Source organism: Hoeflea sp. TYP-13 (genome assembly GCF_040932035.1).
In the GTDB taxonomy this organism is placed as follows: domain Bacteria; phylum Pseudomonadota; class Alphaproteobacteria; order Rhizobiales; family Rhizobiaceae; genus Hoeflea_A.
Window position 1 is genome coordinate 572,210 of sequence record NZ_JBFRBB010000001.1, and the last position, 113,586, is coordinate 685,795.

At 57.8% G+C, this 113,586-nt stretch carries 115 protein-coding genes and 1 pseudogene (1 of these 116 running past the window's edge); 71 read left to right on the forward strand and 45 right to left on the reverse strand.

The annotated features are described in order from the left end of the window. Window positions 1-311 precede the first annotated feature (311 nt). Both ABVT35_RS02580 and ABVT35_RS02585 read right to left on the reverse strand, forming a co-directional pair. Entirely contained in the window at window positions 312-1,151 is an 840-nt protein-coding gene (locus ABVT35_RS02580) for a helix-turn-helix domain-containing protein (RefSeq protein ID WP_368464713.1), read from the reverse strand. Between the two features lie 44 nt (window positions 1,152-1,195). Next, the gene (locus tag ABVT35_RS02585) at window positions 1,196-1,528 is read right to left on the reverse strand and encodes a winged helix-turn-helix transcriptional regulator (RefSeq protein ID WP_368464714.1); all 333 of its coding nucleotides are present in this window, start codon (window positions 1,526-1,528) and stop codon (window positions 1,196-1,198) included. Window positions 1,529-1,656: 128 nt separating this feature from the next. Here ABVT35_RS02585 and ABVT35_RS02590 point away from each other — a divergent pair, with 128 nt between their 5' ends. After that, window positions 1,657-1,944, forward strand: coding sequence for a putative quinol monooxygenase (locus ABVT35_RS02590; RefSeq protein ID WP_368464715.1), 288 nt, complete (start codon window positions 1,657-1,659; stop codon window positions 1,942-1,944). A 64-nt stretch (window positions 1,945-2,008) separates the two neighbouring features. On the opposite strand, the gene ABVT35_RS02595 is transcribed toward ABVT35_RS02590, so the two are convergent. Beyond that, the gene (locus tag ABVT35_RS02595) at window positions 2,009-2,956 is read right to left on the reverse strand and encodes a DMT family transporter (protein WP_368464716.1); all 948 of its coding nucleotides are present in this window, start codon (window positions 2,954-2,956) and stop codon (window positions 2,009-2,011) included. A 109-nt stretch (window positions 2,957-3,065) separates the two neighbouring features. On the opposite strand from ABVT35_RS02595, the gene ABVT35_RS02600 reads away from it, so the two are divergent. The 8 genes from ABVT35_RS02600 (at window position 3,066) to ABVT35_RS02635 (ending at window position 12,674) form a co-directional block, all read left to right on the forward strand. Further along, on the forward strand, window positions 3,066-3,983 hold the full coding sequence (locus ABVT35_RS02600; RefSeq protein ID WP_368464717.1) for a LysR substrate-binding domain-containing protein: 918 nt from the start codon (window positions 3,066-3,068) through the stop codon (window positions 3,981-3,983). A gap of 182 nt (window positions 3,984-4,165) precedes the next feature. Continuing rightward, entirely contained in the window at window positions 4,166-4,636 is a 471-nt protein-coding gene (locus ABVT35_RS02605) for a DUF992 domain-containing protein (RefSeq protein WP_368464718.1), read from the forward strand. Between the two features lie 295 nt (window positions 4,637-4,931). Then, window positions 4,932-5,471 carry a peroxiredoxin gene (locus tag ABVT35_RS02610; RefSeq protein WP_368464719.1) on the forward strand — a complete coding sequence of 180 codons (540 nt, stop codon included), beginning with the start codon at window positions 4,932-4,934 and terminating at the stop codon, window positions 5,469-5,471. Between the two features lie 276 nt (window positions 5,472-5,747). Then, window positions 5,748-8,624: a molybdopterin oxidoreductase family protein gene (locus tag ABVT35_RS02615; RefSeq protein WP_368464720.1), complete on the forward strand. Its 2,877-nt coding sequence runs from the start codon at window positions 5,748-5,750 to the stop codon at window positions 8,622-8,624. Further along, on the forward strand, window positions 8,624-9,367 hold the full coding sequence (locus ABVT35_RS02620) for a 4Fe-4S dicluster domain-containing protein (RefSeq protein ID WP_368464721.1): 744 nt from the start codon (window positions 8,624-8,626) through the stop codon (window positions 9,365-9,367). Before ABVT35_RS02615 ends, ABVT35_RS02620 begins: the two co-directional genes overlap by 1 nt. A gap of 7 nt (window positions 9,368-9,374) precedes the next feature. Continuing rightward, entirely contained in the window at window positions 9,375-10,304 is a 930-nt protein-coding gene (locus tag ABVT35_RS02625; protein ID WP_368464722.1) for a dimethyl sulfoxide reductase anchor subunit family protein, read from the forward strand. 36 nt (window positions 10,305-10,340) lie between these two features. Continuing rightward, window positions 10,341-11,228, forward strand: a complete 888-nt coding sequence (locus ABVT35_RS02630) for a DMT family transporter (protein WP_368464723.1) — start codon at window positions 10,341-10,343, stop codon at window positions 11,226-11,228. A 240-nt stretch (window positions 11,229-11,468) separates the two neighbouring features. After that, a complete protein-coding gene (locus ABVT35_RS02635) occupies window positions 11,469-12,674 on the forward strand; it encodes an ABC transporter substrate-binding protein (protein ID WP_368464724.1) in 1,206 nt (401 codons plus the stop codon). 74 nt (window positions 12,675-12,748) lie between these two features. On the opposite strand, the gene ABVT35_RS02640 is transcribed toward ABVT35_RS02635, so the two are convergent. Then, window positions 12,749-13,537, reverse strand: coding sequence for an IclR family transcriptional regulator (locus ABVT35_RS02640; RefSeq protein ID WP_368464725.1), 789 nt, complete (start codon window positions 13,535-13,537; stop codon window positions 12,749-12,751). A gap of 144 nt (window positions 13,538-13,681) precedes the next feature. On the opposite strand from ABVT35_RS02640, the gene ABVT35_RS02645 reads away from it, so the two are divergent. Continuing rightward, window positions 13,682-14,974, forward strand: coding sequence for an aspartate aminotransferase family protein (locus ABVT35_RS02645; RefSeq protein ID WP_368464726.1), 1,293 nt, complete (start codon window positions 13,682-13,684; stop codon window positions 14,972-14,974). Then, window positions 14,971-15,924, forward strand: coding sequence for a phosphotransferase enzyme family protein (locus ABVT35_RS02650; RefSeq protein ID WP_368464727.1), 954 nt, complete (start codon window positions 14,971-14,973; stop codon window positions 15,922-15,924). The genes ABVT35_RS02645 and ABVT35_RS02650 overlap by 4 nt, the downstream gene beginning before the upstream one ends. Before the next feature lie 23 nt (window positions 15,925-15,947). On the opposite strand, the gene ABVT35_RS02655 is transcribed toward ABVT35_RS02650, so the two are convergent. Genes ABVT35_RS02655 through ABVT35_RS02670 form a run of 4 tightly spaced genes read right to left on the reverse strand, consistent with a single transcriptional unit; the run spans window position 15,948 to window position 19,744 of the window. After that, a complete protein-coding gene (locus ABVT35_RS02655; protein ID WP_368464728.1) occupies window positions 15,948-17,225 on the reverse strand; it encodes a branched-chain amino acid ABC transporter permease in 1,278 nt (425 codons plus the stop codon). Next, window positions 17,225-18,217, reverse strand: coding sequence for a branched-chain amino acid ABC transporter permease (locus tag ABVT35_RS02660; protein ID WP_368464729.1), 993 nt, complete (start codon window positions 18,215-18,217; stop codon window positions 17,225-17,227). Before ABVT35_RS02660 ends, ABVT35_RS02655 begins: the two co-directional genes overlap by 1 nt. Before the next feature lie 13 nt (window positions 18,218-18,230). Then, window positions 18,231-18,935, reverse strand: coding sequence for an ABC transporter ATP-binding protein (locus ABVT35_RS02665; RefSeq protein ID WP_368464730.1), 705 nt, complete (start codon window positions 18,933-18,935; stop codon window positions 18,231-18,233). After that, window positions 18,932-19,744 (reverse strand): ABC transporter ATP-binding protein, encoded by an 813-nt coding sequence (locus ABVT35_RS02670; RefSeq protein ID WP_368466258.1) that lies wholly within the window; start codon window positions 19,742-19,744, stop codon window positions 18,932-18,934. Before ABVT35_RS02670 ends, ABVT35_RS02665 begins: the two co-directional genes overlap by 4 nt. 851 nt (window positions 19,745-20,595) lie before the next feature. On the opposite strand from ABVT35_RS02670, the gene ABVT35_RS02675 reads away from it, so the two are divergent. The 5 genes from ABVT35_RS02675 (at window position 20,596) to ABVT35_RS02695 (ending at window position 27,859) form a co-directional block, all read left to right on the forward strand. After that, on the forward strand, window positions 20,596-21,690 hold the full coding sequence (locus ABVT35_RS02675; RefSeq protein ID WP_368464731.1) for an ABC transporter ATP-binding protein: 1,095 nt from the start codon (window positions 20,596-20,598) through the stop codon (window positions 21,688-21,690). A gap of 100 nt (window positions 21,691-21,790) precedes the next feature. Next, window positions 21,791-22,885 (forward strand): extracellular solute-binding protein, encoded by a 1,095-nt coding sequence (locus ABVT35_RS02680; RefSeq protein WP_368464732.1) that lies wholly within the window; start codon window positions 21,791-21,793, stop codon window positions 22,883-22,885. A gap of 78 nt (window positions 22,886-22,963) precedes the next feature. After that, window positions 22,964-24,229, forward strand: a complete 1,266-nt coding sequence (locus tag ABVT35_RS02685) for an ABC transporter permease (protein WP_368464733.1) — start codon at window positions 22,964-22,966, stop codon at window positions 24,227-24,229. 4 nt (window positions 24,230-24,233) lie between these two features. Next, on the forward strand, window positions 24,234-25,088 hold the full coding sequence (locus ABVT35_RS02690) for an ABC transporter permease (protein ID WP_368464734.1): 855 nt from the start codon (window positions 24,234-24,236) through the stop codon (window positions 25,086-25,088). A 191-nt stretch (window positions 25,089-25,279) separates the two neighbouring features. Next, the gene (locus ABVT35_RS02695; protein ID WP_368464735.1) at window positions 25,280-27,859 is read left to right on the forward strand and encodes a response regulator; all 2,580 of its coding nucleotides are present in this window, start codon (window positions 25,280-25,282) and stop codon (window positions 27,857-27,859) included. 49 nt (window positions 27,860-27,908) lie between these two features. Here the strand turns inward: ABVT35_RS02695 and mnmD are convergent, their stop codons facing one another. Next, window positions 27,909-28,631, reverse strand: a complete 723-nt coding sequence (mnmD, locus tag ABVT35_RS02700; protein WP_368464736.1) for a tRNA (5-methylaminomethyl-2-thiouridine)(34)-methyltransferase MnmD — start codon at window positions 28,629-28,631, stop codon at window positions 27,909-27,911. A gap of 11 nt (window positions 28,632-28,642) precedes the next feature. Between mnmD and ABVT35_RS02705 the strand changes: the two genes are divergently transcribed. Next, window positions 28,643-29,809: an NAD(P)/FAD-dependent oxidoreductase gene (locus ABVT35_RS02705; RefSeq protein WP_368464737.1), complete on the forward strand. Its 1,167-nt coding sequence runs from the start codon at window positions 28,643-28,645 to the stop codon at window positions 29,807-29,809. A gap of 10 nt (window positions 29,810-29,819) precedes the next feature. Here ABVT35_RS02705 and phnF read toward each other — a convergent pair whose 3' ends face one another. Beyond that, on the reverse strand, window positions 29,820-30,569 hold the full coding sequence (gene phnF, locus ABVT35_RS02710) for a phosphonate metabolism transcriptional regulator PhnF (RefSeq protein WP_368464738.1): 750 nt from the start codon (window positions 30,567-30,569) through the stop codon (window positions 29,820-29,822). A gap of 101 nt (window positions 30,570-30,670) precedes the next feature. Here phnF and phnG point away from each other — a divergent pair, with 101 nt between their 5' ends. From phnG to uraH, 20 genes are all read left to right on the forward strand, one after another. After that, complete coding sequence (phnG, locus tag ABVT35_RS02715; RefSeq protein ID WP_368464739.1) at window positions 30,671-31,162, forward strand: phosphonate C-P lyase system protein PhnG; 492 nt, start codon at window positions 30,671-30,673, stop codon at window positions 31,160-31,162. Window positions 31,163-31,164: 2 nt separating this feature from the next. Next, a complete protein-coding gene (phnH, locus tag ABVT35_RS02720; RefSeq protein WP_368464740.1) occupies window positions 31,165-31,785 on the forward strand; it encodes a phosphonate C-P lyase system protein PhnH in 621 nt (206 codons plus the stop codon). A gap of 4 nt (window positions 31,786-31,789) precedes the next feature. After that, window positions 31,790-32,905, forward strand: a complete 1,116-nt coding sequence (locus ABVT35_RS02725; RefSeq protein ID WP_368464741.1) for a carbon-phosphorus lyase complex subunit PhnI — start codon at window positions 31,790-31,792, stop codon at window positions 32,903-32,905. Next, window positions 32,902-33,792 carry an alpha-D-ribose 1-methylphosphonate 5-phosphate C-P-lyase PhnJ gene (locus ABVT35_RS02730; RefSeq protein WP_368464742.1) on the forward strand — a complete coding sequence of 297 codons (891 nt, stop codon included), beginning with the start codon at window positions 32,902-32,904 and terminating at the stop codon, window positions 33,790-33,792. The genes ABVT35_RS02725 and ABVT35_RS02730 overlap by 4 nt, the downstream gene beginning before the upstream one ends. Beyond that, on the forward strand, window positions 33,789-34,565 hold the full coding sequence (gene phnK / locus ABVT35_RS02735) for a phosphonate C-P lyase system protein PhnK (RefSeq protein WP_368464743.1): 777 nt from the start codon (window positions 33,789-33,791) through the stop codon (window positions 34,563-34,565). The genes ABVT35_RS02730 and phnK overlap by 4 nt, the downstream gene beginning before the upstream one ends. Before the next feature lie 10 nt (window positions 34,566-34,575). Continuing rightward, window positions 34,576-35,283, forward strand: a complete 708-nt coding sequence (phnL, locus tag ABVT35_RS02740) for a phosphonate C-P lyase system protein PhnL (protein ID WP_368464744.1) — start codon at window positions 34,576-34,578, stop codon at window positions 35,281-35,283. After that, window positions 35,283-35,894: a DapH/DapD/GlmU-related protein gene (locus tag ABVT35_RS02745; RefSeq protein ID WP_368464745.1), complete on the forward strand. Its 612-nt coding sequence runs from the start codon at window positions 35,283-35,285 to the stop codon at window positions 35,892-35,894. Before phnL ends, ABVT35_RS02745 begins: the two co-directional genes overlap by 1 nt. 213 nt (window positions 35,895-36,107) lie before the next feature. Further along, window positions 36,108-36,947, forward strand: a complete 840-nt coding sequence (gene phnC / locus ABVT35_RS02750; RefSeq protein WP_368464746.1) for a phosphonate ABC transporter ATP-binding protein — start codon at window positions 36,108-36,110, stop codon at window positions 36,945-36,947. An 89-nt stretch (window positions 36,948-37,036) separates the two neighbouring features. Then, window positions 37,037-37,945, forward strand: a complete 909-nt coding sequence (gene phnD / locus ABVT35_RS02755; protein ID WP_368464747.1) for a phosphonate ABC transporter substrate-binding protein — start codon at window positions 37,037-37,039, stop codon at window positions 37,943-37,945. A 73-nt stretch (window positions 37,946-38,018) separates the two neighbouring features. Further along, window positions 38,019-38,987, forward strand: coding sequence for a phosphonate ABC transporter, permease protein PhnE (gene phnE / locus ABVT35_RS02760; protein ID WP_368464748.1), 969 nt, complete (start codon window positions 38,019-38,021; stop codon window positions 38,985-38,987). 76 nt (window positions 38,988-39,063) lie between these two features. Continuing rightward, the gene (gene phnE, locus ABVT35_RS02765) at window positions 39,064-40,539 is read left to right on the forward strand and encodes a phosphonate ABC transporter, permease protein PhnE (protein ID WP_368466259.1); all 1,476 of its coding nucleotides are present in this window, start codon (window positions 39,064-39,066) and stop codon (window positions 40,537-40,539) included. Window positions 40,540-40,640: 101 nt separating this feature from the next. Then, complete coding sequence (locus tag ABVT35_RS02770) at window positions 40,641-41,348, forward strand: DUF1045 domain-containing protein (protein WP_368464749.1); 708 nt, start codon at window positions 40,641-40,643, stop codon at window positions 41,346-41,348. A 31-nt stretch (window positions 41,349-41,379) separates the two neighbouring features. Continuing rightward, window positions 41,380-42,522: an alpha-D-ribose 1-methylphosphonate 5-triphosphate diphosphatase gene (locus tag ABVT35_RS02775; protein WP_368464750.1), complete on the forward strand. Its 1,143-nt coding sequence runs from the start codon at window positions 41,380-41,382 to the stop codon at window positions 42,520-42,522. Further along, complete coding sequence (gene phnN, locus ABVT35_RS02780; RefSeq protein WP_368464751.1) at window positions 42,522-43,124, forward strand: phosphonate metabolism protein/1,5-bisphosphokinase (PRPP-forming) PhnN; 603 nt, start codon at window positions 42,522-42,524, stop codon at window positions 43,122-43,124. The genes ABVT35_RS02775 and phnN overlap by 1 nt, the downstream gene beginning before the upstream one ends. A 104-nt stretch (window positions 43,125-43,228) precedes the next feature. Beyond that, the gene (locus tag ABVT35_RS02785; RefSeq protein WP_368464752.1) at window positions 43,229-44,131 is read left to right on the forward strand and encodes a DMT family transporter; all 903 of its coding nucleotides are present in this window, start codon (window positions 43,229-43,231) and stop codon (window positions 44,129-44,131) included. Window positions 44,132-44,339: 208 nt separating this feature from the next. Further along, window positions 44,340-45,260 (forward strand): allantoinase PuuE, encoded by a 921-nt coding sequence (gene puuE, locus ABVT35_RS02790; protein ID WP_368464753.1) that lies wholly within the window; start codon window positions 44,340-44,342, stop codon window positions 45,258-45,260. After that, window positions 45,257-45,751: a 2-oxo-4-hydroxy-4-carboxy-5-ureidoimidazoline decarboxylase gene (gene uraD / locus ABVT35_RS02795; RefSeq protein WP_368464754.1), complete on the forward strand. Its 495-nt coding sequence runs from the start codon at window positions 45,257-45,259 to the stop codon at window positions 45,749-45,751. Before puuE ends, uraD begins: the two co-directional genes overlap by 4 nt. Before the next feature lie 15 nt (window positions 45,752-45,766). Next, window positions 45,767-46,267, forward strand: coding sequence for an ureidoglycolate lyase (locus ABVT35_RS02800; protein WP_368464755.1), 501 nt, complete (start codon window positions 45,767-45,769; stop codon window positions 46,265-46,267). A gap of 101 nt (window positions 46,268-46,368) precedes the next feature. Further along, on the forward strand, window positions 46,369-47,712 hold the full coding sequence (locus ABVT35_RS02805) for a uracil-xanthine permease family protein (protein WP_368464756.1): 1,344 nt from the start codon (window positions 46,369-46,371) through the stop codon (window positions 47,710-47,712). A gap of 52 nt (window positions 47,713-47,764) precedes the next feature. Further along, a complete protein-coding gene (uraH, locus tag ABVT35_RS02810) occupies window positions 47,765-48,130 on the forward strand; it encodes a hydroxyisourate hydrolase (protein WP_368464757.1) in 366 nt (121 codons plus the stop codon). Window positions 48,131-48,218: 88 nt separating this feature from the next. Here the strand turns inward: uraH and guaD are convergent, their stop codons facing one another. After that, window positions 48,219-49,526 (reverse strand): guanine deaminase, encoded by a 1,308-nt coding sequence (guaD, locus tag ABVT35_RS02815; RefSeq protein WP_368464758.1) that lies wholly within the window; start codon window positions 49,524-49,526, stop codon window positions 48,219-48,221. Continuing rightward, complete coding sequence (locus tag ABVT35_RS02820; protein WP_368464759.1) at window positions 49,526-50,776, reverse strand: urate hydroxylase PuuD; 1,251 nt, start codon at window positions 50,774-50,776, stop codon at window positions 49,526-49,528. Before ABVT35_RS02820 ends, guaD begins: the two co-directional genes overlap by 1 nt. 108 nt (window positions 50,777-50,884) lie before the next feature. On the opposite strand from ABVT35_RS02820, the gene ABVT35_RS02825 reads away from it, so the two are divergent. Continuing rightward, window positions 50,885-51,799, forward strand: coding sequence for a LysR family transcriptional regulator (locus ABVT35_RS02825; protein ID WP_368464760.1), 915 nt, complete (start codon window positions 50,885-50,887; stop codon window positions 51,797-51,799). Between the two features lie 121 nt (window positions 51,800-51,920). On the opposite strand, the gene ABVT35_RS02830 is transcribed toward ABVT35_RS02825, so the two are convergent. After that, entirely contained in the window at window positions 51,921-52,928 is a 1,008-nt protein-coding gene (locus ABVT35_RS02830; RefSeq protein WP_368464761.1) for a phytanoyl-CoA dioxygenase family protein, read from the reverse strand. A 132-nt stretch (window positions 52,929-53,060) separates the two neighbouring features. Between ABVT35_RS02830 and ABVT35_RS02835 the strand changes: the two genes are divergently transcribed. The 4 genes from ABVT35_RS02835 to ABVT35_RS02850 all read left to right on the forward strand — a co-directional run bounded on the left by ABVT35_RS02835 (window position 53,061) and on the right by ABVT35_RS02850 (window position 56,121). Further along, a complete protein-coding gene (locus ABVT35_RS02835; protein WP_368464762.1) occupies window positions 53,061-53,954 on the forward strand; it encodes a LysR substrate-binding domain-containing protein in 894 nt (297 codons plus the stop codon). Between the two features lie 155 nt (window positions 53,955-54,109). Beyond that, a complete protein-coding gene (gene bluB / locus ABVT35_RS02840) occupies window positions 54,110-54,733 on the forward strand; it encodes a 5,6-dimethylbenzimidazole synthase (protein WP_368464763.1) in 624 nt (207 codons plus the stop codon). Window positions 54,734-54,752: 19 nt separating this feature from the next. Beyond that, complete coding sequence (locus tag ABVT35_RS02845; RefSeq protein ID WP_368464764.1) at window positions 54,753-55,403, forward strand: HAD family hydrolase; 651 nt, start codon at window positions 54,753-54,755, stop codon at window positions 55,401-55,403. A gap of 79 nt (window positions 55,404-55,482) precedes the next feature. Continuing rightward, window positions 55,483-56,121: a CDGSH iron-sulfur domain-containing protein gene (locus ABVT35_RS02850; protein WP_368464765.1), complete on the forward strand. Its 639-nt coding sequence runs from the start codon at window positions 55,483-55,485 to the stop codon at window positions 56,119-56,121. Window positions 56,122-56,620: 499 nt separating this feature from the next. Here ABVT35_RS02850 and ABVT35_RS02855 read toward each other — a convergent pair whose 3' ends face one another. Next, window positions 56,621-57,190, reverse strand: coding sequence for a TetR/AcrR family transcriptional regulator (locus tag ABVT35_RS02855; RefSeq protein WP_368464766.1), 570 nt, complete (start codon window positions 57,188-57,190; stop codon window positions 56,621-56,623). A 195-nt stretch (window positions 57,191-57,385) separates the two neighbouring features. Between ABVT35_RS02855 and ABVT35_RS02860 the strand changes: the two genes are divergently transcribed. Both ABVT35_RS02860 and ABVT35_RS02865 read left to right on the forward strand, forming a co-directional pair. Then, entirely contained in the window at window positions 57,386-57,847 is a 462-nt protein-coding gene (locus ABVT35_RS02860) for a (2Fe-2S)-binding protein (protein ID WP_368464767.1), read from the forward strand. A gap of 1 nt (window position 57,848) precedes the next feature. Further along, complete coding sequence (locus tag ABVT35_RS02865) at window positions 57,849-60,032, forward strand: molybdopterin cofactor-binding domain-containing protein (protein ID WP_368464768.1); 2,184 nt, start codon at window positions 57,849-57,851, stop codon at window positions 60,030-60,032. A gap of 151 nt (window positions 60,033-60,183) precedes the next feature. Here ABVT35_RS02865 and ABVT35_RS02870 read toward each other — a convergent pair whose 3' ends face one another. Further along, entirely contained in the window at window positions 60,184-60,516 is a 333-nt protein-coding gene (locus ABVT35_RS02870) for a YegP family protein (RefSeq protein ID WP_368464769.1), read from the reverse strand. 262 nt (window positions 60,517-60,778) lie between these two features. Here ABVT35_RS02870 and ABVT35_RS02875 point away from each other — a divergent pair, with 262 nt between their 5' ends. Further along, entirely contained in the window at window positions 60,779-61,327 is a 549-nt protein-coding gene (locus ABVT35_RS02875) for an AAA family ATPase (RefSeq protein WP_368464770.1), read from the forward strand. A gap of 298 nt (window positions 61,328-61,625) precedes the next feature. On the opposite strand, the gene ABVT35_RS02880 is transcribed toward ABVT35_RS02875, so the two are convergent. From ABVT35_RS02880 to ABVT35_RS02900, 5 genes are read right to left on the reverse strand one after another with little or no spacing between them, the layout of a single operon-like run. Then, window positions 61,626-62,441, reverse strand: coding sequence for a hypothetical protein (locus ABVT35_RS02880; RefSeq protein WP_368464771.1), 816 nt, complete (start codon window positions 62,439-62,441; stop codon window positions 61,626-61,628). Then, window positions 62,438-64,177, reverse strand: a complete 1,740-nt coding sequence (locus ABVT35_RS02885) for an AAA family ATPase (RefSeq protein ID WP_368464772.1) — start codon at window positions 64,175-64,177, stop codon at window positions 62,438-62,440. The genes ABVT35_RS02880 and ABVT35_RS02885 overlap by 4 nt, the downstream gene beginning before the upstream one ends. A 5-nt stretch (window positions 64,178-64,182) precedes the next feature. Next, window positions 64,183-65,793, reverse strand: a complete 1,611-nt coding sequence (locus ABVT35_RS02890) for a restriction endonuclease subunit S (protein ID WP_368464773.1) — start codon at window positions 65,791-65,793, stop codon at window positions 64,183-64,185. Further along, window positions 65,790-66,722, reverse strand: a complete 933-nt coding sequence (locus ABVT35_RS02895; protein ID WP_368464774.1) for a GIY-YIG nuclease family protein — start codon at window positions 66,720-66,722, stop codon at window positions 65,790-65,792. Before ABVT35_RS02895 ends, ABVT35_RS02890 begins: the two co-directional genes overlap by 4 nt. Beyond that, complete coding sequence (locus ABVT35_RS02900) at window positions 66,719-68,137, reverse strand: N-6 DNA methylase (RefSeq protein ID WP_368464775.1); 1,419 nt, start codon at window positions 68,135-68,137, stop codon at window positions 66,719-66,721. Before ABVT35_RS02900 ends, ABVT35_RS02895 begins: the two co-directional genes overlap by 4 nt. Window positions 68,138-68,498: 361 nt before the next feature. On the opposite strand from ABVT35_RS02900, the gene ABVT35_RS02905 reads away from it, so the two are divergent. Next, a complete protein-coding gene (locus ABVT35_RS02905; protein WP_368464776.1) occupies window positions 68,499-68,768 on the forward strand; it encodes an usg protein in 270 nt (89 codons plus the stop codon). A gap of 82 nt (window positions 68,769-68,850) precedes the next feature. Here ABVT35_RS02905 and ABVT35_RS02910 read toward each other — a convergent pair whose 3' ends face one another. The 8 genes and pseudogenes from ABVT35_RS02910 to ABVT35_RS02945 all read right to left on the reverse strand — a co-directional run bounded on the left by ABVT35_RS02910 (window position 68,851) and on the right by ABVT35_RS02945 (window position 76,062). Then, the gene (locus ABVT35_RS02910; protein WP_368464777.1) at window positions 68,851-69,003 is read right to left on the reverse strand and encodes a hypothetical protein; all 153 of its coding nucleotides are present in this window, start codon (window positions 69,001-69,003) and stop codon (window positions 68,851-68,853) included. 146 nt (window positions 69,004-69,149) lie between these two features. Then, window positions 69,150-69,347, reverse strand: a pseudogene (locus ABVT35_RS02915) (XdhC family protein); the annotation flags it as partial. Window positions 69,348-69,510: 163 nt separating this feature from the next. Next, window positions 69,511-69,663 (reverse strand): hypothetical protein, encoded by a 153-nt coding sequence (locus ABVT35_RS02920; RefSeq protein ID WP_368464778.1) that lies wholly within the window; start codon window positions 69,661-69,663, stop codon window positions 69,511-69,513. A 128-nt stretch (window positions 69,664-69,791) separates the two neighbouring features. Continuing rightward, a complete protein-coding gene (gene xdhC, locus ABVT35_RS02925; RefSeq protein WP_368464779.1) occupies window positions 69,792-70,595 on the reverse strand; it encodes a xanthine dehydrogenase accessory protein XdhC in 804 nt (267 codons plus the stop codon). Window positions 70,596-70,597: 2 nt separating this feature from the next. Further along, window positions 70,598-72,928 (reverse strand): xanthine dehydrogenase molybdopterin binding subunit, encoded by a 2,331-nt coding sequence (gene xdhB, locus ABVT35_RS02930; RefSeq protein ID WP_368464780.1) that lies wholly within the window; start codon window positions 72,926-72,928, stop codon window positions 70,598-70,600. Between the two features lie 3 nt (window positions 72,929-72,931). Beyond that, entirely contained in the window at window positions 72,932-74,413 is a 1,482-nt protein-coding gene (xdhA, locus tag ABVT35_RS02935; protein ID WP_368466260.1) for a xanthine dehydrogenase small subunit, read from the reverse strand. Between the two features lie 335 nt (window positions 74,414-74,748). Next, entirely contained in the window at window positions 74,749-75,591 is an 843-nt protein-coding gene (locus ABVT35_RS02940; protein ID WP_368464781.1) for an alpha/beta fold hydrolase, read from the reverse strand. Window positions 75,592-75,630: 39 nt separating this feature from the next. After that, window positions 75,631-76,062 (reverse strand): hypothetical protein, encoded by a 432-nt coding sequence (locus tag ABVT35_RS02945; protein ID WP_368464782.1) that lies wholly within the window; start codon window positions 76,060-76,062, stop codon window positions 75,631-75,633. Between the two features lie 27 nt (window positions 76,063-76,089). Between ABVT35_RS02945 and ABVT35_RS02950 the strand changes: the two genes are divergently transcribed. Beyond that, entirely contained in the window at window positions 76,090-76,707 is a 618-nt protein-coding gene (locus ABVT35_RS02950) for a helix-turn-helix domain-containing protein (protein ID WP_368464783.1), read from the forward strand. A 73-nt stretch (window positions 76,708-76,780) separates the two neighbouring features. On the opposite strand, the gene hutU is transcribed toward ABVT35_RS02950, so the two are convergent. From hutU to hutI, 5 genes are read right to left on the reverse strand one after another with little or no spacing between them, the layout of a single operon-like run. Then, entirely contained in the window at window positions 76,781-78,454 is a 1,674-nt protein-coding gene (gene hutU / locus ABVT35_RS02955; RefSeq protein WP_368464784.1) for a urocanate hydratase, read from the reverse strand. Between the two features lie 17 nt (window positions 78,455-78,471). Beyond that, a complete protein-coding gene (locus tag ABVT35_RS02960) occupies window positions 78,472-78,834 on the reverse strand; it encodes a hypothetical protein (protein WP_368464785.1) in 363 nt (120 codons plus the stop codon). Between the two features lies 1 nt (window position 78,835). Continuing rightward, window positions 78,836-79,645, reverse strand: coding sequence for an N-formylglutamate deformylase (hutG, locus tag ABVT35_RS02965; protein ID WP_368464786.1), 810 nt, complete (start codon window positions 79,643-79,645; stop codon window positions 78,836-78,838). Next, window positions 79,645-81,195, reverse strand: coding sequence for a histidine ammonia-lyase (hutH, locus tag ABVT35_RS02970; RefSeq protein WP_368464787.1), 1,551 nt, complete (start codon window positions 81,193-81,195; stop codon window positions 79,645-79,647). The genes hutG and hutH overlap by 1 nt, the downstream gene beginning before the upstream one ends. Continuing rightward, window positions 81,192-82,397: an imidazolonepropionase gene (gene hutI, locus ABVT35_RS02975; RefSeq protein ID WP_368464788.1), complete on the reverse strand. Its 1,206-nt coding sequence runs from the start codon at window positions 82,395-82,397 to the stop codon at window positions 81,192-81,194. The genes hutH and hutI overlap by 4 nt, the downstream gene beginning before the upstream one ends. An 82-nt stretch (window positions 82,398-82,479) precedes the next feature. On the opposite strand from hutI, the gene ABVT35_RS02980 reads away from it, so the two are divergent. From ABVT35_RS02980 to ABVT35_RS03000, 5 genes are all read left to right on the forward strand, one after another. After that, a complete protein-coding gene (locus ABVT35_RS02980; protein ID WP_368464789.1) occupies window positions 82,480-83,850 on the forward strand; it encodes a formimidoylglutamate deiminase in 1,371 nt (456 codons plus the stop codon). Between the two features lie 17 nt (window positions 83,851-83,867). Further along, window positions 83,868-84,575 (forward strand): UTRA domain-containing protein, encoded by a 708-nt coding sequence (locus ABVT35_RS02985; protein ID WP_368464790.1) that lies wholly within the window; start codon window positions 83,868-83,870, stop codon window positions 84,573-84,575. A gap of 80 nt (window positions 84,576-84,655) precedes the next feature. Beyond that, window positions 84,656-85,549, forward strand: coding sequence for a LysR substrate-binding domain-containing protein (locus ABVT35_RS02990; RefSeq protein ID WP_368464791.1), 894 nt, complete (start codon window positions 84,656-84,658; stop codon window positions 85,547-85,549). A 113-nt stretch (window positions 85,550-85,662) separates the two neighbouring features. Next, entirely contained in the window at window positions 85,663-86,823 is a 1,161-nt protein-coding gene (locus tag ABVT35_RS02995; RefSeq protein WP_368464792.1) for an aromatic ring-hydroxylating dioxygenase subunit alpha, read from the forward strand. 17 nt (window positions 86,824-86,840) lie between these two features. Continuing rightward, a complete protein-coding gene (locus ABVT35_RS03000; protein ID WP_368464793.1) occupies window positions 86,841-87,068 on the forward strand; it encodes a hypothetical protein in 228 nt (75 codons plus the stop codon). Between the two features lie 12 nt (window positions 87,069-87,080). On the opposite strand, the gene ABVT35_RS03005 is transcribed toward ABVT35_RS03000, so the two are convergent. The 6 genes from ABVT35_RS03005 to hemP form a co-directional block, all read right to left on the reverse strand. Then, window positions 87,081-87,752: a GntR family transcriptional regulator gene (locus ABVT35_RS03005; protein ID WP_368464794.1), complete on the reverse strand. Its 672-nt coding sequence runs from the start codon at window positions 87,750-87,752 to the stop codon at window positions 87,081-87,083. Window positions 87,753-87,915: 163 nt separating this feature from the next. Further along, complete coding sequence (locus ABVT35_RS03010) at window positions 87,916-88,704, reverse strand: heme ABC transporter ATP-binding protein (protein ID WP_368464795.1); 789 nt, start codon at window positions 88,702-88,704, stop codon at window positions 87,916-87,918. Window positions 88,705-88,720: 16 nt separating this feature from the next. After that, window positions 88,721-89,824 carry a FecCD family ABC transporter permease gene (locus tag ABVT35_RS03015; protein ID WP_368466261.1) on the reverse strand — a complete coding sequence of 368 codons (1,104 nt, stop codon included), beginning with the start codon at window positions 89,822-89,824 and terminating at the stop codon, window positions 88,721-88,723. Window positions 89,825-89,829: 5 nt separating this feature from the next. Beyond that, entirely contained in the window at window positions 89,830-90,690 is an 861-nt protein-coding gene (locus tag ABVT35_RS03020) for a hemin ABC transporter substrate-binding protein (RefSeq protein WP_368464796.1), read from the reverse strand. A gap of 29 nt (window positions 90,691-90,719) precedes the next feature. Continuing rightward, complete coding sequence (locus ABVT35_RS03025) at window positions 90,720-91,799, reverse strand: hemin-degrading factor (RefSeq protein WP_368464797.1); 1,080 nt, start codon at window positions 91,797-91,799, stop codon at window positions 90,720-90,722. 8 nt (window positions 91,800-91,807) lie between these two features. Next, window positions 91,808-91,993: a hemin uptake protein HemP gene (gene hemP / locus ABVT35_RS03030; protein WP_368464798.1), complete on the reverse strand. Its 186-nt coding sequence runs from the start codon at window positions 91,991-91,993 to the stop codon at window positions 91,808-91,810. 228 nt (window positions 91,994-92,221) lie between these two features. On the opposite strand from hemP, the gene ABVT35_RS03035 reads away from it, so the two are divergent. From ABVT35_RS03035 to ABVT35_RS03070, 8 genes are all read left to right on the forward strand, one after another. Continuing rightward, window positions 92,222-94,309 carry a TonB-dependent receptor gene (locus ABVT35_RS03035; protein WP_368464799.1) on the forward strand — a complete coding sequence of 696 codons (2,088 nt, stop codon included), beginning with the start codon at window positions 92,222-92,224 and terminating at the stop codon, window positions 94,307-94,309. 118 nt (window positions 94,310-94,427) lie between these two features. Continuing rightward, window positions 94,428-94,868: a hypothetical protein gene (locus ABVT35_RS03040; RefSeq protein ID WP_368464800.1), complete on the forward strand. Its 441-nt coding sequence runs from the start codon at window positions 94,428-94,430 to the stop codon at window positions 94,866-94,868. A gap of 21 nt (window positions 94,869-94,889) precedes the next feature. Then, window positions 94,890-95,594, forward strand: a complete 705-nt coding sequence (locus tag ABVT35_RS03045; protein ID WP_368464801.1) for a MotA/TolQ/ExbB proton channel family protein — start codon at window positions 94,890-94,892, stop codon at window positions 95,592-95,594. Next, window positions 95,584-95,973, forward strand: a complete 390-nt coding sequence (locus ABVT35_RS03050; protein WP_368464802.1) for a biopolymer transporter ExbD — start codon at window positions 95,584-95,586, stop codon at window positions 95,971-95,973. The genes ABVT35_RS03045 and ABVT35_RS03050 overlap by 11 nt, the downstream gene beginning before the upstream one ends. After that, window positions 95,970-96,398 (forward strand): ExbD/TolR family protein, encoded by a 429-nt coding sequence (locus ABVT35_RS03055; RefSeq protein ID WP_368464803.1) that lies wholly within the window; start codon window positions 95,970-95,972, stop codon window positions 96,396-96,398. Before ABVT35_RS03050 ends, ABVT35_RS03055 begins: the two co-directional genes overlap by 4 nt. Next, a complete protein-coding gene (locus tag ABVT35_RS03060; RefSeq protein ID WP_368464804.1) occupies window positions 96,395-97,333 on the forward strand; it encodes a cell envelope integrity protein TolA in 939 nt (312 codons plus the stop codon). Before ABVT35_RS03055 ends, ABVT35_RS03060 begins: the two co-directional genes overlap by 4 nt. Window positions 97,334-97,488: 155 nt before the next feature. Further along, window positions 97,489-97,794: a hypothetical protein gene (locus tag ABVT35_RS03065; RefSeq protein ID WP_368464805.1), complete on the forward strand. Its 306-nt coding sequence runs from the start codon at window positions 97,489-97,491 to the stop codon at window positions 97,792-97,794. Between the two features lie 142 nt (window positions 97,795-97,936). Continuing rightward, window positions 97,937-98,269, forward strand: coding sequence for a GYD domain-containing protein (locus tag ABVT35_RS03070; RefSeq protein WP_368464806.1), 333 nt, complete (start codon window positions 97,937-97,939; stop codon window positions 98,267-98,269). Window positions 98,270-98,341: 72 nt separating this feature from the next. Here ABVT35_RS03070 and ABVT35_RS03075 read toward each other — a convergent pair whose 3' ends face one another. The 4 genes from ABVT35_RS03075 to ABVT35_RS03090 all read right to left on the reverse strand — a co-directional run bounded on the left by ABVT35_RS03075 (window position 98,342) and on the right by ABVT35_RS03090 (window position 102,159). Continuing rightward, window positions 98,342-98,911 (reverse strand): carboxymuconolactone decarboxylase family protein, encoded by a 570-nt coding sequence (locus tag ABVT35_RS03075; protein WP_368464807.1) that lies wholly within the window; start codon window positions 98,909-98,911, stop codon window positions 98,342-98,344. Between the two features lie 47 nt (window positions 98,912-98,958). After that, complete coding sequence (locus ABVT35_RS03080) at window positions 98,959-99,546, reverse strand: TetR/AcrR family transcriptional regulator (RefSeq protein WP_368464808.1); 588 nt, start codon at window positions 99,544-99,546, stop codon at window positions 98,959-98,961. Window positions 99,547-100,043: 497 nt separating this feature from the next. Further along, complete coding sequence (locus ABVT35_RS03085; protein WP_368464809.1) at window positions 100,044-101,297, reverse strand: Shedu anti-phage system protein SduA domain-containing protein; 1,254 nt, start codon at window positions 101,295-101,297, stop codon at window positions 100,044-100,046. A gap of 277 nt (window positions 101,298-101,574) precedes the next feature. Further along, on the reverse strand, window positions 101,575-102,159 hold the full coding sequence (locus tag ABVT35_RS03090) for a hypothetical protein (RefSeq protein ID WP_368464810.1): 585 nt from the start codon (window positions 102,157-102,159) through the stop codon (window positions 101,575-101,577). A 405-nt stretch (window positions 102,160-102,564) separates the two neighbouring features. Here ABVT35_RS03090 and ABVT35_RS03095 point away from each other — a divergent pair, with 405 nt between their 5' ends. Together ABVT35_RS03095 and bfr are read left to right on the forward strand one after the other, a co-directional pair. Beyond that, complete coding sequence (locus tag ABVT35_RS03095; protein ID WP_368464811.1) at window positions 102,565-102,876, forward strand: (2Fe-2S)-binding protein; 312 nt, start codon at window positions 102,565-102,567, stop codon at window positions 102,874-102,876. Further along, window positions 102,842-103,327, forward strand: a complete 486-nt coding sequence (gene bfr / locus ABVT35_RS03100; protein ID WP_368464812.1) for a bacterioferritin — start codon at window positions 102,842-102,844, stop codon at window positions 103,325-103,327. Before ABVT35_RS03095 ends, bfr begins: the two co-directional genes overlap by 35 nt. Window positions 103,328-103,404: 77 nt before the next feature. On the opposite strand, the gene ABVT35_RS03105 is transcribed toward bfr, so the two are convergent. After that, window positions 103,405-103,794, reverse strand: coding sequence for a YciI family protein (locus tag ABVT35_RS03105; RefSeq protein WP_368464813.1), 390 nt, complete (start codon window positions 103,792-103,794; stop codon window positions 103,405-103,407). 90 nt (window positions 103,795-103,884) lie between these two features. Here ABVT35_RS03105 and ABVT35_RS03110 point away from each other — a divergent pair, with 90 nt between their 5' ends. From ABVT35_RS03110 to ABVT35_RS03145, 8 genes are all read left to right on the forward strand, one after another. Continuing rightward, window positions 103,885-104,769, forward strand: a complete 885-nt coding sequence (locus ABVT35_RS03110) for a fumarylacetoacetate hydrolase family protein (RefSeq protein ID WP_368464814.1) — start codon at window positions 103,885-103,887, stop codon at window positions 104,767-104,769. Next, the gene (locus tag ABVT35_RS03115; RefSeq protein WP_368464815.1) at window positions 104,766-105,446 is read left to right on the forward strand and encodes a malonic semialdehyde reductase; all 681 of its coding nucleotides are present in this window, start codon (window positions 104,766-104,768) and stop codon (window positions 105,444-105,446) included. Before ABVT35_RS03110 ends, ABVT35_RS03115 begins: the two co-directional genes overlap by 4 nt. A gap of 10 nt (window positions 105,447-105,456) precedes the next feature. Continuing rightward, a complete protein-coding gene (locus ABVT35_RS03120; protein WP_368464816.1) occupies window positions 105,457-105,915 on the forward strand; it encodes an OsmC family protein in 459 nt (152 codons plus the stop codon). A 55-nt stretch (window positions 105,916-105,970) separates the two neighbouring features. Continuing rightward, entirely contained in the window at window positions 105,971-107,062 is a 1,092-nt protein-coding gene (locus ABVT35_RS03125) for a C4-dicarboxylate TRAP transporter substrate-binding protein (RefSeq protein WP_368464817.1), read from the forward strand. Between the two features lie 18 nt (window positions 107,063-107,080). After that, entirely contained in the window at window positions 107,081-107,752 is a 672-nt protein-coding gene (locus ABVT35_RS03130; protein WP_368464818.1) for a TRAP transporter small permease, read from the forward strand. Then, entirely contained in the window at window positions 107,752-109,065 is a 1,314-nt protein-coding gene (locus tag ABVT35_RS03135; RefSeq protein ID WP_368464819.1) for a TRAP transporter large permease, read from the forward strand. The genes ABVT35_RS03130 and ABVT35_RS03135 overlap by 1 nt, the downstream gene beginning before the upstream one ends. A 12-nt stretch (window positions 109,066-109,077) precedes the next feature. After that, on the forward strand, window positions 109,078-109,956 hold the full coding sequence (locus ABVT35_RS03140; protein WP_368464820.1) for a dioxygenase: 879 nt from the start codon (window positions 109,078-109,080) through the stop codon (window positions 109,954-109,956). Window positions 109,957-110,330: 374 nt separating this feature from the next. After that, window positions 110,331-111,035, forward strand: a complete 705-nt coding sequence (locus ABVT35_RS03145; protein WP_368464821.1) for a GntR family transcriptional regulator — start codon at window positions 110,331-110,333, stop codon at window positions 111,033-111,035. 97 nt (window positions 111,036-111,132) lie between these two features. Here the strand turns inward: ABVT35_RS03145 and ABVT35_RS03150 are convergent, their stop codons facing one another. Next, the gene (locus ABVT35_RS03150) at window positions 111,133-112,197 is read right to left on the reverse strand and encodes an MBL fold metallo-hydrolase (RefSeq protein ID WP_368464822.1); all 1,065 of its coding nucleotides are present in this window, start codon (window positions 112,195-112,197) and stop codon (window positions 111,133-111,135) included. A 305-nt stretch (window positions 112,198-112,502) separates the two neighbouring features. Between ABVT35_RS03150 and fumC the strand changes: the two genes are divergently transcribed. Further along, window positions 112,503-113,586, forward strand: the 5' portion of a protein-coding gene (fumC, locus tag ABVT35_RS03155; protein ID WP_368464823.1) for a class II fumarate hydratase. The gene runs 320 nt beyond the window's last position; the window shows 1,084 of its 1,404 coding nt (coding positions 1-1,084); the start codon lies at window positions 112,503-112,505; the stop codon falls past the right edge of the window.

The window sequence follows — 113,586 nt, forward strand, 5'->3', positions numbered from 1 at the left end:
CGCAAGGGGCTTAGAGCGTTTCTTGTTCATACGGGATCATTTGATGGCGGAAAATCGGTTCACTCGGCTAGGCGCGTCGCGCAGCGCGATGTGGTACATCGGGCAAGCGGTGCAACGACGCCGATGGGCCGATTTTCTCCACCGTTGAGAGGAAAGAAGATGTTGAAACCCAACGTTGAATGGGCCGGGCGATTTTGCCCGCTGACCGTGTTGGCTTGCGCTTGTGGTGGGTTGGCACCACGGCGCACAACCCGCCTTGTCAGCGACCAAAATCGCCTCGGTCAAATGATCCCGTATGAACAAGAAACGCTCTAGTCATTCGGAACGAAGCTCACATTCTCGCCTTTTGCAATGTCCGGCCATTGCCGGCTCCGTTCAGCGCTGTAGCGACGCGGGCTCAGGCCGGAAAATGTCCTGAATTCGCGATTGAAATGCGGCTGGTCGAAAAACCCGAAGCGGTGCGCAAGTTCGGTCCAGGCAATTGGATGGGCCGGCTCAATTGCTTCCAGAAGCGCCTGCAGGCGGCAAATGCGGCCAAGCACCTTCGGGCTCACGCCGACGGCGGTCTTGAAGCGCTGGTTTACATATCGGGCGCTGCGTCCGGTCTGAAGATAAGCCTCATCCATGCGCAAGGCTCCCCGGGAGGATACGATACGATCGCAAAAACGCATGAGCCAGTCAGGTGTGTTGGCGGACAACCGACCTGCAAGCCGTTTGTGCAATGCATTATGGGCAGACCCGGCAGATGCATCGGGATAGAGCGCTTCGAGACCGGAAACAAAATCCTGCGGAAGATGAAGGCGCGCATCGACGGTCACATCCTTGAGCAGGCGCATATCAAGCCCGAACAGCGCGTGCAGCCCAAGCGGCTCGAACAACAGGCCGAGCACATGTGTTTCTCCCAGCGGCATATTGTAAACCGGCGATGTCTGGATGCCATGCAGCCAGCTGTGGTCGAAAAGCGGATTGGTGTCGGCATCCGGCGATTTGCCGAGGCGATGCGGTTCGCCAAGCGTGAATATGGCTACCGCAAGGCCATTTGGCAGGATCTTGTCGAACCGGTAGGGGATCTGCCCGCGCGCAAAAAAGGAAGACCGCAACAACTGCCTGAGCGCGGGCGGAGGTTGAAATTCAACAAACTCGAAGCTCAATTTTCCACTCCTGCAGACGGCAATCGGAAATAGGCAGCCATGCGTTACGGAAGTTTGTGTGTTTCACCCCAGGATTTGAGCGCCTCGATGATTGGGGCAAGCGTGCGCCCCTTGTCGGACAGCGAATACTCGACCCGTGGCGGCACCACCGCGTAGACCTTGCGTTCGATCAGGCCGTCCGCCTCAAGTTCGCGCAGTTGTTTTGTCAGCATGCGTTGCGTGACGTCACCGACATTGCGCTTCAATTCGTTGAAACGTTTGGTGCCGTCAAAGAGGTGATAGAGGATCACGCCCTTCCATTTGCCGCCAATGAGCTCCAATGTGGCTTCGACGGGGCACCCGTCTGAACAATCATATCGTTCGAAACGCTTTTCCATCCTGTTGTAATATAGCCTCTATACGGATTTTAAGTACCTTTTTTGTACCTATATCACATTGTTGTGCGTACTTGCCAATCATAAACCAAATGATCATTTTCGCGCCAACGCAATTGGAGATAATGAAAATGGCATTGACCATCGTAGCGAATATTCATGCAAAGCCTGAAAAGAGAGAACTTGTAAAGTCGGAGCTGGAAAAGCTCATTGCCATAACCCGTTCCGAGGAGGGGTGCATCCAGTACGACCTTCATCAGGACAATGAGGATCCCGATCACTTCATGTTCTACGAAAACTGGCAGAGCCGGGACCTGTGGCAGATGCACATGAATGCGCCGCACCTTGCCGCCTACATGGAAGCCACTGACGGCGCCGTCGCCAATTTTACACTCAACGAGATGGAGCGTATCGGCTGATATCTGAACGACGGTGTGGACGCCGCTACGGCGTCCACATAGTCAGTTTGAGCGGGCTTCCGGGTCAGCGCCATGGCAGATTCAGATGACCGTTTGTCACCGCAAGGCCCAAAAACAGAACGGCAATCGAGACAAACAGCAGCGGGCTCAAAGGTTCCGCGAATAAAACCGCACCAGCGGCGATGCCCGACAGCGTGGCGAAATAGCCAACCTGGCTGAAACCGACACCGTCCGTGGTTCGCTGTACCGCAAAGGTCAGTATATAGCCGATGGCAGTCAGCGCTCCGATGATCAGGACGGCCGCCTCGACCGTACCTGCAATATCAACCGGCGAGAACGAATAGCCGCGATAGATCAACACCGGCCAGACAAGCAGCATTTGCGATCCGAGCATGCCGGTGGCGAGCGCCAGCGGGTCCGCTCCCTTGGGATAGGCCCGGTTGCGGTAGATATTGCCGCTGGCGAGCAGCAGAGGCGCGCCGAGCGCGGCGATTACCCAGACATAGCCGCTGTTGCCGGCATCGAAACTGCTCAGTGTCGCCATGCTTATGCCGATCAGGCCAAGCAGAATTCCTGCGAGCCTGTAAAGCGGCAGGAGCTGGCGGTCAACGACGGACACCATCATGAAAGTCGCGAGCGGCGACAGTGTAATCAGCGTCGTGAACAGCCCGGCCGGAATATGCTTGAGCACCACATAGGCAATCAACTGCGGTCCGCTGACACCAAGCAGGCCACTGATGATGTAATAGCGCAGATATTGCGGCGACAGGTCCAGCCGCTTTCCCCGCACGACCATGGCTGCGAGCAGGATGATCGTTGCGCCGAAAAGCTGCCAGAAGAGCGCTGCGAATGGAGGAATGCCATTGGCGACGGCAAATTTGGCCAGCGTGTAGCTGACGCCGACAATCGCTCCGATGGCAATGATTGAAACTGTCGGGCTCTGTAGAAATTGGCGCCCGGCTGAGGGTCTGTGGGTGAGTGGTAATGGCCGTTCGGTCAGTATCTGTCCCATCGTCTATATTCCTTTGTGAAGACAGGACAGATGTAATTCGTTTCCAATTCGATTATAATTACGAAATTGGGAAACAAATAGGTGAAAAAATCTCATCAATGAGGCTGTCATGGAAGGGATGGGCGATATTCCGGTCTTGGTTGCGGTTGCCGAAAACGGTGGCTTTGCCGCAGCCGCCAGGAAATTGGGCGTGTCAAAATCGGCTGTCAGCAAGCGCATAACGCAACTCGAGCTGCGCCTTGGCGCGCAGCTGTTTCACCGGACCACGCGGCGCATCAGCCTGACGGAGGCCGGTGAGCGATACCTGGTGCATGCAACGGAGGCGGTATACGCGGCGAGACAGGCCGAAGATGCGGTTTCCGCCCTTCAAGGCGCGCCGCAGGGCAGGCTCCGGGTCAATACGCCGATGTCTTTTGGCAGGCTGCACGTCGCGCCGCTGATTGCCGGTTTTCTTGAACGCTATCCGCAAATCAGGATCGACCTTGTCATGGATGACCGCACCGTTGATCTCATAGAAGACGGCTTCGATGTCGCGATCACGGGCAGGGCACTGAAGGAATCTTCCATGATCGCCCGCAGACTGGCGCCGCTCCATAGCGTCCTGTGCGCATCTCCCGGCTATATTTCCTCGCATGGAAAGCCGGTTCACCCTGACGATCTCACGCGGCACAATTGCCTGCATTTTGCCTATTCAACGGATTTTCAGGAGTGGAACTTTACCGGACCGGACGGTTCGGTGCGGGTTCATTCCAGCGGCAACTATCAGGCCAACAACAGCGAAGCGCTGCGCGAAGCGTTGATCGGCGGCTGCGGCATCGCCCGTCTTCCAACCTTCATCGCCGGCCCGGACATAGCAGCCGGCCGGCTTGTCCATCTGTTGCGTGAATATCGCCTGCCATCGCAGGCGCTATATGCGGTCTTTCCAGAGCGCCGCTACATGCCTGCCAAGGTGCGGGCGTTCATCGATTTCGCCGTAGAGCGTTTCGGCGCGGACATACCCTATTGGGACCGGGGTATCTGGGACTGAGCGGGATGAATCCTTAATGGCCTCAGTTTCGGTTTGACCGCAGGCATTGAAACGATCGCCGGCCAATCATATGTGCATGGTTCGATCGTAGCTCCGGACATTGGCCGTGATTGCCCGGTCTCCGCCTTAATTTCACTACAGCTTTCTGTTTTTGCTCGATAAAGACCAAAGGAGCATTTCTAATGAAAACACTTGTATCGACGTTACTCCTGGCAGCCACTCTCGGTGTTGCCGCGGCCCCGGCTTCTGCCGAATCGGTCAAGCTCGGTCAACTCGCCTGCTCGATTGAAGGCGCCGGCGGAAACATCATCGTCTCGGATAAAACGCTGGGTTGCCAGTTCACCTCCGTTAACGGAGCCACGGAGCTTTATGACGGCAAGATCGAGAAGTTCGGGCTGGACCTCGGCAAAACCGATATATCCGAGCTTGTCTGGGTCGTACTGGCCCCCAGCAAGAACGTTCCGAAAGGTGCACTTGCAGGAACTTACGTAGGAGCGAGCGCCGAAGCCACTGTCGGTGTCGGTGCCGGCGCCAACGTGCTGGTCGGGGGATTTGAGAAATCGATTTCGCTTCAACCGGTCAATCTGCAGATACAAACCGGTTTGAATATCGCAGCCGGTCTTTCGAAATTCACGCTGACGGCCGCAAACTGAGCTAGCGATATTAATTGAAGCGAACACGCCGCTCGGGAGCTGATTTTCCGGGCGGTGGCTTTGGCGCATCCGTAGCCAAGCACATATTATTTAGCCGGGTGCGACAGGCTGCCGCAACGCTTTCCATAGATTGGTCGCGTCCCGGTCTGGACATTGGCCCGGCAATCATTAGGTGTTCTACCGTGCAGTGCATTTGTGCTGCCTTCCCGATTTATCCACGAGACAGCGCCTGGCTGAATATTGATCCGGTATGGCCGCTGCCCGCCCGCAATTTGCGTCTTTGAAGGAGTATCAGATGATCGGCAAATCCGTTCCGCAGGTTACATTCCGCACCCGGGTTCGTGACGAATCCATTGAAGGCCCCAATCCGTTCCGTTGGGAAAACAAAACCTCTGACGATTATTTCGCCGGCAAGCGCGTCGTTCTGTTTTCTTTGCCGGGTGCCTTCACACCCACCTGCTCGACCTTCCAGCTTCCCGATTTCGAGAAGCTCTTCGAGGAGTTCAAGGCCCAGGGCATCGATGAGATCTATTGCGTTTCGGTCAATGACGCATTTGTCATGAACGCCTGGGGCAAGTCCCAGGGTGTCAATAACGTCAAGCTCATTCCCGATGGTTCCGGTGAATTCACCCGCAAGATGGGCATGCTTGTTGCCAAGGACAATCTCGGCTTCGGCATGCGTTCCTGGCGCTATGGAGCGGTCATCAATGACGGCGTGATCGAGAAATGGTTCGAAGAAGCCGGTTTCGAAGACAATTGCGAAAGCGATCCCTACGGTGAATCCTCGCCGCAGAACATTCTAGAAGCGCTCAAGGCGGAAAAAACCGCCGCCTGATCGGGAGAATATTCCCGGACGCTCAGCGCCGCCGATCTTACGAAACCCCGGACTTGGTCCGGGGTTTTTTATGTTCTGGCTCTGGGCCCGGGAGTGCCGATTTTGCCGGCCGCACACTGGCCCCCTGTCTTTTCCTGTGCTGGCCCTCCCGGCCAGGATGCGGGTTTTCTATAGATTGGTTTCCGTTGTCTGTGGCAGCCACTGGAAGTCATAAAAGATATAATATAGAAGACTCGCAAAACAGTGCGGTCTGCATAATCACAAGGGAGTTCATCAATGGGCGGAGATAGGCACAATGTGGAGCTATCACCCCATGTTTCCGATGAAATCCGCAAAACCACCTGCTACATGTGCGCCTGCCGCTGCGGCATCAACGTCCATCTGCGCACCGGCGAAGATGGCCAGCCGAAGGTCCGTTACATAGAGGGCAATCGCGATCACCCGATCAACAAGGGCGTTTTGTGCGCAAAGGGTTCGGCCGGTATCATGCAGCACTATTCACCGGCGCGGCTGAAGAAGCCCCTGCTGAGGACCGGTGAGCGCGGCAAGGGCGAGTTCAAGGAAATCGAGTGGGACGAGGCGCTGTCGATCGCCGCCGAATGGCTGGGCGAAGTGCGCGAGCGCGACCCCAGGAAGCTTGCCTTCTTTACCGGCCGCGATCAAAGCCAGTCCCTGACCGGCTGGTGGGCACAGCAATACGGCACGCCGAATTTCGCCGCCCATGGCGGCTTTTGCTCAGTCAACATGGCGGCCGGCGGCATTTACACGTTCGGAGGGGCTTTCTGGGAATTCGGTTCGCCCGACTGGGACAAGACCGAACTGTTCATGATTTTCGGCGTTGCGGAGGATCATGATTCCAATCCGATCAAGATCGGTCTCGGCAAGTTGAAGGCGCGCGGCGTCAAGGTTGTCGGCGTCAATCCGGTGCGCACCGGCTACAACGCCATAGCCGACGAATGGGTCGGCATTACACCCGGAACGGATGGCTTGTTCATTCTTTCACTGGTGCACGAGCTGTTACGCACTGGCAGGGTCGATCTCGACTACCTGCTGCGCTACACAAATGCACCCTGGCTGGTGGTCGAGAACGAAGGCGGTGCGGACCACGGCCTTTTCGCGCGAGATGAATCCGGCGAGCCGCTTGTGTTCGACAGAGAGGCACAGGAATGCGTTTCCTCGAAATCAACCGGTGTTAAGCCGGCATTGAAAGGCCAGGTGACCTTGCCTGACGGGCGCATGGCACGGCCGGCTTTCGAATTGCTGGCGCAAAAATATCTGAGCGACGCATATGCGCCTGAAACCGTGGCTGAAACGACAGGCGTTTCACCATCTCAGATCCGGCGTCTGGCCGCGGAAATAGCTGAAGCCGCCTTCGAAAAGGAGATCACTGTCGATCAGCCCTGGACGGATATGAAGGGCGAACGGCATGACAAAATGGTCGGGCGACCCGTCTCCTTCCACGCCATGCGCGGTATTTCTGCCCATTCCAACGGCTTTCAGACCTGCCGCGCCCTGCATCTTTTGCAGATCCTGGTCGGCTCCATCGACTGCCCCGGCGGTTTCCGCTTCAAGCCGCCCTATCCGCGGCCCATCGATGGCCAGCCCCGGCCGCATGGCGGCTGCAAGCCGGGCGAACCGCTTCCGGGACCGCATCTCGGTTTTTTGCGCGGCCCCGAAGAACTGCTCCTGGAAGAGGACGGTGTGACCCCGCAGCGCATCGACAAGGCATTCAGTTGGGATGCGCCCATGTCCTCGCACGGCCTCATGCACATGGTCATCTCAAATGCCCATGCCGGCGATCCGTACCCCGTCGACGTCCTTTTCATGTACATGGCCAACATGTCGTGGAACTCGTCGATGAATTCCGGTGGTGTCATGAAGATGCTCGAGGACAAGGACGAAAACGGCGAATACAAGATCCCGAAGATCATCTATTCGGATGCCTACAATTCCGAAATGGTCGCCTATGCCGATCTGGTGTTGCCCGACACCACCTATCTGGAGCGGCACGATTGTATTTCATTGCTGGACCGGCCGATTTCCGAGCCGGAAGCGCTGGCCGATTCCATCCGCTGGCCGGTAGTCGACCCTGCCACGCAGGGCGAAGGCCGCGACGTGCGTGGCTTCCAGTCGGTGCTTCTGGACCTTGGCGCACGTTTGCGCCTGCCGGGCATGACCGACGAAGACGGAAATGCGCTTTACGCCGACTATGCCGATTACATGATCAATCATCAGCGCCGGCCGGGTGTCGGCCCGCTCGCTGGCTGGCGTGGCAAGAATGGCGGCTCCAGCGGGCGCGGCGATCCGAACCCGGACCAGATCAACCGCTATATTGAGAACGGCGGTTTTTTCGAGGCGCATGTGCCGGCGGAGGCGCAATATTTCAAACACGCCAACAGGGCCTGGACGGACTGGGCCATTGAAATGGGGCTTCAGGACGGACCGGTCGAAAACACCTTTCAGCTTTATCTGGAGCCGCTGCGCAAGTTCCAGCTTGCCGCCGAAGGGCATGGCGAACGCCAGCCGCCCGAGACCCACCGCCAGCGCATCAGTGCGACGTTCGACCCGCTTCCCATCTGGTACGCGCCATTCGAGGGCGAGGGGATAGACGAGGGGCAATATCCCTACCATGCGTTGAGCCAGCGGCCGGCGGCTATGTATCATTCCTGGGGCTCGCAAAATGCCTGGCTGCGGCAGATACACGGTGCCAATCCGCTCTACGTGCCGGGACCGATCTGCGACGAGGCCGGGCTCGAAGATGGCGACTGGGCCTGGGTCACCTCGCATCATGGAAAAATCAAGGTGCCTGTGCGCCGCATGGAAGCCGTCAACGGCAAGACCATGTGGACGTGGAACGCCATCGGCAAGCGTTCCGGTGCCTGGACGCTGGACGAAAATGCGCCGGAGGCGAAGAAGGGCTTCCTGTTGAACCATCTCATCCACGAATTGCTGCCGCCCAAGGCAGATGGCCTGCGCTGGTCGAATTCCGATCCGATCACCGGGCAGGCGGCCTGGTTCGATCTGCGGGTCCGTATCGAAAAAGCGCCTCCCGAGGTTCACCCGGTCTCGCTGCCGCAATTCGAGCCGCTAAAGGATACGCTGACAAAACCCGCCGATCACATTGCTTACGGCCATGAGTGGGAGGCAAAATAGTGACCAGCCTGCCGCAATCAACGGAAAAGGCACTTGGCCTTGTCATCGATCTCGATACCTGCGTCGGCTGCCATGCCTGCGTCGTCAACTGCAAGGAATGGAACACGGGCGGTTATGGTGCGCCGCTTGCCGATCTCGACCCTTACGGTGCGGAACCGGTCGGATCGTTCCTCAACCGCATTCACACATTCGAGGTCAGCCCCGAAGATGCGCCGGCTTCAATCGTGCATTTCCCGAAATCCTGCCTGCACTGCGCCGATGCGCCCTGCGTCACGGTCTGCCCGACAGGCGCCAGCTACAAGCGCTCCGAGGATGGCATTGTGCTGGTCGACGAATCCATGTGCATCGGCTGCGGGCTTTGCGCCTGGTCGTGTCCTTACGGTGCACGCGAGATGGATCCGGTCGAAAACGTCATGAAGAAGTGTACGCTGTGCGTCGACCGCATCTACAACGACAACATCCCGGAGGAAGACCGGCAACCGGCCTGTGTGCGCACCTGCCCGGCGGGCGCCCGCCACTTCGGAGATTTTTCCGACCCTCGATCGAATGTCTCGAAACTCGTCGCCGAACGCGGCGGCATGGATCTGATGCCGGAAATGGGCACGGCGCCGGTCAACAAATACCTGCCGCCCCGCCCCAAGACCAAACCCGAATGCGGATCTTCTGCTGTTGCTGCATCCGTTGCCGAAAAGCCCGGAGGCTTCCTCGGCTGGCTGGATCAGGCGCTGGAAAAACTGGGATAGGACGGACATGCATCCTGCGATATCAGTCATTTTCTTTACCGTCATGTCCGGTGCCGGCTTCGGGCTCATCGCCATGATCGGCGTTGGCATGCCGCTTCCAAGCGGATTGGCCGCCGCCTTTTTCATTCCGGCGCTTGCCGGTTTGCTTGCGGTTGCCGGTCTCGTCTCCTCCACGTTCCATCTAGGACATCCGGAGCGTGCCTGGCGCGCCTTTTCGCAATGGCGTTCGTCCTGGCTGTCGCGGGAGGGCGTGATGGCTGTCATCACGCTGATCCTCTTCGGCATTTACACGCTTGCGTGGCTGGTCAGCGGGGAGCGTATCCTTTGGCTCGGTGTAATTGCCGCCATAGGGGCGGTTTTGACTGTTTACACCACGGCTATGATCTACGCGCAGCTCAAAACCGTGCCCCACTGGCACACCGGCCTGACACCGCTTTGCTATCTGGTCTTCTCGCTGACCTGCGGTTTGGTGCTGGCGATCGGCCTAAACGGCTTCGCATCGGGCAGTTCAGGTTCTGCGGGCCTCGCTCTTTTTGCAATTCTGATTGCCTGGGGCTGCAAATACGCCTGGTGGAAACGGGCCGAAACGACGAGCCTCGCCGCAACCGGTTCAACCATGGAATCGGCCACGGGTCTTGGGCCCATCGGCAAGGTGAAGCTGCTCGAGCGGCCGCATACGGGCGAAAATTACCTGACCCGCGAAATGGTCCATGTCGTCGGCCGCAAGCATGCCGCCAAGCTCAGGACCATCGCGCTGGCGCTCGGCGCGGGATTGCCGCTGCTGATTGCGCTTGGCGTGTGGGTGTTCGCGGCTTCAACATTGTGGCTCGTCCTCGCCTTCGTCGCGCTGATGGCGGGCCTTTTTGTCGAACGCTGGCTGTTTTTTGCCGAGGCCGAGCATGCGGTTTCGCTTTACTATGGCGGGCGGCAGGCTTAGGGTCCGGCTTCCTTCCACCTTCGGACCCTCCCATTCATGCTTCTAGACCGCCTCGCGCCTGCGCTTTTTGTCCTGCTCTGGTCGACCGGCTGGATTGTGGCGCGCTATGCGGCTCCGCATACCGAGCCGCTGGTTTTTCTGACGGTGCGATACGCCATGGCGGCCATTGCTCTTCTGGCGATCTGTCTTGCGGTGCGCGCCGTCTGGCCGAAGACACGGGTGGAGTGGTGGCATGCGGTCTTCTCCGGCGTGCTGCTGCATGGAATATATCTCGGCGGCGTATGGTGGGCGATTGATGTTGGCGTGCCGACGGCGATTTCCGGACTGATTGCGGCCCTGCAGCCGCTGATGACTGCCATGGCCGCGCCCTTTGTCGTTGGGGAGCGTCTGTCGCGTATCCAGTGGGCCGGTATCATTTGCGGCCTGACGGGCTTACTCATAGCTATTGTTCCCCGGCTGATTTCTCTCCATTGGTTCGAAGTTGGCGCGGCAGCATTTCCGTTGCTGGTGAATGCGGTTGCGATGGTGGCAGTAACAGCCGGTTCCATTTACCAGAAGCGCTATCTTCAATCCGGCGATCTGCGTTCCACAGCCATGCTGCAATATATTGGTGCACTGGCCTTCACGCTTCCGCTGGCGTGGCTGATTGAGGACATGCACATAACGTGGAATTTCGAAATCGCCGTGGCGCTGTTGTGGTCCGTTTTCGGCCTGTCGCTCGGTGCCATTGTGCTGTTCCTGTATCTGATCAGGCGTGGTCAGGTTTCGCGCGCCGCATCGTTGATCTATCTGGTTCCGCCGGCCGTCGCGATCGAAGCATTCCTGCTTTTTGGAGAAGGGCTTACCGTTCCGATGATCATCGGAACGATTGTCGTGGTCGTCGGCGTTTATCTGACAAACCGGTCGCAGCCGGCCAACGCATAGCATGATTTGCCTAGCCGGCTGATAATCAGGAAATACCGCATGTGGCGCATCAACTGACGGCGCGGATAATTTGCCGGGGCAGGACTTCTTTCAGGTTGTATACCAAAATTGAATTTTCGGCTTTCCAGTCACAATTGTTTCGCTATGATTGCCCTCAACTTTCCGTGATTTAGCGGAAAGGACCGTTTATACGGAAGAAGGGCTGGAGGAACTGGCCCAAAATTATGGGAGTAATTCTAAATGTTGCCAAAACTTAAAATGGCGCTTGCAGCAAGTGTTGCCCTGGCGGGTCTGTCGGGTGCGGCAATGGCTGCCGATGTCAAGTTTGGTTTTCTTGGGGGCGTGACGGGACCGATCGAAAGTCTGACGCCGCCGATCATCGACGGCGCAAACCTGGCATTGACCCACGTCAATGAGCAGGGTGGCCTGCTTGACGGCAAGACAATCGAGCTTGTCGTTGGTGATACGACCTGCGCCGATGCGACCAAGGCCGCTGACGCAGCCGACCGTATCGTCAATGTCGACAAGGTCGCGGCCATCGTCGGAGCGCTTTGCTCCGGTGCGACGATTTCGTCGGCCAACAATGCCGGTATTCCCGGTGGCGTTGCGATGATCTCGCCGGCATCCACATCGCCGGCCCTGACGACGCTTGACGACAAGGGTCTGGTGTTCCGCACGGCAACCTCCGATGCCTATCAGGGCGGTGTGCTTGCACGCGTCGTGAAGGCAGCTGGCAAGGACAACGTCGCCGTTTCCTACGTCAACAACGACTACGGCAAGGGCTTTGCCGACGCTTTCGCAGCCGCCTTCAAGGCTGCAGGCGGAACGGTTGCTGCTTCAGAAGCGCATGAGGACGGCAAGGCCGACTACCGCGCTGAAGTCGGCTCGCTCGCATCATCCGGTGCGGAAGCACTGGTTATCCTCGCTTATGGCGACGGCTCCGGTCAGACGATTCTTCGCCAGGCGCTCGAAGGCGGCGACTTTGACGTCTTCTACGGTGGTGATGGCATGGTGTCTCAGGCCATGGCCGACAACGTTCCTGCCGCCAACGGCAAAATCATCATGACACGTCCGGCAACGCCGGATCTGCCTGGTGCGGATGCCTTCGGCGTTGCCGCTTCCGCTGCTGGCGTTGACGGCAACGGCACATTTGTCGCCAACAGCTACGATGCCGCGTTCATCCTTGCTCTGGCCGCGGAAAAGGCCGGTAGCGCCGATCGCGCAGCCATCGCAGGCGCCATCAGCGACGTTGCCAATGAGCCTGGTGAAACCATTCTTCCGACGGAATGGAAAAAGGCCAAGGAACTGATCGCTGCCGGAAAGGACATCAACTATCAGGGTGCCGCCGGTCCGCAGTCGTTTGATGAAAACGGCGACGTACCGGGTGTCTATGAGACGATTGCCATCGAAGACGGCAAGATCACAAGCACGGGCATGGCTGAATAAACCTGCCTCAATTGCTGAAAAAGATAAGGCCCGGAGTGATCCGGGCCTTTTTTGTTGGCGGGTTCGGGCTATAGCTAAAATCCTCCGCTTGCCCAAGCCTCCTTAAGGCGTTCGGGAATGGAGCCGCCGCGGGTTTCGGTGATGGCGCACCCTGCCGCCACCAGCTCCCGCTTGATAAGCGCCAGAAGGTCGGACGATATCCGCGAAGTCGGACAGGCGATTGCTGCGGTTCCGATGGGCGCCTGGTGCTCGTTGAAGAACGGCACGGCAATCCCGTACACCTCTTCCTCGTAACCCTGATCGGATATGCCGAACCCGGTTTCGGCCGCTCTTTCCACCGCATGGCGCAGCGTTTCGCCATCCGCGTGGGTAAAGGCGGTATACCGTGTCAGTGAACTTCTTATTGCCCGCTCCAGCATCGTTTTGTCCGAAAATGCCAGGACACACAGACCGGACGCGGTGGCGTGGAGGGGGATGATCTGGGATTCGCTGAAAGAAACACGCGCCGCGTGTTTCGGGCTTTCCCTTTTGGCAAGCGTCGAAAGCGACATTCCCTGCAGCAGGGACACATGCGCCGTTTCTCCCGTCGCCTCGGAGAGCCGATCTGTTATGATCTGAATGGATTCGCGCATCGGAAAGACGCTTTCGCGTACATTCGCAAGCCTCAGAACCGCCGGCCCGAGGCGGTAATTGCGCGACAGCCGGTCCTGTTCGAGCAGTCCGAACTCCACCAGTTCGCTAAGATATCGATAGGTCGTTGCCTTGTCGCGGCCCGATAGCTTCTTGAAATCGGCCAGGCCGATCTCCGAGCGTGCCTCCGAAAAGTAGTTCAGCAAACTCAAGGCATTGCTTATTGTCCCCACGGGTTCCTGCTCCGGTTTCAAACATCACAGTCATGAAAACGATCTCGGTCTTGAGACGCATTTCCTTGACATGTCGATCCTATGGGATCATTTTAATATTTACAACAGCGTTTTAATAATTAAACCGATCGGATCGTGAAACGAATGTCAGTAGCAAGCCTGTTGCAAAGACGCGCCCGGCTCATGGGTCCCAATGTTTCCACCTTCTACGACGAACCGGTGCACCTGGTGAAGGGGGAGGGGGTCTGGGTCTGGGATGCCGATGGCAGAAAATATCTTGATTGCTATAACAATGTGCCTCATGTGGGCCACTGTCACCCGTTCGTGGTGGATGCAATCTGCAGGCAGGCCGCAACACTGAACACGCACACGCGCTACCTGCATGAAGGGATTCTCGACTATATCGAACGGTTGACGGCGACCTTCGCCGACCCCTTGTCGACCGCGATCCTGACCTGCACCGGATCGGAAGCCAACGACATTGCGCTGCGCATGGGTGAGGCGGTGACAGGCAGACGCGGTGTCATCGCCACCGATCACACTTACCATGGCAACACCACCGCCGTATCACAGCTCAGCCGCACCAACCCGCCCACCGGCGGTTATGGCAGCTATGTCCGCCACGTGCCGGCGCCCGACAGCTACCGCCCCTTGGGAGGCGAAGCCGGCGCGGCACATGCAGAAGCCTTTGCGGCAAAAGTGGCCGAAGCGATTGCGGAACTGGAAAACACCGAACACGGTTTCTCGGCGCTCATCATCTGCCCGTATTTCGCCAATGAGGGTTTCCCTCACCTGCCGAAAGGCTGGCTTGATGCCACCACGAAAGTGGTTCGCGCCGCGGGCGGCATCATCATAGCCGACGAAGTACAGCCCGGTTTCGGTCGCATCGGTACGCATATGTGGGGCCACCAGCGCATCGGGCTCGCGCCCGATATCGTCACGCTCGGCAAGCCGATGGCCAACGGTCATCCTGTTGGCGGTGTCGTCACATCACCGGATATCATGGCAGCTTTTCGCAAGTCATTCCGCTACTTCAACACATTCGGCGGCAATCCGGTTTCCTGCGCCGCAGCCAGTGCGGTGCTTGAAGTTCTTCAAAGCGAAGATTTGATGTTAAACGCCAGAACAGTTGGTGACTACGCCCGGCAGGGACTGGAGCGGCTCGCTGAAAGGCACGAAATCATCGGCGATGTACGCGGTTCGGGCCTCTTCTTCGGCGCCGAACTGGTGCTCGATAGAAACAGCAGAGAACCGGCCACCGACTATACCGGTCGGGTTGCCAATGAAATGCGCAGGCGCGGCATCCTGCTCAACAGGCTGGGCATACACTACAATACGCTGAAGATCCGTCCGCCGCTGCCGTTCACGCGCGGCAATGCCGATCTTCTTTTATCGACCTTGGACGAAGTCCTGAGCGAACTGCCGGTGGACGCATGAGCCGGGCTGTCGCCGAGCGCGCACTTTCCTTCTGGGGTCTGGAAGGCTGCGTTCCGGAACTCGTCGCTCAACGCGAAAACAGGGTCTACCGGGTCGCCGGCCCCGATAACGTCACATACGCGTTGCGCCTGCACCGGCCCGGCTACCGTTCGGATGCGGAGCTTTCCTCGGAACTCGCGTGGCTGGCGGCGTTGCACGAAGGTGGCCTGCCGGTGCCGCTCCCGGTGGCATTGACAAGCGGTGCTTTGCTCCATCGGTTAGACGGTATGCCGGTCAGCCTCCTGTCGTGGCTTTCCGGAATCCCGATGGGCGAAAGCGGGCGGGGCTTGGATATTGCCGATCGGCCGGCAGCATTCAGGGCGGTTGGAAACGCCATGGCACATTTGCACAGGATCTCGGATGAATGGCAGCGGCCTGCCGGTTTCGAGCGCTGCAACTGGGACTTTGACGGTCTGCTCGGACGGGAACCGTTATGGGGTCGGTTCTGGGAAAATCCGCAGCTGTCAGCACCTCAGCGCGATCTGGTCGTTGCCGCCCGTGACAAGGCACGCGGCCATTTAAAGAGTGTTGAGCAAAAACTGGATTTTGGCCTGATCCACGCCGATCTGGTGCGCGAGAACGTTCTGTTTTGCGGCGACACGCCGCAACTGATCGATTTCGATGACGGCGGATTCGGCTTTCGCCTTTTCGATGTCGCAACGACATTGAACAAGAACCGGAAAGAGCCGGATTATCCGGCTCTGCAGGCCGCATTCGTTGAAGGCTACAGGCAAGTCCGGCCCCTGGATATGGCCGAACTTTCGTTCTTTATGGCACTGCGCGCATTCACCTATCTCGGCTGGATCATGACCCGCATGGATGAACCTGGCGCACCGGTCCGCTGCACACGCTTTATCGAAAACGCCGTGGAGCTGTCGCACGACTATCTGGCGCCGACGGAGGCCAGATAGTCTCAATCAACGCGTTGAGGCCGCTAATGTCTGGCCTGTCGTTCCGGCAGTACGCCCTGCGGTGCGAAACGCAGCACCAGTGTTATCGTCAACCCGATGACGAAAACCCGCATCTGCAGCGCCCGGCTGGCAAGGTCTGACGGCGGCTCCCATCCGGTCCACGCCTGTCCGTAGGTACCGATCAGACCGAATAGCCACAGGGCAAACGGTTCCGACATGACCCAGACAATATAAACGAACACGGCTCCGAAGATCGCGCCGCGATTGTTGCCCGATCCGCCGAGAATGACCATTACCCAGACGAGGAATGTATGGTTGAGGTCGATAAAGCCGGACGGATCGTATATCGAGGCGAAATGAATGAGAATGGCGCCCCCAAATCCCATCAGCACGCAGCCGAGCACGAAGATTTCGAGCCTGCGGCGGTTGACGTCCTTGCCCATCGAGGCAGCGGCGTTTTCATTGTCGCGTATCGCCCGCATCATGCGGCCCCAGGGCGCGTGATAGGCGCGTTGCAGAAGCAGATAGATAATAACAATAGCAATTGCGACGACCGTGAGATAGGACGCGCGCGCCATGATGAATTCGCCGTCGGCCGGCGTCTGCACCGGCCAGGGCAGGGGCGACACGGTCAGCGTTCCGCGCGTTAGCCAGTCGGCGTTCTTGAGGAAATGCTTGATGATCTGGGCAATGCCCAATGTTGCGATTGCCAGATAGTCAGAGCGCAGCCCCAGGCAGATCTTGCCGACGAACCAGGCAATCACACCGGCGATCACACCGGCGACCAGCCAGCCGACAATGACGGGAAGGCCGAGGCCGCCGATCCAGCCGCTGGCGGTTTCGATTTCCTGGGACATCTCGTCCATATGCTCGGACAGCACCAGATAGGAAAAGGCTATGGCAACGGCGATCAGCAGTGCCCGCAGTTTCGGGCCGATACCCCAGCGCGCCGATTTGTTGGCAGCCCAAAGAGCGATACCGCAGGCGACCAGCTTGACGATGAACATGCCGACAAGTGCAGGACCCGCAGAGTTCCAGAATTCCGGATTCTGCGGGAAGGATATCAGCATGGACGAGGCGGCGCCGGCGGCGATGAAGCCCATGACGCCGACATTGAAGAGTCCGGCATAGCCCCACTGGATCGTCAGGCCAAGCGCGATGATGGCGTAGCAGCCCGCCTCAACCATCATACGCAGCGAATAGACCGTGCCCTGGCTTAAAAAGACGATGAGGACAAGGACGCCGAGAGCTGCAAAGAGCAGGACATCGCGCATGATCGAATACTGGTTTTGCTCGCTCATTACAGGACCCTCCCTTTGAAGATGCCGGTGGGACGGTAGATCAGCACGATTATGAGAATTAGGAACGGTACCATGAGCTTGTATTCTGTCGGCACCAGCGCCAGGTTTCTCGGCACCTCGAACCAGAGCTGGTCCTTGATGGGTCTGAGCAGGATGGCCCAGTTGAAGACGGCAAGCGTTTCACAGAAACCAACGAGGAACCCGCCGGCGATGGCGCCATAGGGTTGCCCAATGCCGCCGACAATGGTCGCGGCAAAGATCGGCAGCAGGATGTTGAAGGAAAGATCGGGTTTGAGTGTTACGTCCATCGACAGCATCGTGCCCGCGGCGCAGGCAAGCGCGCCTCCGATAATCCATGTTGCCCACACTACGTGATTGGTGTTGATGCCGGTGATCCGCGCCAGTTCAGGATTGTCGGAAACGGCGCGCATCGCCTTGCCGAGGCGCGAGCGGGTCAAAAACCAGTGCAGCACGACAACGGCGACGATCGTGAAGACGATCAAAAGCGCTTGTGGTTCGGTGACGATCAGCGGCCGTGTTGCGCCCGGAAAGGGAATGCGGAAAATCTCCTTCGGCGCCTCTATGAACATGTCACGCGAGCGCACGCCCGCAAACAGCCGGATAACCCCCTGCAGCATCAGCGTCACGCCGACCGACGCCATGACGAGCACGACGGGCCGTGCACCGGCCTGCCGCAACGGCTTGTAGAAAACCTTGTCCAGGCCGATCGCCATAACGGCTGTAATCGCCATGGCCGGGAACATGGCGATGAAGGCCAGCGGAACCGGTAATGTGATGCCGAGCGCTGCCAGCGCTGCGGTCAGGATCAGCGTGACAAAGGCGCCGAGGGTCATCATGTCGCCATGGGCGAAATGGGCAAAGCGCAAAATGCCGAAAATCAGCGTAACGCCGATGGCACCAAGGGCGTAGATCGAACCGATGATAAGTCCGGATGTTATGCCCTTGTTGAGAAAAAATACGATTTCGTTCACGTGGCCTCTCCCGCTACCCGCCCAGAAAGCTTGCGGCGACTTCGGGGTTGTTCAAAAGGTTCTGTCCGGTATCGGTGTATGAGTTGCGCCCGCCAGCAAGCACAAAGCCCTTATGGGCAATGGCCAGCGCCTGCTTTGCGTTCTGTTCCACCATGGCAACGGTCACGCCGGTGCGGTTGATGGCGATGACCCTGTCGAATATCTGCGACATGAACATCGGCGAAAGGCCGGCGGTCGGCTCATCAAGCAGGATCAGTTTGGGTTCGATCATCAGCGCCCGGCCAAACGCCACCATTTGCCGCTGACCGCCCGAAAGCTCTCCTGCCGGCTGGTTGCGCTTGTCCTGGAGCGGCGGGAAGATGTCGTAGACATGATCCATCACCGAGGAAAAGTCGTCGCGCCGCACATAAGCGCCCATTTCAAGGTTTTCGTGTACCGTCAGGGTGGGGAACACGTTGTGCTCCTGCGGCACGAAGGCGATGCGGTGTTCTGCAAGCTGTTCCGAGCGTATGCCGGTAATGTCCGCGCCGTCGAAACTGATTGAGCCCTCGGTGATGTTGAGCATGCCGAAGATGGCTTTCAGCGTCGTCGACTTGCCGGCGCCGTTCGGGCCGACGATGACGCCGATCTCCCCGGCCTCAAGGCTCATATTGACGCCCTTGAGAATGCTCATCACGCCGTAGCCGGCATGCAGATCCTTGATATCCAAAAGGCTCATTGCTGGCCCTCCGGCGCCTGTCCGTGGTCGGTCTCGATTGTCGCCTCACCGGTGGGAGAGCCGCCGAAATAGGCCTCGATAACCGCTTCGTTCTTCTGGATTTCCTCAATGTGGCCTTGGGTCATGACCGAGCCGGCCGCCATGACGATAACCGGATCGCAAAGCCGTGCAATCATGTCCATGTCATGTTCGATGACAAAGAATGTGTAGCCCAGTTCACTGTTGAGCCGTTCGATGTTGGAGACCAGATCGTTAAGCAATGTGCGGTTCACGCCGGCGGCGATTTCGTCGAGAAGCACAACCTTGGCATCAACCATCATCGTGCGGCCGAGTTCCAGCAGTTTTTTCTGACCGCCGGAAAGATTGCCCGCCAGCTCGTTCTTGACGTGGGTGATTTTCAGGAACTCCATCACCTCTTCGGCCTTGCGGCGCACCTCCGCTTCCTCGCGAGAAACGCGTGCCGGCCGGAACCAGGCCGAGGCGAGGTTCTCGCCGCTTTGCCGGTCGGGCACCATCATGAGGTTTTCCGTCACGGTCATATGTGAAAATTCATGCGCAATCTGAAAGGTGCGTAGAAGGCCGCGGTTGAAGAGTTCATGGGCGGGCAGGCCGGTGACGTCCTCGCCGTCGAGAAGGATTTGGCCCGATGTTGGCACATAGGTGCCAGCTACCATGTTGAAGAGGGTTGTTTTTCCGGCTCCGTTCGGACCGATCAGTCCGGTTATGGAGCCCTTTTGGATGGACAGCGTACAATCGTCAACGGCATGAAAGCCGCCAAATCGTTTGGTCACACCCCGCACATCGATGATCGCGTTCATGCTTCCCCGTTATTGTTGTTCTTGATTGTTTACGGCCCGCACCGGTTCCTGTGAAAATGAGTGCGGCCCCTTGCAAACAATCGGGCTTTTAAGCCTCCCTTAACATTCGCTCAACAGCTTGGAAAGGCCCCCTCCGGTTTGCGGCAGAATCAGGCGTGGATATACTGCAAAACAGGCAACACAGCAGCCCGTCATGGCGGCCATAAGGCCCGATAGCCGGTGTCGGATGAAAGCGGTTCATCCGCCCGACAGCCCTTTGGCGTGTTCAGGTATTTTGCCAAGTTATCATTGCAGGAATATATTATTCACATGGGTTGAACGGGCGCATGGCCGCGACTATTCTTACGCTGCGGCCTTTGTGGGAGGAAATGCCGCAATGTGCATCGTCACGGAACGGAGAGGCGCAGCGGTGTGATCTGCGGTGTCTCCCGAAGCTGTTTTGTCGCGCCAGCGGACCGGAGACAGGCCGGATCGGTGGCGAAATTTGCGAAATTGCGGCATGGCCAAAATGTCGTAAATTATGTCGCAAATAAAACAGGCGAGTGCACAAATAAGTGTTGATCTCCCAACAAAATTGGCCATTCTAGCGTTTGGAACAACAAGCGCCGCAAAGGCGTAGATCGGGGAAGTATGCAGCTGGCGAATGTACAGTCTGCAGATCGGGGTCCAATAGCGGGCCGACGGGAGGAAAGCACAGGCAGCGCTTTCGCGCTGGGTGGGTTCTATTCCATTTCGATCTTTGAATTTCGAAGCGCGCGGACGCAGCAACCTGCATTATATGCAGGTCACGGTTGTACGCGCGATCTGACAATCAAGAACAGTGCAATTATGGGGACAATTGGATGACGACCCAGCGTGGCGCAAGCGTACGGTTTGACAAGGTGCAAAAGAGCTATGACGGCGAAACGCTTGTTGTCAAAGACCTCAATCTTGATATCAAACGGGGCGAGTTTCTGACCATGCTGGGCCCGTCGGGGTCGGGCAAGACAACCTGTCTCATGATGCTGGCGGGTTTCGAGCCTGCCAGCCATGGCGAGATATTTCTGAACGACCGCCCCATCAACAATGTACCTCCGCACAAGCGCGGGGTTGGCATGGTGTTCCAGAACTACGCTTTGTTTCCGCACATGTCTGTCGCTGAAAATCTCGCTTTCCCGTTGCAGGTCCGCAGCATGAACAAGGCGGAGCAGCAGGAAAAGGTGAAACGTGCGCTTGAGATGGTCGAACTGGGCGAATTCGGATCCCGACGGCCTGCGCAGCTTTCAGGCGGCCAGCAGCAGCGCGTTGCCGTTGCCCGGGCCCTGGTATTCGATCCGGATCTGGTTTTGATGGACGAGCCGCTCGGCGCACTCGACAAGCAGCTGCGCGAGCAGATGCAATATGAGATCAAGCATATTCACGAAAATCTCGGTGTGACGGTTGTCTATGTAACCCATGACCAGACCGAGGCACTGACCATGTCCGACCGCGTCGCGGTCTTTAATGACGGTGTCATCCAGCAGCTGTCGAGCCCCGATGCGCTCTATGAAACCCCGCAAAATTCCTTCGTTGCGCAGTTCATCGGTGAAAACAACAAGCTCAACGGAACCGTGACTGCCATCAATGACAATATCTGCGATGTCCGTCTTGCCGACGGCACAGAACTGAAGGCAGACAAGGTCAATGTCGGTGGTGTCGGCGATACGACGACTCTGTCCCTGCGCCCGGAGCGCATAGAGATTGTTGCCGTCGACGCCATGGAAAACCGTGTCCAGGGTCGTGTCGAGGAATTGATCTATCTCGGTGACCATATCCGCGTGCGCATGAATGTTGCCGGTAACCCGGAGTTCATCGTCAAGGTCCGCAACCGTGCGGGGGAACGAAAACTTGCCGAAGGGCAGGATCTAGAGATTGGCTGGTTTGCAAGTGACTGCAAGGCACTTGATCCGGTCGGTTAAGCCGGTCTCCGGCTGTCTCCACAGTAGCGGCGATCAACGCCGTCTGTACAAAATCCGGGCAATTGCTGTCCGGCATTATTGAGTGAAAAGGGAGAATGCAATGAAACTGAAGTCAATTCTGATTGCTGCCACCGCATTAGCGGTGGGAACAACAGCGGCTCTTGCCGAGGATATGACCATTGTTTCGTGGGGTGGCGCCTATTCGTCGTCACAGAACAACGCCTATCACAAGCCCTATATGGCTGCGAATCCGGGCGTTAACATCATCAATGACGAATCTTCCGCTGAAGCGGTGGCAAAATTGCGCGCCATGAACGAAGCAGGCAATGTGACCTGGGACGTTGTGGACGTTGTCGCCTCGGACGCCATTCGTCTTTGTGATGAAGGGCTGGCTGAAGTCATCGATCCGGACAAGGATCTGGCCGCCGCACCCGACGGCACATCCGCTGCCGACGATTTCGGCGACCTGCTGGTATCTGAGTGCTTCATTCCGCAGATCGTCTATTCGACGACCTTCGGCTATCGCACCGACAAGGTTGGCGACACACCGCCGACCGATATTTGCGCTGTCTTCGACACTGCCAAATATCCCGGCAAACGCGCCCTCGAAAAGCGCCCGATCAACAATGTCGAATGGGCACTGATCTGTGACGGCGTCGCCAAGGAAGATGTCTATGATGTGCTTTCGACACCGGAAGGCGTCGACCGCGCGCTCGCCAAGCTCGGCACCATCAAGGACGATGTGATCTGGTGGTCTTCGGGTTCCGAAACACCGCAGCTCCTGGCTGACGGCGAAGTTATCATGGGTTCGACCTATAATGGCCGCCTGTTTGCGCTGATCGAAGAAGACAAGCAGCCTGTGGCAATGCTCTGGGACGCACAGGTCTTCGACCTTGACGGCTGGATCATTCCGACCGGTCTTTCTCCGGAGCGTCTTGCTGCTGCGAAGAAATACATCATGTTCGCAACCGACACGCAGCGCCTTGCCGACCAGGCCAAGTACATCTCGTACGGCCCGGCCCGCAAATCGTCCGCTCCGCTCGTCGGCAAGCACGCCGAGCTCGGCATCGACATGGCTCCGCATATGCCGACCGATCCGAACAACGCGAAGAACACCTTCCTCTATAACTACGAGTGGTGGGCTGATAATCGCGACGACCTGGATGCCAAGTTCCAGGCCTGGCTGGCCAAATAAGGTCATCATGACATTCGAGGCGGGGCTTCGCGGCCCCGCCTCACCACACTTTGAAATTCTTGACTGCGGGCAGATGATATGACCGATCAGACACATGCACAGACAGTGTTGACGACCCAGGACGGCGTTCCGCTGAAAGTCAGCATTGCGCGGGCATTGAGGGCGCAAAAAATCCGCTCTGCGTTGCTTGTCGCGCCGCTGTTTCTGTTCATTCTCATATCGTTTGTGCTGCCGATTGCGGACATGCTGTACCGCTCAGTCGAAAACGACATCGTGCCCAACACACTGCCCAGGACAGTCGTAGCGCTGCAGGAATGGGATGAAAATTCCGGCGAAATGCCCTCTGAGGATGTGTTTGCCGCGCTTGCCGAAGATATGAAGATTGCTGCGGCCGCCAAAACACACACCCGGGTCGGCTCACGCCTCAACTATGAAAAGCCCGGCATTGCCAGCCTGTTCAGAAAGACCGGCCGGCGCGTCAAGCGCTTTGAGGACGGCGATTATACCGCTCAGTTCCTGAAGGCTGACAAGAACTGGGGCGACCCGGAAGTCTGGCAGACGATCAAGCAGTTCAGTTCGCCGGCGACAGCCGGCTATTTCCTGGCCGCAGCGGATGCACAGCGCACTCCCGACGGCGTGCAGTTCAAGCCCGAGGATGAGCGCATCTACCTCTTTCTGTTCGGGCGGACGCTAATCCTGTCGATTACGATAACAGTGACATGCATCCTGCTCGGCTATCCAATTGCCTTCCTTCTTTCCAGCCTGCCGCTCAGATCATCCAACCTTTTGATGATCCTGGTATTGCTGCCGTTCTGGACATCTCTGCTGGTGCGTACATCGGCATGGAAGGTGTTGCTGCAGCAGCAGGGCGTGATCAACGACACCCTTGTCTGGCTCGGTATTGTCGGGGATGATTCCCGATTGGCGCTGATCAACAACCAGACCGGCACCATTATCGCAATGACGCATATCCTGCTGCCCTTTATGATCCTGCCACTCTTCTCGGTGATGAAGACCATTTCGCCAACCTATATGCGGGCGGCGAAGAGCATGGGCGCATCGGACTGGTACGCCTTCTGGCGGGTCTATTTCCCGCAGACGATTCCCGGTATCGGCGCCGGTAGTATTCTCGTCTTCATTCTTTCGATCGGTTACTACATCACACCGGAACTGGTCGGCGGCACATCCGGCATCTTCATTTCCAACCGGATCGCCTATCACATATCATTCTCACTGAACTGGGGCCTCGCCGCTGCGCTGGGCGTCATGCTCCTGGCAATCGTCATGGTGCTCTACTGGCTCTATGACCGGATTGTCGGTATCGACAACGTGAAGCTGGGGTAAAATCATGTCAGCACTTCCACCCTATGCATCCGTCGGCCAGCGCACCTGGTACTATTCATTCCGCATCATCTGCGGGCTGATCTTCTTTTTCCTGATCTTTCCGGTTCTGGTGATCATCCCGTTGTCGTTCAATGCGCAGAATTTCTTCACCTTCACACCGGAAATGCTGTCCTTCGATCCGGCCGGTTACTCGCTGAAGCACTATGAGGATTTCTTCACCAATTCCGACTGGCAGACGGCAATGTGGAATTCGGTCAGGATCGCACCGATGGCGACAATCCTTGCGACCGGCTTCGGTACCGTCGCAGCGATCGGTCTTTCCCAGTCGCATATGCCGGCCCGATCCGTGATCATGGCCATCCTCATTTCGCCGATGATTGTGCCGCTGATCATTTCTGCCGCCGGCATGTACTTTTTCTATTCCCGCATCGGTCTGCAAGGCACCTATTGGGGCGTGGTCATGGCCCACGCGGCACTCGGTACGCCATTTGTGATCATCACCGTGACAGCGACGCTGGTCGGGTTCGATCAGAGCCTTGTTCGGGCTGCGGCAAATCTCGGTGCAAACCCGGTAACGACGTTCTTTCGGGTGCAGATGCCATTGATTCTGCCGGGCGTCATTTCCGGCGCGCTGTTCGCATTCATCACCTCGTTTGACGAAGTTGTGGTCGTGCTGTTCCTCGGTTCGGCGTCCCAGAAGACGCTGCCCTGGCAAATGTTCACCGGCCTGCGTGAGCAGATTTCGCCGACTATTCTTGCCGTCGCAACACTTCTGGTGGCCATTTCCATCGTTCTTTTGACGGTGCTGGAACTGTTGCGCCGCAGATCGGAAAGACTGCGCGGACTTTCACCGGGGTAGGCCAGGCAATCTATCCAACCACCAGATTTTAGTGGAAAAATCGACGTTTAACGGCAGGGAGCGTACCCTGCCGTAAATGGTTGATGTTCGGTTAACCGTTCATTGCAATTCCTTACAGATGCATTTTGCTGAGACTTCGTCACAATCGAATCTGACATACCCGCATGGGGATTTGGCTCAGAGGATGACTGGTGAAGGGCGGATTGACTGGTCTGGAGGGAAGCGACATTGATTCGGCTTGCGCCGAACTACACTCGCTTGCACAGCCGGCGTATATTAAAGATGGTGATCTGCGTTATTTGGCTGCAAATGCGGCCTATTGCGCACTTGCAAATTGCCGTGAGGAAGATCTCCTCGGGCATGAGACCGCCAATGCGGCAGCGCAGATGCAGGTTAATGACCGGGATGAAAAGGAGCGCCGGGCGCTTGTTTTCGGCAAGGATCAGACGGCCGTCTTCAACGGCGCTGGCGAAAATCAGCAGTTCCGCCTGCAGATCAGGCAATTGACCGATGATGGCGGGTTCCACTACATAGCCGGCCTTTTCGAGCCGAAGGACAGTATTCGCTTTGAAGGTTGGCGTGGACCAACCTCAAACAAAGATAGCGGCAAACCGCAAGGCTGTGCCAAACAAGAGGCACGCCCTGCCAAATTGCGGGTGATCCCGTCGGATGCTGCCGCGTCCCAGCCATCGCAACATGCCGTTGCCGACACGTCTGCCTGGCATGAAGCTCTTGAAGTACATGGCAACGCATGCGTCATCTGGGACAGCAGTTACCGGATCCGTGCGACCAACCGGGCGTTCCGGCAACGATATCCTCTTGTGACCGACTGGTCCGAGGGCCGCAGTATAACCGAAATTGTAGAGCAGGTAGCCGATAGCGGACAGATCCAGGATGCGGCAGAGAACCGGCAAGCTTGGATCGAATCGCATATTGCCCAGCGGATTGCGGAGATCGATGAGGATGTTGCACTTCGGTGCGCACGCGGCAAGTGGTCACTGTGGCGGGGTCATACCGCTGCCAATGGCGACCGCATTGTGATAGCGACGGATGTTACCGACATTGTCGAAAAGGATCGACAGGCCGGCAACAGCGGCGCCGTCCGTCCGGATTTCTTTGCCAATATGAGCCACGATATCCGCACACCCATGAACGGCATCATTGGCATGGCCGAACTGCTGATGAACTCGGGCCTCGATGCCAAGCAGCAGATGTTCGCTGAGGTCATATCGAAATCCGGCGAGGTTCTGCTCGGAATTTTCAACGACATCATCGACTACTCACGCAGTGAGGTGGGCGCCCTGGTGCTCGAGCATCAGCCATTCAGTCTCGTAGACGCCGTCGAAGACGTTGCCTCGCTCTATGCGGCACGGTTCGCGGAAAAGGATCTTTCGCTCCACGTGGACATCAACCCGGATCTGCCGGACAAGCTGGTCGGCGACGGGTTTCGCATCCGGCAGATAATGGGCAACCTTCTTGGCAATGCAATCAACTACAGCGATATCGGACAAATCAGGATCGGAGTTCACAGCGCGATTACGGATCCTGACCATGCTGAAATCACGGTGACCGTAAAGGATTGCGGTACCGGGCTTACGCCGGAAAAGCAGCGGACGATGTTCGACATGTTCTCACGGGCAGAGGATCTTTCCACGGAGCGCCACGAAGGAACCGGGCTTGGCCTGACGCTGTGCGCCCGGCTGATCGCTCTCATGGGAGGGCGCATCGGGGTCAATAGCCATCAGAACGACGGATCCGAATTCTGGTTCAATCTGACCCTGCCCATCGGTCAGGCCGCAGATAACCGGCTGGTACGCATGCGTGAGACGGAAGGCGCGCGCGCGCTCGTCATCTGTACGGATGGTTTGTCCGGAGGAAAGGTCATCGCGCCGCTTTCCGACCTGTCGATGGATTTTTGCATTGCAAAGAGTCCCGACGAGGCGCAGAGGGTTCTAAAAGCCGCGCGGCAGATCGAGGTCGGCACAGACCTGATCATTATTTGCAATGGCGGCGACATCAACGCCTGCGCGGCTGTCGTATCCGATCTGGAACTCGGTTCTCCGCTGGAGGGCCCGCCGATAATTCTGGCAGGTCCCGGGGAATTGGCGCTGGATGACGATCAGTGCCGCGAAACCGGCATCGCCGCACAGTTGCACACATTGTCCGATCCTGCCGGACTGCGCGATATCGTGGTGAAAACGCTGCAGCAATCCCGTGGCCTTGCCGGGAATGAGGTTCAGGAAACGCCGCCGCTGGACAATTCAGATGCGACCGGCCCCGCCGGCGGCGGGCGCACGGAAGTGGGCACCACAAATGTTCCGGACAGGGCGGTAATGCCTTCTCGCATCCCTGAAAACCGCGCTGCTGCAACAAGGGTCGAAGTGCTGATCGCCGAAGACAATGACGTCAACCAGATCGTCTTTGCACATACTCTGCAGCAATTGGGATATTCTTATCATATAGCCGCCGACGGCGAGCAATTGGTCAAGGCCTGGAAACGGATGAAACCGGCAATAATCCTGATGGATGTGGCGATGCCCGTGATGAGCGGCTATCAGGCCACCAAACTGATCCGACGCGCCGAAGACGCAACGCAGGAACGTACGCCGATAATCGGTGTTACGGCCTACGCGCTGGCAAGCGATCAGGAAAAATGCCTTCAGGCCGGCATGGATGACTGCATGTCGAAACCCATCAGTCTCGAAAAGCTGCGTGAAAAACTATCAAATTGGCTGCCCGGCGCGGACGCCTCGGCCGGATCGTCACTTTAGTTCGATTGACACCACAACGGTGTGACAATCATCCGGCATAGCTCCGGCTTCATGACGCCCGTCTGCCGACGGACATGTCCCGCTTGCCGGCGTGACCTTTCTTCTTTTCGACTATAAATCCGGCAGATTCCAGGTTCCGTCGCACCCAGCCCGCCGCTGTATAGGTGGCAAAGCTCCCGCCTGGCGCCGTATGATTGAAAACCTCGCGCATGAGCGTCTCCGACCACATATCCGGATTGCGGGCCGGGGCAAAACCGTCCAGGAACCAGGCATCGGCGGTGTCGGCCCAAGGGGCAAGACAGGGCAGGGCATCGCCGACATGCAATTCAAGGGCAATGTCATCGCTGAAATCGATCCGCACCGAGGCCGGCGCTTCTTCCGGCCAATGGGCAACTAGGCTGCGGCTGAAACCGGCAAGTTCCGGCCACGCGTCAAGCGCACGGCCAATTTCGCAGCCGCTCAACGGATATTTCTCGAAGCTGACAAATCGCAACTGGCCATCCGCCGGCCACCGCGTGCTCCATTGCCGCCAGGTCTCGCAGAAATTGAGCCCGGTTCCAAATCCAAGTTCCGCAATGGTGAAGCGCTTCTGTTCCTGCCAGCGTTCCGGCAGGCCATTGCCTTTCAGAAAAACGTAGTCGCATTCGGCGCGACCATCGGCGAGGGAATAAAAGTGATCGCCAAATGCAGTCGAATAGGGCATATCACCCGCATGCCATTCGATCCCGCCATTGGCCGGGTTTTCGCGGCCATCATCTTTGTTCCGGTTCATGGTCACTCCTCATGACGCCTCAAATCAACGCGCCGCATTCACCGAAGGACGACGATCTGTCCTGCGATCTTCTTGTTGTCGGCGCGGGCGCGGTCGGGCTCTGGATTGCGCGCCTCGCCGCAAAAGCCGGCCAAAGCGTTATCGTGCTTGAAAAACGCTCAGTCGGCACAGGTGCCAGCGGCGGTCTGCTGGGCGCTTTGATGCCGCACATGCCCGAACGCTGGAACCCCAAGAAGCAGTTTCAGTTCGAGGCGCTTAGCAGGCTTGGCGACGAAGTGGCAAGCCTTGAAGCCGAAACGGGCCTGGGTTGCGGATACCGACGATGCGGCCGGCTGATGCCGCTGATCAGGCCGCATCATGCCCAACTTGGGGTCGAGCGCAAGGTGGATGCCGAAAAAGTGTGGAACAGTGCTAAGACCGGTTTTGAATGGACCCTGCTCGATGCGCCCTACAAAAAGGACTGGCCGTCTTCCGCGGCGATGCCGCACGGGCTGGTGCTTGAAACGCTGGCGGCAAGGGTCAGTCCCAGGCGCTATATCGGCGCGCTCAAGGCAAGCCTTGGCCAGCAGGTGACGATCATCGAAAGCGATGGATTGAGCCGGTTCGAGGAAGATTCTGGAAAAGCCGTCACTGATTTGGGCAGAACCATCACTGCCGATCACACGATCCTAGCCGCCGGACATGAGACATTCACACTGCTCGGTGATTTGCTGGCGCGGCCGGCAACGCAATTCGGTGCCGCCATCAAGGGGCAGGCGGCCTTGCTTCGGGCCGATATTGACGATGATCTGCCGCTGGTTTTCCAGGATGGTGTTTATATTGTGCCTCACGAGGGTGGAGCCGTTGCAATCGGCAGCACCAGCGAGGCTGAATTTGCGAGTGGCTCGGAAACCGACGAAAAGCTGGAGAACCTGATCGCGCGTGCGCGGGAGCTTTGCCCGGAGCTTGAAAATGCAACGGTACTTGAGCGCTGGGCCGGTCTGAGACCCAAGGCAATCAAGCGTGATCCGATGATAGGCGCGGTTCCTGGCCATCAGCGTCTGACAGTGGCAACCGGAGGCTTCAAGATCACATTCGGCATTGCCCACAAGATGGCGGCCTGTGCACTGGAACTTGCAACTGACGGCCGCTGCAACTCACTGCCGGACAGTTTCCGCATCGAAACGCATCTGCGTTAGCAAGTTTCGGTCAGTTCGCCGGCACCGGCGCGCTGTGATCGATATCGAGCTCGATCCGGTCGGCGGCGAAAAAGGTGTTTGAGTATTCGACGGGGCGTCCGCCGATTTCAGCATTGATCGCCTCTGTCCTGAGCATGATTGCGCCTGGCGAAAGCTGCAGGTCTTTTAGTGTCGTGGGATCGGCATGATGGGCTGAAATTCGGGTGGAGACGCGCAGATAGTCCTTAATGCCATAGGACTTCAGTATTGCGGTTATGGAATGGTACTTTTCGTAACGATCCGCGAAGTCCGGAAATCTGTTTCCATCAAACCAGCTGATCGCTCGCGAGACCGGCAGTTTATCGGCCGTATTGACCGTTTCCAGCCGCACCACCGTCGCGCCCGGCTCCAACGCCAGGGCGCGTGAAACATGGGACGGCGCCGGCTGCAATCCGTGGTCTTTCAGAACCCTGTCACGCGATCGGATCTGCCCGGCCAGCCCTTCCGAAAAACGGGTGCGCCGGCCGATCGGATATTGCAGGCGCTTGCGCCGGGTGATGAACGTGCCGCGTCCCTGTTCAACCCGCACCACGCCTTCCCTGGCAAGCGAGGCGATCGCGCTTCGAACCGTGTGGCGGTTGACATTGAAGCGCTTTGCCAGAGCAATTTCGCCGGGCAACATGTTCCTGTCGTCATATTCGCCGTTGCTGATGGCAATGCGGATCTGGTCGGCAATCTGCCGCCACAGCGAAATTCCGCTACGGCGCTCCACAAATTCCATATTATTTTCCGTTCCGTTTCACACAGCTGTCATTTTTGCGCTATAAGCATAACAACAGGATGTCTAGTTGTCTAGATAAATAGACAAATAAGGATGATTTCATGAGCGATACCGTTGCTCCAGGCGGGCCCCAGGGAAAACCATCGGATGACGCCCATGCGGGGCGACAACAGGCGATGGCCGTGCTGGCCCGTGCATCGGGGAAGGAACTGGCTGAAGCCTGGCAGGCCTGGCCCGACAGACCCGAGGTTCGTCCCGTGCGGGGCCCTGAAACCGGACTGGTCATGGTCCGTGGCCGTATTGGCGGTGGCGGTGCGCCGTTCAATTTCGGCGAGGCGACGGTGACGCGGGCGACGGTGAAATTATCGAACGGAAAGGTCGGCCACGCCTATGCGCTTGGCGCCGACAAGGAAAAGGTCCGCCACGCGGCGATATTCGACGCGCTCTGGCAGGACGACGCTTTCAGGGCTGACGTTGAAAAAAAATTGGTCGCGCCCATCAGAGATCGGCTTGAGGCTGAAGACAATGAGCACCGCGAGGAAACGGCAGCCACCCGTGTCGACTTCTTCACCATGGTTCGCGGAGAGGATTGAATATGGAAGTTCAATCAAACAACGCGTCCATGTTCCGGGGCGGATTTTCAGACCCGGTTTTCAACGCACAGTCGGTATTCCGGCGCGTCATGGACGCCCTTGCGCGTCCAGGCAGCGTCGTCCGGTTTGACGATTTGACCAGCCCGCCGGCGCCATTGCTGCCGACGGTCGGCAGCATCGCTGCGACGCTATTCGACCACGACACCAGGATCTGGCTCGACCCGGCACTTTCGCGCAATGGGGAGGTTGCCGGTTGGTTGACTTTCAATACCTCTGCGCAGCTCACCCTTCAGTCGTATGATGCCGATTTTGCCGTGGTGGCGGATTTGGAATCTCTGCCTTCGCTCGAGAGTTTCTCACAGGGCACGCAGGAATATCCGGACCGTTCGACAACGCTTATCCTGCAGATTGACGGTCTCATGGGTGGCCGCAAGCTGCATCTGTCCGGGCCGGGCATAGAGGATGTTGCCGCCGTTGCTCCAAAGGGTCTGCCGGAACACTTCTTCGATCAGTGGGCATCCAATGGCGCGCGCTTTCCGCGCGGCGCTGATGTGCTGCTTGCTGCTCCCGAAGGCATCATCGGTTTGCCGCGCACCGCCAAAATCTCGCTGAGTGGAGGTTGAAGCCATGTATGTAGCCGTAAAGGGCGGTGAAGCCGCCATCAGCAACGCACACCAGCTCCTGGCGGATCGCAGGCGCGGCGACCGTTCGGTTCCAGCCATGCATATCGAACAGATTGTCGAACAGCTTGGTCTTGCCGTCGACCGGATCATGAGCGAAGGCTCACTCTATGACCGCGAACTGGCCGCGCTTGCCTTCAAGCAGGCGCGCGGCGACATGATCGAGGCGATCTTCCTGCTTCGCGCCTACCGCACGACACTGCCGCGCTTCGGATATTCCAACCCCATCGATACCGGCAACATGCTGATCGAGCGGCGCATTTCGGCGACCTACAAGGATCTGCCGGGCGGCCAGCTTCTGGGTCCGACATTCGACTACACCCACCGCCTTCTCGATCCGGAACTGATGGGTGACGAGGCGGTTGACGCGCCGAAACGGCGCTATGCCGAGACCGGGCGCACGCCGCGTGTATCCGAGATCCTTGCCCATGAAGGCCTGATCGAGGGCGATGGCAACCTTCCGGACGATCATCAGACCGGCGATTTGACCCGCACACCGATGGAGTTTCCGATGACCCGCGACGTCCGGCTGCAGGCGCTGTCGCGCGGCGACGAAGGATTCCTGTTGGCGCTCGGTTATTCGACCCAGCGCGGCTATGCCCGCAGCCACCCCTTTGCCGGTGAAATCCGCATCGGCGAGGTGGAAGTCGAGATCGACGTTCCCGAGCTCGGCTTTGCTGTCAGCCTCGGGCGCATTCAGGTGACCGAATGCCAGATGATCACGCAGTTCCAGGGCTCATCGAAATCGCCGCCGCAATTTACCCGCGGTTACGGTCTCGTGTTCGGCCAGAGCGAGCGCAAGGCGATGGCCATGTCGCTTGTCGACAGAACCCTTCGCGCCACCGAACTCGGCGAAGACCTGACGGCGCCGGCGCAGGATGAGGAATTTGTCATATCCCACTCTGACAATGTCCAGGCCACCGGCTTCGTCGAGCATCTGAAGTTGCCGCATTACGTTGATTTTCAGGCCGAACTCGACCTCGTCCGCCGCATGCGCGCCGAATACGACGAAGGCCGCGATGGCAAAGCACCACAAGGCGATGATCTGGAGGCCGCGGAATGAACACCCATACGCAACTGGCGACCTATAATTTCGCCTATCTAGATGAGCAGACCAAGCGCATGATCCGCCGTGCCATTTTGAAGGCAATCGCCATTCCGGGCTATCAGGTGCCTTTCGCCAGCCGTGAAATGCCGATGCCTTATGGTTGGGGAACGGGCGGCGTGCAGGTCACGGCTTCGGTACTTGGGCCTGACGACACGCTGAAGGTCATAGACCAGGGCGCGGACGACACCACCAACGCCGTATCGATCCGCGCCTTTTTCCAGAAAGTGGCGAATGTCGAGGTCACCACCAGGACCGCCGATGCGACCATCATCCAGACACGGCACCGCATTCCGGAAGAAACGCTGACAGACGGCCAGATCCTTGTATATCAGGTGCCCATTCCGGAGCCGCTGCGTTTTCTTGAACCGCGCGAAACCGAAACGCGCAAGATGCATGCGCTTGAAGAATATGGCCTCATGCACGTCAAGCTCTACGAGGACATCGCCAGGAACGGGCACATCGCAACGACCTATGCTTATCCGGTCAAGGTCGAGGGGCGTTATGTGATGGATCCGTCACCGACGCCGAAATTCGATAATCCCAAGATGCACAAATCGCGAGCGTTGCAATTGTTCGGCGCCGGCCGGGAAAAACGCATCTACGCCATCCCGCCCTATACTGACGTCGTGAGCCTCGATTTTGAGGATCACCCTTTCGAAGTGCAGAAATTCGACGAACCTTGCGCCCTTTGCGCGGCCCAGGGCGTCTATCTCGATGAGGTTATTCTCGATGATCATGGTGGGCGCATGTTCGTCTGCTCCGACACCGACTATTGCGAAAAACGCCGTGACGAAGGCCATGTCGGCCCTCTCGCGGGCGACAGTGCGGAGACTGCACAATGAGCGACCATCCACTCTTGCGCGTTAGCGCAGTAACCAAGTTTTACGGAAGCCGCGTCGGCTGCCGGGACGTCTCATTTGAATTGTGGCCGGGCGAGGTCCTGGCCGTCGTCGGCGAATCCGGATCCGGTAAGACAACCTTGCTCAACGCCATATCAACACGCCTTATGCCGACTTCCGGCACGGTCGAATACTGCATGCGCGACGGCAAATTCCGCGACCTTTACCGCATGGGCGAGGCCGAGCGGCGCTTTCTGATGCGCACCGACTGGGGTTTTGTGCACCAGAATCCGGCTGATGGTCTGCGTATGACGGTTTCGGCCGGCGCCAATGTCGGCGAGCGGCTGATGGCGATCGGCGATCGCCATTATGGAAATATACGCAGTTCGGCCACGCAGTGGCTCGACCGGGTGGAAATCGAGGCCGACCGCATCGACGATCAGCCGCGCGACTTTTCCGGCGGCATGCGCCAGCGTCTGCAGATCGCCCGCAACCTCGTAACCGGCCCGCGGCTGGTGTTCATGGACGAGCCGACTGGCGGGCTCGACGTTTCCGTACAGGCACGGCTGCTCGATCTTATGCGCGGCCTTGTCAACGATCTCGGCCTTGCCGCTATTGTCGTCACCCATGACCTTGCCGTTGCCCGGCTTCTGTCCCACCGCATGATGGTGATGAAGGACGGCAATGTGATCGAACACGGATTGACCGACCGTGTGCTCGATGATCCGCGCGAGCCCTATACGCAGTTGCTCGTGTCCTCGATTCTGCAAGTGTAGGAGCTCCGAAATGCCAACACCTCTCGTTGTTTCCGAAGTTGCCAAGAGCTTCACCATGCATCTGCGCGACGGCATCAAGCTGCCGGTCGTGAAGGACGTAAATTTCTCGGTTACCGCCGGTGAGTGCGCAGTTCTCGGCGGACCATCCGGGGTTGGAAAGAGCTCCATTCTCAAGATGCTTTACGGAAACTACTCCGTGGACAGTGGCCAGATCCTCATCACGCACGGCAATGTAACAGTCGACATAGCAAGCGCCGACCCGCGCACGGTTCTGAATATCCGCCGCGACGTCATCGGTTATGTCAGCCAGTTCCTGCGCACCGTTCCGCGCGTTTCCGCCATGGATGTTGTCGCCGAACCCTTGTTAGCAAGAGGCATATCCCAGGATGAAGCACGCGAGCGTGCCAGGGCACTGCTCGAAAAACTCAACCTGCCGGAGCGTTTGTGGTCATTACCACCGGCAACCTTTTCAGGTGGAGAGCAGCAGCGTGTCAATATTGCGCGCGGCTTCATTACCGATCATCCGCTGCTTCTGCTTGACGAGCCGACCGCATCGCTCGATGCGGCGAACCGGGCAGTCGTGGTCGACCTGATCCGCGCCAAAAAAAAGGCCGGTACCGCACTGCTTGGCATCTTCCATGACCAGGACGTGCGTGAGGAAGTCGCCGACCGGATCATCGATGTCTCCGAATTTCGAGCCGGTAAGGAAGCCGCCTGATGAAGAACCTCTCCGAACGGCCGATGATCCACGAAACCGCCATTGTGCGGGATTGTACCCTCGGCAGGTATACCGAGGTCGACGAACGCTGCCGCATGGTCGAATGCGCAATGGGCGATTACTCCTACATCATTCGCGACAGCGAAGCCTGGGCCGCCCAAATCGGCAAGTTCGTCAATATCGCAAGCCATGTGCGCATCAATGCGACGAACCATCCGACCTGGCGGGCGACGCAGCATCATTTCACCTATCGGGCAGGGGACTATTTCGATGGCGAAAGCCACGAAGAGGAATTCTTTGAGTGGCGCCGCGAGGGCACGGTCACCATCGGCCACGATGTGTGGATCGGTCACGGTGCGATATTGCTCCCTGGCGTCACGATCGGTAATGGCGCCGTGGTCGGTGCGGGAGCCGTGGTTTCAAGGGATGTCGCGCCTTTCACCATAGTCGGCGGTGTACCGGCGACGATGATCCCGCGGCGTTTTCCGGAAGATACCGCGGCTAAAATGGATGCGCTGGCCTGGTGGGACTGGGAGCATGACCGCCTGCATGAAGCGCTGGCGGATTTCCGTTCCCTGACCGCTGAGCTTTTTTTGGAAAAATACGCCTGACGGAAAATTCAGGCGGTTTGAAAATTCCACCGGTCCCGCTGGCCTCGTCAGCGGGATTGCCGTGCTTTTACAATGTATTGGTCTGGTTTCAGTGGATAACCTGCCGGCACTGTGGATTGTAATATTTGTGACATCAAACTGACATTGCGCGGTCATGCGCGGGCTCTAACCGATACCCCTAGGAATTAATGTTCACAGGATCCGGGGTCGCCGATGTTGAAGCTTGAAAACGTAACCCGCCGGTTTGGCGAGTTTGCCGCCGTTGACAATGTGTCGGTCGCAATCCCGCAAGGGCAGATGGTGGGTGTCATCGGCCGTTCTGGTGCAGGCAAATCGACCCTTTTGAGAATGCTCAACAGGCTGATCGATCCAAGCGACGGAATTATCCGCTTCAACGAGACCCGGGTTTCATCCCTCAAGGGGGCGGAGCTCCGCCACTGGCAGCGCGACTGTGCGATGATTTTCCAGCAGTTCAATCTCGTGCCTCGGCTCAATGTACTGACGAATGTGCTGCTGGGCCGGCTTAATCACCGGTCCACACTGCTGAATCTGGCCGCTTCCTTTTCACGCGAGGAACGCGCCATGGGAATAATGGCACTTGAGCGGCTGGGCATCGCGCAGACGGCGCTGCAGCGTGCCGGCACGCTCTCCGGTGGGCAACAGCAGCGCGTGGCAATCGCCAGAGCCCTGATGCAACGGCCTAAAATGCTGCTGGCCGACGAACCCATCGCCTCCCTCGATCCTCTCAATGCGCAGATTGTCATGGATTCGCTGAAAAGTATTAATCGGGAGGAGGGGATCACGGTGATCACCAATCTTCACACGCTCGACACCGCGCGGACCTATTGCGAACGCGTCATTGGCATGGCCGCCGGGAAGGTTGTTTTCGACGGGCCGGCGAGCGAACTGACCAGCGAGGCGGTGCGGATGATTTACGGCGCCGACGGCGCGGAGCTGTCGGAATCCGTCACCTCGACCAGTCTTGGCGCGGACCTTGGCCGGTCTAAGAAAGCCGAAACCCAATCGATTGGTCCCCTCGTACCTGCCGCGTAACCGGCCCGGGATCGTGATCGTTTTGCCCGCGTGAAGGGCCAATTACAAAATCAGCTTTTGATTTGAGTGGGATAAGACAGGAGAAACCCATGTTCAAGAAAACGCTTCTTGGTGCAGTTGCACTTACCGCCATGCTTGCCGGCATGGCACAGGCAGAAGACCTCAGGGAATTTCGCATCGGAATTCTGGGCGGTGAAAACGAAGCCGACCGGCTGCGCAACTTCCAGTGCCTGGTTGAGGCGCTTCCGCCGGTGCTTGGCGTTGAAAAAGTGTCGCTCTTCCCGGCAGCCGATTACGACGGCGTTATCCAGGGTTTGCTCGGCGGAACGCTCGACTACGCAGAGCTCGGCGCATCCGGCTATGCCAAGGTTTACCTTGCCGATCCGAAGGCCGTAGAGCCGATCCTGACGACAATCCAGACGGACGGTTCTACGGGCTATTACTCCGTCATGGTCGCCCGCAAGGATTCCGGCATCAGGTCGCTCGATGACATGAAGGGCAAGAAACTTGGTTTCGCCGATCCGGACTCCACTTCCGGTTTCCTCGTTCCGAGTGTTTCTCTGCCCGGCGATGTCGGCACCACCATCGATGAATATTTCGGTGAGACCGGCTTTGGCGGCGGTCATGAGAACCTGGTTCTCGAAGTGGTCAAAGGCAACTTCGATGCCGGTACCACCTGGTCTTCAGGCGTTGGCAAATTCGAAGACGGCTACACCTCCGGCAATCTGCGCAAGATGGTCGACAAGGGCATCCTCGACATGGGCGATCTGGTACAGGTCTGGCAGTCTCCTCAAATCCCGAACGGTCCGATCGTTATCCGCTCCACCATGGATCGGGAAATGAAAGCCAAATTCAAGGATTTCATGATGGCGCTGCCCGAAAAGGATGCCGAGTGCTTCAGTGCCATCCAGGGTGGTGATTACAAGGGTTTCACGGAAGTCGATGAGAACTTCTACAAGACCATCATCGCCGCGCGCAAAGCGAAAATCGGCAGTTAAAGGCCTGAGCCAGAATGCGCCGTGGCCACTCACAGGCCACGGCGACTTACCCGCTTCGCAGGAATACCGACAAATGACCATAGCCCACCCTCCGGTACAGCTCTCCGCTGAAGGCCGGATCGCCGAAAGGCACTGGCAGGAAATGCTGTTCAAGCGGCGTCTCTATACCTGGGGCGGGGCCGTTGCGCTGATGGCGGTTCTTGCAGCCTCGCTGTGGTTTGCCAACGAAACCAACGCCGGCAAGTTCTTCGACCGCCTGCCGCACTTCTTCGATTTCATCGGCGACCTCATCCCGCGTGACGGATTTGAGATCTGGCGCGCCATGTTCGACCTGCCGTCTCCCTATGCCGACGGCAGTCTGAAATTCGACTATCCGGAGGGCCGCCATTACATCGCAGGCAGCTTCTATATTCCCGAATATGTCTACAAGATGCTGGAGACCATCAATATCGCGCTCGTCGCGACGCTGATCGGTTTCGCATTTGGATTTGTGCTATGTTTCCTCGCCGCCTCCAACCTGACAACGCGCCGCTGGCTGCGGTTCTTCGTTCGCCGGTTCATGGAAATCCTCAGGGCTTTTCCGGAAATCGTCATTGCCGGGTTCTTCCTTGCCATTTTATCCCTCGGTCCGATCCCTGCGATCATCGCCGTTGCCATCCACACCATCGGTGCGCTCGGCAAGATGTTCTTCGAAGTGGTCGAAAACGCCGACATGCGGCCGGAGGAGGGCTTGCGCGCCGCGGGCGGAAACTGGGTCGAACGCGTCTGGTTCGGCATCGTGCCGCAGGTCATGCCGAATTTCCTTTCCTATGCGCTGCTGCGCTTCGAGATCAACGTGCGCGCCTCGACAATAATCGGCGCGGTTGGCGGCGGCGGTATCGGGGAATCGCTGCGTCTTTCCATCAGTCAGGGCCACGAGGCCAAGACGCTGGCCATCATCATCCTTCTTTTCGCAACGATTGTTGCCGTCGATCAGCTTTCGGCGCATTTGCGCAAGCGCATCGTCGGCAACCAGGCATTCGCCTTTGGCGGCGGGGAATAGACGAATGACAACAATATCTGCCGAGGCCGTCGAAGAGATCGTCGCGCGCCACTGTGACGTGTTCAACCGCCCGCTAATGGAGCGTTGGCGAGCGCCGATCATCGCGCTTGTCGTTCTTTTCTACCTCTTTGTCGCCTGGTCGATGTTCGGCATTGGCGCTGCCTTTTCGAACGGCAACTGGGGAATCGCGGGAAACTATCTAGCCGACTGGATCAGCTACGAGGCGCGGCCGGACATCGAATATGACGGCGACTATCTCACCGTTGAATTCCCGCGGTTCTCACCGCTCGGAAAGGATCCTGACCCGCACTGGCTGCAAAAGAAAACAGAAACGGTCGAGCGGCAGGTCGTTGTGGATGCCGGGGCTGGCAGCGGTACCGAAACCAGCACGAAGTCGACGGTCAGCAGCTTCATGGTTCAAGGAGCGCCCGGCACACAGGACGGCGGCAGCGGCGACACGTCAAAGGCCATTGACCCCGTGCCCACAGCATCCGAGCAGCAGGCCAAAACGGTTTCGCAGACTGTGGTCACACAGGTCGATCTGGAAATAGGATCGGCAAAAATAGGGATCGTGCCGGGCCTTGTTACCGTCGACTATCGCGGCGACACGCTGCTCATCGACGTTGTGCCGGAAGAAACCGTCAACGCGCGGGGCGAAATGCCCGGATGGGCGGTGCAGAAAGAAGCGGATGGGGATATCCTCATGCGGTTCGGTTTTGCCGGCACGCTGGAGGTCGAAGACGACGAGGTTAAGATACGCCACAGGTTCCTCGGTTGGGAAAATTTCTGGTTCGACACCAACTCGCCGTTCTGGGGCAGGAGTTTCTCACAGGTCACTGGACTGATTTTTTCGGGCGAGCGGATCGATCCGGCGATGTCTAATGCTGCGCTTGCCTGGCGCAATTTCCTCTACAATGCCGAATGGCAGCATGCCGATGTGTGGATCAAGCTGTTGCAGACGATTGTCATGGCATTTGTCGGAACATTGTTCGCGACGTTCCTTGCCTTTCCGCTGGCTTTTGCTGCCGCGCGCAACATCACCCCCAACCGGGTGGTCAACCAGCTGCTCAAGCGCTTCTTCGACTTCCTGCGCTGCGTCGACATGCTCATATGGGCACTGTTTTTTACCCGCGCATTCGGTCCCGGGCCCCTGGCCGGCATCTCGGCGATTTTCTTCACCGATACCGGAACCCTCGGCAAACTCTATTCCGAAGCGCTTGAAAACATTGACGACAGGCAACGCGAGGGCATACGCTCCGTCGGCGCGGCGCCCGTGCTTGTCCAGCGTTACGGAGTGGTGCCGCAGGTCCTGCCGGTGTTCGCAAGCCAGTCGCTGTATTTCTGGGAATCGAACACCCGCTCCGCCACAATCATTGGCGCGGTGGGCGCCGGAGGGATCGGACTGAAACTTTGGGAGGCCATGCGCACCAACGCCGATTGGGAAAACGTCGCCTATATGGTGGTGCTGATCCTGGCGACGGTGTTCATTTTTGACAATATATCAAACGCCATCCGCAGCCGTCTGATGGGGCGCGGCCGGAAAGAAAATTAGGACCGTTTCATCCGATATTTTTGTCAAACTGACGTGTTACTGATTCGAAACAGCCTGAATTGCGACCCCGGCGGGAATGCCTCAAAAACCAGGATAATGGGATGCGCTACGCACTATATTTCGCTCCACCGTTGAACGACCCGCTGACCCGGATCGCCACAAACTGGCTTGGACGCAACGCATTCACGGACGAAACCATGGAAGCGCCCGCCATTACCGGGCTCAACGACGCTGAAGTCGCCTTCCATACAGCAGCGCCCCGCCGCTATGGTTTTCACGGCACATTGAAAGCGCCGTTCGAACTGTCAAAGGATACGAGCGAGGCGGATCTGGTTGCCGCAATTACAGCGTTTTCCACCACAGTGCCTGCGTTTGAAATTCCGCGTCTTGTCATCCGGCGCATCGGCCCGTTTTTTGCTCTGGTCCCGAAAGAGCCGGTGGCCGAACTCGCCGAACTTGCCGGACGCGCCGTCCGCGAATTCGACCGCTTCCGTGCGCCACTGAGCGAAGCGGAGGTCGAACGCCGTGCGCCGCAGAATTTGACGCCCGCGCAGCTGGCCAATCTTCAGCGCTGGGGCTATCCTTATGTGTTTGAGGAATTCCGCTTTCACATGACACTCACCGGCCCCGTGAATGCCGGCGACGCAGTGCGTGTGAAGCGGGCGCTGCATGCGTTTTTTGATCCGGTTTTGAGCGAGCCGGTCGAAGTCAGAAATATCGCACTGTTTACCGAGGCGGAGCGCGGTGCGCCGTTCCGGGTGCATTCGCTCTTTCCGCTGAGCGCGGGCGAAAGGCGCCGCTCGGCCTAGACAATAAAATGATGCGTATGATTGCAGGGATATGATGTCTGAATTGGTTTTGAAAAATGCCAGGATCGTCCTGGCGGACGAGGTTGTGGACGGCACCGTCCAGGTGCGCGATGGCCGCATCGAGGATATTGGCGGTCAGACCGCCGTCGCGGTCGCCGAAGATATGGACGGTGACTTCGTCATTCCGGGGCTGGTCGAACTCCACACGGACCATCTGGAAGGTCACTATGCGCCGCGTCCAAAGGTACGCTGGAACCCCTTTGCCGCCGTTTTGGCTCATGACGCGCAAATCTGCTCATCGGGAATCACCACGGTTTTCGACGCACTTCGTATCGGCATGGACGAGGACGCCGAGCTGTCGGTCGAGGACATGCGCAAACTGGCGGACGCCATCGATGACGGGTGCCGCAACGACCGTCTGCGCGCGGATCACTACCTGCATTTGCGCTGTGAAGTTTCGGCTTCCGATTGCTTTAGCGGATTTTCTGAGTTCGAAGACGACAGCCGGGTAAAACTTGCTTCGCTGATGGATCATTCACCGGGGCAGCGCCAGTTCCGCAATCTGGAGGCCTACAGCATCTACTACCAGGGCAAGCTGAAAATGTCCGATGAGGCGTTCAAGGCGTTCTGCGAAAAGCGCATTGCCGATTCCGAAGCGAATTCGGACCGCAACCGCAAGGCTATTTCTGAGGCCTGTCGGGATCTCGGCATTGTGCTTGCGAGTCATGATGATGCAACGCTCGAACATGTGGATGAGGCCGTCGAGCAGGGAATACAGGTGGCCGAGTTTCCGACAACTTTCGAAGCCGCCAGGGCCTCGAAGCAAGCCGGTCTCGCCGTTTTGATGGGCGCACCCAATGTTGTGCGGGGCGGCTCCCATTCGGGCAATGTCGCCGCCGGCGAACTTGCCGAGCACGGGCTTCTCGACATCCTTTCCTCCGACTATATCCCCTTCAGCCTCATCCAGTCGGCGTTTGCGCTCGGTGAACGCGTTGACAGCATCACATTGCCAGAGGCGATATGCATGGTTTCTAAAAATCCTGCCCGTTCCTGCGGATTGGATGATCGCGGTGAAATTGCCGTCGGCAAGCGCGCAGACCTTGTGCGTGTCTGTGTCGATCACCATGTTCCCGTCGTGCGCACGGTCTGGCGGGAAGGCCGCCGGGTGGCGTGATGTCGGCCTCTGCCGAAAAGCCACAAAACAGCGATGCGCGGGTAACGGGCGGCGTCTTCGTTGCCGTCGTCGGACCGAGTGGCGCCGGCAAGGACACGCTGATGAACTTTGCCCGCAACGCGCTCGGCGGCCGCGACGAGATGTTTTTCGTTCGCCGCGTTATCACCCGCCCGGCAGATGGCGCAACGGAAGACCATATTCCGGCTACGCCCGGGCAGTTCGAGGAACAGGCGAGAAACGGCCGATTTGCCTTTAGCTGGGACGCCCACGGGTTGAAATACGGTCTTCCGGTTGAGATCGACGAGCGCATCCGCGCCGGACAATGTGCCGTCTGCAACGGTTCGAGGGCAGCGCTTCAGGGGCTTGCCGGGCGCTATGCAAATTTTGTCGTTATCAGCATTACCGCTTCGCCCGAAGTGATTGCCCGCCGATTGGCTTTGCGCGGCAGGGAAAGCGAAGCCGAAATTCGCCGCCGCCTCGACCGCAGTGCAAGCCTCGGTTCACCTTGGCCCGGCGCCGTCGTAATCGATAACAGCGGTACGGTCGAAGCAGCCGGCAAAGAACTCGTTGATGCCATTTTGCAAGCATCAACACGCAGATAGCGTTGCCGGGTAATCATCCCTTGATAGATGTCTGATTGCGATTGCATTTGAATACGCAATCGATAGGCTGATCCCGGCAATATTGCGAGCGGATCGGAGAAAATTTGAACCTGAACGTCTCGACCCTTCGGGCACTGCTCTGGACGCTCAGCGCGGCTTTCATATTCACCTTGATATTCGCATCGGCAAAATTCGTCGGCTCGAAGGCCGACCCGATCCAGATCGTGTTCATGCGCTATGCCGGTGCGGCTGTGGTGATCTGCTGCGCCGTTCTCATCATTCAACGCGGATTTTCAGGGTTGAAAAGCGCCATTCCGGGTATTCATATTGCCCGTGCCGCGAGCGGCGTGCTTGGCGAGATATGCATCATTTCAGCGCCGCTCTTCATGGCCTATGAGGACGCGACGGCGATCGGCCTGACCAATGGCGTCATCGCCATGATCCTTGCTGTGGTCCTTCTGAAAGAGCGCGCCGGTCCCATGCACTGGTTGGCGGCGATGACATGCCTTGCGGGGGCGATGATGATCGCCCGGGCCGATGTCGGAACGGGTGCAGCCGGCACATCCTCAATTGGCGTTGGCATTGCGATTGCCGGTGCGGTGTTGTCGGGTGCGGAGCTTTTCTTCATCAAATTCCTGACCGACCGGGACCGGCCCATTCTGATCATGCTCTATGTGAACATTCTGGCCGTTATCATGCTGGCGATCCCGGCCTTCTGGGTCTGGAAACCACTCAGCGGCGCCGACCTCATCTGGCTGCTGTCGATCGGTCCTCTCGCGCTGCTTGGTCAGTTTTGCTGGATCAAGGCATTCCAGAACGCCGACGCCGTCATCGTCGTGCCGGTCGGTTATGCTGCCATTCCGATTTCAGCCGTTCTCGGCTTCGTCGCCTTTGACCAACACCTCGGCTTCTTTGAGGTATTCGGGGCCGTTCTGGTCATCGCGGGAGGGGTTGTTCTTGCCCGGCTGCCTGCTCAGCAGCAGCGTGATCCACAGGCCAGTGCCTGAACCTGTTTTGCGAAGATCGAAATTCAAGATCAAAAATACTATATAAAATACAACGGGATAAGACGAGTATTGGTGCTGCGCGGAAGAAAAATCACCGCCCGGAAAACCATGAATGGTGAAACAGTTTCAATAAAAGCCGGGGGTTTGAAGCGTCGAGTTTTCGCCGCATCGGTGTTACCGTTGCGCAAACAATTTGGGAGCATTGTTGGTGTCGAAATATCCACGCGACATGATCGGCTATGGCCGCAACACACCGGATCCGAAATGGCCCGGAGGGGCCAATGTCGCGGTCCAGTTCGTGATCAATTACGAAGAAGGCGGCGAAAACAACATCCTGCATGGCGATGCGGGATCAGAGGCTTTTCTGTCTGAAATCGTCGGCGCCGCCTCCTGGCCCGGCCAACGCCACATGAACATGGAATCCATCTATGAATATGGATCGCGCGCTGGATTCTGGCGCCTGTGGCGCATGTTCACCGACCGGCAGATGCCGGTCACCGTCTACGGTGTCGCCACCGCGATGGAGAAGAATCCCGAAGTTGTCGCCGGTATGAAGGAAGCCGACTGGGAAATAGCGTCCCACGGCCTCAAATGGATCGAATACCGCGATTTCACCCGTGAAGAAGAAGCCGAGCATATGCGCGAGGCGATCCGCATTCACACCGAGGTCACCGGTGAGCGCCCGCTCGGCTGGTACACGGGCCGCAGTTCGATCCATTCCGCCGATCTGGCGATTGAAGAGGGCGGTTTCCTCTATTCGTCCGACGCCTATGCCGACGATCTTCCCTATTGGGTAAAAGGACCGAAAGGCCCGCATCTCATCATTCCCTACACGCTGGACGCCAATGACATGCGCTTCGCAACGCCGCAGGGCTTCAACAGCGGAGACCAGTTTTATACCTACCTCAAAGACAGTTTTGACGTGCTTTATGCCGAAGGCGAAGCCGGCGCACCGAAGATGATGTCCGTCGGGCTGCACTGCCGGCTGGTCGGACGGCCGGGAAGGGCGGCGGCGCTCGCCCGCTTCCTCGATTATGTCGCCTCGCACGAAAAGGCCTGGGTGCCGCGCCGGATCGATATCGCCCGCCACTGGCATGAAAATCATAAACCGACCGGAGAAATTGAATGACGGCGCGCAGTTCATTCCTGTCGCAATGCGGTGGCGTATTCGAGCACTCGCAGTGGATTGCAGAGCGCGCCTATGATTCAGGTGCCGTGTATGATCCGTTGCGCGCCGGTGCCGTTCATGCCGCCCTTTGCGCGATTTTCCGCGAAGCAACGAAAGAAGAGCGCCGCGACGTGCTCCTCGCCCACCCTGATCTTGCCGGCAAGCTGGCGATCGCGGGCGAGTTGACGGACGAATCCAAGTCGGAACAGGCCGGCGCCGGTCTCGACCGCCTGAGCGAGGCCGAACATACCGAGTTCACGCGTCTGAATTCGGACTATATGCGCCGCTTCGGTTTTCCATTCATTATCGCGGTCAAGGGACTGGACAAGGACGACATTCTGTCGGCATTCCGCACACGTATTTCCAACAGCGAAGACGAAGAATTCGACACGGCCTGCAAGCAGGTCGAGAAGATCGCTCGATTACGGCTCGAAGCCATATTGCCGGAATAGGCGGCAAGACCCGACATGAACAACGCTCTGATGATAAAGCCCCTGACACGCGAGAACTTTGCACCCTTCGGCGAAGTTCTCGAAATTGAGGGCGCCGAACTCAGAATGATCAACGAGGGCACCACTGAGCGCTTCCACGCGCTTGCGCATGCCGAGATTGATCGCGAAGGCACGGCGATTGTCAGTTTGTTTCGCGGTCAGCCAAGAACGTTCCCCTATTCCGTTGATATGATGGAGCGTCACCCACTGGGCAGTCAGGCGTTTTTTCCCCTTGCCGACAGACCATGGCTGGTGATCGCCGCTGAAGACGACAACGGAAAGCCGGGCCATCCACAGGCGTTTCTCGCACACGGGCGCCAGGGCGTAAACTACCGCCCCAATGTGTGGCACCATCCGTTAATGGCATTGAACAAGGTCAGCGAATTTCTCGTGGTTGACCGCGATGGAAGCGGATCCAACCTCGAGGAGCAGTCCTATCAGGCTCCCTATACAATTGAGGAGGCTGATTGGACTTAACCGGCCGGTTGGATCCGGTCACAGGCTTGGCGCAGACGTTGAAGGCACCGCTCAAGAGTGCCTGTTTTGCATTTTCAAGCTGATTTACCGAGGGGAATACGATGACAGATGAAACCGCCGCCAAAGGTGGCGATCTAACCAATCCAGAATATACGCCCCCGCTTGCGGTGGCCATTCCGCTGGGCATCCAGCACATCCTGGCGATGTTCGTTTCGAACTTTACGCCAGCGATCATCATAGCGGGCGCTGCCGGCTTCGGCTTCGGCTCGCCCGACATCAGCGACATGATCTACATGATCCAGATCGCGATGATATTTTCCGGTATTGCTACATTGCTTCAGACCATCGGCGTTGGTCCGGTCGGTGCCCGCTTGCCGGTTGTTCAGGGGACCAGCTTTGCGTTTTTGCCCGTCATGATCCCGATCGTTAAGACGTCGGGCATGGCCGCCCTTTTCGGCGGCATTGTCATCGGCGGCATATTCCACTTCTTCCTTGGCACGATCATCGGGCGTATCCGCTATCTGCTGCCGCCGCTTGTCACTGGTCTTGTCGTCCTGATGATCGGGCTTTCGCTGATCCGGGTCGGTATCCAGTATTCCGCCGGCGGCGTGCCGCTGATGGGCAAGCCCGAGTTCGGCGGGCTCAATCACTGGGGCATGGCGCTGGTGGTGATCATCGTAACGCTTGGCATCAAGTTCTTCGCCAGGGGCATGATGTCGGCAGCGGCTGTGCTCATCGGCCTGATGGTAGGCTATGTCTTTGCCATATTGCTGGGTGAGGTCAGTTTCGGAAACATAGCCCGGGCTTCCTGGTTCATGGTTCCGCAGCCGATGAAATTCGGTTTTGAAGTCAATGTCGCGGCCATCATCGGCATCTGTCTCATGGCCATCGTTTCCGCAATCGAGACCGTAGGGGACGTGTCGGGTATCACCAAGGGTGGCGCGAACAGAGAGGCGACCGACAAGGAACTTGCCGGCGCGACGTATGCCGACGGCGCCGGATCGTTCATCGCAGGTCTCTTCGGCGGTCTGCCGAATACATCCTTCAGCCAGAATGTCGGACTGATTTCGATGACCGGTGTGATGAGCCGCCATGTCGTGACGATCGGCGCTATCTTCCTGATCATCGCGGGCCTGGTTCCGAAGGTCGGCGCTGTGATCTCGTCCATGCCGATCGCGGTTCTGGGCGGCGGCGTCGTTGTCATGTTCGGCATGGTTGCCGCGGCCGGCATCAACATGCTGTCAGACGTCAAATGGAACCGCCGCAACATGGTCATCTTTGCCGTGTCGCTGTCGGTCGGTCTCGGCCTGCAGCTTGTTCCCGACGCGCTGCAGCATCTCGATCAGACGCTGAAAGTGCTTTTGACATCCGGCATTCTTCCGGCCGCATTCCTGGCAGTGGTGCTCAATGCAGTCCTGCCCGAGGAGCTGGAAGGCGACGCCTGACAAACCATGGGCGCCGCTTTCGGGCGGCGCCCGCAAAACAACGGAGAAACTTATGGCCTCAGAAACAGGACGGTTGACGACACATGTTCTCGACACAGCCTCCGGAAACCCGGCGGCTGGCTTGTCCATCGATCTATATTCCCTGGACGGCGATGCGCGCACGCACATCAAAACCGTCGAGACAAACAGTGACGGACGCTGCGATGCGCCGTTGCTTGCCGGTGAAACGCTTGCCGTTGGCGAGTATGAACTCGTGTTCCACGCCGGCGACTATCTGAGGCAAAGCGGCGTAGCCTTGCAGGAACCCGCGTTTCTCGATGTTATCCCGATCCGCTTCGGCATTGCCGATGCCGGGGCGCATTATCACGTTCCGCTGCTGATTTCGCCTTACGGCTATTCGACTTACCGCGGCAGCTGATCCTCCAAATCTGCACAAAAATGCAGACAAAAAACCCGCCATGGTTTCAACACCTTGGCGGGTTTTGCTGTTTTAAGGCTTGCGTTACTTAAAGTACGCTTTTCGCAGGCTCGCCGGCAACGTAGGTTTCGACGATAGCGCGATCGTCGCCGAGCGTCTGTAAGAGGAAAAGCTCTTCCGTCAGCTTGGTCACGGCTTCCATCTTCAGTGCCATTGCCGGTGTTGCGCAGGCGTCGAGTACGACGATATCCGCCTCCCGGCCGGGTTCTAGCGAGCCGATCTTGTCTTCCAGCGACAGCGCGCGGGCATTGCCGAGCGTGATGCGGTAGAAGCTCTCCAGCGGCGTCATACGCTGGCCCTGCAACTGCAGCACCTTGTAGCCTTCGTCGACGGTGCGCAGCATGGAATAGTTGGTGCCGCCACCGACATCCGTCGCTACCGCGATGCGCACCGGATTGTCACGCTCGTCGAGGGTCTTGAGGCCGAAGAGGCCGCTGCCCAGGAAGAGGTTCGATGTCGGGCAGAAGACCGCGACAGATCCGCTTTCCGACATGGCGTCCGCCTCGCGATCGCTCAGATGGATCGAGTGACCGAACAGGCTTTTCGGTCCGAGCAGTCCATAGTGCTCATAGACATCCGTGTAGTCCTTGCTCCACGGATAGAGCTCCTGGGTGAACTCGATTTCCGCACGGTTTTCGGAAAGGTGAGTCTGCATGTGCAGGTCCGGGTGTTCGCGCACCAGCGTGCCGGCCATTTCCATCTGTTCGGGTGTCGAGGTGATCGCGAAGCGCGGCGTGATGGCCACCATCTGGCGGCCCTTACCGTGCCAGCTTTCAATCACCGACTTGGTGTCGTCATAGCCGGTCTGTGGCGTATCGAGCAGGCCGGGCGGTGCGTTGCGGTCCATCATCACCTTGCCGCCGATCATGCGCAGATTGCGCCTGTGGCTTTCGGTGAAAAACGCATCGGCAGAGGTCTTGTGGACCGAGCAGTATGTGACGGCGGTCGTTGTGCCGTGGCGTACCAGTTCGTCGAAAAAGGCCGTTGCGATCCGCGCAGCGTGCGCTGTGTCGGCAAAGCGCTGCTCTTCCACAAATGTGTAGTTGTTGAGCCATTCGAGCAGTGCGGCGGCATAGGAGCCGATCACCTGCATCTGCGGAAAATGGATGTGGGTATCGATGAAGCCGGCGGTGATGAGATGCGGACGATGATCCGTCTCGACCACATCGGCGGGTGCCTTACCCTTGACGGCGGCATAATCGCCGGATGCAACGATAATACCGTTATCGGTCAGGATCGCGCCGTCTTCCTCGTAAACATAGGATGTGGTGTCGTCGATCCCTTTGGGTGCATCCCTGAACGACAGAAGCCGTCCTCTGATCAGTCTTGCAGTCACTAATTTTGCTCCGGTTTGGCGGCAATCGAATCTTCGAACCAGGCAACGAGCATCTTGCGCTCCTCCGGTTCGATCATGGTTATGTTTGCCGGCGGCATGGCGTGGCTTCTGCCCGCCTGCAGGTAAATATCGCGTGCCTGCGCTGCGATTTCGGCGTCGTTTTCAAGAAGGACGCCCTTTGGCGGCACGATTATACCCTCCCAGACGGGTTCCTGCGAATGGCACATCGAACAGCGTGACAGGACGATGTCCTTTGCCTCTTCGAAGTGGACGTTGTCGGCAAAGCGCGCGAAGGCGGGCGCAACCGGCGCTGTGGCTTCGTCCGTCTCGCCGGTCAGCACCTTCGGAACCGTCGACAGCCACATGATGATGATGAACAGGACAACGGTGACAAGCCATGTCCAGGTCGGGTTGCCCTTGCGGGCATGCCGGGTGTTGAACCAGTGGCGGATGGTAACGCCCATCAGGAAGACGAGCGAAGCGATCACCCAGTTGTACTCCGTCGCAAAGGCCAGCGGATAATGGTTCGACAGCATCAGGAAGATCACCGGCAGGGTGAGGTAGTTGTTGTGCGTCGAACGCTGTTTGGCGATCTTGCCGTATTTCGGGTCGGGCTTGCGCCCGGCAATGAGGTCGGCAACCACAACCTTCTGGTTTGGAATGATGACCATGAAGACGTTGGCCGACATGACGGTCGCCGTAAATGCGCCAAGATGCAGGAAAGAAGCGCGGCCGGTAAACACATGGGTATAACCCCAGGCCATGGCGACGAGGACGATGTACAGGAACACCATCAGCAGAGTATCGCTCTTGCCCAGGAACGCCTTGCAGGCGAAGTCGTAGGCAATCCAGCCGAATGCCAGCGAAGCAATGGAAATCAGGATCGCGACCGGCGCTGAAATGTCGAGCACTGCAGGGTCGACGAGATAAAGATCGGCACCGGCATAATAGACAATTGCCATCAGCGCGAAGCCGGAAATCCAGGTCATGTAGGATTCCCATTTGAACCAGGTCAGGTGTTCCGGCATCTCGGCCGGTGCCACCAGGTATTTCTGGATGTGGTAGAACCCGCCGCCGTGAACCTGCCATTCTTCCCCGAACGCCCCTTCGGGAAGTCCCGGACGCTGGCGCAGGCCAAGGTCGAGCGCAATGAAATAAAAGGACGATCCGATCCAGGCGATGGCCGTGATGACGTGCAGCCAGCGCGCGGCAAAGGATAGCCAGTCCCAGGCAATGGCAAAGTCGTACATGAGAATTCCCCTATTGTTTGCCGTATTCTGCCGGTCGCGTCACTTGAAAGAAAGTGGCGACTCCCCGGATGACTTTCAAAATTTTCTAAATAATCATAGGATCGCCCCATGTCGTATTTTGAAAATATCAAAGTGTTCCTGCGCGTCGTCGAACTCGGTAATTTGTCTGCCGCTGGGCGCGATTTACGAATCTCTCCGGCGGTTGCCAGCAACCGTGTCAAGGAATTGGAAAAATATCTCGGCGTGCGGCTGTTCAACCGCACAACGCGGCAATTGACGCCGACCGAGCATGGCAAGATCTTCTATCGCGGCGCCGGCCGCATCATCCAGGCTGTCGAAGATGCCGAAGCCTCAATCGCTTCCGTTTCGGGACAGCCGAAGGGCGTGATCCGGGTGACGGCGCCGCTTGGCTTCGGCCGCCGCTTCATTGCCTCCGGCATACCGGAATTTCACGAACAGTACCCCGATATCGAGGTGCGGCTGCGGCTTTCGGACCACAATGTCGATATACTGAAGGAAAGCATCGACCTTGCCTTCCGGCTGGGTGTCATCGAGGATTCCAGCTTGCGCATGCGCGGGCTTATGGATTGCGACCGGGTGCTTTGTGCTTCGCCCGATTATATCAAGAAAGCCGGTACACCGGAGACGATCGATGACCTTCTGCGCGACGACTACAACTGCCTGCTGTTGCGGTTTCCCGGTTCCAGTGAGTTCGTCTGGACGCTGCAGACGGATGAGGGGGTGCGCAAGGTGGAGGTCAGCGGCGTATTCGATTCCGACGATGGCGACGTGCTGATGGAATGGGCGCTTGCCGGCCACGGCATCGTCAACAAGCCGCGCTTCGAGGTCCAGCGTTTTATCAATTCCGGCCAGTTGATCGAAATATTGCCGCAACATCCGCCGACACCGGCCAAACTCGCGGTGATCTTCCCGCACAAGGATTTCCAGGATCCCAAGCTGCGCCTGTTCATCGATTTCATGGCCGCGCGCTGTCAGAAAATGATCCGCGCGGCGTTGCAGTAGGAATCAGCTCGGTCAGGTTTCAGCCGGCGAACACAACCTGCTCCTCACCGCCCGCAACATCACATGCAAGGACCGGGTGCTGCGAAGCATGCTGCCCTTTGTCCGCTCGGAACAGGCCTGATCAGCAAACCGCCGCGTCGTTCCAGCGCGTGTCTTCGAAAACGCGGCCTTGATACCGGCCGCTGACAATGGCTTCGCGTGCTTCATCCCATCTTTGCGCCCAGGTGGCGGGATCGTGTAGTTCAGCAGAGGGATCGGAACGGCTGCGGGCAATGAAGCCTGGAAATGCGGGACGGCCGGAAGCTTGGCCGGTCGGGTGGTAGCGCAGGTCCATGCTCCAGCGCAGATCGTTCGAACGGTTAGGCAGCGCCCGGTGAACATTCATCTTGTGAAACAGCACAACGCCGCCGCGCTTGACAGGCAGGGGCACGGCCTCGCGTCCCTCCATCAGCTTGCCCGGCACCTGCGGCTCGGAGGCGAGCGCGAGATTCGAGCAATGGGTCTTGGGGCCCTCCCGGTGCGAACCCGGCACAGAGACGAGGCAACCGTTTTCGACCGTCGCTTCCGTCACCGCGACCCAGACGGTCACCTGCTCCGTTTCGTCGGCTTCAGGAAGCAGTGCGACAATATCCTGGTGCCACGTCGTCGCTCCGACATTGGAGTGCTGGGCGTTGCTTTCGGAAAGCTGCCGTTCCGGTGGTTTCATACGCATCTGCTGCACCGGGCTCACATAGATCTCCGGCCCGATGAGTTGCTCCACGAGATCGAGGATCTTGCCGTTACGCAAGGTTTTGAAGACGGCCGCTCCCGTGTGCATACGATAGGTTTCCGGATCAACCGGCCCGTTGATCAGCGGCAGCGAGATGTTGAAGTGGCGGTGCAGGTCAGGATAATCGGCCAGTACCTGGCAAAAGCGCCTGCCGAAAGGTAGTTCCTCATGGCGCGCCCGAATGTCTCCGTTGGCGTAAAGTTCGCCCGCGACGCGATCCAAAAGTGCATCATATTCGGCTTCCAGAGGCGCGAGGTCCGCGTCGTCGAGTAGTTTCTCGATAGCCAGAAATCCGTCTTGTTCGAAAGCGGCCAGCTGCGCATTGTCGAGCCTGATGGCGGGGTTCCCGGATGTCATCATCTGTCTCTCCTGATATTGGACGCCGCATCAGGATGCGATTGAATAAGACCAGCGTCAAACGAATGCTTAACGGCCTTAGGCTAGTAATTATTGGTGGCTAAATCCAATCCGGCCGCCTATCCTTGGCCTGTTATGAGAAATGGACTTCCGCCACTTCCCGCCCTTCAGGCGTTCGAGGCTGCTGCACGGCATGAAAGCTTCGCTTCGGCTGCGGAGGAACTGCACCTTTCCCAGTCCGCGGTAAGCCATCGGGTGCGCATGCTGGAGCGACATCTCGGCTATTCGCTGTTCGAGCGGCTGCCGCGGGGGCTGAGGCTGACTGAGAACGCCAAGGCCTATCTGCCGTCTGTGCGCAAGGCCTTCGACATGATCCTCGGTTCGACGTCAGGCATCTTTGGCCCCAGCGGCGAGGCGGTGGTGACAGTGCGAGCCCCGGTTTCCTATTCGGCCCTTTGGCTAACCCGGCTAATCGACGGGTTCATGACGCAATATTCCGACATTGAGGTCAGGCTGGTGAGTTCGGTTTGGGCGGACAGGCTGGCTGCAGACGAAACCGATCTTGAATTCAGGCTCGGCCACGGCCATTGGCCCGGATACAGAGCGGAGCTTGTTTTGCGCGATCCGGTTCTGCCTGTCTGCAGCCCTTCCGCGTGTGCGCACAGGGCCATGACGGCAAGCGAATTGGCGGAGCAACCGCTCATCCATGTCCTCGGCACGGAAGATCATTGGAGCCTCTATTTTGCAGCACACGGTGTGGGGGTTTCGGAAAGGCTGCCGCACGTGCGTTTGGATTCCTCCATGGCCGCCGCAGAATTGGCAGCCAGCGGCAACCGTTTCGCCTTGCTGCAAAAGCGCCTCGTTGATCCCTACCTTCAATACGGCCGTCTGGTTCGTGCGTCCGATCATGAACTCGCGGTGGACCAGGGTCTTTATCTATTGCGCAGTGAAAATGCGGACCGGATGACGCCCGAAGCAATCCTGTTGCGCGGCTGGCTGCTCCATGCTGCCGGGGATATGTCGCGCTGACACGCAATTAAATCGCTTTGGCGATTGCGTCGCGGGCGTAATTCATAAAAAAGGAGAGTACCTGTCCCGCTGCCACGCTGTTGCGTCGGGCACCGGCTCATTCCGAACCCGGAACTCCGGTTCCGCCAGCACCCGTCAAGAGCGATTGCGCAAAGATGAAACTGTCGTCCGAACATCGCGAGCACCTTGCAGATATTCTGCGATGGCGCCGCGACATCCGGCATTTCAGCACCGACGCGATCGATCCCCAAATTCTGGAGCAGATCGAGGCATCGGTTGATTTCGCACCTTCCGTCGGCAACAGCCGCCCCTGGCGCTTTGTGCGTGTCAATGACGCTGAAAAACGATCATCCGTCGCAAAAACCTTCGAAAGTGAAAACCGGCGGGCGAGCCTCATCTACGACGATCCGAAACGGGAAAAATACGTCGCGCTCAAGCTTGCGGGCCTGCGCGAAGCGCCTGTGCACTACGCAGTGTTCACCGATGCCGACCCGGCAGAGGGCTGCGGGCTCGGCCGCCAGACCATGCCCGAAACGCTGACCTATTCGACCGTCATGGCAATCCACACGCTGTGGCTGGCCGCACGGGCGTTGAATGTCGGCGTCGGCTGGGTGTCGATCCTCGACCCGGCGATCATGAACGCGATATTGGATGTGCCGCAAAAGTGGAAATTCACTGCCTATCTGTGCGTCGGCTATCCGCTGGAATATAAGGATACGCCTGAGCTCGAGCGGCGCGGCTGGCAGGTAAATGTCCCGTCGGTATGGACTGAAAGATAACAGGGAGAACCCACCGGCCATGGCATTTTCGGCAATTATCTTCGATTGCGACGGCGTGCTGGTGGATTCGGAAAAGATCTTTCTTGCCGTTGAGCGCGAGCACCTTGAACGCATCGGCCTTTCCTATGACAGGGCCGAATATCAGCGCCGTTTCATGGGTTTGAAGACCGCCGACTATCTGAGCGAACTGGGCAACGATCATATTGCAAAGACAGGTAGGGCGCTCCCCGCTGATTTTGCCGGCAAACTCAAAGCAGAATGTCTCGAGCGGCTGCAAACGGAACTGGAACTTATCGACGGCGTCGAAACGCTGCTTGAACACCATGAAGGCGCGAAGGCCGTCGCGTCCTCAAGCGCCCTAGATGCGCTCCACATGAAGCTCGAAATCACCGGCATTCACCGCCGCTTCCACCCGCATATCTATTCCGGCGAAGAGGTCGAGAACGGCAAGCCGGCACCGGATCTGTTTCTCATGGCCGCACACAGACTCGGCGTTGAGCCTGCCGGGTGCCTGGTGATCGAGGACAGCGAAAACGGCGTCATTGCAGGCGCCGCGGCCGGCATGACCGTCTGGGGCTTTACCGGAGGCGGCCATGCCGATGACGGGCTGAAACAGCGGCTGCACGGAGCCGGAGCACATGCCGTCATGTCCAGCTTTGAAGAAATGTAAACGCATTTGTGATGTCACCGCACGATTGACCAGCGTAGCAATTCGGTCATCATAGCCGGCAACGATGGGAGGCATGGTTATGAGCGACGACAAGGTCATTATCGAACAGCGCGAAAACGGTCCGCTCGTGGTCAAGAACCTGAGCGATCTGCGGCTTGCAGACGGCACGGCCGCGGAGGCGAAGCCGGTGATGGCGCTTTGCCGTTGCGGAGGCTCGCAAAACAAGCCCTTTTGCGATGGAACCCATAAAAACATCGGCTTTGAAAGCGCCGGTTCCGATGTCGCGGCAAAGGACAAGGTCCGCGCCTATGAAGGCAAGGACGTCACCGTCTATTACAACATGCTTTTATGCTCCCATGCCGGCGAATGCGGACGCCGCGCGGCGGCGGTTTTCAATCCGAAGCAAAAGCCGTGGATACAGCCCGACAACGGCACCAGGGAGGACATCCATGAAGTCATGCAGGCCTGTCCGTCCGGTGCGTTGCGCTACAGTGAAACAGGCGGTCGGGCCGAGCTGGTTGCCAACGGGGATGTCTGCATTACGGTCGAAAAGGACGGTCCCTACCGGGTGAGCAATGTTCCGGTCGAAGCCGGATACTGGGCGCAAGGACAGTCCGAGAAAAAATATGTGCTGTGCCGGTGCGGCAAATCCGGCAACAAGCCGTTTTGCGACGGCACCCATCGCGACGAAGGCTGGAGCGACGAAACCGGGGCCTGATCGGACAATTGTCAGATCTTTCCGTCGCCGACCTGCCGTGTTCAGAAAAATGGAATAAACGGCCCGAAGCTGGCGGACACGTCCTGATTTGCGGCGAGGCAAAGATGACCGTTGTTCGCATTGGCTTCCTGGAACTCCTTGCCCGGGGGGTGCTTTACCTTCGGAGCAAGGCTTGGGAGGGCACCGGTTGGGAATAGGGTGCGGGCAAGGAGTAATTTATACTACCTATGCGATAGAAGTGCCGCAATACTGCAATCTAAGGGGTTTTTAGCGGAACGGCTGCGGTGACCGATGCCCTTTGCCCGCCAGCGCTCAACCTGGTCCGTCAACGAGGCTTTGCACCGTTTTTGAAGGGGCGCGGACAAAGAGCAGCTCACACTACTTTTGCGGCAGCGGTCTCGCAATCCTGCAATCTGAGGGGTTTTCACAACAAAGTTTCGAATTGCCGAAGAAACCGCTGTTCGCAAAACACTTTGCCGACCAGCAATGCACCCCGTTGTCAACCGGATTTGCCGTCCTCCACCAAAGCCAGGACCGTCAGCTTGAGCGATTTGAGCAGCTTCAATAGGTGGTCTTTGTCCTTGGCGTTGCCCTTGGCGCCCTTTGCGGCGCTTTGAATGTAGTCGGACAGATCGCGTACATTCAGACCCGCTGCCTCAATCTGCTTGCCATAGGGCTCCAATATGGTCTGGAGTTCGGCGCGTTTGTGCTCATAGGACGTTGCTAGCTCGTCGCGGGCCGCATCGTTGAACCCGTCGATGATGTCTGCGGCTTCGGGTGACGCGTGGATCCATTCGAACGGCTTGACCACGGAGTGTTCGAAGACGATGTCGAGTTTCTCGCTCAAACTCGTTGCCTCGGCGCATTCGCTCTTGATCGCGGCCAGGGACTGTTCGCCCCCGTATCTGATTGTTGCACGCAGCAGATCTTCCTTGCTGGCATAGGCGTTGTAGAGCGTCTGGCGCACGATGTTCGCTTCCTCCGCCACGTCGTTCATGGTGGTGCGCTTAACGCCGTAGCGCGAGATGACGCGTATTGCCGCCTCAATGATTTGCTCGCGATTCTTCATAATCGGCTTATTGACAAAAAGTTTGATATTGTCAAATTTAGACAAAACGACTATTATTGTAAAAAAGTACAAAATCCAAGTAGCCGCAGGCCGGCGCCAGCCGACCGGGCGAGGGAGATTTTTCGGTTCGAGCCAGATTGCCGATCTGCAACCCGTTTACACCCCCACCCCAAATCACCGTTGAGGAGAATTGCCTTGCAATATTCACTGCAATTGAACGGCAAAGCGCACAGCGTCGAGGCCGAGCCCGGAACCCCCTTGTTGTGGGTCATCCGGGATGAACTGAAATTGACCGGAACTAAATTCGGCTGCGGCGTGGCCTCGTGCGGTGCCTGCACGGTGCATCTCGACGGCGAGCCGGTACGCTCCTGCCAGACATTCATCGAGGATGTGGGCGATTCTCAAGTGACCACCATAGAGGGGCTTGAATCCAAAGAGGCCGCTGCCGTTCAGCAGGCCTGGGTCGAGCTTGATGTGGTGCAATGCGGCTACTGCCAGTCCGGCCAGGTCATGTCGGCGGTCGGTCTCCTGAAGGAGAACCCCAAACCGAGTGTTGCGGAAATCGATGAATATATGTGGGGCAACGCCTGCCGCTGCGCCACCTATCAACGCATCCGCGCCGGCGTCCAGCGCGCTTCAGAAATCATGGAGGGCTGATATGACAGTCCAAACATCCCGTCGCGGCTTTTTAAAAGGCGCCGCAGCCACCACCGCCGTCTTGATGGTCGGTGTTCGCCCCAATGGAGCACTCGCCGCCGGTTCAGCCGAAGGCAAAATGTTCAATCCCTTTGTCAAGATCGGTTCGGACGGAACCGTCACGGCCATTGTGAAACATTTCGAGAAGGGGCAGGGCCCGGCAACCGGCCTGCCGACGCTGATTGCCGAGGAAATCGGCCTGCGCATGGACCAGATCGACTATACGTTCGCACCGTCAAACCCGCAGGTCTACAACAACCTGCTCTTCGGCCAGTTCCAGGGCACCGGCGGATCAACAGCCATGGCGAATTCGTTCATGCAGTATCGCCAGGCCGGGGCCGCCGCCCGTGAAATGCTGATTTCCGCCGCAGCCAAAGAATGGGGTGTCGATGCATCATCCCTGGCAATCGAAGAAGGCATTGTCGTCGGTGCCGGCAGGTCGGCGCCTATCGGCGAATTTGTTGCCATGGCCGCGGCGATGGAGCCGCCGGCTGAGCCGAAACTGAAGGATCCGGGTGAATTCAAGCTGATCGGAAATCCGGGTGTGCGCCGTCTCGACACGGCGATCAAATCCAACGGCAAGGCCAAATACGCAATGGATGTTCACCTGCCCAACCAGATGGTTGCGGTCATCAAGCGGCCGCCGCGTAAGGACGGGCTGGCCGTTGGCATGGATGACAGCGGCGCAAAGGCCGTCAAGGGCTTTATCAACGCCGCGATCCTGCCCAACAAGGCGGGCGTTGCCGTTTACGCCGAAAATACCTGGGCCGCCCTTCAGGCCCGTGAGGCGCTGGAGGTCGAATGGGATCTGAGCCAAGCGGAAAACCGCAGCTCCGACGAGATCAAGGCGGAGATCATGGCGGCACTTGAAGCCGAGCCGGAATTCAACGTGCTCAAGAACGATCAGGGCGCGATTAATTCGGCCCTCGACGGCGCTGCCAGGGTGGTCGAGCAGACATTCTACTTCCCGCTTCTTGCCCATGCACCGATGGAGCCGCTCAACTGCACTATTCAAGCAACGGAAGATGGCGGCATTCTGCTGCATGACGGTTGTCAGTTCCCGACCGGGCCGCATGCGGCGCTGGCGCAGATCTTCCAGTTGCCGATGGAAAAGGTGCAGATCAACACCATGCTCGCCGGCGGTTCGTTCGGCCGGCGCGCCACTCCGGATGCCGATTATCAGGTCGAGGCCGCCCTGGCCTTCGTCATGACGGATCGCACGAGGCCGGTAAAACTGGTGTGGTCGCGCGAAGACGACATAACCGGTGGCCGCTATCGTCCCGCCTTCGGTCACAAGGTTCGGGTCGGCCTGGACGAAGAAGGCAATATTGTCGGCTGGGACCACCGCATCGCCGGCCAGTCCATCATGAAGGGAACCCCGTTCGAAGCCCTGACCGTTCATGACGGTGTCGACCACAGCTCGGTCGAAGGTGTCTCGGATACGCCCTATCGCATTCCCGGTCAGTTCGTCGGCCTGACAGACACCAGGAAGGCGACGAGCCTGTTGTGGTGGCGATCGGTGGGTCACACCCATACAGCCTATGTCATGGAGGTGATGATGGATCTGGCGGCGTCCGCCGCCGGCCGGGATCCCTTCGAGTTCCGCCTGGCTCATCTGAATGGCGAAAAGGACCAGGACCGCATGGCCGGCGTTTTGAAACTGGCCGCCGAAAAGGGCAACTGGGGCAAAGCGCCTTCCGGCCGCTCGCAGGGCATTGCCGTGCACAAATCCTTCGGCAGCTACGTTGCCGAGGTGGTTGAAGTCTCGGGCAACGCTGAGGACGGCGTGCGCATCGAAAAGGTCACCTGCGCTGTGGACTGCGGCATTGCGGTCAACCCGGATGTCGTCAAGGCACAGATGGAAGGAGGCATCGGCTACGGTATCGGCCACGTGATGCGCGACAAGATCACCCTGACGGGCGGAGAAGTCGACCAGTTCAACTTCCCGGATTACGAGCCGTTGCGGATCAGCGACATTGGCGCGATCGAGGTGCACATCGTGCCCTCCGCCGAGCCGCCGACCGGTGTCGGCGAACCTGGCACGCCGCCTGCGTCGCCGGCACTTGCCAATGCCATAGCAGCGGCCAGCAACGACCTTCGGGTCTCCAGCCTGCCGATGAGCGAGAACGGCGTGGTCTTTTCCTGACCCAAATCACTCGGAAGGCAGCAGACACTGCCTTCCGAGGCAAGTCAGTTCGATTGCGGCGAGGGTGTTACATCGGCAACGAGCCCGTGATTTCTGAAAGCAACGAAAATCGGTTCCGAGCCCAAAGGGCCTTGGAAGGGCAGGCACCCGGTCAGGTGAGGTCTTCAAGCTTTGCCGCAGGCGCATTGGTTTTTACGGATTCGATACCATTGTCCCGTGACGACGAGCTTTCGTAGGATTCGCTTGTCCCGATGACCTGGCCGTTGGTTGCCTTGAGATTGAACCTGTACTTGCCGTTCTTTGTTTCAGACCGCTCGTACCGCGTGTCGTCGGGAGCGTTTTTCCGCACAGAATCGATGCCATTGTCAGCACTCGCGCGCTGTTTGTAACCTTCACTTGCAAGGATGATCTGTCCGTTTCCCGCCTTGAGGCGGAACCGGAATTCACCAGCCTTGTCTTTGTAAAGTTCAAACTTTCCTGCCATGATTCAGTATCTCCCTTTAGAACTGCATGAAATTGGCAACCTAACCAAGCATTACACTGTTCGCAAATACAAAACGACTTTAATCACCACGAAAAAATACTTTGGCAACTTCGCTTGGTGGCATCGGTCACCTGAAAGGCTGCGCGGTCGTACATTGTACGAATTAAGTGCGTGCAACGTCGCGAAAAACTGAATAACCCATGTCGACCAAGAGCCGTTTCGGGGCGTTGTCCGCAGAGCTTGTGGCCGTTAGCATCGCTGCATGACAAAGACGGCGATTCTTGTGGGTGGACTGCCTGCGAGCGGCAAGACGACGGTGGGCTGGACCGTTGCGCACCTCCTTGATATCCCGTGCCTCGACAAGGATGATTTCCTTGAAGAGCTGTTCGAGCAGCGGGGTATCGGCGATCAGGCATGGCGGCGCCAGTTGAGCAACGAAAGCAACGATTTGTTCGAAGCCGAAGCAAGGCGGTACGATTTTGTCGTCCTGGTCTCGCACTGGCAATCGGCCGCAACACCAGGATCGGGAACACCCACGGCCTGGGTGAAAGAAGCGTTTCAGCGGATCATCGAGTTAAACTGCATCTGCCCGCCGGATATCGCCGCAAGACGCTTCACCGGCAGAAACCGCCACCCGGGACATCTCGATGCGGAACGCACCTATGACGAAGTCGCTGCCTGGATGAGCGGCATGGCGGAGGGCTATCCGCTGGGTGTGGGCCGGCTGGTCAATGTGAGGACCGACATCGGGATTGGCGAGGCGGCGCTGATTACCGAGATTCGGTCATTGCTGGTTGTCGGGGCCGGGTAGGACTGTGGCGACGGATTTCTTGGTTTCCAATCGGACCACCGTGCCGGTGCTCATGTGGGAATTTTGTAAACTATTACCGCAATTCGCCGGTTGGCGGTTTAATGACCGTTTTGGGGGGGAAGCGGCCGTTCCCTGCATTTAGCACAAATGTCTGCTCCGGGGCCAATTGCAGAACGATTGGTACTAGCAGTGGTATGAGGAAAGTTGTCCTTTGAAGGGCCGCGTCCAGCAGTCAGAAACAGCAGATGCTACTAAAAAAGTAACGGCAATCGATTTTACGGGCTCCGCAGCCGATCAATCAAGCTTCAAGCAAGGTTTGAATCCAAGGGTGTTCACTGGCTCGCTCAGCACGCAAAAGAAAGTGCTTCTCGCCGCTGTACTCAGTTGATCGGTCCATTGCCGCAAGAATCTCCGCAGCCTTTTGCTTGAAACGCTGATGGCCCGCTGGCCCTGTTCCTATCTTCAAGTAAAGCTGTTTGGTTTCTTGAACTAACTGGACAAAACGAACAGCCTCAGCATGTCGCGCCTTGCAAGTTGGTTCATGATGCAGATGAAAAATCTCAATCGATGCCTCAACCCGTTGTTTCTCGACCGCAACCTGAGAAGTTGAGCAAGGTTTCCCATTTTCGAGCTTGCAGCCGAGCAGCCTCCAATCAGTAGGATCACAAGGGTCGAGGAGAACGGGCTGTTCTTCGTCACACGGCCCCTCAGTGTAGACCCTTTTTGATTCATCAAGCAGAGGGAAGCGGTCAGCTTTTCCTCCCTCGGTGTCGCCCTTCACATTTACTCGACGCTCATTGCAGAACCTGCAGGAGTAGCGAAAATTTCTAAAATCAAATGCCAACCATCGATAGCCGGAGTGAGGGTTTGTTGCGTCATGGACTCTACCTTTCGGGCGGTAGTGATCGACCGCATTATCGTCACGCGAACACCTTGTTTCACAATACCAGCATTTCTCATCAGGGAATAAGTCGGCCAGATTGTGTTTGAGATCTCTCCAAACGTCAGCATGGTCATCTGGATTATCACCAGCCTCTACAGCTGTTTTTGCTGCAGCGGCTCTTGCGAGCCAGTCATCAGGGAGCACAAGAAGATTGAGATTAATGCTTCTCACTCGCTCGCCTCGGTGTCGGATGCTTCCGCTTCGAGAAGTTCGGAGATGAGTCTTGTCGCAATCTCCTCCCGTTCGGAGCGAGACAACGAGACCGTGTTCTCGACCAACTCGTCAATTTCATCGGTCTCGAATCTTTCGCGCAATAGCGCCCCTCGAATTCGCAGATAGCGCGAGTATTCAGCATCGGGATGAAAGAAGCGAAAACCGAGGCGATCAAGCTTCTCATTGATGACATCGAGTGCAGCTTGCTGATCCTCGGTTAATTGCTCAAAGCCGGCATACATCCGTTGCTTTTCGAGTAACTCTTGAGTCGGCTGGTCAAGCGTTGATGCGATCCCAAACATGTCGCTGGTAACGATCGCAGCATAGCCCAGACCTTTAGGGTCCAACTCGGGATGCACGGCGATTATCTGGCGACCGTCTTCTGACTTTGACAAGCGAAGAATTTGGACTTGCTCTTTGACCAGTTCAGCAATTGCCATGGGGTTGTGAGTAGTCAGGAGAATATGGTTGTCGTCGCGCTCACCACCATCCTCACCCGCAAACCTCCGCAGATATCCTAGATAATCGACAGCCCAACGTGGATTGAGATGTGTGTCTGGTTCATCCAGGAGGAACAAGCTCTCACTTTCCGCGGTGAACCTGAGAAGACCGAGTACAGTGAAAAGTTGCTGCTCCCCCTCGCTTAATTCTCGAAAAGTGACTGTTCCGTCATCCCCTTTGAGGCGCACCTTAATGCGCACTTCCTCAATCAGCTGAGAAACATGGGTGCTTTCCAGGTCGCGAAAGAATTCCGCAGGTCTTTGCTCCCCGACCAGCTGTTTCAGTGACGCGATATCCTTCACAAACAGATATTTGAATTCGAGCTTCTTGTTGTTCCAAAGGGAAACTGGAACGCTTCTGCGGGTCTCGATAGGAGCAAGAGCGATATCTTGGAGGCGGCTCAGGAAATCAGCGACGACGCCTTTCGCATACCAAAATCTCGGGTCTCCCTCTTTCGAATTCCAAGGAGGCTGCCGAAGTACGAAGAGTACCGACTCAATCCCTTCCTCCGGATCAATGCCCAGATGGTCGGCCAGGAAATCGCGTACGTCGTCAGATTGCTGGATCAAAAATGCCAATAGGACAAACTGGCTATGTACAGGCAAGGCATAGAACAGACGCTTCAAGCCAGGATCCTTGCCTTGGCGGAGCTGCCTATCGAAGCCTTCCAGGTATGGCTTAAACACCTCGTAGAGCCGCTCACTCTCACCCGAGTAATAGGCGAAGACATAGTGGGGTAGGTGTTTGGCTGGCTCGTCGAAGAATGCCTTGAGCGATAGCTTCTTCCCTCTGAGCGCTGACGTTTCTGGCTCACCCTCTATGAAAGGCGTGAGCGTCCCGTCGCCTCTTGCTTCGCCTTCAGTAGCGACATGGATGATAAGTGGTTCCTGAGCGCGGTCAGGATCTGCGTCGACATTGATGTACAAAGTATCTTCGCCACTGCCCATTCGATAGCTCAAGTTGAATGCGATAACGGGTCTCTTGGGCTTGCTAGGTTTCTCGCTACTCTGAATTAGGTCGCGGAAAATGATTGTCAGTGCTTCGAGGACATTGGATTTCCCTGTCCCATTCCAACCGATGACAACAGTGATCCAGTGGTCCTGATCAAAGTCGATCGTGACGTCTTTCAGGTTCTTGAACCTATGGGTGGGGCTATCTTTTGGACTCCCAATCGTGATCTTATCCAAGCGCATGAGCGTTATGCTGCCTTCAAGCGAAGGCGATCGTGAAGCTTGCGTCCTTGCTTGTCGTTGACTGCCTCCGTCTCGAGTTTGCCATCTTTATCCAGACGCCGAAGCTCTGCGTACAGCGCTTCAATTTCTTCCGTTGAAGCGCCAGGCCCGATCCCGCAGCTCTGAAATGCGTCTTGCGCAGAGATCCAACCTCCAGCTTCTGCAAGAGCTTCTTGAAGGTTTTTTGCCATCGTTCTTGTCTCCCTAGGCGCCATTGGTATGCCAGGTTTGCGACCCCGTTTCTTTTTGGGTGCGGCGGCGCGCTCCGCTTTGAGGCGCTCGAGCAGCTCGCTGGCTGGCTCATCATTCGGATCTTGAGGCACAAGTTCGCCACGGAACGCCTTTTCGAGGATCGCGGCTTCAAGTCTGGGTAGTAGGCGTTCGGCAGCCGCATGATCGGTGGCCAAACGATCGAGCCAGCCAAACGCGGATTCAACTCGGCGAACGATTTCCTGTTGTTCGTCGATTGATGGCAACTCGAACCTGAAGGCTTTGAGTTGCTTCAGAGAAATTCTCGGCCGTGTCGCGCCGTGGACGGAATCTTTCAGAACATCATAGGTTTGAGGTGCAGCCAAACGGTACGTCAGAAATGCGGGCAGACATTGGTCCGTGTTCGGGCGGACGCAGAAGCAGTCGGCCTTGTTGATTGCGGTAGTCGGAAGATCGTCGGGGAGGCGACAAACTCTGATTTCTTCAGCAATGAAGGATGAGAAAAGGACATCATCTGCCTGGAGCGTGTGGCGCCTCAAGCCCTCATACTTCTTCTTGGAAATGTATGTTTCTTTTTCCCGGATGAAGGAGAGGCTTCCAATGTTTTCTAGCCTGACTACGCGAACGCCCTTCGCGACGTAATCGGCGGATTTCAGGTTTGATCCAAACGGGCCATCAAAGGTGGTCTCAGCTACCTCGTCAACGGTGACTTCATTCCATCCCTCGCGCTCGATGTTCTTCCGCCAATCCTTCGTCAGCTCGCCAAGAGCGGCCAATTCAAGTACGCGCCGCTTGTAGCGAGCGATGAGGATGGGGATTCGGTCTAGGTCTTTGCGGGCGCGGGCGGTGCGCTCGGTCAACCCATCCACCTTCGCTGCAATCCGACCCTGCTCGGGGAGCGGGGCGAGTGGGATTAGATGCTTCTTCAGCCAATCCGCAGGAACGCGCTGCTGCCCAACTGCACCGGACATAACCGCTTGCGCATCATCTCGGAACGTCTTTTGCCGTACATAATGCCACAAGTATTCAGGCTTTATTGTCCCATTGGTGCGGAAAACATGGAACTCTGTAGACCCCATGCCCGTACCATTCGTCAGGTTGCTGGCAACCGCTGATTTGCCGTTCTCCATGGAAGGCGTAATCTTGGCGAAGATGACATCCCCATCTCGGAAATGTGTGAATCCCTTCGAGACCTCATTATATGGTCTATCGATAGGTGTAGCTATTGTACCCGAGACTTCATCGACTGCAGCCATCGGCACGAACGACACCAAGTCATCGCCAGTCAGTTCTACGTCCTTTCGGGGATTGACCTCCGCAACTTCGCTGATCGGAGCATGTTCCCAAGTCTCAGGAAGAGCACTCAATGTTCGGCCTCGTCAGAGCTAATGCGTGCCTGTTGCCAGTCATGATACGTGCGTTTTTGCCCCTTCACCTTCCATTCGGTGCGGCCGTTGCTGTTACGATCAAGAACTACGGCTGCTGCGGCTGATGGACTGTTGAAACTGTACGGCTTGGCAAAAACGTGCTTCCCGTCAGCGCCAGGCACCAAGACACCCTGTTTGACCAGGTTCACTTTAAGGGTGCCGTAGCTCTGTTGAACATAGCCAGTGTCCATGAGCGCTTGCGAGCCCTCGAGGACGACAAACTCACCATCCTCCTCAACAGCTTCCGCACTAACGCCCGACTTGTGGCGAATTTCGAAAGTGGTCTCATGCGCGGTACGCTGCTCGACCGGTGTGCTCGCTTGTGCCACGGCACGTGGTTGCGGTTTCAGGAGGTCTAGTCCGACCACGGGCAGAATAATTTTCAGATTTGCGAGAAACTGCTCCATGTTGGCCTGGTCAGCCTCAGGCAGGCGACGGCGCTGACCAGCAGGGTTTGTTCCGTTGTCGAGCGTTACTCGGTTTGCATCTGACGCCATCTGAATCAGCCTGGCTTCCAGATACTCAACATGACCCTTGGACAAGTCATCATCGCTTGTCGTTACAGCAATCGCAGTTTCCCAAAATTCCCGCTGTTGGGCGCTCTGCTTGATCCTCTCGCGGACGCTATTTGCCGATCCTATGTAGGCCCGCGTCCCGCCTACGGCTTCGACGTCAGGTCCGGACAGAATGTAGATGCCGGTTCGGTCGAGTTCGGGCCGCGAAGTAAGCGCAGCAAAAGTGGTGCCAGTGGCGACGAATGTGAGGCCAGTCCAACCATGGATGGTGGCTTTGCGAAGACCGTTGGGCGTTCCGTCGACTAGAAACAGCTGGATGGTCCGGCCAAAAGATTGGGGCGATGGGCTGCTCATGCTTCAGCGTCCTCCGTCTCAGCTAGCCCTTCCGTCACGGCTTCGATCTCATCTATTGCGGACCTGAGGTGGCCCAAAATGGCCGCTGCAATGTCGTCGAGCTCGGTTAGGACTTCTTCGGCCTCTCCTTCGTCCTCACGTAGCCAACTAATGTCTAGATTGTCGTTTCTAGCGGCGATCTCCCCGCGCGTGAACTTGCGGAAGCGGCCTTCCTCGCCCTCATCCTTGCGCCTGGATTTGCCAAATGGATCATCGCCAAACGCCTTGATAAAGGGAGCAAAATCTTCATTGGTAAGGGGACGCGTTTTGCCGAAGCTCGGCATCTGCGCGCGCATGTCATAGAACCAAACCTCTTTGGTCGAGTTGGTCGCTTCCTCGCCGATCTTCGTGAAGAAGATCACGTTCGTCTTGACGCCTTGCGCATAGAAGATCCCGACCGGCAACCGCAAGATGGTGTGCAGGTAGCATTGATCCATCAGCCAGGTGCGAATTTCGCGTCCGACGTTTTCTTCAAACAGGACGTTGTCTGGCAACACGACGGCGGCTCGACCGCCGGCTGGCAAAGAATGAACGATGCGCTGAAGGAACATAAACTGCTTGTTAGATGTCCTGTAGGGTAAGTCATCTCGCCGTGCCCTTGCCCCTCCAACGCTGCTACCGAAAGGCGGATTGGCGATAATCACGTCGGGCGAAGTGAGCTCGTCGACATCATGTGTTAGCGCATCGCCATGTATGACTTTTCCGTCCATTCCGTGCAAAAACATGTTCATGAGGCACAAGCGGTACGTGTCCCCTTCGATCTCGACCGCTTGGAAGTGGGGTGGATTGCGAGCATAGGCAGCGTTATCGTATCGTTCGATGATGTATGTTTGTGCTGAAATGAGAAATCCGGCCGTACCGGCAGCTGGGTCTTGAATTGTCTCGCCCAGACCCGGTTGCAACACCTGGACCATCGCGTCCACTAACGGTCGCGGAGTGAAATACTGTCCGGCCCCGGAACGGGCTTCAGATGCATTGCGTTGAAGGAGGCTTTCGTAGACGGCACCGAGCCCATCCGAGAGCGCCTCATGCCAGTTGATCGCGTCGATACCCTCCACAACTTTGCGCAAATTCTCCTCATGATTGAACACCGTTGTCGGGAAACGGAAAATATCCCGGACTATTTGTTCTTTTGCATCTTCACCGAGGCTCGTCAGCATTTTGCGGTAGTAGCTTAGCATGTTGGAGTTGGGTTGTGAGGTTAAGTCCTTCCAGCGACGCCCCTCAGGCAGAAGGTCTTCCTTGCCGGCTTCAGAGGCCGCCTTCAAGAAGAGCAAATAGGTCAGTTCTGACAGATATTTATGATAGACTATTCCGTCGTCACGAAGCACGTGGCAAAGGGACCAGATCCGTTTCGATATTGCTGCGATAGACATGACTGCATGCTTACGATGCATCGACAGATGTCGCAATGATTTCGACGCTCCGATATCGTGTTAATCGAAGGGGACGAGCGCTACGACCGCCTTCGGACCCGCGTGCACACAGACTGAATGTCAGAAATGGGGCGCGAAGCGGACTTTGACTCCTAGAGGGTTTATCGGCAGCTAAGGGCCGCAAGCCGACGGGAGCCGAATGTCGGCCTGACGGATGGTGCACCACACGACCACCCCATCAGCACTCCTTCTCAATGAGTGCCAACAATCTGATTCAAAACAATAATTCGTGATACGCGTTGCGAAAAACGGTGATTCGCGAGATAATTGATTCGTTGAGAGGTGCATTCGGGAGGAGCGGATGATCACCAGTGAAATGGAGCTGATGCTGGCCGGGCACGGCCTGACAACGGCTCAAATCTTCTATCGCATGCCGGACTATCAGACGGTTATTCAGTCTTATCTCTGGCAGGAATACGATGTTGCCCCGGATTTTCCGAAACTCCACGGCTTTATCGATTTCTGGCAGGAAAACCTGGATGGTCCGATCCATTCGGTGCAGTTTACTCACCAGCATCTGATCAAGCCGGGTGAGTGGAAACGCGTCGACTGGGAATTCAAGCTGCATTAGCAGCCATTGCAAAAGGGGATGCGGCGGCAGACTGCAGGATAAAGGGCCTTGCGATTTCGAAGGCCCTTGCATCCAGGCGAGATCAGCTCGCCATGTATTGCCAGAATTTATAGGAGCGGTCGAGCTGCTCCAGGCGCTCGTGCTGACGCCCTGTCAGCCGGTCGCTATCGGCAACCAACTGCCGGATATCGGCATTGATCGCATCCATCCTCTGGCGAGCAACATATTTGATCATGTCATCATCCTTTCTTCGGTTAAGACGGCCCGAAACAAAGGGCGGGCCATCATTCGCAATTGAAAGGTGGGAACCAAATAAGGCAGTTGAAAATTAATTCGCGGTAATGTTTGGAGCGCCGGGAAGGGCACGCAACCAATGAGAACCGTCATGATTTCGGCGGCCACCAGTGCCGCAATAACCTGCAAGCGCTTGTCTTTCACATCGCTGCCGCCGATGAGGCAGACGAGACGATCGCAATCCGCCGGGTCGCCGTCGTTTTTCCGGTGCCGGCTATGATAGGTCGCCCGTTTGGTCTTGGAGCCGATCATGCCGACATGGGCGGCGTCTTCACGGGCAAGCGCGGTCTGGATAATGGTGCAATTCACCTACCAGCATCTGATAAAGCTGGGTGAGTGAAAACGTTTTGACCGGGAATTCAAGCTGCACCAGCGGCGGCAAATCGCAGCGGTGTATGTGCAAGATAAAGGGCCATGCGGTTAAGCAGGCCCTTTCATCCGAGCGGAATTAAGCCGCCATGTTTCGCCAGAATCTGTGGGCGCGGTCGAGCCTGTTAAGACGCTCTTCCTCAGCTCTGGTCAGAGCGTCCTGAACGTCGACCAGTTTGCGAATTTCACCATCGATCTGGTCCATCCTGCGGCGAGCAAAATCCTTAATCATGACAGTCTCCTTTCATGGTTTGAACAGCCCCGCATGGCACGGGACCATCCGTTCCATTCTTATGTTGGGAGAGAATGTGGCAGTTGAAAATTAATTCGCGTTCATGTTTGGAGCGCGGGGAAGGGCACTCAACCAAGCAGCGCGGTCATGATCTCGGCGGCCACCAGCGCCGCAATAACCTGCGGACGCTTGTCCTTGACATCGCTGCCGCCGATGGGGCAGACGAGGCGATTGCAATCGGCCGGGTCGCCGTCGTTTTTTCGGTGCCAGCTATGATAGGTCGCCCGCTTGGTCTTCGAGCCTATCATGCCGACATAGGCGGCGTCCCTGCGGGCAAGCGCGGTCTGGATAATAAGGAAATCAAGCGCGTGGTCGTGGGTCAGCACCACGAAGGCAGAACCCGGCGCCGCATCGCCAATGAGGCTTTCAGGTACTGCCGCAAGGCGCTTTTCAACGTCCGCCGTTGCCGTATCGAGTTCGTCCTGACGGGTTTCGACCAGGATCGCCCGCACGGGCAGCAGGCTGAGCGCCTGCGACAGCGCCTTGCCGACATGGCCTGCGCCGAAGATGTAAACCTGGGGCAGGGCGTCATCGTCCTTGCGGGCGCGCTCCTTGAGATCGTCGATGGATTTGCCGTCTAGCCGGTCGAGGGAAAGGGCAACGCGGCCACCGCAGCACTGGCCGATTTCCGGCCCCAGCGGAACGTTCATCTCACCGGAAGCCTTGCCGCTTTCAAGAAGATCGCGGGCCTGCGTGATCGCCATCATTTCAAGCTGTCCGCCGCCGATGGTGCCGAAAAGGCCCCTTTCGGAAACGAGCATCCACGCGCCGGTCTCCCTTGGCGTTGAGCCAAGTGCCTCGGCCACCTCGACGCGCACGACCGGACTGTTAGTGTCGAAAAACTGCGACAGCCGGTTTGCGCGCGAAGCCATGGTCAGGCCTGTTTCAGCCGTTCGACGGCCATCAGGATGCGCTCCGGCGTCGCCGGCGCATCGAGGCGTGGGCAGACGCGGTAATCGGCAACGCTGGCTGTCGCCATCGAAAGCGCTTCGAGCACGGAATTGGCCAGCATGAATGGGGGTTCGCCGACAGCTTTCGAGCGGCGGATGGTGCGCTCCCGGTTGGTCGACCAGGTGGCGAGCTGAACGTTGAATTCCTTCGGTCTGTCGGAGGCCAGAGGGATTTTGTAGGTCGACGGCGCATGGGTGCGCAGCCGGCCGTTGTCGTCCCACCAGAGTTCCTCGGTCGTCAGCCAACCCATTCCCTGAATGAACGCGCCCTGTACCTGGCCCATATCGATCGCCGGATTGAGCGAGCGGCCGACATCGTGGAGGATGTCGACGCGGTCGACATGGTATTCGCCCGTCAGCGTGTCGATCGACACTTCCGACACCGATGCGCCATAGGCGAAGTAGAAGAACGGCCGTCCCTGGCCCTTCTCACGGTCCCAGTGGATCTTTGGTGTCTTGTAGAAGCCGGCGGCCGAAAGCTGGATGCGGGCCATATAGGCCTGTTTGATGAAATCCGGGAACGGGATCAACTGGTTGCCGACCTGCACGTGGTTCGGAACGAATGTGACCTGATCTTCCGGTACGCCATAGTGCTCGCAGGCAAAGGCGACCAGCCGGGTCTTGATCTGATCGCAGGCATTGGCAGCGGCCATGCCGTTAAGGTCGGAGCCGGACGACGCGGCGGTTGCCGATGTGTTCGGCACCTTGCCGGTCGAGGTCGCGGTGATGCGGATGGTCTCGAGATCCACCTGGAATTCGTCGGCAACCACCTGCGCGACCTTGGTGTTGAGGCCCTGGCCCATTTCGGTGCCGCCATGGTTCAGGTGGATCGAGCCGTCCTGGTAGACATGCACCAGAGAGCCCGCCTGGTTATACCAGGTGGCGGTGAACGAAATGCCGAATTTGACCGGCGTCAGCGCGATGCCCTTGCGGATCACAGGGCTTGTCTTGTTGAACTCGATGATCGCCTTGCGGCGGGCCTGGTAATCGGACGAGCCTTCAAGCTCGCCGACAATGCGGGCAACGATGTTGTCCTCCACCGTCTGGTGGTAGGGGGTGACGTTGCGGTCGGTCTCGCCGTAGAAGTTCAGCTTGCGGATTTCCAGCGGGTCTTTGCCGACCGCATAGGCGATTTCCTCGATCACACGCTCGCCGCCAAGCATGCCCTGCGGGCCGCCGAAGCCGCGGAATGCAGTGTTGGAAACGGTGTTCGTCTTCATTGGCCGCGAGGTCAGGAGGACATTCGGCAGGTAGTAGCAATTGTCGGTGTGGAAGAGCGCCCGGTCGGTCACCGGCCCCGAAAGATCGGATGAAAAGCCGCAACGCGCGGCAAAGACCGCTTCCAGCGCCTCGATCCGGCCCTCGTCGTCATACCCGACCTCGAATTTCATGTGAAAATCATGGCGCTTGCCGGTCGCGATCATGTCATCGTCGCGATCCGGTCTGATTTTGACGGCGCGGTTGTGGCGCTTGGCGGCAATCGCAGCAATCGCAGCAAACTGGTTGCCCTGCGTTTCCTTGCCGCCGAAACCGCCGCCCATGCGCCGTGCATTGACGGTCACGGCATTCGACGGCGCATTAAGCGCGTGTGCCACCATGTGCTGGACTTCGCTCGGATGCTGGGTGGACGAATAGACCGTCACTTCGTCGTCTTCGCCCGGCACCGCCATGGCAATATGGCCTTCCAGATAGAAGTGATCCTGGCCGCCAATGCGCATTTCACTGGAAAGCCGGTTGGCGGCGGACTGCATCGCCGTCTTGACATCGCCGTTTTCCAGCTTCAGCGGCGGCGTGACATGCGGATAGTCCGCAGCCATGGCGTCGATAACATCCGTCTTGTGGTCGCGGTCCTCATATTCGATTTTCGCGAGCTGCGTTGCATTGCGCGCCGCCTCGCGGGTTTCCGCGATAACCGCATAGAGCGGCTGGCCGTAGAACTCGCAGTAGCCGTCGGCAAGCACCGGCTCGTCGTCTCGGGCCGTTGGGCTGATATCGTTGTGTGGGACGTCGGCGGCGGTCAGGACGTCGACAACGCCCGGTGCTGCGCGCACCGCATCCAGATCCATCGACTTGATCGTCGCATGGGCGCGCTCGGATAGCCCGAGATAGCCGTGCAGTGCACCGGCTGGCATCGGCATGTCGTCGATATATTCCGCCGCGCCGGTAACGTGTTTATGTGCTGAATCGTGCTGGCGCGGCGTATGAACGCCACCGGAAATTTCCTTGCTGCTGCGTGCGCTGACGGTCTGTCCCATGATTTATACCTCCGCCAATGCGTTAGCGTGCCGGACGACCTGCACGGCCTGTCCCTGCGTTTCCAGGAAGAACCGTTTTAGAAGGTTCTTGGTGGTCAGCATCCGGTATTCGGCCGATGCGCGCCAGTCGGTCAAGGGTGTAAAATCCTGGTCGAAAACGGCCATCGCCCTTTCGATCTCGGCTTCGTTCCATGGATTGCCGGTCAGGGTCTGTTCCACTGCCGTTGCTCGTTTCGGCGTTGCGGCCATGCCGCCGAATGCAAAGCGGGCGCTTTCGACGTTTCCGTCAGCATCGAGGCGGACGCGGAAAGCGGCGCAGACGGCTGAAATGTCTTCGTCGCGGCGCTTTGAAATCTTGTAGACGGCAAATTTGTCGCCTTCGGGCAGCTTCGGTATATGGACCGCTTTGACGAACTCGCCGGGAGCGCGGTCCTGTTTGCCGTAATCGATGAAGAAGTCTTCCAGATCGATGGTGCGGGTAGCGCTGCCCTTTTGCAGGGTGACACTTGCGCCGAGCGCAATAAAGGGCGGGGGCGTGTCGCCGATAGGTGAGCCGTTGGCGATGTTGCCGCCTACGGTTCCCATGTTGCGAACCTGCTCGCCGCCGATGCGGTCCCAAAGGCCGCCCATGGTCGGGATGCTTCGGGAAATCGCCTCGAAGGCATCGGTATAGGTCACACCCGCGCCGATGGTGATGCCGGTCTCGTCCTCAGTGATCGTCTGCAGATCGACAAGATTGCCGATGAAGACGGCCGGGGAGATGTCTCGCATATGCTTGGTCACCCAAAGCCCGACATCGGTCGATCCGGCAACCACGGTGGCATTCGGGTGAGCCTCGAGCACAGCGGCGAGATCGTCGGCGGATGCCGGAACGATTGTATCGCCTTCCGGTGAGCTGATTTCGACCCGGTTTCCGTCCTTGAGCTCGGCGAGTTTGCTGGTAATTGCCTCGTGGGTCACAACAAGCTTGTCGCCGCTATTGTCGGTGTTGCCAACCGCTTCAGCGGCGTTGAGAATCGCCTCATAACCCGTGCAGCGGCACAGATTGCCCTGCAGGGTCTTTTCGATGCGCTCGGCGTCGGCCTTGGGCGTTTCCAGCCACAGGCCATAAAGAGACATGACGATGCCGGGTGTGCAGAAGCCGCATTGAGAGCCGTGGAAGTCGACCATCGCCTGCTGCACGGGATGAAGCTTGCCGTTGAGATCGGCCAGGTGCTCGATGGTAACCACGTGGCAGGCATCGAGCGAGCCGACGAAGCGAATGCAGGCGTTGACGGATTCGTAAACCAGCCCCTTCGGTCCGATACGGCCGACGAGCACGGTGCAGGCGCCGCAATCGCCCTCGGCGCAGCCTTCCTTGGTGCCTGTCAGTTGCCTTTGCAGACGCAGATAGTCAAGCAGCGTGAGGGTCGGTGATACATTTTGCAGATGCACCACTTCACTGTTCAAAATGAAGCGAAGCTCGTTACGGACTGCGGTCGGCATGCCGTCTACTCCTCCCTCGATATTATTGGTCTGATCCATCCTACCTTTCTGAGCGGAAAAAAAACCATCTCGGGCGCAAAAAGACTTTCAATAAAACCTGGCAAATACCGGTTAGAGATCAAGGTTTGTTTGAAAATAATGGTGTGAGGGGCCTGAAGCGGCCTTTAAGACGCAACGGGTGTGCATCGGAATTGACGGATCTTTTTTTGCTGTAAACGGGCTTTTTCTGCCACACGGGCCCGTCATATCAGGCCCGCGCGCCAGTTCACATCTCATCTGAATATCTGTTACCGATCCCTTGCAGCCCGAACTGGGTGCGGAACCGGTGCGCCTTGCTACCGGTCGATAAAGGCTCGAATGGCTGCTGTGTATTCACCGGGGGCCTGGAACGATGCGAAGTGACTGGTGTCCTCCAGAACCAGCAGATCGGCGGATGGAATGAGCTCGGCAATCATTTTTGAGTGGTCCATCAATATTGCCTCGTCAAACTCGCTTTGCACGACCAGAGTCGGTACCGAAACCGATTTCAATGCATCGGCACCTCCGGGTTTCTCTGTTGCCCACATGGTGGAAACACCCTTCAGGAAATTGTCAAAGCCATCGGGTGTCGGCGACATCTTTGCAAAATCCGCAGCCATCATACCCACATAGCCGCCAAACACTTCATTCGTTTCAACCGACGGATCGATGCCATCCAGTGTTACGTTGCCCGCATGGGCAAAGTGGCTTGCCAGACGCTCCGGGTTGGTTTGCGATATCGAATAGCCGATATTCGCTCCGTCGGACCAGCCGACCAGATGCACCTTGTCGACACCCAGATGATCCATCAGCGCCATGTAATCAGCGGCAAGCAATCCGTAGGAATAAGCACTGCCGTCATTTGAGGATCGCCCATGGCCGCGCGTGTCCGCGACGATCACGGTATGATCCTTCATCAGGTCGGCGATCTGCGCGCTCCAGATGTCCGCATGCGCCAGCCCTCCGTGGATCATCAGGATCGGCGTGCCGTCATCGCTTCCGTATGTGGCGTAGTACATCTCAATCCCGTTTACGGGCGCTGTGCCGCTTTGTGTCGCAGCCGGCATTGCGGCGGGTTGCGGGATCGACATCCAGCGGTCCTGCGCCTGTGCCACGCCTGCGGTGAAGATGAGTGCAGCTGTCGCAATCACTTTCAGCATTTCATTCTCCCTTGGTACCTGGTTGGATTTGTTCTAGCCTCATCTTAGCGAGGATGTGGCCGATACCGTTAAGCGCAAAACGAAGCGCAGGCGGGAGTTTGAATGATGAAAAATGCAACAATATCTGCGCGTTGGTTCCCTTCTTGTGACATTAGCGCAAAACATGAGGCGATTGCGGACCGGATATTCACTGATTTTGATCAGCAGGCCGAACAGCTTGTCGGACACGATCAGTCCTATCTCCAACTGACTCCCGGTGCATTCAGCGGTCGCTTCCTTTCCGGCTTCTTCGGCAAAGATGTCGCAATCCACATGGAATATTGCAATCAGGCGCTGGAACAGGAGGTCAGCGGATCTCCTGGTAATTTCAGCATCGGGATATTGTTGAGCAATCGCCGGTGCTTTCGCGTCAATGGCATGGAAATGACAGGCGACAATGTGTTCATCCTGCCTCCGGACGGCCACCTTCATGTATTCAGTCCTGTTGACGGTGCTATCATGGCGATCATCATCAGGCGCGAATTGCTGCTTGGGCATCCCGGATTGGCTTCGAAAATTGCTGATTGGATGGACGGTTTGACGAACCATGTGGAGATGCTGCATGCACCGCGGCTTGCGCAAAGACTCCGCGAAGATGCCGTTTCAGCTCTCGAAAGCGCGTCTCAGGCCAGGACCGAGGCGTCCCGTGACTTGATCGGGCGGGCACTGGTGGCCAGTATCGTCGCAAAGCTCACATTGGAATGGAGCGGCCCGCCGACCGCCAACGAATTCACCGCCGCGAAATCCTACGAGCGGTTTCAGGAATGCCGCCCGCTGCTCATTTCCGACTGGAAGCGGTTCAGCAGCACCGCCGCGTTCACAAAGTCGGTGCGGGCGTCGCGGCGGTCCGTCGAGAACGCATTTTCCGAGAATGCGCAGGTCGGACCGCTTGGATACCTTCGTATTTTCCGGCTCCATCAGGTCAGACGTCAATTGGTCAATCCCGACTGTTTTCACCTCAGCATCGGCGATATCGCTGCCGAGCACGGCTTTTGGGACTGGAGCCGGTTCTCAAATCACTATCGCCGCCATTTTGGTGAACTGCCGTCGGAGACCAGACGCGAACTGACCATGTGAATTTAGCCCCGGTAGGGTATAGCGTAGAAACGGGACGGACGATCCGTCCCGTTACCTGGCGGTCGGCAAAGATCTAGTTGCCGAGGATCCCCGGCAGGCGCAGGCCGTTTTCGCGGGCGCATTCGATGGCGATGTCGTAGCCCGCATCGGCGTGGCGCATGACGCCGGTCGCCGGATCGTTCCACAAAACCCGGCCGATGCGCTCGGAAGCCTCGTCGGTTCCGTCACAGCAGATCACCATGCCGGAATGCTGCGAAAAGCCCATGCCAACGCCGCCCCCGTGATGCAGGCTGACCCAGGTGGCACCCGAGGCGCAGTTTAACAGCGCGTTCAGCAGCGGCCAGTCGGATACGGCGTCGGAGCCGTCCTTCATGGCTTCTGTCTCGCGGTTGGGCGAGGCGACTGAACCGGAATCGAGATGGTCGCGGCCGATGACGACCGGCGCTTTCAACTCGCCGCTCTTGACCATCTCGTTGAAGGCGAGGCCGAGGCGGTGGCGCTGTCCGAGCCCGACCCAGCAGATGCGGGCGGGAAGGCCCTGGAAGGCGATGCGCTCGCGGGCCATGTCGAGCCAGTTGTGCAGGTGCTTATCGTCCGGGATCAGTTCCTTGACCTTCTCGTCGGTGCGGTAGATGTCCTCCGGATCGCCTGACAGGGCCGCCCAGCGGAACGGTCCCACGCCACGGCAAAACAGCGGCCTGATATAGGCCGGCACGAAACCCGGAAATGCGAACGCATCCTCGAGGCCTTCGTCGAAGGCGACCTGGCGTATATTGTTGCCGTAGTCGAGCGTCGGAACATCCATGTTGCAGAAGTCGACCATGGCCGCGACATGGATTTTCATCGATGCCCGTGCGGCCGCTTCCACTGCCTTCGGATCGCTCTCGCGCTTTTCGTTCCATTCGGCAAGGGTCCATCCGAGCGGCAGATAGCCGTTGACCGGGTCATGGGCGGATGTCTGATCCGTGACCATGTCCGGCCGTATGCCGCGGCGCACGAGTTCGGGAACAATGTCAGCCGTATTGCCGAGCAGACCGACCGATTTAGCTTGGCCAGCTGCCGTCCAGCGCTCGATCATTGCAAGCGCCTCGTCCAACGTCTCGGTCTTTTCATCGAGATAACGGGTACGCAGCCGGAAGTCGATCCGGTCAGGATCGCACTCGACGGCAAGCATGCATGCCCCGGCCATGGTCGCGGCGAGCGGCTGTGCGCCACCCATGCCGCCGAGCCCGCCGGTCAGGATCCACTTGCCTTTCAGATTGCCGCCGTAGTGCTGGCGGCCGGCCTCGGCGAATGTCTCATAGGTGCCCTGGACGATGCCCTGGCTGCCGATATAGATCCACGAACCGGCCGTCATCTGGCCGTACATCATCAGGCCCTTCTTATCGAGCTCGTTGAAATGGTCCCAGTTGGCCCAGTGCGGCACGAGGTTCGAGTTGGCGATCAGCACGCGCGGGGCATCCGCATGGGTGCGGAAAATGCCGACCGGCTTGCCCGACTGCACCAGCAGGGTCTCGTTGTCTTCCAGCGTCTTCAGGCTGGCGACGATCTTGTCGAAGGCATCCCAGTTGCGCGCTGCGCGGCCGATGCCGCCGTAAACGGTCAGTTCATGGGGGTTTTCTGCCACATCGGGATGCAGATTGTTCATCAGCATGCGCATCGGCGCTTCGGTCAGCCAGGATTTTGCGCTGATTTCGGGGCCTGTCGGCGGGTAGATGTCGCGAATATTGTGCCGCGGGTCACTCATTGTCTTGTTCCTTGCAATCACTGTGCTTTCGGCATGATGAAATTGATCGTTTTGTCGCCTAGCTGGGCGTCAACCCAGATAATGCGATCGGGGCTTTCGCTCTCGCTCTTTTCGAAATGGACTTCGTAGCAGCGCCACGCGCCTGACGGCGGCCAGGTGGAGCAGTAAAAATCGCCCCGTACCCGCCATCGGCCGTTGCTGACCCGCCCGTCTTGCGTAAAAACCGTTCCGCCATCGGCGGCAAAGGTCTGCTTGATCGAACCGATCGACGCGGTGATTTCGGGAAGCAGGGAGGCGATTTCCTTGCCGGATAGCCGGCGTTCCTCGGCCAGGGCCGGGATGCTGACGAAAAGCACGATCAATGTGGCGAGAACGCGCATATCAATCCTTCCCTTCTGCCGCTTCCAGCGCCCAGCGCTCGATGCCTGAAAGGACATCGCCAAGAGGCTTCCTCAGGCGGCCCGATTTTTCCGTATCGAGATCGTAGGGATGGGCTTCCGTTTCCAGATGGGTCCTTTGCGCCAGTTCCATCTGGATCGCATGGACGCCGGTTTGCGGCTGACCATAGTGACGGGTTGTCCAGCCGCCCTTGAAGCGGCCATTGAGGACGCTTGTATAGCCTTCCGCATTGCCGCAGATATCAGCCACAATTCTTGTTATTTCGGGCGCGCAAGTCGTGCCGCCATTGTCGCCTATATTGAAATCGGGAAGCGTTCCTTCAAAAAGGAATGGCACGACGGAACGGATAGAGTGGCAATCGTATAAAACGGCAATGCCGTGTTTTTCGCGCACCCGCTCGATTTCCGCGGTCATTGCCGCGTGATAGGGCGCATGAAATGCCTTGCGCCGTGCTTCGATCTCCGCGTTGTCCGGCTCCATGCCTTCGCGATAAAGCGGATTATCGTCGAAATCGATGAGCGGGCACAGCGTTGTCGTGTTCTGTCCCGGATAAAGGCTCTTGCCCGACGGATCGCGATTGGCGTCGATGACGTAACGGTGGAAGGTCGCCCGCACGGTGGTCGCGCCTGGCAGCAAGTTCTTGTAAAGGCGGTGGATGTTCCAGTCGGTATCGGTCAGCGCCCGGCCGGTTTCGTTGAGCTTTGCCCAGATGTCATCAGGCACATGAAGGCCGGTATGCGGTAGTCCCAGGATAACGGGGCTGTCGCCCCGGACAACGTCAACCGGTTCCATCAGGCTGCCTCCGTTCCGAGCGGCGCGACAAGATCGATGCCGCATCGATCGACCAATGTGCGGTTTCGCACAAGTACAGCGGCGCTTTCCAGATCACCGGCGAGGTAGCGGTCGTCACCCAGCGCTTCGACCTCCTGGCGCAATCCGTCGATCGCATTCTGCAGTGGCGCGCTGGTTTTCAGCGGAGCACGGAATTCGACACCCTGCGCGGCGCACAGAAGCTCGATGCCGAGGATGCGTCCGAGATTATCGTTCATATCGGCAAGCCGACGCGCGCCATGGGCCGCCATGGAGACATGGTCCTCCTGATTGGCGCTTGTCGGCGTACTGTCGGTCGAGCAGGGATTTGCACGCTGCTTGTTTTCGCTCATCAGCGCCGCACTGGTCACTTCCGCAATCATCAGCCCCGAATTCAGGCCTGGCTCCGGTGTCAAAAACGGCGGCAGATCGAAGCTCAGCGTCGGATCGACCATCAGCGCGATACGCCGCTGCGAGATGGCGCCGATCTCGGCAATCGCCAGTGCAATCTGGTCGGCCGCAAATGCCGTCGGTTCGGCGTGGAAATTGCCGCCCGAAATCACGTCGCCCGTATCGGTGATGACCAGCGGGTTGTCGGTGACCGCGTTTGCCTCGATCTCCAGGGTGGTGCCTGCCTGACGCAGAAGGTCGAGACATGCGCCGGTCACCTGCGGCTGGCAGCGGATGCAGTAGGGGTCCTGCACGCGCGTATCGCCTTCGCGATGGCTTTCGCGGATTTCAGAGCCGTCCATCAGGTGACGGATGGCCGCCGCCGCCTCGATCTGGCCGCGATGGCCGCGCAGCGTGTGGATTTCCGGTCGCGTCGGCGCGGTCGAGCCCATGATGGCATCTGTCGACAATGCACTCACCAGAAGGGCATTTTCAGCACAACGCCAGGCTTCAAAAAGCTCGGCCAGCGCATAGGCGGTAGAAAACTGGGTGCCGTTGATGAAAGCGAGGCCCTCTTTCGGGCCGAGCGCTATCGGTGCAAGCCCAGCGGCTTCGAGCGCCGCGCGGCCGGACATGATCTCGCCGCCGAATTCGGCCTCGCCTTCGCCGATAACGACCGCAGTCATGTGGGCGAGGGGGGCCAGATCGCCCGATGCGCCAACCGACCCTTGTGCCGGAATGATAGGCGTAACCTTGCGCTCCAGCATCTGCTCGACGAGAGCAATCAGCTCCCAGCGCACACCGGATGCGCCGCGGCACAGCGACAGGAGCTTGAGGATCATCATGAGGCGGACAATGCGCTCGGGTATCGCCGGTCCGACACCGCAGCAGTGCGACCGAATGAGGTTGCGCTGCAACGTGGCGGTATGCCGGGGTGCGATCTTGACACTTGCCAGCTTGCCGAAACCCGTATTGACCCCATAGATCGGCTCGTCGCTGCCTGCGACCGATTCGATCAGCGCGGACGCAGTATCGACCGCGGCGCGGCATGCCGGGTCGACGGCGACCTGTGCCTTGTTCCAGTAGATGTCTTCAAGTTGATGCAGCGACATGTTTCCGGGCTGCAGGACGACGGCACTCATGACAGGTCTCCCACAATACGCTTGGCCAGCGGATTATAACCGATGCGGTAGGAAAGTTCCGCCGGGTGAGCGACGTTCCAGACGGCAAGCTCGGAGCGTTTTCCCGGTTCGATCGTTCCGCTATTGGTCAATCCGAGTGCGCGGGCGGCTTCCCGCGTTGCGCCTGCCAGCGCCTCTTCCGGCGTCATGCGGAAAAGCGTGCAGGCCATGTTCATCGACAAGAGCAGTGATGTGACGGGAGAGGAGCCCGGATTGCAATCCGTCGCGACCGCCATGCCGACACCGTGCTTGCGGAAAAGATCTATCGGCGGCTTTTGTGTTTCGCGCAGCGTATAAAAGGCGCCCGGAAGCATCACGGCAACGCAGCCGGCGGCTTTCATCGCCGCAACGCCTGTCTCGTCGAGATATTCGAGATGATCTGCCGAAAGTGCGTTGAAGCGCGCAGCTAATTCCGCCCCGCCGAGATTGGAAAGCTGCTCGGCGTGCAGCTTGACCGGAAGCCCAAGCGCGCTTGCCTTTTCAAACACACGCTCGATCTGCGCCGGCGTAAAGGCAATGCCTTCGCAAAACCCGTCGACGGCGTCGACAAGGCCTTGCTCATTGGCCGCCTCGAGGGCGGGAATGCAGACCTCGTCGATATAGGCGTCCGGCTGGCCCTTATATTCGGGCGGAACCGCATGGGCGCCGAGAAAGCTGGCGCGCACGCGAACGTTCCGCTCGGCGGCAACCAACCGGGCCGTCTTCAGCATCCGCAGTTCGGTGTCGACATCGAGCCCGTAGCCGGATTTGATCTCGATTGTCGAAACGCCCTCGGCAAGCAGATGATCGACACGGTTGAGAGCGGATGCGAGCAGTCTTTCTTCGCTTGCCTCACGCGTTGCCGAAACAGTCGAAATGATGCCGCCGCCGGCGCGCGCTATTTCCTCGTAGGAGGCACCTTCGAGGCGCATTTCGAATTCACGCGCCCTGTTTCCGCCTGCAACGATATGGGTGTGACAGTCGATGAGGGCAGGCGTAATCAAACGCTCCTCCATATCTTCTGCCTCCAGCTGCCGAAATTGCGCCGGTAATTCGCCAGCCGGACCCACCCAGGCTATCTTGTCGTCTTCGACGGCCAGCGCACCATGTTCCACAAGCCCATAGGCAGGTGTTCCGCCAGCCATCGTTGCGATTGTTGCATTTGTCAGGACAAATTCGGCCATGGGTGAATTTCTTTCGGCTTTCGCTTGCAATCGTGATTATGTATATTCATAATAAAATTATGTCAACGATATTGGAACGACTATGACCACGCTTTTTGCCGAACGCGCCCTGCTCCCCGAGGGATGGGCCAGCAATGTCCGCATCGTTGTCGATGACACTGGTCACATCGCCAGTGTATCCAAAGATAGCGCAGCCGAGGCGCAGGACGAAAAGCTCGGCGCAAAGTTCCTGTTGCCGGCACCGTCGAACCTGCACAGCCATGCCTTTCAGCGCGCCATGGCAGGCATGACGGAATACCGTTCGGCCCGTCACGACGACTTCTGGAGCTGGCGCACATTGATGTACCGCTTCCTTGACGTTCTGACGCCTGATCAGATCGAGGCCATTGCAGCACTGGTCTATGTCGAGATGCAGGAAGCTGGTTACGCGGCTGTTGGCGAATTCCACTATGTCCATCACCGTCCGGGCGGTGGAACCTATGACAATATTGCAGAACTTTCAGAGCGCATTTTTGCGGCGGTGAAGGAAACCGGGATCGGCCTTACGCACCTGCCGGTTCTTTACACCTATGGCGGCGCGGACAAACAGCCGCTCAAGGGCGGCCAGCAGCGTTTCGGCTGCGATCTTGAACGGTTCGTGAAACTGCACGAGGCTGCGCGTGCCGGATTACGCAATCTCCACACAGACAGCGCCATGGGTGTCGCGCCCCATTCCTTGCGCGCCACCGATCCGGAACAGCTCAAGGAAATAGAAAACCTGTTTGCCGACGGACCGGTTCACATCCACGCCGCTGAGCAAGTGCGCGAAGTCGAGGATGTGGAAGCCTGGCTTGGTGCGCGCCCGGTCGAATGGCTGCTGGACAATGCCGGCGTCAATCAGCGCTGGTGTCTCATCCATGCAACGCAGATGAACGCGGCGGAAACCAGCGGCCTGGCGAAATCGGGAGCGGTCGCCGGACTTTGCCCGATCACCGAGGCCAATCTCGGCGATGGCATCTTCAATGCACAGGCCTTTTTTGCCGATGGCGGGCATTTTGGCGTCGGCTCGGACTCCAACATCCGCATTTCGCTGGCGGAGGAACTGCGTCAGCTGGAATACAGCCAGCGTCTGAAACACAAGGCACGCAATGTCCTGGCGAGCAGCGCGTCAACCGGCGAAAATCTATATATGAAAGCAGCTATCGGCAGCGCCCGTGCGCTCGGGCGCAACAGCGGTGTGATCGAAAAAGGCCGACTGGCCGACATTGTCGCGATCGACGCCGGTGATATGGCGTTTTGCGGGTTGAAGGAATACCAGTTGCTGGACGGGTGGATCTTTGCCGCTGACGATGGGGTTGTCAGCGATGTCTGGTCCGCGGGGCGACACTGCGTGAAAAATGGGCATCATATAAAGCGCGATTCGGTGGAACGCTGGTATCGCAAGGTGCTTGGCGAACTGATGGATCAGATCTGACCGGAAGACGACTGACGATGCGCTCCTACAAGGACATTCACAACATTCTGCTGGACCGCATCAAGAGCGGCGAATGGCAGCCCGGTGCCCTTGTTCCCGCCGAAGCCGACCTTGCCCGGGAGTTCGGCTGTACGCGTGTCACCGTCAACCGCGCCATGCAGGCGCTGGCCGATTCCGGCCTGCTTGAGCGCCGCCGCAAGGCCGGCACGCGCGTTGTCCAGCGCATGACACGCGACGCCGTATTCCAGATTCCTATTGTTCGTCACGAGATCGAGCAGCGCGGCGGCAACTACAAATATCTGCTGATCAACCGCGAGGAAGTGACGCCGCCTCAAAAGGTGAAAGCGGAAATGAAGCTTTCGGGTGACGAAGCCGTCCTGCACGTGCTCAGCCTGCATTTTGCCGATGGCGAGCCTTACCAGCTTGAGGATCGCTGGATCGACATCAACACCGTTCCGCAGGCCCGCAACGAGCCGTTCGACACGCTCAGCCCGAATGAGTGGCTGCTGCGCGAAATTCCCTACACCAATGCGGAGCATGTATTCCGCGCCGCCCAGCCTCTCGCCGGGGAACAGGAGCAGCTCGGCCTTTCTGAGAACGAGCCGGTCTTCATAATCGAACGCACCACCTGGCTTTCCGATCAGGCCGTGACCCATGTGCGGCTGGTGCATCCGGCAAACAGTTTCCGGCTGGTGACCCGCGACCAGCACGGCGGGGCAATCTGAACATATAGCGTCGCACTTTTGCATTGACGCAGCCCGGCGAAATCAGCAACCTGACCGCTTCCACGCATGCGGGGGACATTGTGAGCAAACGCTATTACGGGCTGCCTTCGCTGACGACGCTCGCCGTATTCGAGGCCTCGGCGCGCCATTTGAGTTTCAAGCAGGCCGCCGCCGAACTCAACGTGACGCCGGGTGCGGTCAGTCATCAGATAAAAGCGTTGGAAACCGAGATCGGCACGGTGCTTTTCAAGCGGGTTCATCGCGGTGTAGAACTCACGGAAGCAGGAGGGGAGCTCTACGCAGTCCTCGCCAGCTCATTCAGCCAGACGGCATCGGTTCTTGAGAAAATCGGCTCGGGTTCGGACAGTCCGACGATCACGATCGGCACGTCCACTGCCGTTGCAAGCCTTTGGCTGATGCCGAGGATCGGGAGGCTGTGGCAGGCACATCCCGAATTGCGCATCAACCACCGGGTCTCCGATCGGCTCTTCGATCTCGACCGTTCCGACGTGGATCTGGTCGTGCGCTATGGAAATGGAAACTGGGAAGGCGAAACGGCGGTTGAGCTGTTCACGGACACGGTCGGGCCGGTATGCAGTCCCGAATTTGCCAGAACACACACCGTCCGAAATCGTCCGGACCTTCTGACTCTGCCTCTGTTGCAGCTGGAAGCGGTCGATACCGGCTGGATGAGCTGGCGTGAATGGTTTGCGCTGGGCGGCGTTGATGTTCAGCGCATCGGTGGACCGAAATTCAACAACTACAGCATTGCCCTGCAAGCGGCGGAAGAAGGCGCCGGCGTCGTCCTTGGATGGACCCGGTTGATCAGCTCCTATCTTTCCACCGGCCGGCTCGTACAGTTCGGTGATCTTTGCATTCCCGCCCCCGGCGCGTTTTACCTGACTTGGAATAGCCGCAAAACGCCCGATGCCCCGGTTGCGCTGGTCCGCGACTGGCTGGTGGAAGCCGCCTGACGCAATTTCACTTGAATTGAGCTCACCTTGGAGCGAAACTAATCCGAATTGAAAACCCCCATCGCTTTGCGCCATGAATTTTCGATTGGAACTACCGCGGCAGGGAGGATGCGATGCGCTCGGTTCAACAGGCAAAACTCGACAAGGTCATGCGTCCGGTCGGCGGCGCGCAAGGGCTTCCCAACGAATATTATGTCGACCGCGATCTGTTCGGCAGTGAGAAATCGGCCGTGTTCTTTCGAAACTGGGCGGCGCTCGGCTTTGCCAAGGATGTTGCGGAACCGGGCGATGCCCAGCCGGTGGACTTTCTCGGACAGCCTCTGCTAATCGTCCACGGCCGTGACGGCAAAACGCGGGTCTTCCAGAATACCTGCCGCCATCGCGGCATGATCCTGGTGGAGGAAAAAACCCGGCTGCGCGGTGCCATACGGTGTCCGTATCATTCCTGGTGCTACGACCACGATGGTGCGCTCAAGACGACGCCGCATGTCGGTGGCCCGGGCAACAACGTCCATGACGATGTCGATCGCAGCACGCTCGGGCTCGTTGAAATCCGTTCCCACATTTGGCGCGACATCATATTCGTCAATCTGTCGGGCGATGCACCGGCATTTGACGACTATGCAGCGGACATTAAGGCCCGCTGGGCCGAATTCGAGCAGCCGCTGTATCATTCCGGCAGCGACAGCTCCATACGGCTCGAACTCGACAGCAACTGGAAACTGGCTGTCGAGAACTATTGCGAAAGCTACCATCTGCCCTGGGTGCATCCGGGGCTCAACAGCTACTCGCGCCTGGAAGATCACTACCATATCGAAGAGCCCGGCCATTACTCGGGGCAGGGCACGCTCGTCTATCGGCCGATGATCAACGAAAGCGGAGACCGGTTTTCAGATTTTGCCGGACTGGGCGAGAAATGGGACGCCGGCGCCGAATATATTGCGCTGTTCCCCAACGTGCTTTTGGGCGTTCACCGCGATCATGCCTTTGCCATCATCCTGCAGCCGGTGACGCATGAAAAGACTGTCGAGCTTGTCGAGATCTACTACGCGTCTGAGGAAATCATCAGCAAAAAATGGGCTGATATGCGGGCTGCCAATACGGCGCTTTGGAAGACGGTTTTTGAGGAAGACATTTTTGTCGTCGAGGGCATGCAAAAGGGGCGCCACGGTGCAAAGTTCGACGGCGGCAGGTTCTCGCCGGTCATGGACAGCCCGACGCATCTGTTCCACCACTGGGTCGCAAGCCAGTTTGTCGATGCGGACGAGCACTGAATAACAGGTGGATAGCCGTGGACCGCGATGACCTGGATGCCGCGTTGATTGCCGCCCACCGCGAAGAAAATGGCCGCAGGATTGCAGAGCTTTATCTCGAGGCCGGCGAACTGGCTGAACAGGCCGGTGATACAGAACAGGCCTGTTTCTATTTGGTGCACGCCTATGTCTTTGCGCTGCAGGAGGGCATGGAACTGGCTTCTGACCTTCACGCGCGTCTTAAGGCGCTCGGCCGGGAAATCTGAAAATCGTAGGTCTCACAGCCCGATGGTAAGGCTTGCCGGGGTGATTTCCGGTTCGATGAATTCCCGCGACAGTGCCCAGTGTTCATAGACAAGGGCTTCCGAGCGGTCTTCGTCGCGATTGCGGATGGCTTCCACCATTTCGTGATGCTGGCTGCTGGCCCTGATCAGCATCGTCTTGAGCGCCGGATCGTCAGCGCGGTAGAAGGTTTGGGAAATCCGCGCGTGGTCAATCAGCAGCCGGTTATGGCTCGGCAACAGAAACTCATTATCGGCCAGGATGCCGATCAGCTGGTGAAATCGGTTGTTGTGAAGCGACAGTTCGTCGGTAGAGCCGGCATCCAGAGCCTCGTCGAAATGGAGTGCGGATTGTGCGAGTTCTTCTATCTGCTCGTATGTTGCATTGCGTGCAGCCAGCCTTCCGGTCGCGGCATAGATCATCGGTGCGGCAAGGAAAAAATCCCGCAGGGTCTTGTGCGAAAGCGGTGATACGCATGCGCCCCGGTTGCTCTCGATAGACAGATAACCTTCGCCGGAAAGATGCCGGAACACATCGCGCAGGGGCGTACGGGAAATTCCGTATTCCTGGCTCAACTGGGTTTCGTCGAGGTCGGCTCCCGGCTCAAGTTCCAGTGTCAATATGCGTCTCTTGAGGTCTTGATAGAGCTCTAACTTACCGTTTTTCAAATTAAAATCCGAGCTATACTTTTTTTGAAACCACGAACTGTCCGCTTGCGGTCTATCCCTAAAAGCATAGATAAAAGGCCATTGTGCCCAAGAAGGCAACCTTGGTGAATTCATCACTGGCGTTGATGATTCAACGCAAAGCCGCGGTATCAGCAAAAACGGATTACATCGCCGATTGCGGCAAAACAAATGCGCCATTACCGGACGGTACGGCGCCGACACGCAGATTGCATTCAAAGACGCTTTGCAAAAGCCGGTTCTCGATCACGTCGCGTGGTGCGCCAAAACCCCTGCATTGGCCGCGCTGCATGACCAGCACCCGGTCCGAGTACATGGCCGTAAGATTGAGATCATGCAGGACCGCAAGCACGCCGCCACCGCGCCGTGCATAGTCCCGCGCTATGTCCATAATTGTTAGCTGGTGGCGGATATCGAGACTGGAAATCGGTTCATCCAGAAAAAGGTAGCGTGGCACATCGTCGATTTGCGGATCCCAGACCTGGCACAGCACCCGGGCCAGCTGCACCCGCTGTTGTTCGCCGCCCGACAGTTCCTGATAGAAACGGCCGGCAAATCCGCAAAGGTCGACCCTGTTCAGCGCTTCCTCGACGAGGTCCGTTGCCCGTGCGCCCGGTATACCGGAACGCCCGGTGGTCAGGCCGAAGCGGACCACTTCGCGAACGGTGAAGGGAAAGGCAAGGTTCGAACTCTGTGGCAGAACGGCCCGCATTGTTGCCATTTCCCAGACCTGCAGATCCCGAATTTGCCGCCCGTGCAGACGAATGGAGCCGGTATAGGAAAGGTCGCCCGAAACGGCTCTGAGCAGTGTCGTCTTGCCGCTGCCGTTGGGGCCGATAATCGTCGTGATTTCCCCTGGCGCGGCATAGAAACTCGCATCGGTGACGATCTGCTTTGCGCCGATGCGGATCGCTGCCTCGTTTATCTCAATCACGCGAAGCTCCCGTCGGTTAGAGATCCAGCACGCCGCGGCGGCTGAGCAGGATCCACAGGAAGAACGGAGCGCCGACAACCGCGGTGATGATGCCGATGGGAAGCTCGGCAGGCGCAACGATTGTGCGCGCCAAGGCATCGGCCGCAAGAAGAAGGCTTGCGCCGAGCAGTGCGGACGCCGGCAGGAGGTAGCGGTGATCCGGGCCGATCAGAAGACGCAGGAGATGCGGCACGACTATGCCGACAAAACCGATACCGCCGCTGACCGCCACTGCTGCTCCGGTTGCCGCAGCTACAACGACAATGGCCGTCGCCTTGAAGCGCTGAACGGGCAGGCCCATGTGCCGCGCCGTCGCTTCACCCAGCGTCATGGCGTTGAGCCCGCCTGCGAGCAAAGGGCCTGCAAGAAGTGCAAGCAGGATGATCGGGCCTGCTGCCAGCACCTTGCTCCAGGTGGCGCCCGCGATGGAGCCCATTCCCCAGAAGGTGAGGTCACGAAGCTGCTGATCATCGGCCACATAGACAAGAATACCGGTCGCCGCTCCTGCGAGCGCCGCAAGCGCAATGCCAGCAAGCAGCATTGTCGCGACCGAGGTGCGGCCGTGCCGCGTTGAAACCCGGTACAAAAGAAAGGTTGTGACAAGCCCGCCGAAAAAAGCGGCCAGTGGCAGGGCGTATATGCCGAGATGGACGGTGAGGGGCCCCAACGCAGTCGAACCGAGCACGATCATCAGTACCGCTCCCAGGCCCGCGCCCGATGAAACACCGACAATGCCGGGGTCGGCAAGCGGATTGCGAAAGAGGCCCTGCATGGTCGCGCCGCACACGGCAAGGCTGGCGCCGATCAAAACGCCGAGTACCATGCGCGGAAACCGGATATCGTGAATGATGATGCTGTCCCGGGCGCTCAATTCGGCGTCACTGCCCGATAGTTGTGCCAGCCATGTCCTGATGACGGCGGCAACGGAAGCATCGGACGCGCCTGTTGCAAGGCTGAGAATAGCCGTGCCGGCAAGCACGAATACCAGGACCACAATGGAAAGGCGTGCCCGATGCGAACGGTCGCCCTCGGCCCGGTTGTTTCGCAAGGCCGGTGCGTCGGCAGTCACCGTATGCTGCATCATTGTCATTGGGTATCGCCGTTGAACGCGATTGAAAGGTCGCGAATGGCTTCAGCCGTGCGTGGTCCGAAGCCGAGTAGATACTGACCACCCATCTGCACAATGGCGCGGTTTTCTGCGGCGGGCGTGGCGGCGAGTGCCGGGTGCGCAAAAACCGTTTCTTCGTCGAGCGGATGATTGCCCGTGCGTGTCATCATCAGGATGATATCGGGCGCGGCGGCAATCACCGCTTCATCGGTAATCTGCTTGTAGCCGTCGATGTTCGATACGGCATTTTCCCCGCCGGCCATTTCGATGATCGCCGCGGCACCAGTCCGGGCGCCCGCGGCCATGACGCGTCCGCCGTTCAGGCTGAGGACAAAGAGCACGCGCTTGGCGTCGGCCTTTTTTGCGGCCAGCTTCTGTGCTGTGCGGACATCGTCTTCGACCCTTGCGGCAAGCGCCGCGGCCTTGCCATCGACGCCAAGCGCGCCGCCGACAGCCCTGATCTTGGCCACAATACCGGCCCTGTCATAGCTTTCAGGAATAGTGACGACCGGAACGCTCGCTTTCTTGAGCACTTCGAATGCCTCTGGCGGTCCTGAACCTTCAAGCGCAAGAATCATATCGGGATTGATTGACAGGACGCCCTCCGGCGAGAGCGCGCGGATATAACCGACATCGGGCAGTTTGGTTGCCTCGGCGGGAAAGACGCTTGTCGTGTCGCGCGCAATCAACCGGTCTTCTTCACCGAGCGCATAGACGATTTCCGTCACCGAGCCGCCGATGGCGACAATGTTTTTGGCGTCGCTTTCCGCATGAGCGATTTCCGCAGTCCCCAGGATAGCCAGGAAACAGGCGGCGCGTGCGATCGATGGGGTGATCATTGCAAATTCCTCAATGCTTCAATGCACGTTCACGCGGCGACATGGCCGGGCAGCTTCGGCAGGTTCTCCATCAAAAGCCGCCAATCCGGGCGTTCATCAGTGCCCTCCTGGCGCTTGCCGAAGAACTGGATGATCAGTTTCTTGTTGCTGTCATAGGCTTCCAGTGAGGTGACGTGGCCATCCCGGTTCGGCTTGCGCACGGCCCACAATTCAGCGATGTGATCGAGACGCAGATGCAGGTGAAACTTCGGATCGAGGATATTGATCCATGGCCCCATCGGTTTGATTTCCCTGACCGGGCCCGTATGGATCTGGATCACGCCGGTGCTGCCGACGAAACACATGATCGGGATTTCCTCGCCGACAGCGAGATTGAGCATCGCAACAAGCGCACTGTCGTCGAGCCGCCAGGCAAATTCATCGTCTATAGCGCTGATCGCCTGATGGCGCGTCAGGCCGAACTTGCGCAGGATGCCGACGAATTGGTGAACGTCGGTCATGGCGGCCCATTTGTCGCGCATGTCCGACACGCCTTCCTCGCTGAGTGTAGTGTCGGCCTCTGCTTCAGCCTTTTTGTTTTCGACTGAGATATTGTCACACTGGTTTTCGCTTCGAAGAGCCGCGACGAGCTGTTCATAGGCGGCAACGTCGGAAGATGGCCGCAGATGGATCTTGTGCACGGCCTCGCCACTGGCATCGAAGAACTGCAGACTGCGGTTGACACTCTCGCCGTCGCGTTTTTCGACGGCAAATCCGTGCACCCAGTTCTTGTGGAAGATACGCAGGTCGATATCTTCGCCAAGCACAATTGCCCCGCGCTCGCTCGTGTGGACCTTGTCATATACGCCGATCTTTTCATGGACCGCGCTGTCGTTGCGGGTCAGCGCCATAACCTCACCCAGGGCTTCAAGGCCATTGAGCACATCATTGACCCGGGGCTCGATGCGGGTCGCCGAAATACCACAACAGGCGGCGACATATTCAGCCTCCGAAATGCCGAGCATGACGGCCAGCTCGCGCTCGCGCATCTTTGGATTTTCCTCGCGCGCTGTGCGAATGGATTGTGCGTTAATCGACAATGGAACAACTGGGGTCGAGTGATCGTTCATGCCACTTCCTACTTGTTCAAAATGAGTTTGCCCTGACGGGTGATTTTCAGCCTGTAGAGTGCGCCGTGGTGATCAATTCCCAGCTCCTTTGCGCCATTGAAGAGGTCCTGGCTCTTCAGGGTTTTGACAGCGTCCTCCTTGGCTTTGGCGCGCGCGGGAGCAGCGGATTTATTTCCGGGCGATTGTTCCGACACGGGAATTTACCTTTCTTTGTCAAAAACTTGCCTGATCCTAATTTGCAGCCGGAGCAGTGGAAAAAGGTGCGTTTATTAACTTGACATCAATTATCATATTTATTAGTGAGTGCAATACCGGATAATAATTGTCAAGTTTTATTGAGCAGTTTTTCCGGCAAATATCCACACATTAGCCAGCAAGCATTTCGGCCAGCCAGCTCTGATGAAATAAACGGAGAAAAGAAGATGGGTTTGGTTGGCTGCAGGGCGGCGCTTTTGTTGGGAGGCGCTGCATTTATCCTGTCAACCGGCATGCAGGGGGTACGGGCGCAGGACGCCACCGATCAGACGGGAGAGCAGGTTGTCAATCAGGACGAAAAGAAGGGCCGGGTGACGGCTCTCGACCGCCTCGTTGTTGGTGCAGGTGTTGACAAGGTGGCAATCGACACGCCCCAGTCCGTCACTGTCATCGACCAATCGGAAATCGACAGCGACCAGGCGACGGAAATCACCGATCTGGTCAAGAACGTTGCCGGCGTCAACGCGACGGGTGGTGCCAGCGCCTTCGGACAAGGTTTCAATGTGCGTGGTATCGGCGGATCGGAGACCGCCGGTGAAGAAGGGCGCATCATCATCAATGTCGACGGCGTCAACAAATATTTCGAGCAGTACCGCATGGGCGGCCTGTTCACCGACCCTGAACTTTACAAGCAGGTGGAAATCCTGCGCGGACCGGCATCCTCCACCCTTTACGGATCGGGCGCTCTTGGCGGGGTCATCAACTTCACCACAAAGGACGCATCCGATTTTCTGACCGGCGATTTGAACACTGTCCTGCGCATCAAGGGATCCTACGCGACCAACAGCGACAGTGCGCTGGGCGCGTCCATTCTGGCGCACCGTTTCAATGACAATGCCGAAATATTGCTTGCGGGCAACTACCGCACGGGCGGCAATTATACGACTGGAGACGGCACCGAGGTCACCGGTCTCGAGCTCGATTCACCCAACGGCCTTGCCAAGGGCACATTCACCTTCGGCGAGAATATGGAGCAGCAGATACGGCTGTCCTACCAGCAATACACCGCAACGGCCACCGATCAGGAGTTCAATCAGATCAACGGCGGTTCGTCCTCTTTCGGTGATCTGGACAAGCGCGTCGTAACGGATAAGACGGCCATCATTGCCTATCAGAATGAAGCCTCGGACAATCCCTGGCTGGATCTCAACATTCAGACGTCCTATTCCGACACCTACAACGAACAGACGCAAGATGGCGGCTCGTCCTTCTACAACTCCGATTACGGCTACGAAACCTACCAGTTCAACGTCGACAACACGTTCGAGCACATCGGCGACAATTTTGAGAATTTTCTGACTATCGGCAACCAGACGGCCTACCAGAAGCGCACGAGGGACGGGTCGGATTCCTCCAGCCACGCCGAAGGCACGGATTTCCAGAGCGGCTTTTTTGTGCAGAACGAATTCATCTGGGATGAAAGACTGACGATCATCACCGGAACGAGGCTCGATTATCAGAACCTTTCGCCGCAGGAAAATTCGGTCATCCCTGCGGGCACGCCAGACAAGGACCACATTGGATTTTCGCCCAAGATCGCGGCGCTCTATAAAATCACCGACGATTTTGCCGTCTTTGGCTCCATTGCCCATACCGAGAGACTGCCGACGCTCGACGAGGTTTATGACAGCAGCGGCGGCAACACAGGTTTCCATCTCGACCTCGAGCCTGAGAAATCCAACAATTACGAGATCGGATTTGCCGCTTCCGCCTATGACCTGATTTCCGATGGCGATGCCCTGCAGTTCAAAACGACGGGATTCTACAACGATGTCACGAACCTGATCGAGAGCAATTTCGGCAGCATCCCGCGCTATACGAATGTCGGCAATGCCGAGATCTATGGCGTCGAGATCGAACTGTTCTACGATTCCGATCCGTTTTACCTGAATGCCGGATACTCTCATGTGCGTGGCAAGAACAAGGACACGGGCGGCTATCTGAACACCGTGGCGCCGGATGAACTGGCGCTGACGGTCGGCCATAAAATGCCCGAAAAGGGCATCGATTTCGGTTGGACAAGCCGCATCGTTGCGGCGCAGAACCAGACCGATACGCGCGCGACCACAGCCGCGTTCGATGTCCACGATGTGTTCATTAACTGGATTCCGGTCGACGGGATGCTGGTCGGCTGGGAGGCCCGTTTCCGCGTCGACAATATCTTCAATGAGCAGTTCCAGGAATATCTGGAAGGCTATCCGGCGGAGGGCAGAAGCTTCAAATTCACGCTTGCCCGTCAGTTCGGCTGGTCCTGATTTGAGGACCCTCAAGCGCGCCATATGTGCCTTGTTGCGCGGCGGTCACGCATCGCCGCGCCTTTGGCCGAAATGCAATCCGATGTGGCGGTGCGGACTGAACGGGGGAATGGGAATTATGAAAGACGCTATGGCCGCCCTGATGATTTCCATTGTTGCTGCGGGCACATTGCCTCCCGGTTCCGTCAGAGCTCAAATCACAGATTCGGAACCGAAACTATATTTGGAACTTAACAATCTTTCCGTTAGCGAAACAGGTTGTCTCGCGACTTTTTTGATTAAGAACAATTTTGACAGTTCCCTTGAAAAGGGCGCGTTCGAAATCGTTCTTTTCGATAAGAGCAAGAAAATAAACCGGCTAATGATTTTGGATTTTAGCCCGCTAACGACCGGCAAGACGCAGGTACGGCAATTCGATTTGGCGGCCACGCGCTGCGACGGAATCGGGCGTGTTCTGATCAACGACAGCGCGTCTTGCGAAGGCGGCGACCTCCCGGATCATGCCTGTCTCACCCGTCTTGAAACACGGACCAGGCAGCAGATCGAATTCGGCAGCTAAAGAGCACAAAGGACGATAGCAATGGAAAATCTGTTTTCGACGACCGCTTCCCTCGTGAAGCTCGGCGGGCCGGTCGTCGCCATTCTTCTCGGGCTTTCAGTCATAGCGCTGGCGGTCATCCTGCTGAAACTCGCGCAGTTCCTCTACCAGCGCGTCGGCAGACGCGATCGTGTCCACAAGGCGTTATTGTTGTGGGCACACGGAAGCACGGCCGAAGCGCTTTCGGTATTGGAGACCGACCGCTCCGCCGTGGCCGAGGTGATGGCGGTCGCCATGCGCCTCGGGTCAGACAGATTTGTACCCAAGGACGTCATAGAAGAGGAGGCTGGACGGGTTGCTCTTGCGCGCCTCTACGGTCTCCAGCGCGGCTTTCGCGCACTCGACGCCATTGTGCAGATCGCGCCCCTGCTGGGTTTGTTCGGAACGGTTCTCGGCATGATCGAGGCCTTCCAGACCCTGCAGAGCGCCGGCAATGCCGTTGATCCGTCTGTTCTTGCCGGCGGCATCTGGGTGGCGCTGCTGACAACGGCGGCCGGGCTTGCCGTCGCCATGCCCGTCTCGCTGGTTCTGACCTGGTTCGAGAGCCGCATAGAAAACGAGCGGGTTGCGATCGAGACGATGACGACAAAGCTGATGTCCCAGCAGCACATCCTGTCGCTGGGCTTGGAAGAAGAGCCCCGGCAGCGGGTCGTCAGCCTGGCGGAGCGCCTGAGCCATGCACATTGACAAGACCCTGAAAGGGCGTCGCAGGTTGTCACTGACCTCGCTCATCGACGTTATCTTTCTGCTTTTGCTCTTTTTCATGCTTTCATCGACCTTCACCCGGTTTGCCGAAGTTGATATTGCAGCCGGCCGCGCCGGGCAAACGGCGGCGATCGCGAAACTTCCCGACATTTTCATCCGGCTGGGTGCCGAGGGGGCCTGGAAAGTCAACGGCGCCGCAATGACCGCTGACGCGGCGATGGACGAGCTTATCCGATTGGAGTTGTCGGGTGCTGCAACTGCGGTGCTTGTCGTGCGTCCGGACGTGTCGTCGCAAATGCTGGTCGACGCGCTTGAGCGCATCGGCAAGAGCGGCAAGCTGAGCGTTTCGGTGGCCGGATGATGAGACTTCAACGCCCGGCTCCGAAACCGCGCGCGGAAAACACAATCGCGCTCATCAACATCGTTTTCCTGATGCTGATCTTCTTCCTGATTGCCGGCACGCTGGCGCCGCCAATGGACAGCGATGTGGAGCTTATCCGCGCGGCGGACGCCCGGGCGGTTGAGCCGCCGCGGGCGCTGTTCGTAACCGAGGCGGGCATTTTAAGATATCAGGGGGAAAGCACCACGCCGGAGGCCTATCTGGTACGTCTTTTTGCGGACGCGGATGAAGCCCCGGCAGAACCGACCACAGCAAAAGACGGTCCGGTCGTCAAACTGGCTGCCGATGGGCGGTTGCCGGCAACCCGGCTTATCGAGGTTATCGGCCGGCTGAAATCCGCCGGCGCCGGCAAGATAACCGTGATCACTGAAAGGAAGGCCGAGTGACCTTGCGTATGTGGCAATTCTGTCTGGCGCTTGTCGTGTCGCTTACCATCCACGGCGCCGTCGATATGTGGCTGAGCACCGCCGAGGAGCCGATACGCGAAGCCGGCGTCGCCAATGCGCAGATCGCCATTGTCGGAAATGAAATGGCCGACATGATCGCCGACGGCGAGGACATCGATCACGTCGCGCCGCAAATAGTCGAGGCCGTTGAAGCCGTCCGCACGCCCGTTGTCAGGCCGGCGGCCGCGTCCGAAGTGAAGGCTGGGGTGGTGATGGAGCAGGCAAAGGCTGCGGCTCTGCCGGTCATCGCAGCAGCCACGACGGAGGTTCATAAACCGGTAAAGGCACAGCGGGCGACGGATTCAAAGGCCGAGACCGCCCAGAAGGCAGAAGCCATTCCGGCACAAAAGGTTGAGCAAAAATGGCGCGAAGAGATCAAACCGGTCGAAACGGCGGCCATCGTCAAGGCGTTGGAGCCCAAGATTGAGCCGCCGAAAAAGAAACAGGCCCGGAAAAAAGGCAGGAAGGGGCGCAGCAGCCAAAGCGCCAAGAAAGGACGTGCCGATGGCGGCACGTCCGGCGCGGAGAAAACCGCCGGCACCAAAAAGAAACGTGGCAACAAGGGTGCGGCCGGCAATGCCGCTGTCTCGAACTATCCGGGCAAGGTCAGGCGCAAGCTGCGCCGCGCGCTGCGCTATCCCAAGAAGGCGCGCTCGGCAAAACTGAGCGGCACGGCGCTGGTGCGCTTCAGCGTCAGCGCCGGCGGCGGCGTGACCGTTTCAGGCATTGCCCGCAGCTCCGGCTCGCCCATTCTGGATTCCGCCGCGCTCGCCGCGGTCAAAAGGGCCGCGCCGTTTCCGAAAATACCGGCGGCCGCTGGGCGCAAGAGCTGGACGTTTACCGTCCCGCTGCAATTCACCCCGAAATTTCGATGACAAGGACAAGGTGATCCATGCACGATGGTTTCCGTACGTTGGCAATCGACGCCGGACTGGCTGAAAAACAGTTCACCGCACCCGCGACGCAAGTTCCCTCGGTGAATTTACGCAGGGACTTTTGTCACAGCGTCGCAACGGCAAGGAGCAACAGGTTGCCGCTGCTGGCGGGCAAAACGTTGCTTTATGTCACAGGCGGTGACCTGCCGGAAGGTCTGATCGATATCGCCGATTGGTTCGGCGCGACGCTGGACGTGGCTGCGTCCTGCGATGGCCTCCGCACGGCACCCGATTGCGTTCTGTGTCCGCTTCATATGCTCAACGGAAAAGACCGCGCCGCGCTGCGTCGCCGTTGCAAGAGCGCGGGCACGCCTTTGATGGCGCTGCGCAGCCCGAGCAGGGCGTGCTTTCGCCACGCCGTGATGAAATTTGCCGACGGGCTTTCCGCCGGAGCCACGTGAACCAAGGCCGGATCTGCGCATCCACCAGGCTCCCGTCGAGGGGTGTTTTCTGGTACAATGGCGGGTTTGTTGGTGCAGTAACGTTCCATAATCCGAATGCCGGCCGCTCACCAGCCGGTCGGCCGATAAAAGGAGGATGAACATGCCCCTCTACATGTATCAGGCTGCCTATACTGCCGAATCCTGGGCCGCCCAGATCAAAAATCCGCAAAACCGCGTAGAAACTGTCGGACGCCAGGCTTGCGAAGCCGTCGGCGGCAGGCTGATCGGCGGATGGCTTTGCTTCGGCGACTACGATCTGATGATCGTCGCCGATGTGCCCGATGACGAAGCCATGGCGGCTCTTTCGCTCGCGGTTGGCTCCGGCGGTGCCATCAAGTCCAGCAAGACGACCGTGCTGCTCTCAGGCGATCAGGGCGTGACAGCGCTCCAAAAGGCTCAGGCCGTGGCTGAAGTCTATACGCCCGCACGATAAGCGGTGCTGCAATTAGGGATACTCATTCGAGCGGGCGCGGATAAAACCGCGTCCGCTTCTGCTTGCCGGGTGCTAGTGGGCAATGTGAAGGATCGGCTTCACGCCGTCGAACATCGGTTCGAGTTCGACACCGAGCGCGTCGCCGAATTTCGACACCGCGATATAGATCGTGATCACGAAAACCGCGTCGACGATCTGCGGCTCGCTCCAGTGTGCGTGCAGCCGCTCCCAAAGCTCTTCGGAAACATGGTTTGCATCGATGCCGATCTGCACGGTGAGATCCAGCAGCGCTTTCTCGCCCTCGGTAAAAAGCGGGCTGGTCTTGTATGTGTCGCCGTCAAGCGCGGCGATCTTGTCGTCTTCGATGCCGAGCATGTTTGAGACCCGCTCGTGCTGGACGACGCAATACTGGCAATCATTGCGTTGTGTGGCTTTCAGGATCAGCAGTTCCTTGGTCTTCCAGTCAATCACGCCGTCCTTCAGGATCGCCATGATCATATCGGTAAAGACCTTGCCGTATTCCGGCTGGTGGCCGAACACCTTGAAGATATTCAGCAGCGCCTGGAAGCGCTCTTCCGCCTGGTCGTAGAACGCCAGCGTCGTTGCGTCCGCCTGGTCCCTTTCCACATAGGAAACGCTCATTGTCTTCCTCCTTGTTTTGAACGATCGTTCCAAACTGGCCAAATTTTTTATTCCAGCATCGTCCTGGCCTGGGACGTGATGGCGTCGATGGCTTGTCTCCGGGGCTTCGACCGGGTCAGTACCCTGAGCCCGAGAAAAAGGCCGAGCAGCGCCTGCGCCGCCGGCCGGGCGTCGATGGTTTTATTCACAGTGCCGTCGCGCTGGGCGGCTTCGATATTGTCGAAGAAAAAATCCTCCACCTGGCGCAGGGCGGCGTCGACAAAGTCGCGCACCTCTTCATCGTGCGGTGAAAGCTCCAGCGCCGTATTGACGAGCAGGCATCCCGCCGGACTGCCGTCGCTGCCGGTGCCGCGGGCCGCGCTTTCGAAGGCGGCGAGAATTGCTTCCCTTGGTGAATTCTCCTCGCCGATACGGGTCAGGAATTCGGCCCGGTGCACCCGGTCGTAGTGGCGCAACGCCTCGATGAAGAGCCGGTGTTTGTTGGTGTAGGCCGCATAGATACTGCCGCGGTTGATACCGGTCGCCGCGACCAGGTCGCTCATCGACGTCGCCTCGTAGCCGCGCGTCCAGAACGCCCGCATCGCACGCTCGAGCACATCGGCATCACTATAGGATTTTTCCCACGGCATAGGCATTCCTCTGCCGCCAGTATAGGTGTCTGGAACGATCGGTCAAACAATTGTGGCTATTTTGTGCAGAATGCCGGCGCCGGGTCAGCGCGCGCGCCTGAAAAACATGAATCAGGATCCGCGCAAACGCGGCGATCCGTTTGAATTGATTCTTTATTCGAACATCGCGTTTTCAATCCGATTTTAAATCGGCATAGATGGAACCGATTTGAACGCCTGAATTTAACACGGCCGTATCTGCGCAACTTGCGGTCCGCGACGACCGCTCGCGACGGCATCACCTGAAATTGCCGTTACACCATGCAGAGCCTGTCACAATGCGTTATCGACCAGCTGCTTTTCCAGGGTGTTTTGTTGAAGTTTGAGGCACCAAAATTGAGTATCGTGCCTGCGCAAACAAGCGCACAGGCGAAGTTAGAAAAGTGCCGGTGGGTGTGGCTGGGGCTGGGACCACAATCCGGGTAAATCAGAAGACAAAAAACCGCCAATACCATGGACCAGCGTCACATATCGTCAATACTTTGAATCAAGTTATCCAGTGTAGAAATCAGGTCATCATAGGTATAAAAGGCGAAACCGTCATTTGGCCGCATGCGCAGCTTCCGCAGATGTCCAGCATCATGCCCCGAGTCTCGACCGGCAATCACTACGCCACGGATTTTGTTAACGTGATCGTTTTGTAGCCCCATTCCTTCAAGAATAGCAATGCGGTGGATTTCAATTTCATTTAGCCAATCCCCGACTTGGTCAAAAGCGTGGGTAAGTCCACTTGTTCTGTGACCATCTTGCTTTAATAACCGAAGTCCCGGTCTTTCAATTTCCACCAGATTAAGATCATTGTTTGTATCCAAAATCCCGAAATCAGCTTTGAATTTTGTACCAATCGACGGTTTTGGTATGATTTTCGTTGCGCTGTATGTGTAAAGTAGAATTGTATTTTCTTTTATGAATTTCTGAACCTCTTCCTCCCTTGGGCTCTGTTCCAAAAGCTCGACAAAATTGTACCTTATATTCTCAAGCACCGACTTCTTGTACAGCGGTTCAACCGAAAGATTGGCCGAACTGGTTTGGCGGCGTCCAAGTACCGAGCTGAATCCCATCTTCAGATAGACTAGAGGCATCTCGGTGGCACCGCATCCGCATTTCCAACTGTCATCAAGTTCAGGACTCCAGATCCAACCCTCGGTTTCGAGTTTGGGGATTCTTTCTAAGCCGTAATAGGATTTGTGCTCGTCTCTACAGACCGTGCAATTGATAACAATACGCGCAGATTTGCAGGCTCCAGGATCACTCTGAATGGCTGAAATACGTTCAGGTGTCAGGTGAGGCGGTTCAATAAAGACGGCTTCAAAGGTGCCAATCTGCTTTTTTTCACCATTGCATTCTTGAAAAACAAAAAAAGTTGCGGGACGTTTGATAACAGCAGTGGAGATGTCTAAGCGTGCAAACCACGGCTGCCATATTAGTCCTTCGGTACCAGTCTCCTGCTGCTGTTTGGCTGATTGGTTTAGCTCAATTGAAGCTTTGTAATCGAGCTTGAGCAACTCCTCACCGTCAGCATACTCGATGCGCAAGGTTGATGCCTCCGAAGCAGCATCCAGGGGAAACGCAATTGCCAGGTAAAAACCATACAACGACATTGGGAATATATGCGTTGGCAAAATCGGCGACAGATCAAGTACATTCCATCGATTTAATCGAATGTCGTGTTCTGCGCGTTTGCAGAGGCCCAAAAAAACTGTGTTTCGCTTGGTCATACCGCAATTCTTTCAGTTTGTATCTCTTGTCGTAAATGCATGACCAGTGTGGAGCAAAATACCAGGCGAGGTACAAGGAATTTGTCTAACTCGATCGTTGTAAAATCCTCCCGAAATGAATTCCAAGCTTTTTCTGCAATTCTGGAAATTCCGTCTCCCGTTCGGCGTACTAAAGCGGGTATACACACACACCATTCCACGAGCTTCCGTGGAGGTCTTCAATCTGAAGCACATTGCGGCGGATAAGAGAGTCGAATGGTCGATACGGCCAAGTTGATTACTGGCCGCTCTTGTCGGACTGCCCATCAATGAATTTGCGAGCCCGATCGATGTTAGGGAACCATTGTTCGCCGACGTAGTTTCCATGGTTTGTTTTGTATATTTCGACGCCTTTGTATTCTTCTTCCACGAGTGCGTCAGCTGGACGGCCTGAGTTTTTGCGCTTATCGCTAGCCCAATCCGCTGAAGAACTTTGAGATTTTTTTGTCGGCGGCTTTGCTTGTCCGGAAATGGGGGAGGTAGTTGAGTTATGTCTATTTGTTGCCGCTGACCTTCTGGTCAACTCAAGGATCATTCGGGTCATCGACGCCGTGTCAACAGTGGCCCGCTGCACTTGAGCCCAAGCAACACCGGCGAAACCGCCGTACGCTATAATCATCCCTGGAATCGCTGAAACCAAGCGTGCAAGGAATGGGACGTGGCTGCGCGATCCGAATCCACTTGACATCATGCCAAATACGCCACCAGACGCAAAACCAACAAGTGCCAATATCAATCCAAGAACCGCAACAACCCAGGCAATTAATTCCACAAAGCCAAGCAATGACCTCGCAGTGGTATATTCTCTTTCTGCTGAAAACATTATTTCCGTCCTAATCTGATCTACCTATCTCAATAATTGGGCCCTTTCATAGTGAAACTCTTGCAACCATCCGTTGTCAAATTCGCCAAATTTTCGACCTGCCGGAATTCGCCACACAGCGGCGCTTGCGAGTTTCGACGCCTGCGCTACGTCCCATTTGATCTTGCGCACAACCCGACTGTAAAATCTTGAAACAGCCCGTGGTCGGAAGATCAGCCGATACTGAACCCCGCCTTTTGGCTGATCCCGTTGGAATCACTGTGAAATCAGTTTAGAATAATTCTAAAGGTATGTTTTCATTGATTAATTCTGATTTTTTATTTGACTTTTTGAGTCAGAATAATCATTTTCGCGTTTCGTAAGACACTGCCTTGTCGGATGGCGGCTCGTATGCGGTAGGACAAAATGATCACCTGTCAATGCAACATCATCACCGAAGCTGAAATCGAAGAGACCATTGTCTCCATGCTCGATGAGGACCGCTGGCAGCTGATCGTTCCCGCGAAGGTCTATCACGCGCTGGAAAAGCGCGGAAAATGCTGCCGCTGTTTCCCGAATGTCGTGGATATCATCATCCGCACCACGGATGCCTATCATGCGCGCTTTGACACGCCCGACGCCGATATGATTTCCTACCGGGCGAAACTGATTGAATTGCGCAACCAATACGCGGGGGGTCTCCATGAAGGGCAACGCAAAGGTAATAGAGCGGCTTAACGAGGCGCTGTTTCTGGAACTCGGAGCCGTCAATCAGTACTGGTTGCATTACCGGCTTCTTGATGATTGGGGCTTTACCAAGCTTGCCAAGAAGGAAAAGGAAGAGTCCATCGAGGAGATGAACCACGCCGACAAGCTGATCGAGCGCATCATCTTCCTGGAAGGACATCCCAATCTGCAGACCGTCGCCCCGTTGCGCATAGGCCAGAACGTCAAGGAAGTCCTCGAAGCCGATCTTGCCGGCGAGTACGACGCCCGCACCTCCTATATCAAATCCCGCGAGATCTGCCGCGAGGAGGGCGACTATGTCACGATGGGCCTGTTCGAGGAACTGACGGCGGACGAGGAAGGTCACATCGATTTTCTCGAAACCCAGCTCGATCTTTTGAAGACCATCGGCGAGAAGCAGTACGGTCTGCTCAATGCCGGTTCGGCCGACGACGCCGAATAATCCGGACAGCAAGGGCAGGGCGCTCATCGGGGCGCTGGCTGTCCGGGTCAAGCAGAAATATCCCATTTACGGATTGTTCAGTTTTCGAGCAGCGGCTTGAGTTCTTCGGGAATGTGCCCTTCATTGATGAGCCAGCGGCGCATCGTGTAGTTGCGGCCGCCCTCGGCATGCATCGGATCGGCATCGGCAAGTGCCCGTGCCTCTTCCTCCGTTGCCGCCCGGTAGATCATCATGCCTTCCCCCAGCATATTGTCGCCGCTCTCGTCTGAAACCGGGCCGGCAAATACCAGCTTGTGCTGATCCTGGAGGCTGACCTGATAGGCAAGGTGGCGGGGCAGGATTTCCTTGACCCGTTCGGGCGGAGCGACCGGTTTGCTGCGTACCATGAAGAACTCGGCCGCCAGCGATCCGCGCGCGCGCGCTTCATCCACGTATTCACTCCATTTGGGCATTGTGTCATCCTTCATCGAACTTCTGATCCTTGTTAAAAAAATATCGATATAATTTGACAAAGCAAGAAATTATTGATTATTTCAATCTGAGCAAGGAGGATTGAGATGCGTTTTATGGTCGCCCGCGACGGGCAGGATACGGCACTCTATGTTGTTGACGGCGAAAACGCCTACCGCGTCACGGGACAGAACGGCTTTGGCGGAACTGATCTTGCCGCGGTCATAGCCGCTGACAAAGCGCAGATTGAAGCTGCCGTTGACGCTGCCGGAAAGCACGCACCGGTGCCGGTTGCCTCGCTCAGCCCGGCGCTGCCGTTCAACCGGTTCGGCAAGATCCTCTGTCTCGGTCTGAACTATGTCGATCACGTCAAGGAGGGTGGTTACGAAATTCCGACCTACCCGGCTATGTTTGTTCGTATGCCCAGCTCCATGATGGCCGCCGATGCCCCGATGGTGAAACCGGACTGTTCCGACAGGCTCGACTATGAGGTCGAACTGATGATCGTCATGGGAAAGGGAGGGCGCCATATAAAGGAAGAGGACGCGCTGGACCATGTCTTCGGCTACACGGTCTTTAATGATGGCTCCGTGCGTGATTACCAGCGAAAAACGCATCAGTGGACGCCCGGCAAGAATTTCGACGATACCGGCGCCCTCGGCCCGATTGTGGTGACCGCGGATGAATTGCCCGCCGGCGCCGCCGGGCTCAACATCCAGTCCCGGCTGAACGGCAATGTCATGCAGGATTCGAACACGTCGGACATGATGTGGCCTGTGGCAAAGACCATTGCCACGGTTTCCGAATTCACGACGCTCGAGCCGGGCGACCTCATTGCCATGGGCACGCCGCCGGGCGTCGGTCACGCGCGCACGCCTCCGGTCTTCATGTTCCCGGGCGATGTCGTCGAAGTCGAAATCGAGAATATATGCACGTGCCGCAGTCCGATTATAAGCGAGAAGGACGCGGCCAATGGTGAGGCCGCCGCATGACAAAACCCGCTCAAAAAGCTCCGACGGGCGAACAGCTGGAAGCGTTGAGGAGCCAGGCGCAGGGCCATGTCCGCGAGCTTCGCCAGCGCATCAAGCGGCTTGGCGAGGATGAAATCAAACTCATCCTTTCGGGCGCGCGGTCCCATTATGCCTGGACGGACCGCCCGGTAACCGAAGAAACGCTCCGCGAGATCTATGACATCGTCAAGATGGGCGCGACCAGCATGAACAGCTCGCCCGCGCGCTTTGTATTCGTGCGCAGTCCCGAGGGGCGGGAAAAGCTGGCGAAATCGCTGAAACCGGCCAATGTCGCCAAGATGGCATCGGCGCCGGTTACCGTCATCATCGCCCATGACCTGGAGTTCTGGCGCGAACTGCCGTTCCTGTTCCCGCACGAGGACCGTCGTCCGCATTTCGAGGGCAAGCCGGAACACGCTGCCGACACGGCTTTTCGCAACGCCACGCTGCAGGGCGCTTATCTGATGATTGCAGCCCGCGCGCTCGGTCTCGATGTCGGCGCAATGTCCGGATTTTCCAATGAAATTGTCGACCGGGAGTTCTTTGCCGGCACCACGCTGCGCTCCAATTTCCTGTGCAATCTCGGATATGCCGATGAGAGTGCATTGTTCCACAAGCTGCCGCGTTTCGAATTCGAGGATGTCTGCAGCTTCGCCTGAGGATTGAGTTATGGCCATAAGAATGAAATCCGAAGTGACGTTGAAGGCCCGGGCAGCGTGTCCGAGCCATTCGCGCTCGGATATTGCCATTCGCGACCTGGCCTTTGTCATCGACGAGCCGGTAGAGCGTGGGGGCGGCAATGCCGGCCCGACGCCGACCGATACGGCTCTGGCGGCCTTGATCGGCTGCACCAATGTCATCGGTCATAAATGCGCCGACAAGCTTGGTGTCGACATCGGCCACCTGGATATATCGGCAAATTGCACATTCGACCGGCGTGGTGTCACGCTGGAAGAGGAGATCGATGTTCCGTTCCGCAAGATCGAGCTGTCGGTAATCAGCCACGGCACGGCAACCGATGAGGCGCTGCAGCGCGTGGCCGCGGAAGTGAAAAAATTCTGCCCGCTGTCCAAGCTGTTTACCGCCGCGGGAACGGAGATCGTCGAAGTTTGGCAGGCGGCGCGGTAGCCCCGCTGCCAGAACCCGGTCAGCGGGAGGTTGACCGTCGCAAAGGAGGAAGGAAATGAACAGATTGCTACGCAGGTCATTCTTGGCTGCCGTTGCCGCGATTGGAGCAACCGTTTCGACGGCTGTGGTCCCGGCCGGAGCAACCGAGACGATCAAACTGATCGCAATTGACGGATATCCGGAGCGGTCAATGTGGGTGAAGGAGTTTTCCGGCTTCTTTATTCCTCGCGTCGACGAGGAGCTTGCCCGCACCGGAAACTACAAGATCGACTGGCAGCAGGCCTATGGCGGCCAGATCGTCAAGCCCCGCGGTGTCCTTGAGGGTATCAAGCTGGGTCTCGGCGATATCGGTATCGTGACCACGATCTTCCACAATTCGGCGCTGCCCAGCCAGGCGATCTCGGCTGCGACGCCGATGATCTCGACGGACGCCCGCGTGGTCGCCAAGGCGGTCGATGAAATCGCCAAGGAATATCCGCAGATGCAGGCCGAATTTGCCGCCGAAAATCAGGTCTATCTGGCGACCGGCGTCGTGCTCGACAGCTACCAGATTTTCTCCAAGGAACCGGTCAATTCGCTCGATGACCTGACCGGACTGAAACTGGCGGGCGCGGGCTACAACCTGCGTTACCTGGAAGGGCTGAAGGACGTGGCCGGCGTGCGCGGCGGTCTGCCGAATTTCTACAACATGCTGCAGACCGGCGTGGTTGAAGCGGCCATGTTGTGGCCGGAAGCCGCCATGACCTTCAAAATCTACGAAGTGGCTCCGCATATGCTCAAGGTCGACCTTGGCGCGGTGAACTCGAAAACCGTGACCGTCAACAAGGACGTCTGGGACAAGCTGCCGGACGAGGTCAAGAGCGTGCTGGAATCGGTCGCCATTGAATACCGTGACCGTGTCGCAAGCGTCGCCATGGATCGTGCGGCCTCGTCGCTTGACGCCTTCAAGGAAGCCGGCGGAACCGTGGTTGTTCTTACCGAAGACCAGCGCGCGGCCTGGGCCGACGCCATGCCCAATATTGCAGAAGAATGGGCGGGTTCGCTTGACGTCAAGGGTGCACCCGGAACCGCTATGCTAGGCTCCTATGTCCAGAAGCTGAAAGATGCAGGCTCCGTGCCTGTACGCGACTGGGCGGCAACACACTAGGATCGCGGGCGACCTGTCATGCAAAACGAGAATATGATGTGGCGGGTCGCCCGTAGAACCACCAGAATAGTCAAGTCTGTGGCGATCGGCGCCAACGCGGTCGGAACCCTGATGGTGTTGGTGCTGGTTGTCGTCATGAATATCGATGTCGTTGCCCGCGGTGTGTTCCATGCACCCTTCCTGGGCGTGGTCGAGATCGTCATTTTTTCGATGATCCTGATCGTCTTCCTGCAATTGCCGGATGTTGTCCGGGTCAATCGGCTGACGCGGTCGGACGGATTTCTGGTGCTTATCCGCGACAGTCAGCCGCGCTTTGCGGACGCGCTTTATCGCGTGATTGATTCACTCGCATGTGTGCTGATGGCGGCCATTGCCTATGCCACCTATCCGGCGCTGGTGGAGGCCTTCGAGACCTGCCACTACTTCACCCCGCCTGAATTCGGTCCCAAGCCGACCGGAAATCTCTGGGTGGACTTTATGGATGCGACGGCGCGGTGCCACTATTTCGGCACGCTCGGCGTCTTCACGGTGCCGTGGTGGCCGGCAAATGCCGCCATTACCGCGAGCGCCGGTGTCTGCAGCCTGCTGTTTTTCTTCAAGGTCATATTCGGCCATTTTGACAACAACGGAGCCGCCCCGAATGGAAAAGACGCAGAAGAACTGCGCGACAGCGCTGGGGAGACAAGCTGATGAGTCCCGTTGAAATCGGCGCCATATCCGTTGTTGCCATCGTCGTGCTGATCTATCTCGGCGTTTACATTCCCGTTGCGCTTGCCAGCGTTTCATTTATCACCCTTTGGGTGGTCAGTGACCGGCCGATCCTTGCCATCAATTTCCTGCGCCAGACAATCGGCGACAGCGTCACCGAATACGAGTTCGCAACAATTCCACTTTTTACCTTCATGGGATTGCTGGTCTCGAAAGCGGGGCTCGGCAAGGATGTCTATGAGGTGATGAACCAGGCATTCCGCCGTATTCGCGGCGGCATTGGCATGGCAACGGTCGGCGCCAACGCCGTCTTTGCGGCCGTTACGGGATCGTCCATTGCATCGGCTTCCGTTTTTACCCGGGTTTCCGTACCGGAAATGCTGCGCCTCGATTACAACAAGCGTTTTGCCGTCGGCGTTGTCGCCGGCTCGTCCGTGCTCGGCATGATCATCCCGCCGAGCGCCATGCTGATCATCTATTCCTTTGTCGCGGAGGTTTCGGTCGGCGACATGTTCATTGCCGGCATCATTCCGGGAGTGCTGCTGGCGCTGGCCTATATTGTCGGCATTGCGATTATGGGCAGGATCTCGCCGCGCGCCATTGGCGGCCGCATCGAGGATATTGCGGAAGACGAACTGCTGGGCTGGGGGCAGATCTTTGCCAAGACCGCCCCGATCGTTGCGCTGATCGTCATCGTGCTCGGCGGCATCTACACGGGTTGGCTGACACCGGTCGAAGCCGGAGCGGCAGGCTCGCTCGCAGCCCTCGTCATTGCGCTGTTGCGCCGGCGCATGACGACCGGTTCCTTCTGGGAAGCACTGCTTGAAACCGGGCATATCACCGCCAGCATTCTGTTCCTGATCACCACCGCCTCGTTTTACAGCCGCATGCTCGGTTTTGTTGATCTTCCGAACGAACTGCAGAGCTTTCTGGCGGAGCAGAACCTCAACTTCTTCTGGATCATGGTCGCCTATGTGATCCTGATGCTTTTTCTGGGTACGCTGCTCGATACGGCATCGATCATACTGATCGTCGTGCCGCTGTTCATCGATGTGATCGAGCCGATGGGCATGAGCCTGATCTGGTTCGGCATCGTCACCGTGATCGGCGCGGAAATCGGTCTGTTGACGCCGCCGCTGGGCATATCGTGTTTTGTCATCAAGGCGACGCTCAATGATGACCGCATAACCCTGAAGGACGTGTTTTTGGGCGCCCTGCCATTTGCCGCGATCATGCTGCTCATTCTCATTGTGATCATTCGCTTTCCGACAATTTCCACATACCTATTGAACTGATTGGAGACAGCCATGCGCGAAGTCACCGCAGAGACACTGACACAGGCATTCCTGAACTATTGCGGCCCGGAAACCTCGCCGAGGTTGCGTTTCGTGCTGGAAAATCTGGTTACCCATCTGCACGCCTTCGTCAAGGAAACCGGCCTGACCCACGCGGAATGGCGCAAGGGCATCGAGCTATTGACGAAAGCCGGCGAAATGACCGATGAGGAGCGCAACGAGTTCGTTCTCTTTTCGGACGTGCTGGGTTTTTCATCCCTTGTCGATATGGTCAATTCCAACCCGGAAGCGACCTCGTCCAGCGTTCTTGGACCATTCCATATTCTGGGCGCACCGGATCTTGCCTATGGCGGAGATCTCAAACGCGACAATGACGGCGCCACGGTTGTTGTCAAAGGCGTTGTTCGCGGCCCGCAGGGTGTGCCGATCAGCGGCGCGGTCATCGAGCTGTGGCAAACAGCCGACAACGGTCTTTATTCAAACCAGGATCCGCAACAGTCGGAGTATAACCTGCGGGCGCGCATGACTTCCGGTGAGAACGGCGAATACGGGCTGACGACGATCAGGCCGGCGCCCTATACGGTTCCCGATGACGGACCGGTGGGTGAGCTTCTGCATGCGACCGGGCGCCACCCGTGGCGGCCGTCCCACCTGCATTTTATCATCAAAGCTCCGGGCTACAGCACGTTGGTGACCGAAGTGTTCCCGAGCGATGATCCGTATCTCGACGAGGACCCTGTATTCGGCGTGCGAGCGGATCTGATCATGGAATATGTGGAACAGACCGATCCTGGCCAGGTGCCGGACGGTTTTGAAGCAAGGGACCGGCTCACATGGCCCTACTACAGTGTCGACTTTGATTTTGTGCTGGCGGCGGAGGCGGCAGAATAGGTGCACCTTTGCCCGGTTAACCGGTGAGATGAGTTGATGGAGGTTGTGCCAAAGCTCCCGAAAAGCCGATTTCCGGCCTGACGCTGGACCTGGAGATAACAGATGATCACAATGCCCGGAATTGGGGACCGATTCGCATAGCGATGCTATAGATTGTGCTGATAAGCGGCATTTGGCCGGATCAGCCATCGCAGACGGCAGTGTTATCCGGGATCCTGTCGGGATATCCGGACAGGGGGAATTGAAACCGGGAGAATTCGTCAAAGCGCAGTTGCGCACCAGGATGGAGAGCTAGAGAACGAACCGCGCAGTTTGCAGATGGGTTTGCCTGATACGCGGTTTGGCAATGCGGCACACATAATGAGGTGAATGCAATGTCTGCTGAAATAGGACTGGAAACGATTGCTGTCGCATCGGGTGGGGCGTCGATCACAGCACAATTGTTTGACCGTCTTCGCAACGATATTTTGAACGGCGCGCTGCAGCCGGGACAAAAACTGAAAATCGAAACGCTGCGCGAGCATTACGCGGTTGGCGCCAGCCCGGTGCGCGAGGCGCTGAGCATGCTGACCTCCGAAGGTCTGGTGCAGAGGCTCGACCAGCGCGGATTTCGCGTTTCGGAAATATCCGTCAGTGCCTTCGAGGAGCTTTTGAGAACCCGCTGCTGGCTCGAAGACCGCGCACTCCGGGAGTCGATTGCATCCGGTTCGGCTGCATGGGAGGAGGGGGTCCTGCTCGCCCATCACCGGCTAACGAAAACTTCGCGCACCAGCGGATCGTCGGATATGGCCAGCCCTCAATGGGAACAGGCGCATAAGCTGTTTCATATGTCGCTGCTTTCGGCCTGCGGTTCCGGCTTCCTTGTCGGCTTTTGCGAGCAGCTCTACGACCTCAATATCCGCTATCGTAACCTTGCCGGCGCGGTCGCCTATCCTTCACGCAATGTGGCCGCCGAACATCTGGCCATTTGCGATGCGGCTATTGCACGTGATGCCGACAATGCCGTCAGGCTGCTTGTCGAGCACTATACCGATACGGGTGAGTTCTTGAAGATGCGGCTGAACGCGCTATCGAAGTAACGCCGCTCTTTGTTTCAATCTGCCATTTGCGATCAGATGGTCCGCCGGATGAATGATCTTCCCGATCATCCGATCCAGCGGACCTTGTTGTTTTCGTTTAGTTTTTCTCCGGCAGGGTGATTGTCGCCAGGTCGGTGCCGACAATCGTATTTCCCTCGAAACCGCTGGAAGCGACGGCTTCCTTGTAGGCGGCTTCGTCAAGCGCGCCGCCCGGGATCGGGTAGGGGCCCTGTTTGGCCGCGCCCATGGGCGGAATGAGATGCGTCAGCATGAGGTTTTTCACGCCGGCGCGTTTCGACAGCGCCCCGAGATCGGCGGCGTTGCTCTGCCTGAAATAGATCGGTGGCGGAAAGCCGCTGTCCTTGTCAGGCCCCATGACCGGGTGGATGGTTGAATGAACCAGCACATCAGCACCCTGAGACAGTTTTTCCACCTGTTCCGACGTCGATGACGGACGCGGCGGTTTCGGCGCATCGTTGCCGGCATCGCCGCCGACCACCACGCTTCCGGCAGGTGTATCGACCCGGTAGGACGCGTGTCCCGGAATGTGCCTGGAACCGATGGCGGTGACCTTCACGTCGTCCTTCTGCCAGACCTCGACCGGCTCGCCGCCGGGTGCAAATGTCTGCACATTGACGAGATCGGCCGGGCCGCCGGGAAGACGTTTCTTGTTTTCGGCAAGCCGCTGTGCAATCTCGCCCGATTCAATGAGAGAATCGCCGATATGGGCAACGTATCTGCTGCAGCTCAACGTATGTCCGAGCGGCGATTTCGCATCTTCGCTGCAGACCACATCGACTTTCGGGCCGCCCGAATTGAAGTGCCAGCGCAGTTGCAGGATGTCGTGCAATCCCTCCGTATGGTCGGAGTGCATATGCGTAAAGAAGATGGCGTCGAGTTTGCCGACCGGAACCTTCATCTGCGAAAGGCGCATATTGGTTCCGCGGCCCGTGTCGAACTGCAGTTTGACTGCGCCGCAACCATTTGTCTCGTCGCCAAACTGAACAAGTGTTCCGGCACCGGCCTGGCCATTGAACAATGGCGGGCCGCCCTGTGTGCCTGTCAGCGTGACTTTCATGCACGGCTCGGCTGCTGCAGCCGAAACTGAAAGCGCCAGCCCAATACCCGCAAGGGTGCATAAACTTAACATCGATAATTTCATGTCCTTACCTCCCAAAATGGATAATAGACAAAAGAATTGAAAAAATCGATATTATTTTGTGAATAAACTGATGTCGATATGAAAGAATTGATCATCAGGCCGGAGTGGAAGGTGCGGACTTGTGCGGGCGAATTGGCAGTACTGCGCCCTATAGGATTGAATTCCAGCCGATCAGTGCAAGATGTTGCAGTCGCCGGCCATGTACGACTACCATCGCTTGCAATTGTTTTGATTGCAGTCCGCTAATAAATTGACTGCAATTATCATGAAAATTCGCGCAAAAACACAGGACGAAAGCGGAAGCCATGGCTGCTCACAAAAACTCGAAACGCGTTGAATCCGACTCATTCGGCGAATTGGAGGTGCCGTCTGAAAAATATTATGGCGCACAGACGGCGCGTTCGCTGATCAATTTCCCGATCGGCGGGGAAACCCTGCCGCTGCCGATGATTTCCGCACTCGGCATCATCAAGCAGGCGGCGGCAAGGGTAAATCTTTCCATGGGCAAGCTCGACAAGCCGCGTGCCGACGCAATTGTGAAGGCCGCCCGCGAAGTGACCGAGGGCCGGTTCAACGATCATTTCCCTCTCGTCGTCTGGCAAACCGGATCGGGCACCCAATCAAACATGAACGCCAACGAGGTCATCTCCAACAGGGCCATTGAACTGATGGGCGGCAAGATCGGCAGCAAGGACCCCGTCCATCCAAATGATCACGTCAATATGGGCCAGTCGTCCAATGATACCTTTCCGACGGCAATGCACATTGCCGCTGCCCGTGAGATCACCGGCACGCTTATTCCTGCGCTCGAACACCTTCACCAGGCAATTGAGACAAAATCCAAGGCATTTGCCCATATCGTCAAAATCGGCCGGACCCACACACAGGACGCGACCCCGCTAACGCTTGGACAGGAGTTTTCGGGTTACGCGGCGCAGGTCGCCAGCGGCATCGACCGGCTCAACCGGGTGCTGGACGGGCTCTACGCGCTGGCGCAGGGCGGGACCGCCGTCGGAACCGGCCTCAACTCGGTCAAGGGCTTTGCCGAAAAATTTGCCGCGGAAGTCGCAGAGCTCACGGGTCTCCCTTTCATCACCGCGCCCAACAAGTTCGAAGCGCTAGCCACGCATGATGCCTATGTGTTTGCGCACGGTGCGCTCAACACCGTCGCAGCCTCGCTGTTCAAGATATCCAACGATATACGCTTTCTGGGATCCGGGCCGCGCTCTGGTCTTGGAGAACTTTCCCTTCCCGAAAACGAGCCGGGTTCTTCGATCATGCCCGGTAAGGTCAATCCCACCCAGTGCGAGGCGATGACCATGGTCTGCGTTCAGGTGATGGGCAATCATACGGGCGTCACCATTGCCGGCAGTCAGGGTCAGTTTGAAC

Coding starts and splice junctions, on each gene's coding strand:
- ABVT35_RS03105 (WP_368464813.1), bottom strand. CDS start 103,794: ATGAAGGATGACACAATGCCCAAATGGAGTGAATACGTGGATGAAGCG.
- ABVT35_RS02850 (WP_368464765.1), top strand. CDS start 55,483: ATGAGCGACGACAAGGTCATTATCGAACAGCGCGAAAACGGTCCGCTC.
- ABVT35_RS03110 (WP_368464814.1), top strand. CDS start 103,885: ATGCGTTTTATGGTCGCCCGCGACGGGCAGGATACGGCACTCTATGTT.
- ABVT35_RS03130 (WP_368464818.1), top strand. CDS start 107,081: ATGCAAAACGAGAATATGATGTGGCGGGTCGCCCGTAGAACCACCAGA.
- phnF (WP_368464738.1), bottom strand. CDS start 30,569: ATGGAATTTGTGGAGCGCCGTAGCGGAATTTCGCTGTGGCGGCAGATT.
- ABVT35_RS02610 (WP_368464719.1), top strand. CDS start 4,932: ATGATCGGCAAATCCGTTCCGCAGGTTACATTCCGCACCCGGGTTCGT.
- ABVT35_RS02870 (WP_368464769.1), bottom strand. CDS start 60,516: ATGGCAGGAAAGTTTGAACTTTACAAAGACAAGGCTGGTGAATTCCGG.
- ABVT35_RS02725 (WP_368464741.1), top strand. CDS start 31,790: ATGTATGTAGCCGTAAAGGGCGGTGAAGCCGCCATCAGCAACGCACAC.
- ABVT35_RS02900 (WP_368464775.1), bottom strand. CDS start 68,137: ATGTCTATCGCAGCAATATCGAAACGGATCTGGTCCCTTTGCCACGTG.
- xdhB (WP_368464780.1), bottom strand. CDS start 72,928: ATGGGACAGACCGTCAGCGCACGCAGCAGCAAGGAAATTTCCGGTGGC.
- ABVT35_RS02650 (WP_368464727.1), top strand. CDS start 14,971: ATGAGCCGGGCTGTCGCCGAGCGCGCACTTTCCTTCTGGGGTCTGGAA.
- xdhA (WP_368466260.1), bottom strand. CDS start 74,413: ATGCCGACCGCAGTCCGTAACGAGCTTCGCTTCATTTTGAACAGTGAA.
- ABVT35_RS03055 (WP_368464803.1), top strand. CDS start 95,970: ATGATGAGACTTCAACGCCCGGCTCCGAAACCGCGCGCGGAAAACACA.
- phnD (WP_368464747.1), top strand. CDS start 37,037: ATGTTCAAGAAAACGCTTCTTGGTGCAGTTGCACTTACCGCCATGCTT.
- phnK (WP_368464743.1), top strand. CDS start 33,789: ATGAGCGACCATCCACTCTTGCGCGTTAGCGCAGTAACCAAGTTTTAC.
- ABVT35_RS02685 (WP_368464733.1), top strand. CDS start 22,964: ATGACCGATCAGACACATGCACAGACAGTGTTGACGACCCAGGACGGC.
- ABVT35_RS03050 (WP_368464802.1), top strand. CDS start 95,584: ATGCACATTGACAAGACCCTGAAAGGGCGTCGCAGGTTGTCACTGACC.
- ABVT35_RS02775 (WP_368464750.1), top strand. CDS start 41,380: ATGATGTCTGAATTGGTTTTGAAAAATGCCAGGATCGTCCTGGCGGAC.
- ABVT35_RS02680 (WP_368464732.1), top strand. CDS start 21,791: ATGAAACTGAAGTCAATTCTGATTGCTGCCACCGCATTAGCGGTGGGA.
- ABVT35_RS02910 (WP_368464777.1), bottom strand. CDS start 69,003: ATGATCAAATATGTTGCTCGCCAGAGGATGGATGCGATCAATGCCGAT.
- ABVT35_RS03045 (WP_368464801.1), top strand. CDS start 94,890: ATGGAAAATCTGTTTTCGACGACCGCTTCCCTCGTGAAGCTCGGCGGG.
- ABVT35_RS02825 (WP_368464760.1), top strand. CDS start 50,885: ATGTCGTATTTTGAAAATATCAAAGTGTTCCTGCGCGTCGTCGAACTC.
- hutH (WP_368464787.1), bottom strand. CDS start 81,195: ATGAGTGCCGTCGTCCTGCAGCCCGGAAACATGTCGCTGCATCAACTT.
- ABVT35_RS02625 (WP_368464722.1), top strand. CDS start 9,375: ATGCATCCTGCGATATCAGTCATTTTCTTTACCGTCATGTCCGGTGCC.
- ABVT35_RS02585 (WP_368464714.1), bottom strand. CDS start 1,528: ATGGAAAAGCGTTTCGAACGATATGATTGTTCAGACGGGTGCCCCGTC.
- hutI (WP_368464788.1), bottom strand. CDS start 82,397: ATGGCCGAATTTGTCCTGACAAATGCAACAATCGCAACGATGGCTGGC.
- phnC (WP_368464746.1), top strand. CDS start 36,108: ATGTTGAAGCTTGAAAACGTAACCCGCCGGTTTGGCGAGTTTGCCGCC.
- ABVT35_RS02655 (WP_368464728.1), bottom strand. CDS start 17,225: ATGAGCGAGCAAAACCAGTATTCGATCATGCGCGATGTCCTGCTCTTT.
- ABVT35_RS03135 (WP_368464819.1), top strand. CDS start 107,752: ATGAGTCCCGTTGAAATCGGCGCCATATCCGTTGTTGCCATCGTCGTG.
- ABVT35_RS02645 (WP_368464726.1), top strand. CDS start 13,682: ATGTCAGTAGCAAGCCTGTTGCAAAGACGCGCCCGGCTCATGGGTCCC.
- ABVT35_RS03120 (WP_368464816.1), top strand. CDS start 105,457: ATGGCCATAAGAATGAAATCCGAAGTGACGTTGAAGGCCCGGGCAGCG.
- bfr (WP_368464812.1), top strand. CDS start 102,842: ATGAAGGGCAACGCAAAGGTAATAGAGCGGCTTAACGAGGCGCTGTTT.
- ABVT35_RS03090 (WP_368464810.1), bottom strand. CDS start 102,159: ATGTTTTCAGCAGAAAGAGAATATACCACTGCGAGGTCATTGCTTGGC.
- phnE (WP_368466259.1), top strand. CDS start 39,064: ATGGAGCGTTGGCGAGCGCCGATCATCGCGCTTGTCGTTCTTTTCTAC.
- hutU (WP_368464784.1), bottom strand. CDS start 78,454: ATGAGTGACCCGCGGCACAATATTCGCGACATCTACCCGCCGACAGGC.
- ABVT35_RS02630 (WP_368464723.1), top strand. CDS start 10,341: ATGCTTCTAGACCGCCTCGCGCCTGCGCTTTTTGTCCTGCTCTGGTCG.
- phnH (WP_368464740.1), top strand. CDS start 31,165: ATGGAAGTTCAATCAAACAACGCGTCCATGTTCCGGGGCGGATTTTCA.
- ABVT35_RS02615 (WP_368464720.1), top strand. CDS start 5,748: ATGGGCGGAGATAGGCACAATGTGGAGCTATCACCCCATGTTTCCGAT.
- ABVT35_RS02985 (WP_368464790.1), top strand. CDS start 83,868: ATGCGCTCCTACAAGGACATTCACAACATTCTGCTGGACCGCATCAAG.
- ABVT35_RS02675 (WP_368464731.1), top strand. CDS start 20,596: ATGACGACCCAGCGTGGCGCAAGCGTACGGTTTGACAAGGTGCAAAAG.
- ABVT35_RS03085 (WP_368464809.1), bottom strand. CDS start 101,297: ATGACCAAGCGAAACACAGTTTTTTTGGGCCTCTGCAAACGCGCAGAA.
- ABVT35_RS02875 (WP_368464770.1), top strand. CDS start 60,779: ATGACAAAGACGGCGATTCTTGTGGGTGGACTGCCTGCGAGCGGCAAG.
- ABVT35_RS03015 (WP_368466261.1), bottom strand. CDS start 89,824: ATGCAGCATACGGTGACTGCCGACGCACCGGCCTTGCGAAACAACCGG.
- ABVT35_RS02635 (WP_368464724.1), top strand. CDS start 11,469: ATGTTGCCAAAACTTAAAATGGCGCTTGCAGCAAGTGTTGCCCTGGCG.
- ABVT35_RS02845 (WP_368464764.1), top strand. CDS start 54,753: ATGGCATTTTCGGCAATTATCTTCGATTGCGACGGCGTGCTGGTGGAT.
- mnmD (WP_368464736.1), bottom strand. CDS start 28,631: ATGAACCGGAACAAAGATGATGGCCGCGAAAACCCGGCCAATGGCGGG.
- bluB (WP_368464763.1), top strand. CDS start 54,110: ATGAAACTGTCGTCCGAACATCGCGAGCACCTTGCAGATATTCTGCGA.
- ABVT35_RS03025 (WP_368464797.1), bottom strand. CDS start 91,799: ATGAACGATCACTCGACCCCAGTTGTTCCATTGTCGATTAACGCACAA.
- ABVT35_RS03095 (WP_368464811.1), top strand. CDS start 102,565: ATGATCACCTGTCAATGCAACATCATCACCGAAGCTGAAATCGAAGAG.
- ABVT35_RS02905 (WP_368464776.1), top strand. CDS start 68,499: ATGATCACCAGTGAAATGGAGCTGATGCTGGCCGGGCACGGCCTGACA.
- ABVT35_RS03070 (WP_368464806.1), top strand. CDS start 97,937: ATGCCCCTCTACATGTATCAGGCTGCCTATACTGCCGAATCCTGGGCC.
- ABVT35_RS02605 (WP_368464718.1), top strand. CDS start 4,166: ATGAAAACACTTGTATCGACGTTACTCCTGGCAGCCACTCTCGGTGTT.
- phnN (WP_368464751.1), top strand. CDS start 42,522: ATGTCGGCCTCTGCCGAAAAGCCACAAAACAGCGATGCGCGGGTAACG.
- ABVT35_RS02705 (WP_368464737.1), top strand. CDS start 28,643: ATGACGCCTCAAATCAACGCGCCGCATTCACCGAAGGACGACGATCTG.
- ABVT35_RS02885 (WP_368464772.1), bottom strand. CDS start 64,177: ATGCGCTTGGATAAGATCACGATTGGGAGTCCAAAAGATAGCCCCACC.
- ABVT35_RS02730 (WP_368464742.1), top strand. CDS start 32,902: ATGAACACCCATACGCAACTGGCGACCTATAATTTCGCCTATCTAGAT.
- ABVT35_RS02590 (WP_368464715.1), top strand. CDS start 1,657: ATGGCATTGACCATCGTAGCGAATATTCATGCAAAGCCTGAAAAGAGA.
- ABVT35_RS02595 (WP_368464716.1), bottom strand. CDS start 2,956: ATGGGACAGATACTGACCGAACGGCCATTACCACTCACCCACAGACCC.
- ABVT35_RS02950 (WP_368464783.1), top strand. CDS start 76,090: ATGGCGATCATCATCAGGCGCGAATTGCTGCTTGGGCATCCCGGATTG.
- ABVT35_RS03150 (WP_368464822.1), bottom strand. CDS start 112,197: ATGAAATTATCGATGTTAAGTTTATGCACCCTTGCGGGTATTGGGCTG.
- ABVT35_RS02895 (WP_368464774.1), bottom strand. CDS start 66,722: ATGAGCAGCCCATCGCCCCAATCTTTTGGCCGGACCATCCAGCTGTTT.
- ABVT35_RS02980 (WP_368464789.1), top strand. CDS start 82,480: ATGACCACGCTTTTTGCCGAACGCGCCCTGCTCCCCGAGGGATGGGCC.
- ABVT35_RS03080 (WP_368464808.1), bottom strand. CDS start 99,546: ATGCCTATGCCGTGGGAAAAATCCTATAGTGATGCCGATGTGCTCGAG.
- ABVT35_RS02745 (WP_368464745.1), top strand. CDS start 35,283: ATGAAGAACCTCTCCGAACGGCCGATGATCCACGAAACCGCCATTGTG.
- ABVT35_RS02830 (WP_368464761.1), bottom strand. CDS start 52,928: ATGATGACATCCGGGAACCCCGCCATCAGGCTCGACAATGCGCAGCTG.
- ABVT35_RS02800 (WP_368464755.1), top strand. CDS start 45,767: ATGAACAACGCTCTGATGATAAAGCCCCTGACACGCGAGAACTTTGCA.
- ABVT35_RS02920 (WP_368464778.1), bottom strand. CDS start 69,663: ATGATTAAGGATTTTGCTCGCCGCAGGATGGACCAGATCGATGGTGAA.
- uraD (WP_368464754.1), top strand. CDS start 45,257: ATGACGGCGCGCAGTTCATTCCTGTCGCAATGCGGTGGCGTATTCGAG.
- phnE (WP_368464748.1), top strand. CDS start 38,019: ATGACCATAGCCCACCCTCCGGTACAGCTCTCCGCTGAAGGCCGGATC.
- ABVT35_RS03035 (WP_368464799.1), top strand. CDS start 92,222: ATGGGTTTGGTTGGCTGCAGGGCGGCGCTTTTGTTGGGAGGCGCTGCA.
- ABVT35_RS02865 (WP_368464768.1), top strand. CDS start 57,849: ATGACAGTCCAAACATCCCGTCGCGGCTTTTTAAAAGGCGCCGCAGCC.
- ABVT35_RS02805 (WP_368464756.1), top strand. CDS start 46,369: ATGACAGATGAAACCGCCGCCAAAGGTGGCGATCTAACCAATCCAGAA.
- ABVT35_RS02945 (WP_368464782.1), bottom strand. CDS start 76,062: ATGAAGGTGGCCGTCCGGAGGCAGGATGAACACATTGTCGCCTGTCAT.
- ABVT35_RS02820 (WP_368464759.1), bottom strand. CDS start 50,776: ATGTACGACTTTGCCATTGCCTGGGACTGGCTATCCTTTGCCGCGCGC.
- ABVT35_RS02855 (WP_368464766.1), bottom strand. CDS start 57,190: ATGAAGAATCGCGAGCAAATCATTGAGGCGGCAATACGCGTCATCTCG.
- ABVT35_RS02835 (WP_368464762.1), top strand. CDS start 53,061: ATGAGAAATGGACTTCCGCCACTTCCCGCCCTTCAGGCGTTCGAGGCT.
- ABVT35_RS02940 (WP_368464781.1), bottom strand. CDS start 75,591: ATGCTGAAAGTGATTGCGACAGCTGCACTCATCTTCACCGCAGGCGTG.
- ABVT35_RS03115 (WP_368464815.1), top strand. CDS start 104,766: ATGACAAAACCCGCTCAAAAAGCTCCGACGGGCGAACAGCTGGAAGCG.
- xdhC (WP_368464779.1), bottom strand. CDS start 70,595: ATGGCTTCGCGCGCAAACCGGCTGTCGCAGTTTTTCGACACTAACAGT.
- ABVT35_RS02690 (WP_368464734.1), top strand. CDS start 24,234: ATGTCAGCACTTCCACCCTATGCATCCGTCGGCCAGCGCACCTGGTAC.
- ABVT35_RS02995 (WP_368464792.1), top strand. CDS start 85,663: ATGCGCTCGGTTCAACAGGCAAAACTCGACAAGGTCATGCGTCCGGTC.
- ABVT35_RS03075 (WP_368464807.1), bottom strand. CDS start 98,911: ATGAGCGTTTCCTATGTGGAAAGGGACCAGGCGGACGCAACGACGCTG.
- ABVT35_RS03125 (WP_368464817.1), top strand. CDS start 105,971: ATGAACAGATTGCTACGCAGGTCATTCTTGGCTGCCGTTGCCGCGATT.
- ABVT35_RS02960 (WP_368464785.1), bottom strand. CDS start 78,834: ATGCGCGTTCTCGCCACATTGATCGTGCTTTTCGTCAGCATCCCGGCC.
- hutG (WP_368464786.1), bottom strand. CDS start 79,645: ATGGAACCGGTTGACGTTGTCCGGGGCGACAGCCCCGTTATCCTGGGA.
- ABVT35_RS02665 (WP_368464730.1), bottom strand. CDS start 18,935: ATGAGCCTTTTGGATATCAAGGATCTGCATGCCGGCTACGGCGTGATG.
- ABVT35_RS03145 (WP_368464821.1), top strand. CDS start 110,331: ATGTCTGCTGAAATAGGACTGGAAACGATTGCTGTCGCATCGGGTGGG.
- phnG (WP_368464739.1), top strand. CDS start 30,671: ATGAGCGATACCGTTGCTCCAGGCGGGCCCCAGGGAAAACCATCGGAT.
- phnL (WP_368464744.1), top strand. CDS start 34,576: ATGCCAACACCTCTCGTTGTTTCCGAAGTTGCCAAGAGCTTCACCATG.
- ABVT35_RS02600 (WP_368464717.1), top strand. CDS start 3,066: ATGGAAGGGATGGGCGATATTCCGGTCTTGGTTGCGGTTGCCGAAAAC.
- ABVT35_RS03040 (WP_368464800.1), top strand. CDS start 94,428: ATGAAAGACGCTATGGCCGCCCTGATGATTTCCATTGTTGCTGCGGGC.
- ABVT35_RS02770 (WP_368464749.1), top strand. CDS start 40,641: ATGCGCTACGCACTATATTTCGCTCCACCGTTGAACGACCCGCTGACC.
- ABVT35_RS03140 (WP_368464820.1), top strand. CDS start 109,078: ATGCGCGAAGTCACCGCAGAGACACTGACACAGGCATTCCTGAACTAT.
- ABVT35_RS03020 (WP_368464796.1), bottom strand. CDS start 90,690: ATGATCACCCCATCGATCGCACGCGCCGCCTGTTTCCTGGCTATCCTG.
- uraH (WP_368464757.1), top strand. CDS start 47,765: ATGGCCTCAGAAACAGGACGGTTGACGACACATGTTCTCGACACAGCC.